The organism is Paenibacillus sp. 481 (genome assembly GCF_021223605.1).
In the GTDB taxonomy this organism is placed as follows: domain Bacteria; phylum Bacillota; class Bacilli; order Paenibacillales; family Paenibacillaceae; genus Paenibacillus_B.
This window is the reverse complement of record NZ_CP075175.1, coordinates 288,358-403,700: the sequence shown is the minus strand read 5'-3', so window position 1 is coordinate 403,700 and position 115,343 is coordinate 288,358. Positions and strand designations below refer to the sequence as shown.

The window sequence follows — 115,343 nt, the reverse complement described above, 5'->3', positions numbered from 1 at the left end:
GCAACGCAAACGGTCATCGCGGCGATGGTCGCGACGGTCAAAGAGGAGAAAACCAACAAAGACAGGGCGATAAATATACGACTATGGATAATTCGAAATCAGGAAATTCACAGGGGAACATGAACGAAGAACAGCGTAATCCGCAAAGCGGACAGGAAAGTAACCAAAACGCTGGAACACCAAGCCAAAGCGCTGGCCCACAAGGTCAAAACGCTGGCTCACAAGGTCAGAACCGTGGTCCACAAGGTCAAAATCGTAGCCCACAAGGTCAGAACCGTGGTTCACAAGGTCAAAACCGTGGCCCACAAGGCCAAGGCCAAAACCGTGGCCCACAAGGCCAAGGCCAAAACCGTGGCCCACAAGGTCAAGGTCAAAACCGTGGCCCACAAGGTCAAGGTCAAAACCGCGGCCCACAAGGTCAAGGTCAAAACCGTGGCCCACAAGGCCAAGGCCAAAACCGTGGCCCACAAGGTCAAGGTCAAAACCGTGGCCCACAAGGTCAAGGTCAAAACCGTGGCCCACAAGGTCAAGGTCAAAACCGTGGCCCACAAGGCAACCAAGGCAGACCTGCACAAGGTGGCAGCGCACCAAGTACGCAAAGTCGCGGACCGCAAACGAATCAAAACCGTGGTCCACAGCGTTCGCAAACAGATGCAAAGCAAACATCACGTGGCTTTGATGATGGCGCAAATAGATTTGCCAAAAAACCTGGACAAAGACGCTTTGATGACAACCGTGGCGGTATGCGCGGTGGTCCAAGAGGCGGCAAAGGTAGAGGCAGAGGCGGCCAACAGCAACAAGTGCAGCGCGAGAAAATCGACAATACACCGAAAAAGATTATTGTACGCGGTACAATGACAGTTGGCGAATTGGCGAAATTGCTTCATAAAGATGCATCCGAAGTTATCAAAAAGCTTTTGTTGATGGGTGTTATGGCAACTATCAACCAAGAGCTCGATTTGGATACGATTCAATTGATCGCTGACGACTATAAAGTCGAAGTAGAATTGAAAATTCCAGTCGAAGAAGACAACTTCGAAGAAGTAGAAGAGCAAGACGATGAGGCTGATCTTCAAGAGCGTCCTCCAGTCGTTACAATCATGGGTCATGTTGACCACGGTAAAACGACATTGTTGGATTCGATTCGCAAAACGAATGTAACAGGCGGCGAAGCTGGTGGTATTACACAGCATATCGGTGCTTATCAAGTTGAAATCAAAAACAAAAAAATTACGTTCTTGGATACACCGGGTCACGAAGCGTTTACAATGATGCGTGCTCGTGGTGCACAAGTTACAGATATTACGATTATTGTCGTTGCAGCTGATGACGGCGTAATGCCGCAAACGGTCGAGGCGATTAGCCATGCGAAAGCAGCTAACGTACCGATCATCGTTGCAGTCAACAAAATCGACAAACCGGGTGCAGATCCGGATCGCGTCAAACAAGAATTGACGGAATACGAGCTAGTTCCTGAGGAGTGGGGCGGAGACACAATCTTTGTCAACGTTTCAGCTAAACAGCGCACAGGCTTGGAAGATTTGCTTGAAATGATTCTACTCGTATCTGAAGTGAACGAATTCAAAGCGAACCCAGATAAGCGTGCTCGTGGTACAGTGCTTGAAGCAGAGCTTGATAAGGGTCGCGGACCTGTTGTTCGTGTCCTTGTTCAGCACGGATCACTTAAAGTGGGCGATGCTTTCGTGGCTGGTACTTGCTTCGGACGCGTACGTGCAATGGTCAACGACCGTGGTCGTCGTTTGAAAGAAGTAGGACCTTCTACACCTGTTGAGATTACAGGTTTGACAGAAGTTCCACGCGCAGGCGATCCGTTCATGGTGTTTGAAGACGAGCGTAAAGCACGTGCGATTGCTGAAAGACGTGCAACGACGTTCCGTCAAAGCCAATTGGGTGCTAACACTCGTGTTACACTTGATGACTTGTTCAAGCACATCAAAGATGGCGAGATTAAAGAATTGAACGTTATTATTAAAGGTGATGTTCAAGGTTCTGTTGAAGCATTACGTGGTTCCTTGCAGAAGATTGAAGTTGAAGGCGTACGCGTCAAAATCATTCTTTCTGGTGCAGGTGCGATTACAGAGTCTGATGTAATTTTGGCGGCAGCATCCAATGCTATCGTTATCGGCTTTAACGTTCGTCCAGATGCACAAGCAAGCTTGACAGCTGAGCAAGAAAAAGTTGATGTTCGCTTGCACCGTGTAATCTACTCGATCGTAGAAGAGATTGAACAAGCGATGAAAGGTATGCTTGATCCAATCTTTAAAGAAGTCGTTACAGGACACGCTGAAGTTCGTAACACATTCAAAATCGGTAAAGTTGGTACAATTGCGGGATGTATGGTTACTTCTGGCAAAATCTTGCGCTCTGCTGAAATTCGCCTCGTTCGTGATGGTATCGTTGTTCATGAGGGTAAAATCGATTCCCTTAAACGTTACAAAGACGATGCAAAAGAAGTGTCACAAGGCTACGAGTGCGGTATTATGCTGGAGAAGTACAACGATCTCAGAGAAGGCGACATCATCGAGTCGTTCATTATGGAGACAGTTGAGCGTTAATCCGCATGTTACAACTGGAATAGAAGAGCAGAGGTGTTTTACTCATGAGTAAAATTCGATCTGGACGCGTTGGCGAGCAAATGAAAAAAGAGTTGAGCCAACTCATCCAACTAGAAATAAAAGATCCGCGCGTCGGTTTTATTACGGTGACGGGTGTTGAAGTTACAAACGATTTATCGCTCGCAAGAGTATACTTGAGCGTTATGGGCGATGAAGAACAAAAACAACAATCCATTAAAGCGTTGGAGAAGGCAAGCGGATTTCTACGTTCTGAATTAGGTAAACGAATCCGTTTTCGTCACACGCCAGAATTGGTATTTAAAATGGACGTGTCCATTGAATATGGTAGCCGTATTGAGCGCTTACTTGGCGAAATTCGCGAAGGTGACGACGGAAATGAACGTCATGAATAAGCAACAATCGGAAGCTTTGCATAAATCGAGCCTTAAGGGGCTCGATTTATGCCATTTTGTAGAGCATAATGAAACGTTAGCTGATTATGTTCAGGCGTTGGAGAAGGCGCTTGCCTTTATTCGGGCATGTAGTCATTCACCTGAGCCGATCCTTGTCGTGGCTCACGTTCAACCGGATGGCGATGCGATTAGCTCAACGTTGGCTGTCGGTTGGCTGCTTCAGCAATGGAACTTGCCACATGTAATGGTTAACGAAAATGGAGTCCATGGACGTCTAACTTTTTTGCATAACGCGGAGCAAATACGCGAATATGGTCATCCGACTCTCGAAGGTTCAACTTTCCGCAATGTCATTTGTGTAGATTGTGCGGACTATTCGCGAGTAGGTAAAATAGTCGACTACATTGCTGAAGATGCTAATGTACTAAATATTGACCATCATCCAACGAATGATCGCTACGGACAAGTTGCGCTTATTCGCGAAGATGCGGCAGCAACGACTGAAATATTGTTTGATCTGTTGCAATATGCACAAGTTGAACTGGATAAGGATGTAAGTACTGCACTGTATACAGGGCTGCTTACGGATACAGGTGGCTTTCGTTATAGCAACACCACGCCACATGTCATGGCTACCGCTTCCCAGTTGTTAAAACGAGGGGTAAACGGTAATGATATAGCTGATCGGTTGCTGGAAAAAATGTCACTGTCGCAAATCCAGATCATTCAACGGGGATTAGCACGCTTGGCGTTTTCAGTAGACAATCAAATTAGTTGGTTGTATGTGACACCTGAAGATATGCAGGCTACAGGTGCTGCCAACGAAGATTTAGAAGGGTTGGTCAACTATCCGCGTAACATTGAAGGTGTGGAAGTTGGCATCCTGTTTAAGCAAGTCAGTGCCGGAGCCGTTAAAGTAAGTATGCGATCGGCTGGCAAAGTAAATGTGGCAGCAGTGGCACAGCAATTTGGTGGTGGCGGACATGTTCGCGCCGCTGGTTGCAGAATTGAAGGGGAATTAAGCGACGTTATACAAATGGTCGTAGAACGGGTGAGTCAAGCATTATGACGGAATTACATGGTGTGCTTCCGGTATGGAAGCCAACGGATTGGACATCGCATGACGTTGTTGCACGTGTACGGCGCATCGTGCGCGAGAAGCGGATCGGTCATACCGGAACGCTAGATCCCCAAGTTGTTGGTGTGTTGCCTTTATGTATTGGCAAAGCTACGCGCTTGGTGGAGTATTTGCAAGATTTACCGAAGCAGTATGAAGCAGTGCTTCGTCTTGGTATCGCTACAGACACCGAAGATCTAAGCGGTGAAGTTATTGCGCGTCAGGATGCTTCCTCGATTACAGAGGAGCAAGTGCGCGACGTAATCGCCAAATTTGTGGGCGAAATTGAGCAAGTACCGCCGATGTACTCAGCGGTCAAAGTAAACGGTAAACGTCTTTATGAACTGGCACGTGAAGGAAAAACGGTAGAACGCGCCGCGCGCACCGTCACGATTTACGATATTGATCTTCTTGAATTTCGACTAGGTGGTTCGGAACCGGAAGTTCGTTTTCGCGTATCGTGTTCGAAAGGAACGTATATTCGTACCTTGTGCGTTGATATTGGACGCATGCTGGGCGTTCCGTCAACAATGGCGCAGCTTATTCGTACGATGTCTGCTCAGTTTACGGAGCAAGAAAGTTTGACGCTAGAGCAAATTGAGCAAGCAGTGGCGAATGGAACACTTGCTGCGCATCTTGTGCCCGTTGACAAAGCGATTGCTCATTTACCCAAGCTTACGGTAAATAATGAGTACGCATCTTATGCGACGCAAGGAAAAGGAATTTCATTGCGCGCTTTACAACCAATGCCTTTGACGAACAAGCTTTACAGGTTGTATGATGAACAAGGAACGTTTTATGGCATTTTTAATGTGCCGGAGCCAAACGGGGCATTACGTCCTGTTAAAGTATTTTTGCCATCATAATATGAGGCGCAAGTGAACAGCGTTTTTGTTTGCTTAGCGCCAGCTTTTTACGAGATATTGTGAAACGGAGAACATACTAAACTCAAATCGTTGCTTGGTACACAAAATTACATTGCAGGGGCTCTGATTACGTATGGATACGATTGCTTTGAAATTACCGCTTAATGGCCCAGACTGGGTGCAATTGCCGCAAGTTGTCGTACTTGGACATTTCGACGGCATTCATACCGGACACGTTCAAGTTATTCAGCGTGGGTTAGAATACGGTCGCAAACATCAGCTTCCTGTGAGTTTAATGACCTTCCAGCCTCATCCGAAATCTGTATTTGGCGTGTCGGGATATGATCGTTATTTGACCCCTCTCCAAGAGAAAGAGCGTGTGTTGGCACAGCTCGGGTTAAATCATCTGTATGTCGTACATTTTGATTTGACGTTTGCGCAAGTGCCAGCTCAAACTTTTGCCGAAGCACTTTGCAAAATGGGCGTGCAGCATGCCGTTGTTGGCTTTGATTACCGTTTTGGACATGGTGGTGAAGGTACGGCAGAACGATTGCAAGAGTGGGGACAAGGCTGCTTTACGGTCGACATCGTACCTGCTCACGTACAAGACGGTATAAAAGTTAGCAGTTCGAGAGTGCGTGATTGCTTGGCAGAAGGCGATATAACGAAAGCTAATATGCTGCTAGGTCGTCCTTATACCGTACGTGGTGAAGTTATTCACGGGGATGCACGTGGAAGAACAATTGGTTTTCCTACAGCCAATGTAAAGCAAGAAGAAGCTTACATGATTCCACGTAATGGTGTATACGCCGTACAAGTGCTTGTTAAAGGGCAATGGTTCGACGGTGTCATGAACGTTGGTGTAAAGCCTACATTTAAAAGCGGTGAACATGAACCGACAATGGAAGCGCATTTGTTCGATTTCGATGACGATATATATGGTGAAACCGTAACGATAGCGATCAAACATTATATTCGTTCAGAACGCAAATTTTCTTCCGTTAACGAGTTAATTGACCAGATTCGTTCAGATGCCGAACAAGCACGTGAATTACTTGCAGGGTTGAACGAAACGGCAGCAGATGTTTCAGCGCGCTAGATCATTGTGGGCATATCATTAATTCATTTACTTTTGATGCAATAGATGTTACAATACTGATGTTGTCGCGTTATGCGACACTCGTCCATCGCTTGGTTACACGATCTCACCATCGGTTTCGAGGCTAATGGCGATAATATAAATAACATTCGATTTGGAGGTGAATAGGATGGCATTGACACAAGAGCGTAAGCAACAGCTTATCGACGAGCACAAGACTCACGCTTCCGACACAGGATCTCCGGAAGTACAAGTCGCTATCCTTACTCAGAACATTAAGAACTTGACGGAGCATTTCCGTACACACAAGAAAGACCATCATTCCCGTCGTGGTTTGATGAAAATGGTAGGTCAACGCCGTAAATTGTTGGCATACTTGAAAAAGAATGATGTTAAACGTTACAGCGCATTGATCGAGAAGCTTGGTCTTCGCCGTTAATAGATCCAACCAAAGCAGCCTGGTTGTTCATCGCCGCCTGATATGGCAGCATGCAACCGGGTTGCTTTTTATGCATCTGGAAAAGTAGGAGCCATTACATCCTATTGTGCACACAAATTTATCCCAACGTATGGATCGATGATAGTTTATCGTCATTGCAGGAAATACTGGGATTAGTAGCGAAAATATATTATGCAGCTTAATAAGGAGGGATCCGATGAACCGCATCGAGATGGAACTTGGTGGAAGACCGCTCATCTTGGAAACAGGCCGTTTGGCTAAACAGGCGAATGCAGCGGTGACGGTTCGTTACGGCGATACGGTCGTACTTTGTACCGTTACGGCGTCGAAGGAGCCGAAAGATTTAGACTTTTTCCCGCTTACCGTTAACTATGAAGAACGTTTATATTCCGTTGGTAAAATTCCAGGTGGCTTTATTAAACGTGAAGGCCGACCTAGTGAGAAAGCTATATTAGCAAGCCGACTTATCGATCGTCCGATTCGTCCATTGTTCCCAGATGGCTTCCGTAACGACATTCAAATCGTTGATTTGGTTATGAGTGTTGATCAAGATTGCCCACCTGACATTGCAGCGATGATCGGGACGTCCGCTTCGCTTTCCATTTCCGACGTACCTTTTAATGGTCCTATCGGTGGCGTGCGTGTAGGTCGTATTGACGGACAATTCATTACGAACCCGACAGTTGAGCAAGAGGCGCTTAGCGATCTTGTACTCGTTGTTGCAGGTACGAAAGATGCCATCATGATGGTAGAAGCAGAAGCAAATGAACTTCCTGAAGAAGTTATGCTTGAAGCTATTATGTTTGGTCACGACGAGATTAAGAAAATCGTCGCTGTGATTGAGCAGTTTGTTGAACTAGCTGGCAAAGCTAAAATGGAAGTGAATCTGCACGCTGTTGACACAGAAGTAAATGCAGAAGTTCGTGCATTTGCGCAAGCACGCTTGGTCGAAGCGATTCGCATTCAAGAAAAACATGCACGTCAAGATGCTATTGATGCAGTGAATGCTGATGCAGTAGCTCATTTTGAACAGTTGTACATAGAGACACTGGACAAAATGGACGACGTAAAAGAAGTGCTGTATGACATCGTTAAAGAAGAAGTTCGTCGCTTAATTACACATGACAAAGTGCGTCCAGATGGACGTCAGCTTGAAGAAATTCGTCCAATCGATTGTGATACGAGCTTATTGCCACGTACACACGGTTCCGGATTATTCACACGCGGTCAAACACAAGCGCTCAGCGTTTGTACGTTAGGTGCGCTTGGTGATGTGCAAATTTTGGACGGAATCGGCACCGAAGATTCCAAACGCTTTATGCACCATTACAACTTCCCTCCATTCTCTGTAGGTGAAGCTCGTCCATTGCGTGCGCCTGGTCGTCGTGAAATTGGTCACGGTGCGCTAGGAGAACGTGCACTTTCGAAAGTTATTCCTTCCGAGACAGAATTCCCTTATACGATTCGTCTCGTGTCTGAATGTATCGAGTCGAATGGTTCAACGTCCCAAGCAAGTATTTGCGCAAGCACACTTGCAATGATGGATGCAGGTGTACCGATTAAAGCACCAGTTGCAGGTATTGCAATGGGCTTGATCAAAGACGGCGATCATTTCTCAATCTTGTCCGATATTCAAGGCATGGAAGACCACCTTGGCGATATGGACTTTAAAGTTGCGGGAACAGCAGAAGGCGTAACAGCTATCCAAATGGATATCAAAATCAACGGTATTGATCGTGCGATCTTGTCACAAGCGTTAGAGCAAGCTCGTGAAGGTCGATTGCATATTTTGGGCAAAATGCTCGAAGTTATTCAAAAGCCACGCGAAACGTTGTCTCCTTATGCGCCTAAAATTGTTATCATGCAAATTAACCCGGATAAAATTCGTGACGTTATCGGCGCTGGTGGTAAAGTCGTTAACAAAATCATCGAAGAAACTGGCGTTAAAATTGACATCGAGCAAGATGGACGCATCTTCATTGCTTCAACGAATCAACAATCTAACGAACGTGCTCGCGAACTTATCGAAGGCATCGTACGTGAAGTGATGGTCGGTGAAGAATATGAAGGTACGGTTAAGCGTATCGAGAAATTCGGTGCTTTCGTTGAGATTTTACCGAACAAAGAAGGTCTTGTGCACATTTCGCAATTGTCTAATGAGCGTGTAGCTCGTTGCGAAGATGTTATTGCGATTGGCGACAAACTTCAGGTTAAAGTGGTTGAAATTGACCAACAAGGCCGTATTAACTTGTCCCATAAAGCATTGCTTGAGCCGGTTGCGACTGATGGAGCAACTGCGGCAGCACCAAGCGGTGAGCGTGAGTATCGTGAGCGCCCGCGCAGTGATCGTCCACGTCAAGGTGGACAAGGTGGATCACGTCCACCACGTCCAAGCAGACCACAATCCTAACACGCAACTGTGCATTAGGATGTAGAAATAGATGAATAATGACAACGATGCGCCAGAGAAGGATGAAGTGCTGCATGTGCACACTTTGTTCAGGTTTAGACCTACTTCTCCCTTAGGCGCACCGTTCATGAATCAAGGAAAGAGGCAGACTGTTCTGGCTCTTTTTTTGCATTTTCATCAATGTATTATGTTATTCATAAGTAGAGCAGCGTCTGAACTTTGTATCTTGTCCGCATACGATTTGCCATATCGGCATACAATCAAAAGGACAATCTTTGGAAGGGATGAACGCCATGAAGCGAGTAGCTTGGAAATGGCTCATTATAGTTGCTACTTTTACGGGCGTAATCGTCACCATGAATGTGACGGGAGTGGGCGACTTTTTAAAAGAGCGCAAAGCGTCATTTGTCATGCACGATGCATTTCGACACGATGAGTGGGAAGTCATGCAGCAAGATCCGCTTGCGCAGCGCATCATGCAAGAGTCCAAGCAATTTTATGTGGCTCCGATAAATGCTCGTATCGATAGAGTGTGGCGAGCGATTCCCGGATACAATGGCCTAGAGGTTGATTTAGAGCAGACGTATGCAGTAAATAAAGATAAAGATAAGCAGTCTAAGTTGGAATGGGTGTTTCGAGAAATCGAACCGGAGATCACATTAAGTGAGATAGCGGCAGAGCCAATTTATCGCGGGAACCCTAACAAACCGATGGCTGCACTGATGATAAATGTAGCATGGGGAAACGAGTTTATTGATCCGATTTTGGAAGTGCTGAATAAGAAGCGGGTTAAAGCTACGTTCTTTTTTGATGGATCATGGTTAGCTAAAAACAAAGTAGCGGCGAAGCGTATACAGTCACAAGGTCATGAATTGGAAAATCACGCCTATACACATCCGAAAATGAATGAGCTTAGCGCGGGATTGCAACGTCGAGAAATCGAGCGCACGAAAAAATTGCTGTCTGAATCGTTAGGAGTAATTAACCGCTGGTTTGCGCCACCTTCAGGTGCATTTAATCAAACAACAGTAAAGATTGCACATGAGCTTAATTTAAAGACCGTATTGTGGACTTTTGATACGATCGATTGGAAAAAGCCTGAACCTGCTCAGATCGTACGCAGACTGCGACCAAAGGTGGAAGCTGGAATGCTTATATTGATGCATCCGACATCCGCTTCGAGCCGAGCTTTGAGCGATATGATCGATGTCATTACAAGTAAAAAGCTACAATTAGGCACGGTTAGCGAGACGTTATCAGAACGTCGAGCACCATTAGTTGAGCCACGTTAATATTTTTGGTAGGATTATATAGGCATGAAACATATGGAGAGCGATATTGAAATTGCGCATTCTAATGAAACAATTCGGATGAGGAGGACACCAGGTGAACAGTGTGCAGTTACGAAACGGCCTTAGAGTTGTATTGGAAAAAATACCGACCTGTCGTTCTGTATCGTTCGGCATTTGGGTAAAGACAGGCTCGCGTAATGAGGATATAGCGACGAACGGGATTTCACATTTTATCGAACATATGCTGTTCAAAGGAACAGAGCGTTATGATGCTAAAGCTATTGCAGAGTCGTTTGACGCGATCGGAGGCAATGTTAACGCTTTTACGTCTAAAGAATATACGTGCTACTATGCAAAAGTATTAGATGAGCACTTGCCGATTGCGGTCGATGTGCTTGCAGATATGTTTTTCCGCTCCAACATGAACGCAGAAGAATTAGCAAAAGAAAAAAATGTTATTTTGGAAGAAATCGCGATGTACGAAGATGCGCCGGATGATACGGTACATGATCTTGTCACGCGTGCCGCATACGGGCAACATTCTCTCGCTTATCCGATTTTGGGAACGAAGGAACGTTTGATGCCGATGGGGCCAGACCATCTTCGTCAATATATGAACGAGCACTATACCATTGCGAATACGGTTATAGCGGTTGCGGGTAACTTCGACGATTCGATCATGGAACTGCTAGAGCAGCATTTTGGTGGATTTAACATCGAAGGAACAGAATTTTCCGTCGAGGCACCTGCGTTCCAAAGTGAATTGATCTACCACAATAAGCAAACCGAACAGAATCATATTTGCCTCAGTTTGCCAGGCTATTCGATTTCGGACTCGAAGTTGTATGCCATGATTTTGCTCAACAATGTCATTGGCGGTGGGATGAGTTCACGCTTATTCCAAGAAATTCGGGAAAAGCGCGGCCTTGCTTATTCCGTATACTCTTACCATTCGTCGCATGCGGATAGCGGACTGTTTACGATTTACGCGGGAACAGCCCCTAAACAAACAGAGGAAGTGCTTGATCTTACGTTAAACGTCTTAAGTGACTTAGCGGCTAAAGGGTTGAGCGCAGACGAATTGCACAAAGGGAAAGAACAGCTTAAAGGCAGTCTAATCTTAAGCTTGGAAAGCACAAGTAGTAGAATGACTCGTCTTGGTAAAAACGAACTGATGTTAGGCAAGCACTACACACTAGATGAAATAATCGCACGTATTGAACAAGTGTCTATGGACGACGTAACAGACGTGATCAGACACATCTTGTCGAAGCCGTTTGCGGCCTCGATGGTGGGCGGAAATGATCGTGCGATTACGGCTTTCAGGAGGGATCAACTTGTCACAACCAAGTTATAATGTAGAAATTAAAAAATTACCAGGTAACGAAGATATTATGTTGCCGCAAAAAATGTCCGAGCTTGCAGCGGGATTTGACCTGTATGCAGCTGTTGAAGAGCCACTTACGATAGAGCCAGGACAGCGCATGCTTGTGCCGACAGGCTTCGCGATGGCAATGCCACCTGAGCTGGAAGCTCAGATTCGTCCACGCAGCGGCTTGGCATACAAGCATGGCATTACATGCTTGAATTCTCCAGGCACGATCGATGCGGATTATCGTGGCGAAGTGAAAGTGCTGCTTGCCAATCTAGGACAAGCGCCGTTCACGATTACGCGCAACGAGCGTATAGCGCAAATGGTGTTTCAAGTCGTACCACGCGTAAGCCTAGGCCAAGTGACCGAATTGTCGGACACAGAGCGGGGCGCAGGCGGATTCGGACATACGGGAACGAAATAATTATTCATTATTTGTCGGCCATAAACGCAGGATGTAAGTTCGAATTAATGATAGCAAGTAGTAGCGCGCGGTTTCCCTCTGGGGAAACCACGCGCTTTTTATGTAGCTAGCAAGGCAAGTGTGACCGTAACGAATAATCGGTGTTGTCTTTATGGCACCCTTTCTGGGCACATGCATAAGATGTGGTATGCGTATGTGTGGATTTAGAAAGGAGTGAACGGCTATTATGTTAACCGGTGTTCAAGTCGTGTTCCTGGGCGGTGACGCGAGGCAGCTTGAAATCATTCAAAAGTTGTCGGAACTAGACTCAACCGTTACATTGGTTGGCTTCGATCAGTTGCAAAATCCGTTCCATGGCGTTCAACGTCAATCATTAACGCCAGAGCTGCTTCAGCAAGCCGACGCCCTTGTTCTGCCAGCTGTCGGTACGGACGATAAAGGTCGGATACACGCTATATTTACATCTGATGAGCTGATGCTAACCGAAGAGCATATGGCTGCGCTGTCTTCACACTGTGTTTTGTTTACAGGGATGGCAAAGCCATATTTAAGCAAATTGTGCGACAAACATCGGATTACGCTTGTTGAGTTGTTTGATCGCGACGATGTGGCCATATACAATTCGATACCGACTGCGGAAGGCGCCGTTATGATGGCCATTCAGCATACAGACATCACTTTACACGGATCAGAGTGCCTTGTTCTTGGGATGGGTCGCACAGGGTTTACACTAGCGCGTACCTTATTCGGCTTAGGAGCTAATGTGCGTATTGGCGTACGAAGAAATGAGCATTTTGCAAGAGCGACGGAGATGGGGTTTAAGCCGTTCTACGTAACGGATTTGGCTCAGTATGTGACAAATATCGACTTGCTTTTTAATACGATTCCGACTATGATAGTCACAGCACAAGTCATTGCCCAAATGCCTAACCGTGCGGTATTAATCGACCTTGCGTCATTCCCTGGCGGGATTGATTTCCGCTTTGCAGAGAAGCGTGGAATTAAAGCGATGCTGGCTCCAGGATTACCTGGAATCGTTGCACCGAAGACTGCCGGTCGTATTCTTGCGCAGAGCATTAGTCAGCTATTGCTTGAATTTACGCGGAATCGGGGGAATGGGCAATGAATTTTGAAGGAATAACGGTCGGCTATGCTTTAACCGGTTCACATTGCACGTATGCGGAAGTGATGCCGCAAATTCAGCGCTTTGTTGACGCTGGTGCTAAAGTCATTCCAATTGCGTCACATACGGTCATGACGACAGATACTCGTTTCGGAACGTCGGCAAATTGGCAAAAGCAGTTGAAAGAAATTACTGGGAATGATATTATTTCTACAATTGTTGAAGCCGAGCCACTAGGACCGAGTAAGTTGTTGGATGTGATGCTCATCGCGCCTTGTACGGGGAATACAACGAGCAGGCTTGCTAATGCGATGACAGACAGTCCAGTTTTGATGGCAGCCAAAGCACAAATGCGCAATCAGCGTCCGCTTGTGCTCGCGATATCAACGAACGACGGTCTTGGACTGAATGCTGCGAATATTGCAAAATTGTTAGTTGCAAAGAACATATATTTTGTGCCATTTGGTCAAGACAATCCTGTGCAAAAACCGAACTCCCTTGTGGCACGTATGGATCTAGTTCTTGAAGCGTGCGCTGCAGCGCTAGAAGGCAAGCAAATTCAGCCGCTGATCATCGAACGCTATCAATATAATTAAAGAAAATAATGCAGGTTACGCGGATATCGGTAAGAAGGGGAGAGAGACAGATGACGAATCAAAAGCGGTTTAACGTAGCCGTCGTTGGTGCAACAGGCGCAGTAGGAGAACAAATTATTAAGTTATTAGAGCAACGCAAATTCCCTATTAATCAATTGAAGTTGTTGTCTTCTGCACGTTCCGCAGGTACGAAGCTATCGTTTAACGGTACAGAAGTTACAGTTGAAGAAGCAACTCCCGAGAGCTTTGACGGCATTGATATTGCGTTGTTTAGTGCGGGAGGCGATGTGAGCAAAGCGTTGGCTCCAGTAGCCGCTGAGCGTGGAGCTGTATGTATTGACAATACGAGTGCTTTCCGAATGGATCCGAACGCTCCGTTAGTCGTACCTGAAGTGAATGCGGACAAAATTCGTGAGCATCAAGGCATTATAGCGAACCCAAATTGCTCTACGATCCAATTAGTTGCTGCATTGAAGCCGCTTTATGATCGTTATGGCATTTCCCGAATTATTGTTTCTACGTACCAAGCGGTATCCGGTGCTGGAGCCCGAGCGATAGATGAGATGTTGCGCCAAACTAAGGATGCGTTGGAAGGTCGTGTAGTGGAGCCTGATGTGCTTCCTGTGTCGTCGTTGCCAGTTAAGCATCAAATCGCATTCAATGCAATCCCGCAGATCGATAAGTTCCAAGATAATGGCTTTACTTTAGAAGAGATGAAAATGATTCGTGAAACGAAAAAAATTATGGGTGATGAGGATATTCAAGTCACAGCAACGTGTGTGCGTATTCCGGTTGTGTATGGACATTCGGAGTCTGTTTATGTGGAATTCAAAGATGATTTCCAACTTGAGGACGTCCGTGCATTGCTAGCTAATGCTCCTGGAGTTACGCTTGTTGATGATCCAGAGACACAGCAATATCCATTAGCTACTGATGCAGCAGGTAAACCTGACGTGTTTGTTGGCCGTCTTCGTCGTGATTTGGATCACCCACGAGCTTTAAATATGTGGATCGTATCTGACAACCTCTTGAAAGGCGCTGCTTGGAACGCGGTACAGATTGCTGAATATATCGCTTCGGAGCAACAGTAACGGCAGGGTCGCTCCTGCCTTTTTTGTCTAGGCAACAATCATTGTCTGGCAGTCAGTCTTCAAGGTTGGAGGAATTTTCATGCGTATATTAGTACAGAAGTTTGGTGGAACTTCTCTATCTACATCAGAAGCCAGAGCGCAAGTTATTAATCATATTCGACGTGAATTGGAAGCGGGTTACAAGTTAGCTGTCGTTGTTTCGGCTATGGGTCGACGTGGGGAGCCGTATGCAACGGATACCTTATTGGACTGGGTTGGAGAGAATGGTGACAGCTTACCAGCACGGGAGAAGGATTTACTACTGTGCTGCGGTGAAATTATTTCAGCTACAACGTTATGCAGTTTGCTGCAATCCGAACAGATTAAAGCAACTGTTCTTACTGGAGCCCAAGCTGGCTTCCGAACAGACTCACATTACGGAAACGCACGCATTTTGGATGTACGTCCAGACCGTGTTCATGCTGCGTGGAATGATCATCAAGTTGTCATTGTAACCGGATTCCAAGGTGTTTCTGAGCAAGGTGACTTTACAACATTAGGACGTGGCGGCAGTGATACTTCGGCTACGGCGCTTGGTGCGGCTTTAAGAGCCGAAATCGTTGATATTTATACCGATGTTAACGGCATTTTAACAGCTGACCCACGTCTAGTTGAAGACGCAAAGCCGTTGACTGTTGTCAGTTACGCTGAAATATGTAATATGGCGCATCAAGGTGCTAAAGTCATTCATCCACGCGCAGTTGAAATTGCGATGCAGGCTCAAGTTCCGGTACGCGTTCGCTCAACGTTCTCCGATGAAGAAGGCACGCTTGTAACGAATCCAGAAGGATTCAAAGACATGCAGGCGAACATTGTTGATCGCTTTGTTACAGGAATTGCTTACGTCAGCAATGTCACTCAAATAACCGTTGAGTCACAAAACGGTGCTTATGATTTGCAATTAAAAGTGTTCAAAGCGATGGCCCAGAACTCAATTAGCGTAGACTTTATTAATGTAACCCCATCAGGCGCGGTTTATACGGTGTTTGATTCAGACGCGCCAAAAGCGTTGACTGTATTGGAGCAGATGGGCTTTGCACCTAAGTCGTTATCAGGTTGTGCAAAAGTGTCGGTTATTGGTGGCGGCATTAACGGAGTGCCAGGTATTATGGCACGAATCGTTGAAGCGCTCACGGAGCAAGAGGTGCAAATTTTGCAATCTGCCGATTCAAACACGACCATTTGGGTACTTGTGCGAAAAGAAGATATGGTACGCGCCTTACGTGCGCTGCATGCCAAGTTCGAACTCCATCGATAAACCATCCGACAGTTTGAACATCCGGCTTGCACGCCGTAGGTGCGTGAGGAGGATTTTGGCATGGATTTCGGTAGATTAATTACGGCGATGGTAACGCCGTTTGATGACAACCAACAAATTAATTGGTCTGAGACAGAACGTCTTATTCACTACTTAATTGAACAACAACAAAATGATGCAATCGTGATTGCTGGCACGACTGGAGAGTCACCGACGTTATCGGATGAAGAGAAAGTAGAATTATTCCGTTTTGCCGTGAAGACTGCTCAGGGTCGTTGCCGGATTATTGCAGGTACTGGTAGCAATAACACAGCTCACTCTATTCATTTGACCAAGCTTGCTGAAGAAGCGGGTGTTGATGGTGTGCTTCTTGTTGTCCCTTATTACAATAAGCCGAATCAAGAAGGGCTTTATCAGCACTTCAAAGCGATTGCGGAATCAACGACAGTGCCTGTTATACTGTACAACGTTCCAGGACGTACTGTAGCAAGCTTAACGGTAGATACTACGCTTCGGTTGGCGCAAATTCCGAATATTGTAGCTGTTAAAGAATGTGTGTCATTAGAGCAAATGACGCTGCTTGTTGCGGGTGCCCCAGAAGGGTTTAAAGTGTACAGTGGCGACGATCCAGTAACTTTGCCATTGCTTGCAGTGGGTGGTTATGGAGTTGTTAGCGTTGCAAGTCATCTTGTTGGTGATCGGATGAAGACGATGATCAATGCCTTTTTGACAGGTAAGCATAGTGAAGCCACTCGGATTCATCATGAGCTTTATCCTGTATTTAAAGGGCTATTTGAGTGTCCGCATCCTGTTCCTAACCCCGTTGCTGTGAAATTTGCGTTAGAATTACGCGGTTTCCAAGTAGGCGGCGTCCGCTTGCCACTTGTGTCCGCTTCTGAAAGCGAAGCCGCTTTTATTAAGCAGCTTGTTACTCATAGTTAACGCATATTGTATTCGTTATGAAACCGATGCCCGATATTGAGGCATCGGTTTTTTGCATTTCGGGGACACTATGCCTATCGAAACGCTGACTTGTTTTTTTTACATTTGTTCATGTATAATGATTATCAAGTGACTGGGTGCGGTATTTTTTAAAAAAACAGGAAGTTCATTGGTGCGACGGCCAACTGAATATAGGAGGTAAAGATCCACTTGTCGAAGAAAAACAACGCTGATAAATTGCTTATCTTCGCATTGGGCGGCGTCGGTGAAATCGGAAAAAACATGTACGTCGTCCAATACGGAAATGACATCGTCGTCGTAGACGCAGGATTGAAGTTTCCGGAAGAAGATATGCTCGGAATTGATATAGTCATTCCGGATATTTCATACTTGACAGAAAATCGCGATAAAGTTCGCGGTATTTTACTTACACATGGACACGAAGATCATATTGGCGGATTGCCGTATGTATTGAGACATTTGAATGTTCCGATTTATGGCACGCGATTGACGCTCGGGCTAGTTGAAAGCAAGCTGCGCGAAGCTAATTTGCTCGGCGAAACAAAACGTATACTTATTCATGCGGATTCAGATATCCAACTTGGATCGATCCGCTCAACGTTCTTTAAAACGAACCACTCCATTCCGGATTCGGTCGGCATTTGCTTGGAAACACCGGAAGGATGCGTCGTTCATACGGGGGACTTTAAATTTGACCAAACGCCAGTGAATGCGCAATATGCGGATTTACATCGGATGGCTGAAATTGGGCAAAAAGGTGTATTAGCCTTACTCTCGGATAGTACAAACGCAGAACGTCCTGGCTTTACACAGTCGGAGAGCATTGTGGGCGAAGAACTTAAAGATATTTTCCGTAAGGCCCAGCAGCGCGTTGTCGTTGCTACGTTTGCTTCAAATATTCACCGCATTCAACAAGTCATTGAAGCAGCGCACGTTACAAATCGTAAACTAACTGTCATTGGTAGAAGCATGGTGAACGTCGTCACTATCGCTTCTGAATTGGGATATTTGCATATCCCAGATGGCATGTTGATTGAACCTGAAGAAGTTAACAAAATGGCAGCTGATCGTGTCGTTATTTTGTCTACTGGCAGCCAAGGTGAGCCAATGTCCGCATTGACGCGGATGGCACGCTCTACACATCGCAAAGTCGATATTTTGCCAGGTGATACGGTCGTGATCGCTGCGACGCCAATCCCAGGCAATGAAAAATATGTTGGCCGTACGATCGACGAATTGTTCCGTCTAGGAGCTAACGTCATTTATGGTGGTGGACATTCTAAAGTTCACGTATCTGGTCACGGTAGTCAAGAAGAGTTGAAACTCATGCTCAACTTGATGAAACCAAAGTACTTTATTCCCATCCACGGGGAATATCGTATGCTACGTCACCATGCACAATTGGCTGAGTCCATCGGCATGGATCGTGAGCAGATCTTTATCACTGATATCGGTGACACAGTTGAGATTCAGAACGGTGTTGCACGCCGCGGCTCTAAAGTACCGTCAGGTTATGTGCTTATTGACGGACTTGGTGTCGGCGATGTGGGCAACATCGTACTGCGCGACCGCAAATTGTTGTCGCAAGACGGCATTTTGGTCGTCGTCGTCACGCTTAGTAAGCAAGACGGGACGATCTTGTCAGGTCCGGACATTATCTCGCGCGGTTTCGTTTATGTTCGTGAGTCGGAAGGATTGCTTGATGAAGCGAATCGTATCGTAACATCAACGCTGCACCGCCTTATGAACGAAAACGTTAACGAATGGGCGTCGCTTAAGACGCACGTTAAAGATGCGCTTGGTCGCTTCTTATATGAGCAGACGCGCCGCCGTCCGATGATATTGCCTATAATAATGGAAGTGTGACCTAAGGTCGCGCTACAGTCACGATGAATTGAACTCGCCTCTTGCTGCACCCACAGCAAGGGGCTTTTTTCTTTTTAAGAATATAGTATGTATGTTCTGGAGAATTAAGGTGAAATGATTATATTTTGAAACGTTGAAATGAGGGTGTTTCCAGCATAACTATTTGTGAAGTGCACAACCTATGAGGGTATCGGTACAGAATGGAGGGATAGGTTGTGCCACAAATGAACGGCGTGCCATGGGACTTAGCACAGTTAAACAATGAAACACCCCAACCAGAAGTTAATGTGCCTAAAGGGCCACCGAGCGTTGAAACGATTCAGCAACTTGGAACCGCTTCAGTGCCTTCTACAGGTGAGTCCAATATTTATTGTCTCAATATCATCGGTCAAATCGAAGGCCACATCGTGTTGCCTCCGCAGAACAAGACAACGAAATACGAGCATGTCATTCCACAACTTGTTGCTGCAGAGCAGAACAGTAAAATCGAAGGTGTGCTCGTTCTTTTAAACACAGTTGGCGGTGATGTAGAAGCGGGACTTGCCATAGCAGAAATAATCGCATCGATGTCAAAACCTACAGTTGCACTTGTGCTTGGAGGTGGGCACAGCATAGGGGTTCCGATTGCTGTTTCTGCAAACGTATCCATGATTGCGGAGACAGCGACGATGACTATTCATCCTATCCGCTTAACAGGGCTTGTGATTGGTGTTCCACAGACGTTTGAATATTTAGATAAAATGCAAGAACGCGTTACTCGATTTGTGACTTCGCATTCGAAAGTAACCGAGGAGCAATTTAAAGAGCTAATGTTTAAAACGGGCGAGCTTACACGTGATATAGGTACAACTGTGATTGGTGCGGATGCTGTTCGCTATGGACTTATTGACGAAATCGGTGGGATCACAACCGCGTTGAACCAATTAAATCGACTCATAGATGACAAGCGGCAGCGTAATGCAGCACCATCTTCTGCCCAAGTGGTAGGTTTGCAGCCACCGCAAGCCAATCAACAGGTGCAATCTAACATACCGAACTCACATCTTAACAATATGAATAATAATCTGAATAATATACCTCCTCAAGGTGGGCCAGGAGGGGGACAACGATGACACTTTACACCATATTACCACTAGAGCAAGTACTAAATGGTTTTGACAAGCAGCCTGAATTTACAGAAATGAAATGGCAGGGCCGAACGTTGCTTGTCCAGCATGTTGACCAACAAACCGTGCGAATTGAACGCCTTGTTCAATGTAGTCATTTAGATGATTTTCTAGATCCGAATTGGATGCCAGGTGCATTGTTGCAAACACAGTCCATCTTTAATTAATTGAATAAACGAATATGTGACATCGTTCGTCGTGTCATCTTTAACAACGTTCGTCATGTCAAATAAAGTCGCATTATAGTGCGGCTTTATTTTTTTGTTGTGCGTTTCTGGAGGTTGGGAGGAACGGTTGTTCTATGTTATAATGAACAGATGAACAGATGGAGGTGAGCGAACGGTGGCTCGTAAAAAGAAGAAGAAACAATCGTTTAGCAAAAGTTTGAAATATGAAATATACGGTATTTTACTCATTACATGTTCCATTATCGCATTGTCAGGAGAAGCTGCCTTTGGCCGTTCGTTGTCCAAATTGTTCGGCCTTTTGCTCGGTAAGTGGTATTTTATTATTCCGCTCTTGTTTATATATGTGGGATTAGTCGTCATGATCAAGCGCCAATGGCCGACCGGTTGGACACCCCGTAAGACGGGAATAATGTGCATTTTATTAGCATTCACGATGCTCAGTACGATGTCTGCTGTTGAACAGCGACTGTTACCTGTAGCGGAGCAATTAAGTGCAGGACGAATTTTTCAAGACATACATAACACGTTAAAAGTTGAACTGATTCATGCGAACGAAACTGGAACCGCAGGGACCATGCTGCAAAAGGACATTAGTGGTGGCTATATAGGTGCTGCACTATATTGTGTTCTATTTTCTTTGTTCGGCGGTCTTGGCACGAAGCTGCTGATCATCGTTCTCATGTTTATCGGCTTCATGCTTATTACGCAAATGTCATATATCGAGCTCATACGACTCATACGAGCGAAAGTAAGTAAGATTACGATTACGATCATGAAAAAACGCAGAGCACGAATGAACGAGCGTAAGGTGCAATCAGGCCGCAAACGCAAGGCGATGGATGATGAAGATCTATTACCTGACCATATGGATAATGAAGATGAGGATGAGGAGCTACTTGATCGCGAAAGAACGCCTATTTTTTACCAGTTATTTGGAGGGCGTAAAAAAGCTAAGCAGCGTGAACATTGGGATGAAGACGAAGAATATATGGAAAAAGACAAACGTTTTTCAGAACGCCCACGTTCATTCCGTTCTGATGAGAACGACTCGGATGTAGCTGAAGCGTATGCTGCTGAGCGTCACAATCGTCTACAGAACGAAGATGAGATAAATACGCAAGGGAACGAATTGCAGCAACCAACACCATTGTTTAGAGATTTTACAGCTACAGATTCGACAGATCGAGCGCACGAAATGGATGAAGTGCATCATATAGGACGAGCTTCGTCCTCGACTCAAGACGATGTTGAAGATGATTTGGAGGAACCCCTCCCCATTTCTTTGCATACACCAAATGCAGAAGAAGTGGATCCAATGACCATTCATTCGAATGACTCGACGGAAGTCAACACGGACGCAACCGATCAACAATCAATTGAGCATTCTGAATTGTCGGATCCGCCTAAGCCGCCGCCAAAACCGTACAAATTACCATCATTCCAGCTGCTTTCTAAGCCGCAAGGAAGTGGAAAAGGTGGCGATCATGCCGATTACATGCAAACCGCACGTAAACTTGAGGCGACATTAGAAAGCTTCGGGGTGCGAGCAAAAGTGTTGGAAGTCGTTCGCGGGCCAGCGGTTACTCGTTACGAGATTCAGCCGGATATTGGTGTGAAAGTTAGCCGTATTGTGAGTTTGTCCGATGATATTGCTTTGGCATTAGCCGCAAAGGACATTCGAATGGAGGCGCCAATTCCAGGGAAATCCGCGATCGGTATCGAGGTGCCGAACAATGAAGTATCTGTCGTCACGATGCGAGAAGTGATGGAAACACAGACGTTCCTAGAAGCATCTTCACGGCTATCCATTACACTTGGACGTGATATTTCAGGAGCACCTATTGTAGGCAACTTGGCTCGCATGCCGCACTTACTTGTTGCAGGTGCAACCGGCTCGGGTAAATCGGTCTGTATTAACGGTATTATTACGAGCGTGCTGTATAAGGCAAAGCCTGATGAAGTGAAATTTTTAATGATCGACCCCAAAATGGTTGAATTGAATGTGTACAATGGTATCCCACATTTGTTGGCTCCTGTCGTAACCGATCCACGTCGCGCTTCCCTTGCGTTGAAGAAGATTGTCGTGGAGATGGAGAAGCGGTATGAACTATTTTCTAAATCGGGTACACGTAACATCGAGGGCTATAACAATTTAGTGGCCGAAGAAAAAGAAAAAGTGCTGCCGTTTATCGTCGTTATCGTGGACGAGCTGGCTGATTTGATGATGGTAGCGGCTAACGATGTAGAGGATGCTATTTGCCGCCTAGCTCAGATGGCCCGTGCTGCTGGTATACACCTCATCATTGCTACGCAGCGTCCATCGGTAGACGTTATTACTGGGGTAATAAAAGCGAACATCCCTTCGCGGATTGCGTTTGGTGTCTCATCGCAAGTCGATTCACGTACAATACTAGATATGGCTGGCGCTGAAAAGCTGCTTGGTCGTGGGGATATGTTGTACCTGCCGATGGGGTCATCCAAACCGATTCGCGTGCAAGGCGCTTTCTTGTCCGATCAAGAGGTGGAGACAGTCGTAACTTTTTGCCGTGACCAAGGTCAGGCTGAATATAACGAAGATCTTGTGCCTGAAATTGATGAGAACGGCTTAGCTGCTGACGAACCAATAGATGAATTATACGAGCAGGCTGTACAAATGGTGCTAGAAGCACAGCAAGCTTCTGCATCGTTGTTGCAGCGGCGCATGCGGATAGGTTATAACCGTGCCAGCCGACTTATTGATCATATGAATATGCAAGGTATTATCGGTCCGCACGAAGGCAGCCGGCCGCGTGAAGTGCTAATGACGTGGGAACAATATCAGCATACGAAGAAGTCATCGTAAGCCGCTGTCAAGTAATAAGCTTTTTCTTACATAAAAATAAAAGCATGGAAATGCATAGAACAAATGACGTTATCTCATAATAATGTTGCCAATCCTGTTAAATTCACAAGAGAGAGGTAGACGTTAGGCATGAGAAGAAAACGCATCATTTGGATTACGCTATGCATGGTACTTGCTTTGTTCGGCGCGTATGAGTACAAACAAATGAATGAAACGATGGAAACGTTCAGTAGCGCGACGATTAAATATGGGGCGAGCGGGAAGGACGTTACTGAACTGCAAGGACGGCTTAAATTTTTAGGCTATTACAACGGAAAAATTGATGGAGTGTTCGGCGGAGCTACAAAAAATGCGGTAACTTGGTTTCAATGGAAGTTTGGGTTGAAATCGGATGGGGTCGTTGGGACAAAGACCAAAACAAAGCTAGTCAACGCAACGAAAAACTGGAGTCCCCAATCGAATCAATCAGCGCCACCACCAGCAAAGCCTCCGTCTAAAAGCCCGAATAAACCGAGCAGACTTAGCGGCTCGAACAATTTAGGGTTCTCGGAAAATGATTTAAAGCTGATGGCGAATGCGGTATATGGTGAGGCGCGCGGCGAGCCGTATGAAGGGCAAGTTGCGGTTGCGGCCGTTATATTAAACCGTGTTAAGTCGCCTAGTTTCCCGAACACGGTGTCAGGTGTTATTTTTCAACCACGTGCTTTTACGGCTGTAGCTGATGGACAAATTTGGCTCACACCAAATGAGAAGGCTAGAGAAGCAGTGCAAGATGCAATTAACGGATGGGACCCATCGGGAGGTTGCTTGTACTATTTCAATCCGGTGACAGCAACATCGAAATGGATTTGGACACGACCGCAAGTGAAGACGATTGGTAAGCATATATTTTGTATGTAAACGGAGCGAAGGAGCAGGGTCGGTATTCGGCTGTTTGCTTCTTCGCTTTTTGCATTGCAGATGATGCAGGTATACAATGGATACAAAGGGAATATAACCTAGCATGTTACTAGCCGTGTTCGGCACGGATAAAAAGGAGTTAAAATCGTGAGCAAACCGACCTTTGAGCGAGGCTCTGTGCACGGTATTCGCTTGCACGTTATGCCTACTAAGCGTTTCAAAACGTTTGCGATCAGCGCTTACGTTGGGATTCCGCTGCAAGAGGACACCGTAACACCGACTGCACTTACACCGTTTGTGCTAAGAAGAGGAACAGCAGAGCACCCTGAAACGATACGTTTTCGTGAACGACTAGATGAGCTGTACGGCGCAGGCTTTGGGTTCGATGTGTATAAACGAGGCGACTACCAAATTATACAGTTCCGGATGGATGTCATTAACGATCAGTTCGTCAGCGCAGCTGATTCGCTATTGCAGCAAGCCTTTCAATTTTTGGGCAATGCGGTCACCGATCCTGCCATCGAAGGTGGAGCATTCCGGAACAAGTATGTACAAGAGGAAAAAGATACACTACGTAAACGACTTGAGGCAATTGTCAACGATAAAATTCGTTATGCCGCCGAACGATGTGTGGAGGAAATGTGCAAAAATGAACCGTATCGTTTGCATCCGCTTGGCAATCGCAGCGATTTAGAGTCGATCGATTCGAATGTATTGTACGAAACGTATCGTCAGTTGCTAGAACGTGCTTGCATCGACATTTATGTCGTAGGTGATACATCACTAGCGGAAGTCGAGCAAGCTGTTTCCCGAACGTTTCGCTTGCAGCGTACAGGGGAAGTCAAATATGCTCGTGCCATTCCTGTTCCGCGCATCGGCGAGCCTAACGTCGTCGTTGACCGGCTCGACGTCACACAGGGTAAGCTTAATTTAGGATTGCGTTCCACGATTACATATGCGGACGATGCTTATCCAGCTGCGCTCTTGTATAACGGTATACTAGGTGGCTATCCACATTCCAAGCTATTTGTTAACGTTCGTGAGAAAAATAGCTTAGCGTATTACGCTTCATCACGCTTTGATGGTCATAAAGGGATTTGCACCATTCAGTCTGGTATCGAATTTGATAATTACGAAAAAGCAGTACGAATTATTCGAGAACAATTAGAAGCGCTGCAAGCTGGACAAATTGAAGCACTTGAATTGGAGCAGACGAAAGCGATGATTGCGAATCAGTTGCGAGAAATTGATGATTCTGCATTTGAGATGATTGGATTTGACTTTAACCGCGTCTTATCTGGGCGGGAACGTACAACCACACAACTCATTGAGCAAATACAAGCTATCGATACAGCACACATTCAAACAGCAGCAAATACGTTTCAGCTAGATACGATATACTTCTTGCGCAACCGAGAGGGGGTTTAACATGGAGAAACGTGAATTTTCCCAGCTGCAAGAAACGATTTACTACGAACGTATGGATAATGGTCTGGACGTCTATGTGTTGCCCAAACCTGGATTCCAAAAGACGTTTGCCACCTTTTCAACCAAATACGGTTCTATCGACAATCATTTTCAAATAAAGGGAGCGGACGCCGTTAAAGTGCCAGACGGCATTGCGCACTTCCTTGAGCATAAGATGTTTGAAGAGCCGGAGGGCGATATTTTCGCCACTTTCGCACAACAAGGGGCTTCGGCAAATGCGTTTACGACATTTGACCGTACGGTTTACTTATTTTCAGCGACAGATCAAATCGAAGCAAATGTTACAACGCTTATCGATTTCGTGCAGCGTCCTTACTTTACAGATGAGAATGTAGAAAAGGAAAAAGGAATTATCGGCCAAGAAATTAATATGTACAGCGATAATGCGGATTGGCGTGTCTACTTCGGACTTATCGAAGCGATGTATCATATTCATCCGATACATATTGATATTGCGGGCACGATTGAATCTATCGGCACAATTACGAAGGAAACGTTGTTTGCATGCTACAACACGTTTTATCACCCCTCCAACATGCTGTTATTTGTAGTCGGAGGAGTTGATCCTGCCTCCATATTTGAGCTAGTTCGACAGAACCAGGCCGCCAAATCTTATGAGCCACAGGGAGAAATTACGCGGCTATTTGAAGCAGAACCAGAACTCGTGCGCAATCCGCGTCTCGTTTCTAAACTGCCAGTCTCATTGCCTAAATGCTTGTTCGGTTGTAAAGAGCTACCTCCGCGTATTGAAGGCACAGCATTGCTGCAATATGAACTAGCAACTCGCACCATGCTTGACTTATTGCTTGGCAGCAGTTCACCGTTAGCACAAGCTTTATATGAAGAGGGTCTTACTTCAGATAGCTTCGGTCATGAATATAATTGCAGTTCAGACTATGCTTTCTCTGTCATTGGCGGGGAGACGAAGGACCCGGATAAACTGGTGGAACGAGTGCGTACCGCTATTGAGCAGCAAAAAGAAACAGGGTTTGAGCAGGCTGCATTTGACCGGATTCGCAATAAGCGAATTGGTGGTTTTTTACGCATGCTCAATTCATCTGAATCCATTGCGAACGAGTTCACTAAATACAAGTTCCGAGATGGGGACTTGTTTGATATACTGGCTGTATATGAGTCGTTAACGTTAGCTCAAGTAAATGAGCGCTTGCGCGACCATTTCGACTGGAGCCGTTTGGCCGTCTCCATTGTGGAGCAGCCTTAATGTTCAGGCGCGCCCGCTACATAAGCGGGTGCGCCTTGTTTATATAAAAGGGGGAGATTGTATTGAAAGCCTTAGGGGAAACGGCGGTACTCATTACAGGAGGTAGCAGAGGGATTGGATCGGCAGTTGCAGAACGATTCGCTTCCGTCGGTATGAAAGTCATTATTCATTATTTGCAAGCACATGAAGCGGCTAATGAGGTTGCACGCCGTTGCTTGCAGTATGGTGGAGACGTTCTAACCGTTACGGCTGACTTACGTTCACGTGATCAATTGTTACGTATGCAGGAAAAGCTTGAGCTGCACGGATTTACGCCTGACATTCTCGTGAACAACGCTGGGGTGGCACATTACGGTCTATTTACAGATGTAACCGAAGAAGAGTGGGACGATAATATGGCCATCAATTTAAAAGGCATGTTTATGTGTACCCAGTTGTTTGCTCCGCACATGATTTCGCAAAAGTATGGGCGCATTATTAATGTATCCTCGGTGTGGGGCCTGACGGGGGCATCTTGCGAAGTCATGTATTCAACCGCTAAGGGTGGCGTGAACGCCTTTACAAAAGCATTGGCCAAAGAGTTGGCACCTTCAGGCGTAACTGTGAATGCTGTGGCTCCAGGCGTCGTTGAGACAGATATGATTAAACATCTTAATGCAGAAGAGCGCGCATTGCTGCAATCCGATATTCCTGCGGGCAGGCTGGCGTCACCAGAAGAAATTGCCTCTTTAGTTTATTTTCTTGCGCTGCCTGAATCGAGCTACATTACTGGACAAGTCATTAGTCCAAATGGCGGTTGGCAGACATAAATACGCATAATACGCTCTCTTTTCGTACATATTACGACTGTTAGTGCATTAACAACAGCTATAGGGAGGCGTTCTCATGACATCTGTTCTTCGTAGTTTTGACACATGGAAAAAGTTCCTTGGTGAGCGCGTGCAAAATGCCAAAGGCTTAGGCATGAGTGAAGAGACGATTTCCAAGCTCGCTTATGAAATTGGTTCCTTTCTTGATGAAAAAGTAAATCCTGAAAACCCTCAAGAACGTACGCTCAAAGAGCTGTGGGATGTGGGGTCTGAGGATGAGCGGAAGACGATTGCTCGTTTAATGGTCAAATTAGCGGACCAAAACCGTTAATTTACTGGTTTTTTGTGTAATGAATGCAGGAAAGAGGCTCTTCGGAGCTTTCTTTCCTTTTCGTTCAATATTTGTAACAAGTTTGTTTACTTTCATAGTCATTTATACTTGTAATCTGTTATAATGAAATGGATAGACTTTAGCGGGCAGTTTGGACCGCTTTTTTTAGTGTTAAATTGTGAAAATGATCATGCAATTACTGTAAAACGATAATTTTTTTACACTTGCTTGGTGGAATTTCAGTTGGTTGTGTTGTAGAATGGAAGCGGACAAGCGAAGATGAGGTGTGTCATGGAATACAAACAGTGGTATATGGAATATAAAATACATAAGAACCGTCCAGGTTTGCTCGGAGATATTGCCTCTTTGCTCGGTATGCTTGAAGTTAACATTTTAACGATTAACGGAGTTGAGGGCAAAACTCGCGGCATGCTGCTTCAGACGGATGATGATGAAAAAATTAAGATTATGGGTGAAATGCTGCGGAAAGTGGATAATATTACGGTGTCCGCCTTGCGACAGCCCAAATTAGTCGATATTTTAGCCGTACGACACGGTCGATATATAGAGCGGGATTCAGACGATCAAAAGACATTTCGCTTTACGCGTGATGAACTTGGTTTATTAGTTGACTTTTTAGGGGAAATCTTTAAAAAAGAGGGTCATCAAGTTATTGGATTACGGGGCATGCCGCGTGTTGGTAAGACGGAATCGCTTATTGCGGGTAGCGTATGTGCTATGAAGCGTTGGACATTTGTGTCTTCTACATTGTTGCGACAAACCGTACGCAGTCAGATGTCTGAAGAAGAAATGAGTTTGAACAACGTTTTTATTATTGATGGCATTGTGAGCACGATTCGATCGAATGAGAAGCATGAATCTTTATTGCATGAAATTATGGGGATGGCTTCCACTAAAGTGATTGAGCATCCTGACATTTTTGTGCAGGAGACGCGTTATCAATTTGATGATTTTGATTATATTATCGAACTCCGTAATACACCAGATGAGGAAATTTCTTACGAGACGTTTACAGCTAATTATAACGATTTATAATAGATAAGTTACAACTACCATGTACTGACACGAATATTTTATACGGGAGGTGAAGTTGTGTCAGAATTAGGCCAAATATTAAAAAAAGCTCGTCTTGAAAAAGGAATGTCTCTTGATGATGTGCAGGAAGCGACTAAAATTCGCAAGCGCTATTTGGAGGCGATTGAGTCTGGAGATTACAAGGTGCTGCCAGGTTCGTTCTATGTACGTGCATTTGTAAAGACGTATGCAGAGACGGTCGGGTTGAACCCTGATGAAATATTGCAATATTATCAGAAAGATATCCCTGCTCCAGAGCCGGAAGCGACGGTAGAACCGATGGTTCGTAAAAAACGGAGCGTGCAACATTCGGATCGATTTGGCAAATGGGCAACGACGATATTGATGTGGTCGTTTGTTATTCTTATTATTGTGATTGTTTATTTTTTCATGGTCCGAACATCGAAAGATCTAGGCAATCCGTCAACGGATGATATCAATATTACAAAAAGTGAAAAAGCAACTCCGCCTAACCAAACGGGTGGCGAAACAACAGGTGGAACAACGCCTCCTGTTGCGCCTGATAAGGCTCCTGATCCAGTTGAATCCGAGCAAACGCCAATTGTTTTGCTTACGAAATCTTCAGGCAGCACAGACACATATAGCGTGTCTTCGCCGAAGGAAGATGAACCTATTAAGCTGGAAATCAAGGCTTCCAATGGCCATAGCTGGCTCGCTGTTAGAGAAAAGAACAATAGCGGTAAAAAGCTGCATTATGGCAACATTGAAGATGGGCAAACGTTGTCTTTTGAGGTAGGCAAAGACGGATTATACGTGCGAACTGGTCGTGCCGATCGAATTGCTATTACGGTAGCAGGTACAGCTGTTGTAGATGGAGATAAGGCAAGCACGAAGACGTTGCAGTTTAATTGGATTTCGTATGAAGAAGCGAAAGCATTACAACAGCAGCAAGCGTCTAACACAGGTACTAATGACACGAATGCAACAAACGGAACTAACGCAACGAATGGAACTAACAATTAGCAAGATTGCTTTTTCCACGGTTAAGCTTTGGTTCACTGATGCCCAATTAGTCCTGTCGCATTAAACTTTACTTTGTCGGAGAATATAGCTATGTACGGTATGTTACTCTGCACAAGTGAGGTTACAAGCATGGCAGTTAGTTGGGTCGTCACATGTTTGGGTGTCGTCGTCAGCCTGTTAGGTTATTACTTAACGCCAAGTGTATGGGGTTATGGCATATTAGGGTTCGGTCTCGCTCATATTGCGCTCGGTGTATTGGATATGTTTCGCCAGCCAGTCAGCAGCCAATCTTAAGAAGCACGATGGAGGCACAAGGCATTCTTTTGCTGACGACTTGTCACAAGGGAATGCCTTTGTGTTGTCATTTTCACATAAATACGTTATAAGGAGAGGTACATAATGGCTGAAAGTGCATTTGATATTGTTTCCAAATTTGACATGCAAGAAATGAATAACGCAATTACGCAAGCAGAGCGTGAAATTGAGACTCGTTTTGATTTTAAGGGAAGCAAGAGCAGTCTTAAACTCGAGAAGGAAGAACTGATTGTTGCATCAGACGACGAATATAAGTTGACTAGCGTGCTCGATATTTTGCAATCTAAAATGATTAAGCGTGGTTTGGCTATTAAAAATATGGAATATGGCAAAATTGAACCTGCTTCCGCGGGTACTGTTCGTCAACGTATCAAGTTAAAGCAAGGGATCGAACAGGACGTAGCGAAAAAAATTAATGTGCTTATTCGCGACTCTAAGTTGAAAGTTAAGAGCCAAATTCAAGGTGATCAAATTCGTGTAACCGGAAAAAGTAAAGACGATTTGCAAGCAGTTATGCAGATGCTGCGAGGTGCAGATTTGCAAATTGATTTGCAATTTACAAATTTCCGTTAACGATCAAGATTTTTGGCCCTTTATTTCCTGAGCGATATTTTGTTTAGGAGTAGGGGGCTGTTTTCTTTTTTGACTATCGTTGTGCTGCTGTATTATACTTGATGAGATAGAATGAGCAGTGTAACTCAATTACATAGGACTCTAGCTAGCTGTTAATAATGAATGACAGTAGCTTTGTTTTCAGTGATTCAAGGAGCAACTGCTCGCTTATTCCAGAACTTATCGGTGAAGTTTCATTGCGAAATGCCATCTTAGCATCGGCGACATCGCCAAAGTGCGAATGATCCATGCGCTTGAGTTTGACCTGGCTGGGGAGGGTACTAATTAGTGAATTTAGCGAACAAGATCACCTTGGTGCGTATTTTTCTCGTACCGATTATGATGTTCTTCCTGTTGGTGAATTTTGATTATTTTACACCAATACAAATTGAAGATTTTTACATCACGTATAATCAAATTATCGCTGCTCTCATCTTCATTATTGCAGCGAGCACGGACGGGTTGGACGGCTATATTGCTCGTAAGCGCAAGATGGTAACAAACCTAGGTAAGTTATTAGATCCATTGGCAGACAAGCTGCTCGTTGCCGCAGTGCTTATTTCGCTTGTAGCGATGGGGAAGTGCGATGCTTGGATCGCTATCGTTATCATTAGCCGAGAGTTCGCTGTCACAGGATTACGTCAGGTGGCATTATTGGAAGGTAATGTTGTTGCGGCTAGTAAATGGGGCAAATGGAAAACAGCTGCGCAAATTACAGCGATCATTGCGATGTTGCTTAACAACTTCCCGTTTGCATTTATTGATTTCCCGTTCGATATTATTGCGATGTGGATTGCGGCGATCATTACTGTGTATTCGGGTGTCGATTATTTTGTTAAAAATAAAAATGTACTTCACTTTTCATAAACATGCTTAGCACGCATTGTTTTTAAATAGGCTTCTTCGTGTTTAAGATGCGCTTCGAAAGAATGGCATTAAGAACGGTAGAAGCCTATTTTGTTACGAACAAAGCGATGATCTCATACTTCGGGAAGGGGTTTGTCATGAAAGCTGAAATTATTGCAGTCGGCACAGAACTGCTACTTGGTCAAATCGTAAATACAAATGCGCAATATATTGCACAGCAATTAGCTCTACTCGGTGTAGATGTCTACTTTCAAACGGTCGTCGGTGACAATAAAATGAGACTGCGCTCCGTGCTGGAGGCGGCACGTGAACGTGCGGACATTGTGCTGCTCACTGGCGGTCTTGGGCCAACCATGGACGATTTAACGAAAGATGTTGTGGCTGAGCTGTTTGCCCGGAGCATGAGCTATCATGAGCCTTCCATGGAAAAAATGGAGCGTTTCTTTCAGGAGCGCGGAGTGACGATGATTGAAAGCAATAGGCGTCAAGCACTGCTCATTGAAGGTGCAGACCCTTTGGATAATGAAGCGGGTTTAGCGGTCGGGAACGCTATGTTGGTGGATGACGTAGCTTATATTATGCTGCCTGGACCGCCAAAGGAAATGAAGCCTATGTTCGAGCTTCAAGTCATTCCGTGGTTAGAGAAGCATGTGTTTGCAGAACGTAGCTCACTATATTCTCGTATGCTTAAGTTCGCTGGTATTGGTGAATCAGCGCTTGAAGCGGAACTGATTGATCTGATTGAGCAGCAAGCTGATCCAACGATAGCTCCTTATGCGAAGGAAGGCGAAGTACTCATTCGGCTTGCCACGAAGAGCGCTGACGAAGATGAAGCGGAACGCAAGCTAAACCGCTTGGAAGAAGAAATTCGTTCCCGTGTGGGTCAGTACATATTTGCGACGGAAGATATTTCGTTAGAGCGGGCTGTCGTGGCGCGGATGCGTGAGTTGGGTTTAACGCTCTCCGCAGCAGAAAGCTGTACAGGAGGGCTATTTGCTCAATTAGTAACGTCCGTTCCAGGAAGCTCTCAAGTGTTTGCTGGTGGGGTTGTGGCTTATTCTAACGAGCTGAAACAGCGTGCACTAGGTGTTCCACCAACGTTGTTGGAAGGAGAAAGTGCTCCGGGAGCGGTTAGTGCTGAGACGGCAGCGGCGATGGCAGAAGGTGTGCTGGCGTTGACTGAAGCTGATTTGGCTGTTGCCATTACGGGCGTAGCGGGACCTGATTCACAAGAGGGGAAGCCCGTAGGACTCGTCTATATCGCTATTGCGGAGCGCGGGCATTCTGTCGTGACAGAACAGCTGCGTGTAAACGGAAACCGTGAAATGGTACGTTTGCGTTCGGCTAAAGCGGTGTTGGTTCGAGTGTGGCGGCGTTTAAATGCTATTCAAGCTGCGCGGTAGGGTTTTCTAGTTTCTTAATTTAGGTTCGTACATGCAAAATGATTGCTTTAGATGGTGGATAATGGTATATTTTGTGTACGGAAGAACCGTAATAGAGCTGACAAGCTTTATTACGGTTTTTTTGCGTGTTTTGCTAGGTGAGATCGTAATGAGCTTGTACCTGAGTACATACGATTTTACGTTGAAGGGAGGATGAAAAGTGAAATCAAATGAGCATGATCTATTTTTTGGATAATATGGGTAAATATCATTTGGTAAGATGAAAAAACGAATGTATGTTCGAAAAAATGCTTGGCAAAGCGAACAAAACAAGGTATGATGAATACATAAACGATTAATGAAGGAAGTGAGTTTGTGTCAGATCGTCGCGCCGCATTAGAAATGGCATTGCGTCAAATTGAGAAACAGTTCGGTAAAGGTTCAATCATGAAACTCGGCGAATCCACTCATATGCAAGTTGAGGTTGTGTCGAGCGGATCGTTAGCATTAGATATTGCACTCGGCACAGGGGGATTACCTCGTGGCCGAATTATTGAAATATATGGACCGGAGTCTTCTGGTAAGACAACGGTTGCTTTACATGCAATTGCGGAAGTGCAGAAGACTGGCGGACAAGCTGCTTTCATCGATGCGGAGCATGCGTTAGACCCGGTATATGCAAGTAAACTTGGCGTTAATATTGACGAATTGCTACTGTCACAACCAGATACAGGTGAACAAGGATTGGAAATCGCTGAAGCACTTGTACGTAGTGGTGCGGTAGACATTGTCGTAATTGACTCCGTAGCCGCTCTCGTGCCAAAGGCAGAGATTGAAGGCGACATGGGAGATTCTCACGTTGGTTTGCAAGCTCGTTTGATGTCGCAGGCATTGCGTAAGCTGTCTGGAGCGATTAGCAAATCGAAGACGATTACTATTTTTATTAACCAGTTGCGTGAGAAGGTAGGCGTTATGTTCGGTAATCCGGAGACGACTCCTGGTGGACGTGCGTTGAAGTTCTATTCCACTGTACGTCTAGACGTTCGCCGTGTAGAGACGATTAAGCAAGGTAACGACATGGTCGGTAACCGCACGCGTATTAAGGTTGTTAAGAATAAAGTAGCCCCTCCGTTCAAACAAGCGGATATCGATATTATGTATGGTGAAGGTATTTCTCGTGAAGGTAGCATCGTGGATATTGCTACGGAGAGGGACATCATTCAGAAGAGTGGTGCATGGTATTCTTATGACGGTGAACGTTTAGGTCAAGGCCGTGAGAATGCTAAGCAATTTTTGAAAGAGCATGTTGCGATTGCAGATGTTATCGAAAATAGGATTCGTGAAAGTAGCAACTTAACGACTACGGTATCCCAAGATGCATCTAAGGATGATGAGGCAGACTTAGCGGAATTCGATTCCGAAGAATAAAATGACGGAATGTCATGTGCAAGCACCTTCTGCGATATGCGAAGGTGCTTGTGTCGTTCCTTCATAATCCAACCCTTGCCTGATTTATGATCGAGAGAAGTAGGCGGTGTCAAGATTAAGATGGAGGCTATGTTAGGATGAGTGATGATCGTATCGTCACGATTGTACGAGTTGAGCGTGACGCTAAGCAAGCAAGTAGATATACGATTCATTTTGATAGTAGCTCTTCGTTGAATGTTCACGAAGACGTTATGGTCAAGTATCGATTGTTTAAGGGGAACGAGGTGTCGGTTGCCTCGTTAGCAGATATTTTACGAGCAGATGAGCTAAATAAGGCATACGTTCAGGCGTTGAAATATTTACAGCGAAAGCCCCGCACTCGTGGAGAAATGGCGAAGCATTTAAGCCAGAAGGAATATGAAGAAGGCATCGTCATAGAAGTGCTTGATCGCTTGCAGCAGCAATTGCTCGTTGACGACCAAGCGTATGCGCACCAGTGGACGGAGCAACGCTTGACGCGTCATTATAAAGGAAGGCGATGGATTCAGCACGAGTTAAAGCAGAAAGGCGTGCATGAGCAGCATATTGCCTCAGCGCTTGAAGCGGTAGAGCCCGATCAAGAGTGGGAAAGCGCCCTGCATGCTGCACGTAAGAAATGGCGCCAAACGAGTGGAGAGCCATTTATACGCAAGCAAAAGACGACAGCTTTTCTTATGCGACGTGGTTATCCGCTAGACATGGCACGGCGTGCTGCCCATTCCATGGAGGAAGAACAGAATGATGAAATGGAATAAGATTAGCGATGTCGAAACAATGTTCAAAGCAATAAAATAGGCTATATATAGTGCTTGAATAGAGGGATGTTGTCAATTGCTTGACAATATCTTTTGCCGAATAATAAAATGAACATGTATCTTTATTTTCACGAGATCAATTTTTCCTTCCAAAAGTTGATTTCTGATGATTTATTTCGCCAATTGATGTATTCCGATTGCCGCCTACAGGTGGCGCCTAGCATGCAGAGCATGTATGTAACTGATGTATATACGTCAGTCGTGTAGCACTTTAAGAAAATGAAACATTGAACAATCACAATGAACTAACCCAAGCAGTGCTTGGAGGAACCAACGAGGAGGTGAGGCAAAGATGCAAATTTGGCTCGCGATCGTTCTCGTTGTGGCTGCATTGTTCTTGGGGTTTGGAATCGGTTACCTGATTCGCAAATCGCTTGCTGAAGCGAAAATAACGAGTGCCGAGCACGCCGCGGAACAAATTATGGATGGAGCACGCAAAGAGGCGGAGGCACTGAAGAAAGAAACGGTGCTAGAAGCGAAAGACGACATCCATAAACTTCGCACCGAAGCGGAGAAAGATATCCGCGAACGCCGGAACGAAATTCAACGTTTGGAAAGACGCTTATTGCAAAAAGAAGAGTCGTTGGATAAAAAGTTAGAGTCGCTAGAACGTAAAGAAGAACATGTAGCCAACAAAGAGAAACGAATCGAAGATACTCAGGAGCAGATTGATCGTATTTATCAACAGCAAATTTCTGAGTTGGAACGTATTTCTAACTTGACCATGGAGGATGCTAGAAGCATTATCTTGGCCAATGTGGAGCAGGAAGTTCGTCATGAAACGGCACAGATGATTAAAGAAGTCGAACAGCAGGCGCGTGAAGAAGCGGACAAGCGTTCACGTGAGATTATTACACTTGCTATTCAGCGCTGTGCGGCGGATCATGTTGCAGAGACAACGGTATCCGTTGTTGCTTTGCCTAACGAAGAGATGAAAGGCCGTATCATCGGTCGAGAAGGTCGCAACATTCGTGCACTTGAAACGCTTACAGGTATCGATTTGATTATCGATGATACACCTGAAGCGGTCATTCTGTCCGGATTTGACCCAATTCGACGTGAGATTGCACGGACATCGCTTGAAAAGCTTGTAGCAGACGGTCGTATTCACCCTGCGCGTATCGAGGAAATGGTCGAGAAATCGCGTAAAGAAGTGGATGAACGGATCCGTGAATACGGAGAGCAAGCAACATTCGAAGTGGGCGTGCACGGTTTGCACCCTGACTTGATTAAAATACTCGGTCGCCTTAAATTCCGTACGAGCTACGGTCAAAACGTACTTAAACACTCGATGGAAGTTGCTTACCTTGCCGGATTAATGGCAGGAGAGCTAGGCGAAGATGTAACATTGGCAAAACGTGCCGGATTGTTGCATGATATCGGGAAAGCGTTGGATCACGAGGTGGAAGGATCTCACGTTGAAATCGGTGTCGAGTTGGCGAAGAAGTATAAAGAACACCCAGTGGTCATTAACAGTATCGCATCTCACCATGGAGACTGCGAACCGACTTCCGTTATCGCGATGCTAGTCGGAGCAGCAGATGCATTGTCAGCTGCCCGTCCAGGAGCACGTCGTGAAACACTTGAGACGTACATTAGACGTTTGGAGAAGCTTGAAGACATTTCCGAGTCGTTTGATGGCGTTGAGAAGTCGTATGCGATCCAAGCAGGACGCGAAGTGCGCGTAATGGTGCAACCGGATAAGATTGATGACGCGGAAGCGTATCGTCTCGCTCGAGATATTACGAAAAAAATCGAGAGTGAGCTTGACTATCCAGGACATATTAAAGTTACGGTCATTCGTGAAACTCGTGCAGTGGAGTATGCGAAGTAAGTACACATATGGGACAAGGAGAGGTGGCCGCTCGTCGGCCACTTTTCCGTTTTATTTACTAAGGAGGACTTGTTCCGAATGAAAGTCATGTTTATAGGTGATATTGTAGGCAATACAGGACGTAAAGCTGTAAAGCTGCTATTGCCATCTTTAAAGCAAAAGTACCAGCCGCATATCATTATTGCGAATGCTGAAAATGCAGCTGGAGGACGTGGAGTCACGGAGGCAATCGTTAGGGAGTTTGCTAACTTGGGCATTCACGGATTCACGATGGGAAATCATACGTGGGACAATCGAGATATTTTTGAGTGGATTGACGATGAGAAGCGTCTGGTCAGACCGGCAAACTTTCCTGAAGGTGCGCCGGGACAGGGCTTTACAACGATTAAGGCGAACGGGAAAGAGCTCGTCATCGTTAATTTACAAGGCCGTACCTTTTTACCGCCGATTGATTGCCCGTTCACGGTAGTGGATGATATTTTATATTCGCTTGGCAAAAAATCGCAAGCTATTCTCGTTGATTTTCATGCAGAAGCAACATCGGAAAAAATCGCGATGGGCTGGCACCTTGATGGCAGAGCTTCGATAGTAGTAGGAACGCATACACACGTTCAGACGAACGATGACACGATTTTGCCGAATGGAACCGCCTATTTGACCGACGTAGGTATGGTAGGTTCAAAAGAAGGCGTCCTAGGTATGGAACGTGAAGCGGTATTGCATAAATTCAAGACACAACTTCCAGTTCGCTTTGTTGTAGACGAAGGAAAATGGCATTTCCATGCCGTTGTTGTGGAAATTGATGATGCAACAGGCCGTGCAATTCGTATTGAAAAAATCCGCGTACGTGAAGACGAGTGGATTATGTGCTAACCAATCGCCTTCATTGCCCTTGAGCATGGCTTGTGGGTGCAGGGTAGGTACGCAGGCAAGCACATATGCCTAATCACATAACTTATCAAAAAAGCGCTGGCTCATAACAGCGCTTTTTTGTATGTCCTAAACGAGTCTCTGCGCTGTGCGCCGACGCAGATTCGCCGCAGATAGGAGATTGCAGGAATTTTTACCGAATTCGCGAATATGTTGTATTAGTGGAATCTAACCAACATTCCCGAGGAGGTACTTTCCATGGAAGTATTAAAGGTTTCAGCAAAATCTAATCCAAATTCGGTAGCTGGTGCGTTAGCAGGGGTTTTGCGTGAACGGGGAGCCGCCGAATTGCAAGCGATTGGAGCCGGTGCTTTGAATCAAGCGATTAAAGCAGTCGCAATTGCACGGGGATTCGTAGCACCAAGCGGTGTAGACTTGATTTGCGTTCCTGCCTTTACCGATATTGTTATTGATGGAGAGGATCGGACGGCAATTAAGTTAATTGTGGAGCCAAGATAAATAGAGGAAATTAACCGTATACGGAAAAAATGGATAACCTGTTTACAATGTAAGCAGGTTTTTTTGCTTTCATCGTTAATTTTCAGTAATATAAGAATCGTGTGCTTTATTTGCGCTTGTATGTGCAACGTAATACGTCAAAGCATTGGACAAGCTGAATACCCATTCGTCAGCAAAGACAGCAACGCTGATTAATATAATCTCAAATGAGAGGAACATGCCATTATGAAGCGTCGTATCATTGATTTTCATTGTGATGTGCTTTTTAAAATGCTGTATGAAGGAAAAATTCATTTTGATCAGGAAGAACTGCTCGATGTGTCACTGCCGCGTATGCGTCAAGGTGGCGTAGGTATGCAAGTGTTTGCGCTCTATTTAGAAGATGCCTTGTTAACAGGACCTCCTCGTTTCTCTCAAGTGCTGCGCGCGATCGATCTATTGCGTGAACGCATTCATTCGCACCCTGATGTACAGTTTATTCGTTACCGTGAGGATTTGGATACATGGGCGCGGAATCCTAATGCGATTGGCTCCATACTATCGCTTGAGGGTGTGGACGGTTTAGAAGGAGATATGGTGTACGTACGCACGGCTTACGAACTAGGAGCGCGTTTCGTAGGACTGACATGGAACCATGCGAATTGGGCTGTTGATGGAACTTTAGAGCCTCGTCAGGGCGGATTTACGAACAAAGGCCGTCAATTTATTCGGGAGTGCGATAAGCTAGGGCTTATGATAGATGTGTCTCATTTAAATGAACACGGTTTCTGGGAACTGCTTGATTTGACAGGGCGACCGATTATCGCTTCGCACTCTAATGCGGCTTCTGTGAGACCTCATCCACGCAATTTATCAGACGAGCAGATTAAAGCCATTATTGCACGCGATGGACGTATCGGAGTGGTGTTTTTACCGACCTTTATTCGCGAGGGCGAACACGTCACGATCGATGATCTCCTTAAACATATTGATCGAATTTGTGAATTGGGCGGAGCCAACCATATTATGTTTGGATCCGATTTCGATGGTATTGAGGAAAAAGTAGAGCGATTAGAGCATGCTGGGCACTATGGCAATTTGGTAGAAGCGTTAGAGAAACGGTACACGAGTGAATTTGTGGATGGGATTACGGGAGGCAACGCATTCAGGCTGTTGCAGACCTATCTACCACAACGAACAGAGTAGCTTGTATTCATCTCGTGAAGGTATCATACTAATCTAAACTTGCTATGGTGAAGATCCGCGAAAACGCTTGCTTTTTCCAATTTTGAGTCATAGAATGAGTATGACTCAAGGAGATTTCTAAAATTTTACTTGTTAGATGGAATCGAATAATGGTGTGCATTCCGATGGCGGGAATGCAAATGCGAGTCACCGTTCAAAGGAGTGGGACAGCTTGATTAATCAATTGTCTTGGAAAATTGGGGGTCAACAAGGTGAAGGGGTAGAAAGTACGGACCGTATCTTTTCGACGGCATTAAACCGTCTCGGATACTTTTTGTACGGCTACCGTCATTTTTCTTCACGTATTAAGGGTGGACATACGAATAACAAGATTCGAATCAGCACGAAACCGATTCGTGCGATTTCAGATGACTTAGATATTTTGGTCGCATTTGACCAAGAATCGATTGATTTAAACGCACACGAGTTACGCGCTGGCGGCGTCATTGTGGCGGATGCGAAGTTTAATCCAATAGTGCCTGAAGGCATTGATGCGCGTCTGTTTGCGGTGCCGATTACGGCAATTGCTGAAGAGCTAGGAACTTCTTTGATGAAAAACATGGTCGCTTCTGGTGCTTCTTGGGCTTTGCTCGGATTGCCGATTGAAGTGTTTAACCAAGCGGTGGAAGAAGAGTTTGGGCGCAAAGGACCAGCAGTCGTCGAGAAAAACGTCGAAGCTGTGCGCCGCGGAGCAGAATTCGTGTTAGAACAAGCGGGCGGCCCGCTAATTGATTTCCAACTAGAGCCAGCTGATGGTAAACAAAAATTGTTTATGATCGGTAATGACGCGATTGGATTTGGTGCATTGGCAGCGGGTTGTCGCCTAATGGCGGCGTATCCGATTACACCTGCCTCTGAAGTAATGGAATACTTAATTAAGCGTTTGCCTAAGTACGGTGGAACAGTCATCCAGACGGAAGACGAAATTGCTGCAATCACAATGGCAATCGGGGCTAACTACGGTGGCGTGCGTGCGATGACAGCATCAGCAGGCCCAGGTCTTTCTTTGAAAATGGAAGCTATCGGCTTGGCGGGTATGACAGAGACGCCGATAGTTATTGTAAATACACAGCGTGGAGGCCCGAGTACTGGCTTGCCAACGAAGCAAGAACAAAGTGATGTCAACGCGATGATTTACGGTACACATGGTGAAATTCCGAAAATTGTCATGGCGCCAAGTTCAATTGAAGAGTGTTTCTACGATACGATTGAAGCCTTCAATTTAGCAGAAAAGTATCAGTGTCCGGTTATCGTGTTAACAGATTTGCAGCTTTCTTTAGGCAAGCAGACGTGCGAGGCACTTGATTATGATCGCATCGTAATCGATCGTGGCCACGTAATGAGCGATTTACCAGCGCTCGAAGACCATAATCAATTCAAGCGTTATGCGTTTACGGAAGACGGCATTTCGCCGCGTGTCTTCCCAGGAGAAAAGGGCGGTTTGCATCACGTCACAGGTGTTGAGCATGATGAGACAGGCCGCCCTTCCGAGAGCGCGATTAACCGCAAGAAGATGATGGATAAACGGATGAGCAAGTTGAACAACTTGAACATCACGAATGCGATTCATGCAGATGCGCCGTATGAAGATGCGGATCTCCTTATCGTCGGCATGGGTTCGACGGGAGGCACGATTGAGCAAGCGCGTCAAATGCTCGAAGCAGATGGCGTAAAAACGAATCAAGTGATGGTTCGTCAAATTTACCCATTCCCGACAGAGCTATTTAAGACAGAAGCGGGACGTGCCAAAAAAGTTGTCGTGCTGGAGAACAATGCAACCGGTCAACTAGCTGGGCAAATTAAGTTAAACGTTGGTTTAGGGGAGAAAATACGTCAAATCAATAAATATGACGGTAATCCGTTCCTGCCATCGGAAGTGTACAAACAAAGCAAGGAGTTGGTATAGAATGGCTACGTTTAAAGAGTTCCGCAACAATGTGAAGCCTAACTGGTGCCCAGGCTGCGGTGATTTCTCAGTACAAGCGGCCATTCAACGCGCAGCAGCAAGTGCTGGTCTTGAGCCTGAAAATTTGGCGATCGTGTCGGGTATCGGTTGCTCGGGCCGTATTTCTGGCTACGTTAATGCTTACGGCTTCCACAGCATTCATGGACGATCGCTCCCGATCGCACAAGGCTTGAAGCTGGCTAACCGTGATTTAACCGTAATCGCATCTGGTGGCGATGGGGATGGATTTGCAATCGGGATGGGTCATACGGTGCACGCCATTCGTCGTAACGTTAACATGACTTATATCGTAATGGACAACCAAATATACGGCTTAACTAAAGGTCAGACTTCGCCGCGAAGTGCAGTAGGCTTTAAGACGAAGAGCACGCCAGAAGGTTCGATTGAGACTACACTGTCGCCGCTTGAAATTGCATTAGCAGCGGGCGCAACATTCGTAGCCCAATCGTTCTCCAGCGACTTGAAACAGCTAACAGCGCTCATTGAAGCGGGTATTCGTCATGAAGGCTTCTCGCTAATTAACGTATTCAGCCCGTGCGTAACGTTTAACAAAATTAACACGTACGACTGGTTTAAAGAAAATATCGTTAATTTGGATACGATTGAAGGCTACGATCATTCCAATCGTATTATGGCCATGACGAAGTTGATGGAAACGAACAGTATGATTACAGGACTTATTTATCAAGATACGACTAAACGTTCCTACGAAAACCTCGTTGCCGGCTTCCGTGAAGAGCCGCTTGTAAAGCAAGATTTGAAGATTTCAGCAGCTGATTTCGACAAATTGGTAGCAGAATTCAAATAATTGTTGAAAAGGCATGTGTCATATGACGCATGCCTTATTTATTTTCGTAGTATAATAACATTTGGTGCAAGAGCTAGAGCTAGAGAAAAACGAGGTGGAAGAGACATGAAAACTGTATCTGTAGGTGTATCCGGTCGTCACATTCATTTGTCCCAAGAGCATATCGAAGCATTGTTCGGTGCGGGCTACGAATTGACTGAAATGAAAGCATTGTCCCAACCAGGGCAATACGCAGCAAATGAAACGGTAGAAGTTGTTGGCCCTAAAGGCACATTCAACAAAGTGCGTATTTTGGGACCAGCACGTCCAGCTTCCCAATTGGAAGTATCCCGCACGGATGCGTTCTCTTTGGGTGTTAACCCTCCAGTGCGCGAGTCCGGCAGCATTAAAGAAACTCCGGGCATTAAGCTCAGAGGGCCTGCTGGCGAAGTTGAACTGCAAGAAGGCGTCATTGTGGCAGCACGCCACATTCATTTCCATACTTCGGATGCAGAAAAATGGGGCATTCAAGACAAGCAACAGTTGCGCGTACGCGTAGGCGGCGATCGTGGCGTTGTATTCGAGAACGTCATTGCTCGTGTTCATGCTACATTTGCATTGGACATGCATATCGATACAGATGAAGCTAATGCTGCAGGTGTAAAAAACGGCGACACGGCTGAAATTATTGACTAATCAGTTTATCTGAATAGCCAATGTTCATAGCGTACGTCTGTGTAGCATAAGCAGTAAGAAACCGGGGGCATAGCCTCCGGTTTTTTTCTTATGTCCAGCATCATATACCTTGGATTTCCAATTAAATGCATGTTATAATAAAACGTAATGCCTAATTATGGGCGCTATTCATTTTACATAGACAACTACCACACTACATCAGACAGCCAATTACTTAGAACAAACGTATTAACGATAAAGGAGTGGCCGACAACATGAGCAAAGGGGCGAAGGATTACTCCAAATATTTTGATTTCTCGAATGCGAAAGTGCTTTCAGAAGACGAAAACGGAAAGCGTATTCGCATTAACGGTCGAGAAATTAACATTATTTCGGAACCGAATCAGCGTCAAGAGAAAATGCGTGGCAAACAGGATATTCAAGTTCATTATGAACAGGCTGTGCCTAATGAGATAATGGGACTGGGTAGCGGGAAACGCTATATCATTTACACTTATGGCTGCCAAATGAACGAGCACGACACCGAAACGATGAGTGGCTTATTAGAGCAAATGGGCTACGAAAAGACGGATGATCGGAAACAAGCCGATCTGATCTTGCTTAATACGTGTGCGATTCGTGAAAATGCAGAAGACAAGGTGTTTGGTGAGCTTGGTCATCTAAAGACGCTCAAATTAGAGCGTCCAGGACTCGTTCTTGGTGTATGCGGTTGCATGTCGCAAGAAGAGGGCGTCGTCAATCGGATTATGCAGAAGCATCAGTTTGTCGATATCATTTTCGGAACCCATAACATCCACCGCCTGCCTTATTTAGTGCGTGACGCACTATTTAATAAAGAAATGGTCGTTGAAGTATGGTCTAAGGAAGGCGACATTATTGAGAATTTGCCTAAAAAGCGTGAAGGTATGCGTGGTTGGGTGAATATTATGTACGGATGCGATAAGTTCTGTACGTACTGTATTGTACCTTATACGCGTGGTAAAGAGCGCAGCCGTCGTCCAGAGGATGTGATTGCGGAAGTGCGTGAATTGGCCCGCCAAGGCTTTAAAGAGATTACATTGCTTGGGCAGAACGTCAATGCATATGGTAAAGATTTTACAGATATGAACTATCTGTTCGGTGATTTGATGGCCGATATTCATAAAATCGACATTCCACGCATTCGCTTTATGACGTCACATCCGCGTGATTTTGACGATCACCTGATTGAAGTGCTAGCTAAGCGGGGCAATCTAGTGGAACACATTCATTTACCTGTCCAGTCGGGAAGTAGTGAAGTGTTGAAAAAAATGAGTCGCAAGTACAATCGCGATCAATTTTTGGAGCTTGTACGCAAAATCAAAACGGCGATTCCAGATGTCGTCATGACAACGGATATTATTGTCGGCTTCCCAGGTGAGACCGATGAGCAGTTTGAGGATACGATGTCACTCGTACGTGAGGTGGAGTTCGACTCTGCGTACACGTTCCTTTATTCTCCGCGCGAAGGCACGCCAGCGGCAGGTATGGAAGATAACGTACCGCTAGAAGTGAAGAAAGCGCGCTTGCAGCGCCTGAACGACTTAATGAAGCAACTTAGCCGCATAGGCAACGAGCGCCTGATTGGGCAAACGGTGGAAGTGCTCGTAGAGGGCGAAAGCAAAAACAACACGGCTATTTTGTCGGGCCGAACGCGTACGAATAAGTTGGTACATTTTGAAGGCTCAAAAGACTTGATCGGGCAATTTGTTCAAGTTAAAGTTTATGATGCGATGACCTTTTATATTAAAGGTGAGCTTGTCACAGAACCGATGCAAATGAGTTCTTAAATTTTGACGGTGCTTCGGTTACAATATAGGTAAGGAAAATTAACGCAATCGACGAAATAGATGGGAGAGGTTCTCGTTGTCTCAACAGTCACAAACAACGCCGCATCAACATGAGCATAAGCAAGAAACAACCGACTGCGGTATACCTAAATTTAATGTACGCGATTTACGCGTGCGTGAAGATATTATGGTCAAAGCGAAGCAGTTAGCTGAAATGATGGTCACGACGGAAGAAGTGTCACAATTTCAAAAAGCTGAGAAGCTGATTCAAGGTCATAACCGTGTACAAGAGCTTATTGTACTCATTAAGAAAAAGCAGAAAGAAATTGTCGCTTTCAAATCGTTCCGTAACGAGAAGATGGTCGACAAGATCGAGAATGAAATAAATGAATTGCAAGACGAATTAGACAGTATTCCACTCGTAGTGGAATTCCAGCAAAGCCAAAGCGATGTCAATTACTTACTTCAGCTTGTGATGTCGGTAATTCGTGATACCGTGTCGGAAAAAGTAAATGTAGAAGCTGCAACGCCAGAAGATCCAGAAACTTGCAGTGACTAATCGTTAACAGAAGCTTCGTACACCTTCGGGTGCGCGGAGCTTCTTTTTTTTGCGGATCATTCATATGGATGAGTATGGGGATGACGATGGTGGGAGGCTGAAGGCGCTTCACACGTGTGCACGACTATCGAGTACGTTTGGTGGCAGCACCATACCGTTAGCGAAAACATATGATAGAAATATAAAAATGAACACGGAGAGGTACAGTTCCTTTAATTTTTATGAAAGCGCTTGAATAAGGATGTAAATAAGGGTTTGAATCATAATGAGCCTACCCGTTAGGGGTAGAAAGGGGCATTTAGTCATGCAAGGTGAATGTACGCAACGACCTTGGCTTCGCCACTATCCGCCGGATGTGGCACATAGCTTCAAGTATCCGCGTCAAAATGTAGCTCAGCTACTTGTTGATGCAGCGGCAGGGTTTCCGTCACGAAATGCGTTATCGTTTATGGGGAGCAACATGACGTATAGCGAACTGCTAGATGCATCTACCCAATTTGCAAATGGTTTGCTCGATCTTGGCGTACGTACTGGCGATCGAGTTGCCATTATGTTACCGAACTGCCCACAACTCGTCATTGCTTACTACGGCACATTACTGATGGGCGGCATCGTCGTGATGACGAACCCACTCTATATGGAGGGGGAGTTAACCCATCAGCTGAACGACTCCGGTGCAAAAACGATCGTTACGCTCGATCTATTGCATTCGCGAGTGTTAAATGTAAAACGGCAAACTTCGTTACAAACGATAATCGTCGCTTCCATCCGTGAATATTTGCCTTTTCCGAAAAATATATTGTATCCGCTTAAAGTGAAGCGCGCTGGCCAATCTTTGCATGTCCCGAGCGCCCCCGGTATTTTGCGTTTTAAATCGTGGCTCCGCAAACAACGCTCAGCAGCGGTATTCCATGACGTTGAGGCCGAGCAAGATATCGCTGTGCTGCAATATACAGGTGGAACGACAGGGGTATCCAAAGGGGTTATGCTCAGCCATTACAACTTAGTGGCAAATACAGTACAGGTTTCTAACTGGTTCAGCACAGGCCGTAAAGGTGAAGAAGTGCTGTTAGCAGCGCTGCCTTGTTTTCACGTATTTGGACTAACTGTGGTGCTTAATCTTAGTGCCCACGTAGCGGGTGAACTCGTCTTGATTCCACGCTTTGAAACTGAGCTCGTGCTGCGCACAATTGAGAAGAAAAGGGTCACTTTATTTCCTGGGGCACCGACGATGTATATTGCGATTAACCACCATCCAGATGTAAAATCGTATGATTTATCATCGTTGCGTGCGTGTGTAAGCGGTTCCGCACCGCTACCATTAGAGGTGCAGGAACGATTTGAAGCGCTAACAGGTGGCAGACTTGTGGAGGGGTATGGCTTAACGGAAGCATCCCCAGTCACGCATGCGAATAACGTACGGGGCTACCGAAAAATCGGTACGGTTGGCATTCCGTTTCAAGATACAGATGCACGTATCGTCCATCCGGAAACAGGTGAACAACTAGCCGTAGGCGAGATTGGAGAGCTTGCTGTCCGTGGACCGCAAGTCATGCTCGGCTATTGGAACCGACCTGACGATACAGCAGCCGTTCTAAAGGACGGCTGGTTGCTGACAGGAGATATGGCGATCTGCAATGAAGAAGCGATGTTTGCCATCGTAGATCGGAAAAAAGATATGATTATTGCGAGCGGGTTCAAAGTGTTCCCACGTGAAGTGGAAGAAGTGCTTTACGAGCATCCTGATGTGAAAGAGGCGGCTATCATCGGTGCAGTCGACGCTTATCGGGGAGAGACGGTTAAAGCCTTTATTGTGCCGCGTGAGGGCTCACAAGTAACAGCAGAGTCGATCGAGCAATGGTGTAGGGCTCGCCTAGCAGCATTTAAAGTGCCGCGTCTGATTGAATTCAGGACAGAGTTGCCAAAGACGATGATTGGCAAAGTACTTCGCAGAAAACTGATTGAGGAAGAATCGTTGCGAACGCCGCGAATCGACGAATAAGGCAAGGTCTTAGATATATAGGCCGATCGTCGTTGTAGGCGGTCGGTCATTTTTATCATATAATAGAAGAAGCAATGAGGATTGATGACAACGAGAGGCAGGAATTGGAATGAGCAGCAAGATAGAGCCGCGGGATGTTGGGGCTGAACAAGTGGCGCATACGTTTTGGGATTACTTAGGGTGTGAATTAGTTCGAGCCGATGAGCATGAAGCAATCGTTCATTTGCATGCGAAAGAGCACCATTTAAATATGATGGGAATCGTCAATGGCGGTGTATTGGCGTCATTGCTAGATAACACGATGGGCGTCGTGGCTATGGAAGCGCGTCCAGGTAAACAGGTTGTGACGAGCAACTTGAATTTAAATTATTTACGTCCGATGCCTTTAGGCCGATTAGAAGTGCGGGCACATATCGTACACCAAACGCGGCGCATGCTAACGATACAAGGTGACGTACAAGATGAGCAGGGCAATGTGGGTACAATTGCTACTGCGACATTTTGTGTAAAATCGTGACAACTCGGTTGACTTTTTATCACAATTTGTCATAATGACGTTAAGTCATCATCTGCCTAGCAGGCAGCCGCGAAAGGAGGGCGATCTCCGATGAAAGCGTTGATCGTCATCGATTATACGACAGATTTCGTAACTGGAAGGCTTCCATGTGGACAGCCGGCTATTGAAATTGAAGAGCGGATTTCGACCATTACAGAGCAATTTGTTGCGCAAGGAGACTTTGTCGCGATGGCAGTCGATTTGCACGAACAAGACGATCCGTATCATCCGGAAACGCGCTTGTTCCCACCTCATAACATTCGAGGTACTGAAGGACGTCAATTGTACGGTGCTTTGCAAGATGTATATGCTCGCAGTGCAGACAGCATTTATTGGATGGATAAGACGAGGTACAGCGCATTTTGCGGGACGGATTTAGACTTACGGCTACGCGCGCGTGGCATAAGAGAAGTGCATCTAGTCGGTGTGTGCACAGACATCTGTGTACTTCACACGGCAGTAGAAGCTTACAACCTTGGATATGCAATCGTTGTCCATGAAGATGCTGTAGCTTCTTTTAACGGACAAGCTCATGAGTGGGCATTGCAGCATTTCCGCAATTCGCTGGGAGCGCAAATCGTATCAGGTAGTATCACTGCCGATGAACAAGAAGCAGCACCAGCAGATGTATAAGCGCGAATTACTTATATCACAACTTAAATTTCACAACATAACCCATACGACTTAGCTTGAACGTAGCATGATGATTCAAGCTAAGTAGCATTTTCATTTTTTAAGTGATTATTATCACAAGAAATGTTAGCGAACACGTGGGACAGATAAGAAAGAAGGATGAATTATGTACGCATCAATGGCTTTGCATACCGATAAATATCAGATCAATATGATGTATGCGCATTGGAAAAATGGTACTCATAATCAGCATACGGTATTTGAAGCTTTTTTCCGCAAACTGCCTTTTGGCAATGGTTACGCGGTGTTTGCTGGACTAGAGCGAATTATTGATTATGTAGAGCGACTTCGTTTTACGGAAGAAGATATTGCCTATTTGAGTGAGCAGGAAGAGCAGTATGATGCGGGTTTCTTGGAGGAATTGCGTCAGTTCCGCTTCACAGGTCATATTGATGCTGTACAGGAAGGAACACTTGTTTTTCCAAGCGAGCCACTGATACGGGTGGAAGGTCGTGTATTTGAAACACAGCTCGTCGAGACGGCGTTGCTTAATTTTATGAATTTCCAGACTTTAATCGCGACGAAGGCATCTCGGATTAAACAAGTTGCGCCAGACGACACATTAATGGAATTTGGTACGCGCCGCGCCCAAGAGGCAGACGCTGCTTTATGGGGAGCGCGCGCAGCCTATATTTCTGGCTTCCATGCGACTTCGAACATGCTTGCCGGAGCACGGTTTGGCGTACCTACTAAAGGTACGCATGCACATGCTTGGGTGCAGAGCTTTGCGAACGAAGAGGAAGCGTTCGAAGTGTTTGCGGCTGCACTGCCTAACCAAGTGACGCTGCTTGTTGATACTTACGATACGCTGCACAGCGGTATTCCACATGCTATCGCTATCGGCCATCAATTAGCAACGCAGGGCAAACGTTTGCAGGCGATTCGCCTCGATAGTGGCGATATTGCGTACTTGTCTATCCAAGCACGTGCCATGCTAGACGCTGCTGGGCTGACAGACGTCAAAATCGTGGCCTCCAACGACTTGGACGAGCACACGATTGCGGACTTAAAGCGACAAGGCGCACGCGTCGATATGTGGGGAATCGGTACACAGCTGATTACGGCTGCGGATCAACCTGCTCTTGGTGGTGTGTACAAGCTTGTCGAGCGTCAAGTAAATGGTCACATGGAGCCGACGATCAAAATTTCGTCCAATCCAGACAAGGTAACGACACCTGGTAAAAAAGACGTGTACCGTATTATTCACAAGAAGAAGAAAAAAGCGATTGCGGATTACGTATGCTTGGCGGACGAGGACGATGTTGAACAACGCAACAAAATAAAGTTGTTCCATCCCGTACACCCGTATATGCACAAGTACGTGGAACATTACGAGGCGGAACGTTTGTTAAAGCCTATATATCGCGATGGAACTCTTGTGTATAAACTTCCAACACTTGAGGACATTCGCAGCTATCACACAAGTCAGCTTAGCATGTTCTGGCCTGAATATTTGCGCAAAACAAACCCAGAGGTGTACCATGTTGACATTAGTCCGAAGGCATGGGAGTTAAAGCGGGAAATGATTGAGTCGCATGTTCAGGAATCAGCAATGAAGCGCTCCTTAATTCAGGACAACGATGCTGATGAATCAGATGAGGCTTAATAGAACGTAAACGTAAGTTGCCGAAAATGGAGCTAGGGGAAACGTTGTGCTTGTATAGCCAAGCTGTACCGTGTTTTACTTGAAACGGTCTGACCGTACTTGAATGTACAATAGAGAGGGGACTTCTCCGTGAGTCAAAATAATGGGCATAACGAGCAGCAACTTCAAGGTAATTCTAACGACAATCAAGTAAGTGAACGTAAGAGCGAAGTCTTTACCCCACCTAACGGTTTTACAGCAGGTATAGAAGGGCCGGGCTGTGATGCGGAAGGCAACTTATACGCCGTAAACTTTGCGCGTCAAGGCACGATTGGACGTGTTACCCCAGATGGGGACAGCAGTGTGTTTATTGATCTGCCCGCAGGCAGCATCGGAAACGGTATTCGGTTTACGCGTGACGGGGTCATGCTTATTGCCGATTATACCGGGCATAATGTGTGGAAATGCAACTTGAACACGCGCGAGTTGAGTCTGCTTGCACATGAGCCACGTATGAATCAGCCGAACGATATTTGTATCATGGCGAATGATATTGTGTTTGCTAGTGATCCGAATTGGAGCAATAATACGGGGCAAATATGGCGTATTCTCCCTGATGGGGCAGTGACCTTGCTGGAGAGCGGCATGGGCACGACTAACGGCATTGAGGTAGGACCGAACGAGGACGTACTGTATGTCAACGAATCGGTGCAGCGTCGGATTTGGGCATATCGTCTGAGTCCGGATGGTAACATTTCGGACAAACGATTATTCCATCAGTTTAATGATTTTGGATTAGACGGTATGCGCTGTGATATCGACGGCAATGTGTATGTAACTCGCTTCGGAAAAGGAACGGTAGCGATTTTATCGCCGACAGGGCAGCTACTCGAAGAGATAAGGCTACACGGTAACAATTGCACCAACGTTACGTTTGGCGGCGAAGATGGCCGCACGGTTTACGTTACGGTAGCTGACCAAGGAAACGTGGAACGGTTTCGTGCCGAACGTCCAGGCAGATGTCGTCGTTTATTTGGCATCGTCTAAACGAACAAAATTTTCAGGCGCCCATTTATGGGCGTCTTTTTTTAGGTGTGCGGGTGCTGTTATGCGGGGAGGGGGAGTATGGCTTGCAACCATTTTACAAATGTAGACGTCATGTATATAAATATAGCGGTTGTATAACGCCAGTTGAAAGGGTGAACGACGATGAATCTTAAACAGAAGTGTGTGTGCTTATTTAGTGCAGTATGTATGTTAGTTAGTATGTATACTCCGTTGGCCTATGCCAACGCATCGGTAGCGCAATTGGGACAGGAGGAGTTGCCACCGCCGCTTCTTAGCAGTGAACGACCAAATGAACATGTAACAAGAGCAGAATTGGCTGCCGTGCTGACAAGAATGTTTCAATTGCCATTAGCGGGAAATACACAACCGAAACATGCTTTTACCGATACCAATGATCATTGGGTCAGTAAACAGGGCTATCTTCAAGCTGTCGTGCCAAAAAAGTGGATCACAGGTCATGTGAACAATCAGTTTTTGCCGAACAAATCGGTTACCGTCGAGCAACTGCTTGTGTCCTTGCTTAAAGGGATCGGCATAGCTCCGCTTACAGCCACAGCGATCGACATGAATTCGATGCAGAAGCTGGGTGTTTCTAAGGAAGCGGCACCTTATATTGCAGCAGCAATCGAGCGGCAGCTCATCCCTGAAAAGTTGAATTCGTATCAACAACCAATAAGACGTGACGATGCGTCCGAGTTAGTGAATTACGTGCAGCTGAAGCATATCATGAGCAACACTGCAATTGATATACAAGCAAGCAATTCGATAAAAGGAGAAACCGAGTTTACATTTAATGTTCAAAATAAATCCTCGCTAGGATGCAAGCTGTCATTTGGATATCCCATACAGTATAAAGTGGTAATCAAAGATGCGGCAGGTCATGTAGTCGAAGATTTTAGTGATAGAGCCTACCCAGCGGTTATCGTTGAAAACTGGTTTGCTGCAGGAGAGCAGCGCACCTTTAAGGAGAAAGTCAAATTAAAGCCAAACGAAAAATATACCGTTGAATTTTGGTTTATACCTGGTGAATTTACGTTGGTAGATAAATCTGAAGGACTTTATCAGAAAAAAACCATTTCGACATAGTCGATAATTGTGCCAACAATGTGGTTGCAGGCATATGCAAAAGCACCTATAATAAGATGAAAATAATGGAATGTGAAATGAAATCCCACCCAGAATTGACCCACCTACAACTTCGTAAGGAACAACATCATCGTCTAGCTCACCGTCAGATCGAAACGGACTTTTGTAAGAGCAACCGTTCGATGACATATCAAGCATTAGAGAGAGGTTTCGAACATGAATAAAGTACGATGGTTATGCCTACCCTATGCGGGTGCGTCTGCATCCGTGTATATGCGCTGGAAAAGACATTTGCCAGCAAACGTAGAGTTAGTGCCGCTTGAATTGGCCGCACGAGGCACAAGATTCGGCGAATCGCCATACGGCTCGGTAGAAGAAGCCGTGCTTGATATTGATCGGATCATTAAACCGTGGCTGGAGGATGAAGTTCCGTGCCTGCTGTTTGGCCATAGTATGGGGGCTGTGCTAGCTTTTGAATGGCTAGTGTCGGCATTTGCAGCGGGAACCCGCGTTCCAGATACAGTGATCTTGTCTGGTCGGCCTGCGCCGCAATATATAGAAGCCGAGGACCCCATTTGCAACTTGCCAGATGATCAATTTATTATAAAGGTCGCAGAATACGGTGCGGTGGAAGCCGAAGTGCTGCAACAAGAAGAGATTAAACAGATGTTTTTACCGATACTTCGTGCTGATTTTACGATCTTAGACGATTTTGATTCCCGCCCAGTACGTTCGGCGGTTCAGTTGCCGATTTCTGCGCACGTGTGGCATGGAAGTAACGAAGATATGAAAGGCGGTCCAGACGGTTGGAGCGCATGGTTTACGCAGCCTGCTCAAATTCGTGAATTTGCTGGAGGACATTTCTTTATCCATGAAGAGGAACAAGCAGTTATATCCGCACTACTTGAATGCGAACCTTTTAAAGGTCGTCCGTACGAAGTCAGTCTGTAATTTGTTGTTTTTCGTATTGAGTGCCTTAATATGTAAACGGCTATCTGCAACCATAACAGGGGGCAGAAGCCGTTTTTTTGTCGAAGTTAAAAAAGGTGTTTACATAGGGTGGGGGGGTATGCTAATATGATGGAAGAAGGTGGTGATCACAACATATGAGCTTGGAACATCAAGAAGATGAAGGATGTCAATCAGGCTGTGAACTACAACCAAATGAACGCAAAAGTCATCATTCGGATAAAACGAAGCGTAACTTAATCACACGTTTGAATCGAATCGAAGGTCAGGTTAGAGGTGTCAAGGCGATGATTGAGCGCGATACGTATTGTGACGATGTTCTGAATCAAATGGCATCTATCCAATCTGCGCTGCACTCAGTCGGAAAGCTCCTGCTAGAAGGGCATATGAAGAGCTGTGTCGTAGAGCGACTTCAAAGTGGAGATGACGAAGTTGTAGACGAACTTCTAACAACGATACACAAACTTCTTAAATAAGCATCGAGCAATGCAATGCAGTAGCTATGCAGTAGCCATGCGAGACAGGCAATTACGTATTCAAATACATGACAGGTAAGCTAATAATGGGGGAATTCAAATGACAACAGTAACATTGAAAGTTGAAGGAATGACGTGTGGACATTGCAAGGCATCGGTTGAGAAAGCAGTCGCTGGTGTAGGTGCCGAAGCTCAAGTAGACTTGGCTAGCAAGCAAGTAACGGTTCAATATGATGCAGCGACGACAAATGAGCAAGCTATTCGTACAGCGATTGAAGATCAAGGTTACGATGTCGCTTAGTTTTTAGATTGTATGTAGACTCCGAACACAGATCAACGATGTAGGTATGAATACATAGGTAGGGTATCCCCCTATCTAGCATCAACTGCTACAAGATGCTGACTCACATGTACTCTACATCTTGATTTTGTGTAAGGAGATTTATTTTGGCCTTATATATAGGGTGTGGGGGTATATTGATGGAAGATATGAAGGAGGTTGAACGTAATGGCTGAGCAGCAACGAACGCTGCCTATTGAAGGCATGACATGCGCCGCTTGTGCGACGCGCATCGAAAAAGGACTTAACCGATTAGATGGTATAGCCACAGCGACGGTTAATTTAGCGGCAGAGCAAGCGACGGTAACATTTGATGATCAACAAACGTCAGTTGAGGATATCGTAAGCAAAATAGACGCCCTAGGATATCAAGTGCCTGTGCAAACGGTTGAGCTACAAGTGGAAGGGATGACGTGTGCCGCTTGCGCGACGCGAATTGAAAAAGGGTTAGGTCGTCTCGAAGGGGTCGAGACGGCAACGGTTAACTTAGCGACTGAGACTGCACGTATTACGTATCGGGGATTAAAACCCGACCAAATTACAAATAAAATCGAACAGTTAGGTTATAAAGGTTTCGTGAAGCGTGAGCAAGCAGAAGGTGAGGAAACAAGTGTTACTCGCTCGGTGAAGAAGCTACGGAATACGTTTATCGTATCGGCTGTACTCTCATTACCGTTACTGTGGTCCATGGTTGGTCACATGTCGTTCTTATCTTGGATTTGGATTCCGGGAATTTTTATGAATCCATGGTTTCAAATGTTAGTTGCATTACCTGTTCAATTCGTCATCGGCGCACGATTTTATGTTGGTGCATGGAAAGCGCTGCGTAACGGAAGTGCCAATATGGATGTGCTTGTTGCACTGGGAACGACAGCAGCTTACTCGTACAGCGTATACTTAGCTTGGGAATGGCAGATGGGACGCCTTCATCACCCAGAAATGTATTTTGAGACGAGTGCTGTGTTAATTACACTCATTTTGCTTGGAAAATGGTTTGAGGCAGCAGCGAAAGGGCGTTCATCGCAAGCTATCCGTGCGTTGATGGGACTTAGAGCGAAGACTGCGACTGTCATTCGCGATGGAGTAGAGCTGGAAGTAGCGATGGAAGCTGTCGTGGTCGGTGACCATGTCCTTGTACGACCAGGTGAGAAAATTCCGGTTGATGGTATCGTGCTGACGGGTACATCAACTGTCGATGAATCCATGTTGACAGGCGAAAGTATACCTGTCGAGAAACAAGTTGGTGACCGTGTGTTTGGCGCGACCGTAAACGCGCATGGTGCGTTTACGATGGAAGCAACGCAGGTCGGTTCACACACCGCGCTTGCACAAATTGTACGCATCGTAGAAGAGGCACAAGGTTCAAAGGCACCGATTCAACGCGTAGCTGACCGCATATCAGGCATTTTTGTTCCCATCGTTGTCGGTATTGCATTACTGACATTTGGTGTATGGTATTTGTTGCTGGAGCCGGGCAATTTCGGGCAGGCATTAAAGTTCACGATCGCCGTACTCGTTATCGCTTGTCCGTGTGCGCTAGGACTTGCAACGCCTACCTCGATTATGGCAGGTACAGGACGGGCAGCGGAAGCGGGTATTTTGTTCCGCGGAGGCGAGCATTTAGAGCGCGCTTATCGTGTCCAAACCGTCGTATTGGATAAGACGGGAACGGTGACGGAAGGGGCACCTTCATTGACTGACGTAATCGTTGCGCCGGAAAGCAATTATGATGAAGTAGACGTAAAACGTTGGATTATGCAGGCGGAACGCCAATCGGAGCATCCTTTGGCGAAATCGATTGTAAAGGGTTTGCAAGAGCAGGGAATTCAAGCTAACGGCGAAGCGACTTCATTCCGAGCTGAACCTGGCCATGGTATTATTGCGGAAGCAGAAGGCCGTCAAGTTGTCATCGGTACACGTGCATGGTTGGCACGTCATGGCGTTGATAGTTCACATGCTGAACAGACGATGCGCAACATGGAGCAAGCAGGCAAGACAGCGATGCTCGTTGCCGTAGACGGACGATTTGCGGGCATCGTTGCGGCCGCAGACCAAGTAAAAGAGACATCGCGCAAAGCGATTGAACGCTTGAACAAGTTAGGCATCAACGTCGTCATGTTGACAGGCGATAATGTTCGCACGGCGCAAGCGATTGCGTCTCAAGTCGGAATTGAGCAGGTGCACGCAGAGGTGCTGCCTGAACAAAAAGCGGAGCATGTACGCCGCTTGCAGTCTGAGGGGCGCGTCGTCGCTATGGTCGGCGACGGGATTAATGATGCACCAGCGCTTGCAGCAGCAGATGTAGGTTTTGCTATCGGCGGGGGCACGGACGTCGCCATGGAGACGGCTGGGGTGACGCTCATGCGTGGCGACTTGAACGGTATCGCAGATGCGATGGAAATGAGCCGCCGTACGATGCGCAACATTAAGCAGAACTTGTTCTGGGCGCTCTTTTATAACAGCTTGGGCATTCCAATTGCCGCAGCTGGATTGCTCGCGCCATGGTTGGCGGGGGCGGCAATGGCCTTTAGCTCTGTGTCCGTTGTGCTAAATGCGCTTCGATTGCAACGCGTGAAGCTGTAATAAAATGAATTAGACCCATATATTGTTAATTTATGCTAGTCACTGCTAGTGTTAACGATTGCATCAACACTACACAAGTTCTTGCTTTTAAATGTGCTATCGGCATGTTATGATCGAAGTACGACTTAATTAGCAGTCTATTTTCATCATAAGGAGGTCGTACGATGCAACTACGGGTAACATCTGAAGCGGTCCGCATTTTTGTTGCGGATTGGGACTTTACACCAGGAGACTCCGTGCGCATCTTCGTTCGCTATAGCGGATTTAGCGATGCCGGACCTTATTCTTTCGGCATTATGAAAGACAGTCCACGGCATCCGGCCGTGACGGTGCAAGCGGAAGGAATCACATTTTTTATGGAGCAAAATGATGTGTGGTTTCTAGAGGATCAAGAGCTTACATTGGATGGGCAGCACAACGAAATTGTGTTTGTGCGTGGCGCCTAACGATATTAGCAGCATAGTTGCTGGATAACTTTATTTGGCACTTAGGAGTGAGCGAGCTTGACGTCAGTCAGGGTCGCTCTTTCTCGTTGTCTTATTTCCTCAGCTACGCGGGTGGAGAGGGATTACTTAGATCGATGGGAAGAAGAATGGTAATCGCTTGAGATAAAAAGAACTTGTCACCACTCGAGATTGCGTTTATAATCATCATCAATTGGAAAACAACGCCAAGGACACAACTGGATAAGAGGGAACAGGTGCTTTGAGCATGTCTCAAAGCTTAAAAGGGAAGATCGGTGAAATACCGACACGGTCCCGCCACTGTAACAGATGAGGTAGTGCTTATCAACCACTGGTCGATCAGACTGGGAAGGGAAGCCGCTACCGATGAAGCTGAAGTCAGGAGACCTGCCTGTTCTGGCAACACTGTGTGAACCTACGGGAGATAGGGAAGTGTTTCGTAAACGCGGCAAAGGACGTCGTAATCATGATCTGATCATGTATACGGCTTATTTGTTGAAATCATTTATCATGAGGTAAAGTTTACGGCACTTCTGTATGGACCTATTTCGCACAGAAGTGCCTTTTTGTGTGCATTTTTATATTTTGTAGCTAAAAAAGGCAAATGGATAGTGGCTAAGCTGGCGTATGAACGTCCTTAGAATGCGGAAGGGGAGAAGTATTTTGACAACAACGAATGTATTAACAAGCGTAATTGGGTACCCGAGGATCGGTTATGACCGCGAGTGGAAGAAGGCGTTAGAGCAATATTGGGCTGGAAAAAGTTCCGCTGAAGCTTTGCAGGTTGAGCTAGAGCGCATCGAGATTGAGCGCGTTCGCACGATGCAGGATAAAGGCATACACTATATCCCAGTAAACGAATATGCTTGGTATGATCATGTGTTGGATACGACGACAATGTTCGGCCTGATCCCTTCTCGTTTTGAGTATACGGGTGGCGAAGTGTCCCCTGATCTTATGTTTGCTCTAGCTCGCGGCACGCAAGAAGCGGTCGCTTGTGAAATGACTAAATGGTTCAATACGAACTATCACTATATCGTACCGGAGTGGGAAGGACGCGCTCCGCAATTGACGACTAACCGTCCACTGCAAGCGTACCGTCGCGTAAAAGCAGCGCTCGGCATTGAGACAAAGCCTGTCGTCGTTGGGCCGTACACGTACGTTCGCTCGATGAAAGGCGTATCCAAGACAGAGCGCCTTCAAGTACTGGCGCAATTCCAAGACGTATACAGCCAATTGTTGCAAGAGCTGGCTGCGGAAGGTGTCGCAGTCGTGCAACTGGATGAGCCGTCGTTCGTACTGCCGATGAGTAATGAAGAGTGGGCTGCTGTACAGTCATTCTATGAAGCTTTGCGTCAAGCTGTACCGCAATTGCATTTGTGGGTTCAGACTTATTTCGAAGGCGTCTCGAACTATGAAGCATTCGTGCAGTTGCCAGTTGATACGTTGGGCCTAGACTTTGTACATGGCAAGTTGCGCAACGAAGTGTCGCTGCGTAAGCACGGTTTCCCAGCTGACAAGCGCCTTGCACTCGGCGTCATTGATGGCCGCAACATTTGGCAAACGGACTTAGCCGCTGTATCGGCTTGGCTCGAAACGGTTGCCGCTATTGTGCCGCAGGAGCGTTGGATCTTGCAGCCATCGTGCAGCTTGCTCCACGTGCCGTTAACGACGCAGCGTGAAGCAGCATTGCTGCCGGAATTACAGCAAGCGCTCGCGTTCGCTGACGAGAAGCTGGCGGAAATTACACTGCTTGCGCGTCATCAATCGCAAGCCGATGCCGTTACGACTTCGGCAGTTGAAGCAAGCGCGCAAGCGGTACATGCATGGCGCACGCTGCCGTTGCGTCAACGTCCACAAGTTGTAAGCGAGCTGGCACAGCTGCTTGCTGATGAGGAGCAAGGCACGCGTCGTGCGCACTTTGCGGAGCGGAAGCAACTGCACCGTGAGCGCTGGCCACTATTGCCGCTGTTGCCGACGACAACGATCGGCAGTATGCCGCAAACAGCAGAAATTCGTCGTGCACGTCTGCGCTACCGCCGTGGCGAGTGGGATTTGAACACGTACGAAACGTTTTTGCAGGATGAAATGAAGCGCTGGATTCAAATTCAAGAAGAAATCGGTATTGATGTTCTTGTGCATGGTGAGTTTGAACGGACAGATATGGTTGAATATTTTGGTGAGAAGCTGGATGGCTTCGCCTTTACTCAATATGGCTGGGTACAGTCTTACGGCTCACGCTGTGTGAAGCCTCCGGTATTGTACGGAGACGTAGCATTCAAAGAAGCGATGACCGTTGCCGAAACGGCATTTGCACAGTCGTTGACATCGCAACCTGTTAAAGGCATGTTGACAGGTCCGGTTACGATCTTAAACTGGTCGTTCGTACGTGATGATATTCCACGTGAGCAATCGACGTATCAACTTGCTTATGCGCTTCGTCAAGAAATTGAAGCGTTGGAGCAAGCGGGAATTGGCATGATTCAAGTGGATGAGCCAGCTGTGAAGGAAGGAATGCCTTTATTGCCGGAAGATGCGGTATATTACAAAGAGTGGGCTGTACGCGCGTTCCGCTTGTCCACAGGCGGCGCGGCTGCGCAGACGCAAATTCATACGCATATGTGTTACTGTGACTTCTCGGATATGATCCAGACGATTACGGATATGGATGCAGACGTGATCTCGCTGGAAACAGCGCGCAGCGGTGGTGACATCGTGGCGGTATTCGAACGTGAAAGCTATGAGTTGGGCATTGGCCTCGGTGTTTATGACATTCATAGCCCGCGTGTACCAGCTGTCGAAGAAATGCAGCAGCTTATGGAGCGTGCCTTGTCCGTACTGCCGCATGACTTGTTCTGGATTAACCCTGACTGCGGCCTGAAGACACGCCACGAGCCGGAAACGATTGCGGCGTTGCGCAACATGGTGGAAGCAACGCGCAACGTACGCGCGAAGCTAGGTGCGAGCAGCACGGTGGCTGCGGAGTAAGTACAGCTTGTATTTGCCCTTATTTAGATGAATAAATAGATACATTTAACTATAGTGAGAATCCCCTTGACTTAACAGCTGAAGGATGAACGTTGGATGACGTCGTTCTAAGCTATTGAGTAAGGGGATTTTCCTTTTTTACGGAATGAATGGTGGAATCACAAATTGGAAAAACCATGGGGAGAGAACATTTGTTCAGACATGTAATCTTTGGTGTTTTTGAGATTGATGCTTATTTTTTGGCTCTATTCTTACTAAATAAAGCGGGTTTATGAACTTTTTTTGCATAATTATATAATTGTACGAATTTACTTGTTGGTTGTCAGACGATATAGGCATAAAATATAATTTATATCTTATCTTTTTTTGTGTGTTATGAATTGAGCGGTTTAGGAAGAACGGAGTGAACAGAAGATGGCAACCAACTGGCAACAATTGCGTGCAGAACTGCCGCAGTTGGTCGAACAAAGCCGCGTTATAGCTGAAGAGGGCGAAGTGGCAACATATATACCGGGATTGGCAAACTCACCTAAGGATGCGTTAGGTATTTCTATTTTTGATATAAAAGGTGAACGAATTACGATTGGTGATTGTGGAATTGGCTTCACAATGCAAAGCATTTCTAAAGTGTTCTCGCTGCTACTTGCCTTAATGGACAGTGGTGAGGAGCGCGTATTTGAGAAGGTAGGGATGGAGCCGACGGGAGACGATTTTAATTCGATGTTAAAATTGGAGCTCGTAGACCCAGGTAAGCCTTTCAATCCATTCATTAATGCTGGGGCGATTGTCATTGCTTCATTGATTGCAGGTGAGACACCAGCGGTGAAATCGGCGCGGATGCTTGATTTTATTCGTAAGCTAGCGAAAGATAATTCCATTGGCTGGAATGAGGACGTGTACAGCTCAGAGCGTGATACGGCGAATCGGAATCGCTCCCTAGCTTATTTTTTGGTCGATAACGGAATCTTGGAAGAAGATGTTGAGGAGACACTTGAAGTGTATTTCCGTCAATGCGCGATTCAAGTGAGCTGTGCGAATTTGGCCCAAATGGGGCTATTGCTTGCCAACAATGGCTTTGATACGGAAACGGGAGAGCAAGTTATTCCACGCCATTTTGTGCAAATCGTCAAATCATTTATGGTTACATGCGGGATGTACAATGCTTCTGGCGAATTTGCTATTCAAGTTGGGATTCCTGCAAAAAGCGGGGTGTCGGGTGGTATTTTAGCTATCGTTCCTGGTCAAATGGGGATCGGTGTGGTCGGTCCGGCATTAAACAATAAAGGTAATAGCGTTGCTGGTGTGCATTTGCTGGCTCGCTTATCTGAACAATATGATTGGAGTATGTTCTAAGCGGGTAATAGCATATATCATTCCATTTCAATCATATTCTTCTATCAGTCACCGTTGTGCAGTTATCCACATAAAAATAGAAGATGGATGACACGAAGGAGGAGTACGATGCGACCATATGTGCCCGGAAAGGCGCAGCGGGTCGGTGCGATTCAACCTATCGGACCTGTGGTGCCGTTAAAGCCGATTAATAGACGCTATTTTGAGCCATCATACAATGAGCGGCCTGAAATGTATCCAGCTGTACATGCTGCTCCGTTTATGGCTTCGGCTGCCATGAGCCAGCAGCTTATGCAGCAAGCCGGAAAACTACTGGAGCGTGTGCAACACTCGTCGGAGTTCGCCACCAAGATTATGGATGCGGCGCAACGTGGTCTCAATGATGAGGTCGTTCGACTCATTCGAAGTACAGGGGTATCAGCGGATATGCATATGAATTTTACGCCCGAAGGCATTATCCTCAAGTTGGTTAGTGGTACGGCAGAAAAGACGTATTGTGAATTGGATTTGAAGTTACGTTGGCGTGAATGAGAACGGAAAAAAATAGATTGTAGGAGGAGGGAGCCCTTAGATGTGGCCCCTCCTTTTTTATGCCGAGTAGGTGTCAGGTGTATTGTTATTGGGTTTTCTGCGAAATGCAATCAAGGAAAAAGGCTGAAATAGTTATTTATTATACGCGTTGCCATGTAATGGATTGTATGTTAGACTCTCTGCGGAAGGTTAATGGATGACCATTATTTAGGAGGTGTGAGGTTGTGAAACATATAAGTAAATTTTTGTTCTTTACCTTTATTATCTCTTTTTGTATCTCTTTCATTTACAGTCCCTATGCAGAAGCTGTACAATCTATTCTTGACAAAGACTCGCAAACAAGTCTGCAAAATGAGTCGGAAGTACTTCACGCAAGTAGCAGTGAGCTCACAGCAGAAAAGTCTTCTGAAGATTTAAAAGCTGTTCCTTTATTGAGGACCTTAGTTATTACAAAGGGGAAAGCTCAACCTGTACAATTGTCGACGGGACAGATTATTACATTGACTGCTCATGTGAAAGATAGAGCACTCGACAGAAGTATTACTGCTGTTCAACTAGATACTGCATTATCGCATGGTGACCGCTACAAGGACAATCAATCGGGTGCACCAATAGCTTGGGATAAGAATAGCTCTAAGGTGGCCGTAGTACTCTCTGGTGATAGAAAATCTGCGGTAACGACTTATGTGCAAACAAACCCTAAGGGAAAATGGACACTATTTAAGTGGAAATACTAACGAAGGTGATGACAAATTGGCTAAACTTCTAGATACTGAATTCGATATTTCATCCTGTGCGATTGAATTAACGGTTTCAAACTTTACGAATCATGATGACGGATATCATACCGTGTCACTTGAGATTCGTCTTATAAGCAATTATTTTGATATTAACGAGACGGTTCACTGCATAGAAGAAGACTTTTTATTGATGACTCGTAAACTTTCTCATTCATTAAACCTGCCGCAAGCAAGTATAAGTATGTTAGAGCCGGGTTTTGAAATGTACATAAATAAAATCGATCATGAGGAGTATCCTGATACATACACGCTTATTTTCGTGTTAGATGCCGGAGAATTTGGGGCACAACGCATTTCTTGTAACACGGGCCCAGCATTGCAAATCCAAATTACGAAAGCCCAAATCGAGCAGTTTGTAGCCCAACTTTGTACCGAGTTCACCGAATTAAAGGAACAATGTTCAAGCCGAGACGGATATTGATATTCGTCTCTTTTTTTTGGAATCAGATTAACTTGAGACCATTAAACTGTGCTAATCTTGCCGAACCGCAGTAATAACAAGATCGTAGGTTGTTCCATAAAAGCTGGTGTGCTAGCTTTTGAGAAAGCGCATATTAGCAGGTGTGTGTCCAAATTCGAGGGGCTAATCAGGTATTCAACTCCCCGATTAGTGAGACGACATACTAAAAACTTAGATGGGAATCGGTTCATCGTGTTTTGGGTGCATGTAATGTTGTCGAAAGTACTTCAAAATAGTAAACATGTATTTTATGAGAATAAACCTTGATAATGGATTATTTTCTTATAAAAGTATTAATATGTTTGGACATGTTATTTTATATTTTGTATCATTTATCTTTGTCAACTTATTAATTAATAGGAGTGAACAACTTGAAAACCAAAAGTATTCTAGCACTAATCGTATTAATGATGTGTATTGGTGCACTGCCTACATATGCAGCAGGATCAGTAGGAAATATGCAAGGTACTGCTATACCAAAAGGTTCTGTTTCATCGGGTACATTTTATGGTGGTCATCGGACAGAAGCTGCAATAGATGGCGATGCTTCTACCTATTGGAATGCCGGTAATACTACTGGAACTATTCAGGTAACTTTTCCGAGCTCAATTAATATCACAAAGATTCAGTTAGCATCTGTAGCAAGCGGAAAGTCTAATGTGAGTTATACTTTTTACGGACTGAAGAATGGTGAATGGGCGGCTATAAGCTCTAAAATTACAGCAAGTGTTATTACAGGAATTGATCCATCTTCACCTGGAACTATAGATCCTACTAAGGTGGATTTATTTGAACCAGTTGCGGTAACCCCTGGAGACTATGATGGAATTAAAATTGATATCGCCGCATCAAATTCATGGGCAGCGATATCCGAAATAACTCTAATTTCGTCAAAGCCTAATCTACCATCAGCACCACTTAATTTACATGCAGTGGGAGGGAATTCCAAAGTAGATCTTGCCTGGAATGCGGTTGATAATGCAAAAAGCTACAATGTATTCAGAGCTACAACAGCAGGCGGGCCGTATACATCTATCGCTACCAATGTTATTGGAACAAATTATACTGACACTTCCGTAAATAATGGAACTACTTATTACTATGTGGTGACGGCAATTAATGCGGACGGAGAAAGTAAATATTCAAATGAAGCAATGGCAACACCTCAAGCAGCAGTAATCCCTGATCCAAAACCAGATCCAAAACCAGATCCAGAACAACCTAAAGGAAATAGAGCAATTCTTGTAGTGACATTGAGCACCGGTTTAGAAAAGGAATTTGATCTATCCATGGCTGAAGTAAATGCATTTATCGATTGGTATGAGGCAAAGTCTAACGGCATTGGATCGGCTAAATTTGCAATTAATAAACACAATAATAACAAAGGTCCATTCAGCAGCCGAAAAGATTATGTTATCTTTGACAAGATCTTAACATTTGAAGTAAGTGAATATAATATTAGCAAGTAGTACAACTACCGCTCAACTCTAGGGGGGCGGTAGTTTTTATTGCTTTGTCATTAACCTCTCTCCCTGACGGTGCTTTCGGAACCGACATTGACGGAGGTTTTTTCGTGAAATCGAGCTTGAGTAGAACTTGAATGAAATGGAAAATGCTCAGTCGAGAAAACTGGGGAATGTTGCTTGGAGTGACCGGCTCTGCGCTGAGCTGAGCATGAAGCGGAACCTAAAATACATGGAGCGCTCCTTTTACGTTTCGTCTCCCGCTTGCCTGATTTGTTCTTCGTCTGTGAGGAGGTGAAGCCGGTGGTTAGGGAATCGGATGCGTGGTAGGAGATTGACATACTAAGGCAAGTTCCATCTGTGACGTAATACCGCATCTAATCGATGGATCAGCTGATAGATGGCCGTTTCTTTCGGCTGATCGTCATTTATTCAAGCGACTGGATGAACGCAAACAAGAGGCATTGGAAAGGTCGCTGGTTTTTTTATGAGGATAAGCTACTTAGTATAGCTGTGGGTGATGGTCAACCTTTATTAGGGAGTCAAAATGAATACGGATCAGGGGGGGGTTGAATGTCAAATATGCGCGAGGAACGCTCGTGTATGACGAAGTCGACAAACGGCTGTCCGTGCAAATCGTTCGCTCGATGGATGAGATTCGTATTCAGGATAGTTCGAACTATTGGGCCGCAGGCGGCATCAGTATGCAACTGCAACGAAAAAAAGAGGACTGGTACGCACAAGCGAAAGCGGAAGCTCTCCCTTTTATGGATGAGCAACGCGAGCGCTCAGCTGTTGTGTATGACCGGCAAGGGCGTCTTTATTTGGTAGTGACGCCGACACGCGTAACTGCGGGTTTGTTTCGGCAAGGCATTATGGAGTATTTTTCAAGCAGACATGTATCTGAAGCGTTGGAAGATGGCATATTTTTGGATGGGGATGGCTCGGCGCAGCTGTATGTGCGACAATCGAATCTTAAAGGGGACGGACGTTCCGTACATGTGATGTTAAGGCTTAAATAGCGAGCCAAGGTAAAAACGTCTGTCTAACGTGGATACGCTGGACAGACGCTGTTGTCTTAGAATGTTTCGTTAATAACCGAATGTGTCAATGGGAATCGACCTGTGCCGTGTGCTGGAGCAGAAGCTTGACCTACTGTTATAATCATAACAGGCACATAGCGAGTTGGAATGTTGAACGCTTCTGCAAGTTGTTCACGGTTAAATCCACCGATTGGGCAAGTGTCGTACCCTTTCGCTTTGGCAGCCAACATAAGTTGCATTGCTGCTAAAGAAGCGTTGCGAATGGCTTCTTCACGACCGAAAGCCGAGCTGCTTGCATAAGCTTGTTCAATATTGCCCACAAGCGTGTCATGTACTTGTTGCGAAATATAGCCAGACGCAAGCGCTGGGCCGTATACATCGCCAGCTACCAAGTTCGCTTCTGCATCGCCCAATATGACGATGACCGCGGAGCTGTCCACGATTTGTTGCTGATTATAAGCGATAGGGAGCAAGCGCTGTTTGTTCGCTGCTTCTTGAATCGTGAGGAAACGCCAATGCTGCAAGTTCCAAGAGGAAGGTGCAGTTGCTGCCATTTCCAAAATATGTTGTAAATCTGCTTCTGGAATACGTACATCCGCATCGTATTTACGTACGGAGTGACGTGCACGCATAACTTCATCAATATGTGTTGTCATTATCATCTGTCCCTTCTCGTTATAAAGTAACCATTTTAGATAAGAATTATTGTTCATTACTAACATTTATATAGTAACATAATTTATGTGATTTGTACAAAGATAATCATACCAAAAAATGCGAATCAAGTTTAATGCACTAGGAGTGACTGGACGTGAGCTTAGACAGAACAAACGCTGCCTCCATACAAATCGGTTTAGCCGGATGGGGTGATCATGACGCTATTTATGCAGCGGGCACGAAGAGCAGTGATAAATTAAAAAGCTATGCCGACCATTTTTCAATCGTAGAGCTGGACAGCTCATTTTACGCGATTCCTTCCGTTGAACGGATGCAAAGTTGGATCGGGCAGACGCCGAGTCATTTTAGCTTTATTGTTAAAGCGTACCAAGGGATGACGGGGCATTCTAGAGGGAAAATTCCGTTCGCTGATTCGAGAACGATGTTTAACGTGTTTCGTGAATCGGTGGAGACGTTGCAACAGGCGGGTAAATTGAAAGCCGCATTGTTTCAATATCCGCCGTGGTTTGATTGTAGCCGGAAGCATGTGGACGTCTTACGACGAACACGTACGTGGATGGAAGGGATTCCAGTGGCGCTGGAATTTCGCCATCAGAGCTGGTTTCGCGCTGATATGCACGACAAGACGTTAGCGTTTATGGAACAGGAGGGATGGATTCATAGCATATGCGACGAGCCTCAAGCTGGGGAAGGATCGGTTCCGATGATTCTGCATCCAACCGAGCCTTCCTTAACGATGATTCGAATGCACGGGCGCAATGTTTCAGGGTGGAACGCGAGCGGACAGCCAAATTGGCGTGAAGTACGCTATTTATATGATTATAACGAAGCAGAGTTGGAACAATGGAGCGGGTATTTGCGTGCGCTCACGCAGCAGACAGCGGAAGTTTGCATGATTTTTAATAACAATTCAGGTGGTCATGCGGCAGGGAACGCGAAGCAATTAATGAGCATGTTGGGTCAGCCTGTAACGCCTATGCCGATGCAACAAATGACTATTTTTGATGAGTAATAAAGGTAAAGTAAAAAATTGAAACTTATTTTGTGGACAAACGAATAGTATAGTAGAGTCGGAGATGTACCTTATTTGAAAGTAGGAGGTATTTTAAATGGTTAAAAAAACAATTCGTTTGCATATGTCGAGAGCAGCAGCGGCAGTAGCCCTGTTAACGTTGTTAGTCGCTTGTTCACCGCAAGAAAAGCTTGAGTCTGCTGTAAACAAAGGTCTAGAAGATGTGAATAGTGCGATTCAAAGTATCGACGTATCGAAATATACAGACCCGATGGAGTATATTAAGAGTAATCAACAACTGATTGATGATATGATCGCAAAAGGCGATGAATCGCTGAAGGAAATCGTTGCTCAGTTTGAGCAGACGAAGACAAATGGCATGGAAGAATGGGTATTGGCTTATGTCGGGAATCAATTGCTGCCACAGCCTATTGAAGGATGGGAAACGGGACGCGAATGGTACGAGCAGTATGTAGCAAAGTTCGTTGAAAGCAAGTGAGTGGACTAGCAATACCGTGGAAAAAATGGAGTGAGGAGAACATCGAAATGATCGATGTTCTTCTTTTTTTGCAGAAATAACGAGGTTTTTCAACAAAAATTGACAAATTTAACCACGGAGTGATACAGTATAATGGAGATGAAGATTACCGGATACCAAATCGACCTATATGTGATCAAAAATAGTTGAGTGAGCAGGAATATTGTACGACACTAATGAATATTACAAGACAGCGTTTTACTTCGAACGAATAAGAAACGACGATGTACACGTATGGATGAAAGAAAGCTATTCATTACGTTAGAAACAGCAGGAATGAGATAGGAGGTGTGACTCGTGATGACGATGGACCTTACGGATACAACGGATACAACACAACTAGCGAGTACATCGGTCACCGCGGACACCACGCAGTTAAAGCGGTTTATTTTAAGTGAGAAGGAACTGTTTTTCCTGACGGGGATTGTCGGTTCGGAGCGTCTTTTAGGGGTCGATGACCCGTTTCGCGGTTACTTGACGGAAGAGATAGAAGCGGAGTGGGATAAAGCGAAAGCAAGCTTGCTGGAAAAAGGGTACATCCTGCCGCAGCCGAATAGTTATGAATATACGATGCCTGCTCCTGTTTATGATTGCATGACGATAACCGGTTTAGCCGAACACGCTTGCTGGGTAAGATATTCTCATGACATGGAAAATTTCGAGGGCTATGTACATGTGACACAGGAGCAAGTCGTTGAACGAATCCGACTTAGTGCTTCATCTGAAGATATTAGGTTGTCCATGTTAGGTGATACGCATAGAGCTTGGCCTGCGATTGTCGAACGGATGAATTGGTTGGACACAGCAATAGAAACTGAAGCGGAAGAGTCGAGTGTAGAAACAGCGCATTCGCTCCCTTCTGTCATGTTATCCAAAAAGTTGTTCCACACGTTTTACGAACAAGTAGACAATTTTACGATCGACCAGCTTGCTGATGTGATGAACATGGCACCTGAACAAGAAGAAGGTGCACGAGCATTTGCCACTTCCATGAAACAGCGTACGTCAGAGGGTGAAATGATGTTATTTGTGTGGACAGAGCGAGGCTGGGATGTACAAGGCTTTGCCTTTCTGATTGGCGGTTCGTACAACTGGCTTATCCGTCGCAGTTCTAGGCAAAATGAAGACTGGCTTACCGCTACACCGACTACTAAATCACAATTTATTGAAATGCTAATAGCTTGGGAACGACATTCGATATCCCGCGAAGGACGGTGACCGCAATGCGCATTATTGTCGAGCCTGAAGTGCTTCGGGGGGTGAGTCGCCAGTTAAGAAGCGCAGCAGAGCATCTACATCATATTCAGTATGAATTGCATCGAACGGTTAACTCATTAATGTGGGAATCATCCGTTAAATCTGAAATCATGTATGAGTGGAGCAGAGCAAGTCGTTTAGCGGATCAAATAAAAGAACAACTGTCGGAATTAGGTCAGCATGTGCAAGCAAAAGCGATTCAGTTTGAAGAAATTGATAATCAGGCGAGTTCTATTCTTGTTCATGACTCGCACTCAAGATCTCCAGCTGCCATGTATATGGGGATGGAATTAGGAGCGAATGCGTTGCTTCTGCCTAAAGCAACAGCTGGGATTTTTACAAGTGTATCCAATCCTCGTACGGCGATTCAGGCATTAGGAAATCCGTATTACTTAGGCAGGGAGCAGGAGCAAGTTCATACGGCTGCTCATGTTCAGCATATGGAATCGAACGATCCCGTCTTTGCGAATGGATGGACATTTGTTGATCCCAGATATGCAGGGAGAACGAGAGATTCGGTCGTCTAAGATTCGCTTAATGATTCGTCATAGCAATTGTTGATGGAAGGAAAAAAGGTTAATAAACCGTATGCTTATGGAAGTCCAATTAGGTCGGTATACATAAGCGAAGGGAGATATGAATATGTCTAGACGCATTCTCATTACGCCTGAGCGGGTTGAAGATGTCGCGAAACAATTTAAACAGGGAAGTGAGCAAAGTCAGGAGCTCATCTCTGTCTTAACGCAAGCTGTTCAATCCATGGAGGGCGAATGGGATGGGGTAACGAAGCAGCGATTTTTTCAGCAGTTTCAGGAAGCTAATCAGCAGATGCAATTATTCGTACATATGTTAAATACTATAGATTCGGAATTGTCTGCAATTGCACAAAAATTTCGCACCGTTGACGGTCAATAATTGTTTGTGTACAAGTACTGCACAAGCACTGTACAACCATAATGGGATACGTAACCGAGTGATTGTTAACGCTCGGTTTTTGTTTTTGTCAATATATGTTTGGAATGTGAGATTTACGCATGTATTTTGACTTTAACCTTGACTTTGTTCTCAATCTGAAGGAAGATCGATAAAGTTGTGCTTTTCCTGTAGAGGTCGCACAGATTATTTCGAACATGGTTAGGAGAAGCGATTAAGTTATGAGCTTATTGACGGTTGAAGGACTGAGCCACAGTTATGGTGGACGTGTTCTATTTAATGATGTGTCGTTCCGCCTCCTCCCGGGGGAGCATGTTGGACTTGTAGGCGCCAATGGTGCTGGTAAATCGACATTGATGAATATTTTAACAGGTAAAGTGTTGAAAGATAACGGTAAAGTGGAGTGGACGCCTCGTCTGCGTTACGGCTACTTGGATCAGCATACGAAGTTGGAGGCTGGTAAGACGATTCGCGACGTCCTGCGTGATGCGTTTCTACCTCTTTTTGAGCAAGAGCAGGAAATGATGGAGATCGCCAATCAAATGGCAGATGCAGATCCTGATACGCTGGAAAAGTTGTTGGAGCGTATGGGGGAAATTCAAGATGAGCTGGATCGTAGCGGCTTCTACATGATCGACGTTAAAGTGGAGGAGACAGCAAACGGACTTGGTCTGGGTGCGATTGGTCTTGAACGCGACGTAACAGCATTGAGTGGTGGTCAGCGTACCAAAGTATTGCTGGCAAAGCTGTTGCTGGAGCAGCCGAACGTGCTGCTGCTTGACGAACCGACGAACTACTTGGACGTTGAGCATATTGGATGGCTTACGAACTATTTGCAGAACTATCCGTATGCGTTTGTGTTGATCTCGCATGATACGGAGTTTATGAATAAGGTCGTAAACGTAATCTATCATTTGGAATTTGCTAAAATGACACGTTATTCCGCGAATTATGAAAAATTCCTTGAGATGGCGGATTTGAATAAGACGCAGCATATTCAAGCGTACGAGAAGCAGCGGGAATTTATTAAAAAGCAAGAGGACTTCATTCAGCGCAACAAGGCGCGTGCTTCGACATCTACCCGAGCAAAGAGCCGTGAAAAGCAGTTAGATCGCTTGGATCGCATTGATCGCCCAGAAGAGGCGGTTAAGCCGACGTTCGTGTTTAAAGAGTCGCGTGCAAGCGGCCGCCTTGTCGTGGAAGCGAAAAACTTGGAAGTTGGCTATGACCGTGCGCTGTTACCGGAGTTGAACTTTGCGATTGAGCGCGGCGATAAGATCGCGATTGTCGGCTGTAATGGTGTCGGTAAATCGACGTTATTGAAGACGATGCTCGGTGTGATTCAGCCATTTAGCGGACAGGTGTATAAAGGCGATTACTTACACCCAGCTTACTTCGAGCAGGAAGTAAGAGCAGGAGCGGGAACGCCGATTGATGATGTGTGGAACGCATTTCCACATATGAATCAGCACGAAGTGCGCGCAGCATTGGCCCGTTGCGGTCTGAAAAATGAACATATTACCCGCCAATTGAGCCAGTTGAGTGGTGGCGAACAGGCGAAAGTACGCTTATGTAAGCTGTTAATGGAAGAGAGCAACTGGATCATATTTGACGAGCCGACGAATCACTTGGACGTATTGTCGAAGGAAGAATTGCAGCGTGCGTTGAAGGCGTTCAAAGGCACTGTACTGCTCGTCTGTCACGAACCAGACTTCTATGAAGGCTGGGTAACGAAGACATGGGACGTTGAGCAATGGTCGATGCAACAATAAGACACGATTTGTCTTGAATGGCAGCAGCCGTTTCCCTCTATTTCGTGAGGGGTGCGGCTGTTTTTGTTTGATATTGTGTAAAATCCGTACATTTAAAGATTAAAATAGTTCTTTCGTTCGTGATCAATTTGGTGTATACTACAATTCATATTATTCTTTTCACTTGATTACAAAGTTTAGCAACCTAACAACAAGACAAAGTAATGTGTTTATTTCTCGTATATGTGCAGGAATTGGCCTGCATGTTTCTACCTGATCACCGGAATGATCGGACTACGGGAGTCGAAGTGTGCGAACGTTGATCGTTGATGCATGCTGTAATCGTTGAAGCCTAGTGAGCCGTTTTTTTGCTACGTGGGCTGTTATTTTCTTATGATTACAAGCTGCATACTCAATGATTTGCAACTATACGACCCGGTCTGCAACGATTCCGTGAGGGAGACGTGCGACCGGGTTTTTTGCTTATTTTGCAGTTTGGTCGGTTGCTGATGCTGCACCTATGCGAGAGGATGACACTTGCTTCCAACATTAAGGGGGAAATAGAGGAATGAAACTACTGGAAGAAAAGGTATTGCAAGACGGGACTGTGCTTAGCGCACATGTACTGAAAGTGGATTCATTTCTCAATCACCAGATTGATCCTGTGCTGATGCAAGCAGTGGGGCAAGAATTTGCTCGTCGTTATGCAAATGAGCGTACGGCCATTACGAAGGTGTTAACTATCGAATCTTCCGGAATTGCGCCAGGCATGATGGCTGCCCTGGAATTAGGTGTACCATTAGTGTTTGCGCGTAAGCAGAAGTCGCTTACATTGCGTGACAATGTTTATGTCGAGAACGTATTCTCGTTTACGAAGCAGCAATCGAATGAAATTACAGTGTCTCGTAAATTTTTGACCGCGGAAGATCATGTCCTCATTATTGATGACTTTTTAGCAAATGGGGATGCGGCGTTTGGCTTGGCTCGAGTTGTAGCGCAAGCGGGCGCGAGTGTCGCAGGTTTTGGGATCGTGATTGAAAAGTCGTTCCAGCCAGGTCGGACGAGCTTGGAGAACGCCGGATATCGCGTTGAATCGCTAGTACGGATTCTATCGTTAACAGACGGACAAGTGAAGTTCGTACGTGAGGCTGAGGAAGTTGAAGCCGCTGTGGAAGTTCAGGAGGTTGCCCAAGCATGAAAAACGGTATCGAGCACGGTATGAAAGACAGCGTATTTAAGTTGAATCGACACCCGGTGCAAACCTTTTCACTCGGCTTGCAGCACGTGCTTGCCATGTATGCTGGCGCAATCATTGTACCCCTTATCGTTGGCGGTCAGCTCGGTTTCACGCAGGAGCAAATGACGTATTTAATCGCCATTGATTTGCTTATGTGCGGCGTCGCAACTCTACTACAGGTGTTTGCCAACCGCTTTTTCGGCATAGGTCTGCCTGTCGTATTAGGTTGCGCCTTTCAAGCAGTTATGCCGATGATTGCGATCGGTAAAGATTTTGGCGTTCCTTATATTTATGGCGCAGTCATTATGATGGGGCTGTTCGTCGTCCTATTTGGCGGCTTATTCGGCAAATGTATTCGCTTTTTTCCGCCTGTGGTCACTGGTTCGGTCGTGACGATCATTGGGATAACGCTCATACCGGTCGCGTTTAATGATTTAGGTGGCGGTGTAGGAGCTAAAGATTTTGGCAGTGCTGAAAATGTAATGCTCGGCTTCGGGGTTCTACTCTTTATCATTTTAATGAATCGTGTTTCAAAAGGCTTTTTACGCGCCATTTCAATTTTGCTTGGCTTGGTGCTCGGCACATTTGTGGCTGCGCTAATGGGCAAAGTCAATTTTGCGGTTGTCGGGCAATCAGACTGGTTCCATATGGTACAGCCGTTCTATTTCGGGGTACCGCAATTTAACCTAACAGCCATTTTGACGATGATTATCGTGGCAATGGTCAGTGTAGCGGAATCGACAGGTGTATTTATGGCGCTCGGCAAAATAGTAGATCGCGACCTGACCGCGAAAGATTTAGCACGCGGCTATCGTGCGGAAGGCTTGGCCATTATGATAGGCGGCGTGTTTAACGCATTTCCGTATACGACCTACTCGCAGAACGTAGGCTTGCTCCAAATGAGCCGCATAAAGACGCGTGATGTCATTTTCGTAGCAGGTTTGCTGCTTGTGCTGCTAGGCTTCGTTCCTAAAATTGCAGCGATTACAACGCTCATTCCAACTTCTGTACTGGGCGGGGCGATGGTTGCGATGTTCGGTATGGTTGTTTCAAGCGGCATGCGTATGCTCGGTACGCAAGTTGATTTGAATCGCCATGAAAATATGCTCATTATCGCCTGCTCGGTCGGAATGGGGCTTGGCGTAACGGTAGTGCCACAGCTGTTTCAAAGCTTGCCGGACGGCGTTCGTATCCTGACGGACAATGGAATTGTCGCAGGGACATTCACGGCGCTGATCCTCAATTTGGTATTCAACGGTGTTCGTGGTGCACAGGAAGTGAAGCCCTCGATCGAGGAGAAGGCTACGTCCCATGTGGCGTAAGCTTGACTCATGAATGATGAAAGCCGGCTAACTTCTATAAAGAGCTTGATTGATCGCTATGCTTTAAGTTTAGAGCATAGCGATCATCAAGCTTTTTTTTGCGATATTCACCGATCTAAGTTAAAAAGTGGAACATTTTGTAATATAATAAAGAAGTGAAAATGGCTGCTCGCTCTAACAGGATACAATTGTAACAGAGGAGGGATCGCATGTTTAGTTGGATAATGATAAGTTGTCTCGTTCTCATTTGTGTGCCAGGCATTGTGACAATGGTTGCAGCGCAAAAAAGCATGGAACCAGAACTGAAGTCAAATACGGGATTGGTGTTTGCCATCAATCTAGTCGTCATCGCTGTTATTGTGCTGCTTGGTCACCTTGCTTCACTCAAAACGGGACTTACAGACCCCTTTTTCGAAAGTATAGCTATGTCAGGTCCTTTACATGTATCATCCTTAGTCGAACAGCTACGTGTTGGATTGGTAGGCGGTGTTATTTGCTCAGGCGTATTCTTAATCGTATATTACGGCTATCTCCGCCATGCACTTGATCGTACGACCGTTGACGTGTCAGAACGGCTCCGTCGATCGGTAGGCCTTTGGGGACGGGTGCTAAGTGGTGGTGTCGTAGAGGAAGTTATTTTTCGATATGGGTTATTGAATGGGACGGTCTGGCTCGGTTTCGTCTTTTTCGGGGAAGTGTCAGCTGTAATCGTATGGAGCTGTATTATCCTAAGTGGAATTATTTTCGGTCTGGCTCATTTCCCGGGCAATCTAGCAGAAGGGTGTAAACTCACACCGCTATTTATTGCGTATGGGATATTAGGGAACTTATGGGTAACGTTGATCTGTGGCTGGTTGTTCTGGCAGTATGGGTTGATTGCTGCGATCGTCGTACATATGTTATTTCATCTATGTTGGTATCCGATCGAAGTTATCGTTGAGCGACGAGAACGAGCAAAATCGATAAGTTCGTAACGCGCTTATTTAGATTATTTCCCAAAAAGGCATGCCTCCTCTTTACAACAAATCAGTTTATAAGCTAAACTAAATAATAGCGCATATGAATATAGAGAGAATGCCAATTGCTAAACCAGATGTTACGTTCGCGTACAAGATAGGAGACTCCATGTCAGCTAGTCATACGATAGGCCAATTTATTTTACAAATTCGCAGGTTGGAGCGTCAGCCGCGTTCATTCGGAAATGCAGGGGAACTAACCCCAAGTGAAATTCATGTCATAGACGCAATCGGAAGTGACGAAGGTTGCCTGATGAGCGACTTGGCAGCAAGATTAGGGGTTACAAAGGGCGCGGCAACACAATTAGTTGCACGTTTAGAGCAGCGTGGGCTTATCGCTCGTGGACCTCATCCAACTGATGCACGGGCTGTTATCGTATCGCTTACGGCACTAGGGCAGGAAGCATTCTATTTGCATGCGGAAATGCATCAGCAATTTTATAATCAGTTGCGTGCGCAGTTTAGTGAAACGGAGATTGCCGCTTTTGAGCAATGTCTGGAAACGCTTTGTCGAATGCTTAAGCATTAAATTTTTTTGCCATTAAAGTTTAGTTTCTAAACTAAATTCAATCGAATGGAGATGGTAAGGATGACGAAGTTTAAGGTGACCGTGTTGTGTGAAAATAATGTGTTTGGCAATTTGGGTGCGATTGCGGAACACGGGTGGGCGGCATATATCGAGACAGAGAGTGGCAACTATTTGTTCGATACGGGGCAAGGGCAAGGTATTATTCCGAATGCGCAGCATTTTAAAAAACAGTTGTCCGGAATTCAAGGAATTGTGTTGAGCCATCATCATAGTGATCATACGGGTGGCCTACTCCAAGTATTAGAGGCAAATGAGCACCGATCGCTACCTGTGTATGCTCATCCTGATTTATTTCGCGAAGGTTACTTGACTCGATCAAGTTATTTGTATATTGGAGTACCAGAAACTCGTGAGCGGTTGGAGCATGCAGGTGCGGACTTCAAGTGGAATACTACATTTACCGAGATTGCTCCGAATTTATATGTGACCGGAGAAGTGCCGAGGGTGACGGACTATGAATTCGGAGACGAAGATATCGTAATCAAAACGGCGGACGGATACATCAAGGACGATATTATTGACGATCAGTCAATCATTATGAAGACAGAGGAAGGCTTATTTATTGTACTTGGTTGTTCGCATGCAGGTATTATTAATATTATAAAGCATGCTATACATATGACAGGGGAGACTCGTGTGCACACCGTAATTGGAGGTACGCATTTATGGTGTGTCAGCAAAGAGCAGCAGGATCGCACGATTGAGGAGTTGCAGTCATTTGATATACAGCGTTTAGGCGTGTCTCACTGTACGGGTTTTGCAATGGCGACGCGGTTAGCACAAGTGTTTGGCGATCGCTTTTTTTCATGTAATGTAGGTACCGTTGTAGAGGTGTAGCATTTTAGAAGAGGGAATTTAAGTCTAAGGGTAAAGCTTCGAGCTGACTCGCAAGGTGAGCAAGCTCAAGCCTGTTACGCCAAATGACTTAAATCCCTCTTTTGTTTGTATTAAAAAGTCGTTCTAGCTTGATCCGCGTAGGCGACGTGTTGATGTGGTTGGTAGTGATGCGTATTCACTTGGTGTACTTGTGTTTGTGCTTGTGATTGCACGAATTGCTCAATTTGATGACAAACTTGCGACACGTGCTGCATTTGCTGAAGCGCTTTGCTGTGACCTTGCAAAGCGGTTTGAATCACGTGGGCAGCATGATGCTCGCGCTGCGCGATTTGCTCTAAATATGCTGCATTTTGCTGTTCTTGAATAAGAAGTTGCTCATATTGCTGAGATGCTTGTTGCGTTTGTTGAATGAGCTGCTGAATGACTTGCTCACATTGAAACAACTGTTGTGATATATTTTGGTGTGGCATAGGTAGTTCCTCCTTTTAGTAAACCAATCTGCTTTATTGTGCGAAACAATTGTTAAAATTATTCTTACATTCTGTTTTTTTACTTTTGTCAAATGTAAAATTAACAAAAAAGCCGTTCTATTGAAACGGCTCCCTCAATGCCTGCTACTCATATGGAAGCAGCCCCACCTTGAACTATTTTGTACAGGGTAGTCGTTCACTCTTTTAAATTAAACCTTTATGGAAAGTGCCATTCATGGTATCGTGTGAAACAATGAATCTAGTTCATATAAAAATTTCCAGTCTGCCTAAGTGGATAGGGCTGGTCATAAGTAAGGTTATCGCGAATACATAGAGAGAACAGGGGAGCTAATGATATGGAAGCATTGAGCATTGAAATCTTAATTTTGTTAATCGTAGCAGGCTTTATTGCTGCCTTTGTAGATGCTGTTGTCGGTGGAGGCGGGCTAATCACCGTACCTGCATTAATGTTAACGGGACTTCCACCCAGTATGGTGTTGGGGACGAATAAGCTTGGTGGTACACTGTGTTCCTTAACGAGCATGGTCGCCTTTTGGCGTTCAGGAAATATTCACGTACCATTAGCAGCCGCCTTGTTTCCGCTCTCCTTTATTGGCTCAATCGCCGGAACGTATGCTGTCCATTTACTGCCGCCACACTATCTCAAGCCAGTGGTCGTTATTCTGCTTATTGTTGTTACGCTTTACACCCTTTTCAAACGGAATTGGGGCGAACAAAATCGTTATCAAGCTCCTACGGTTTCCAAAGCCATCCTATTAGGCGTAATGGCGCTTGTTCTTGGATGCTATGACGGATTTTTTGGACCAGGCACAGGTTCATTTCTTATTTTTATGTTTCTTTGGTCGGGTTTTCATTATGTGGGCGCATCAGCGAATGCGAAAGTATTGAACTTAGGGAGCAATTTAGGCAGTTTAATGACATTTGCATTCATGGGATCCGTAAATCTTGCATATGGTATTCCACTTGGTATTGCGATGATTGTCGGGGCGTTAGTGGGAACGAAAGTTGCTGTAAAAAAAGGGAGTACTTATGTGAAACCACTCTTCATTGGCGTGACAACTTTATTGATCGGCAAACAAATCTACGATTTTTTGTCGAAAAATTGAACAAAAATGCACAATTATTTGTTATAATAACCCATATTGGATGTTATATTATTCCATGTATCCTTTACTAGCGATGAGAGAGGGGGATGAAGCGATGATTGCTTTTGAACAGGTGAACAAACATTATGGGTCCTTTCATGTGCTGAAAGATATTAATCTTCGCATTGAGCAAGGAGAAGTGGTCGTCATTATCGGCCCTTCTGGATCTGGAAAAAGTACATTATTGCGTTGTATTAATCGACTGGAGGTTATTTCGTCGGGGAAGCTGTCCGTTAACGGTCAGGACGTGTACGACAAAACATTGAACATTAACGACTTTCGTAAAAAAATTGGCATGGTGTTTCAGCATTTTAATTTGTACCCGCACAAAAAGGTGCTCGACAATATTACGCTGGCTCCGGTCAAGGTGTTGAGGAAAACGCAGCAGGAAGCGAACAGTACAGCCATGCACTATTTGGAAAAAGTAGGCATACCAGATAAAGCGAATTCCTTTCCGTCCCAATTGTCAGGTGGCCAACAGCAGCGGGTTGCGATTGCCCGCGGGCTTGCGATGCAGCCAGATATTATGTTGTTTGACGAGCCAACATCGGCGCTTGATCCTGAAATGATTGGCGAGGTGCTAGAAGTTATGAAAGCGCTTGCTAAAGAAGGGATGACGATGGTCGTCGTGACCCATGAGATGGGGTTTGCGCGTGAAGTGGCCGATCGCGTTATTTTTATGGATCAAGGTCAAATCGTAGAAGAAGCTAATCCGATCGAATTTTTTAACGAGCCGAAAGAAGATCGTGCGCGGCTATTTCTTAGCCGCCTGTTAAATCATTAAACATTTTAGGAGGAATGGATATGAAAAATAAAGGGCTTGGACGTAAATGGTTTATTTGCAGTCTTGTTGTTATTTTGGCAGCATTATCGCTTGCTGGATGCGGTGGCGAGAAGAAGGATGCGCCTGCATTGGAAGCAGCTAAAGAGCGTGGCAAACTCATCATTGGCGTGAAATACGATACGAACTTATTTGGCTTAAAAGATCCAGCGACAGGTGAAGTAAATGGCTTTGACGTCGATATCGCCAAGGCAATCGCCAAGAAGGTATTCGGTGACGAGACAAAATTAGAGCTTAGAGAGGTCACATCTAAGACACGCATTCCGTTGCTGCAAAATGGTGATATTGATGCCATTATCGCGACGATGACGATTACAGAAGAGCGTGAGCAGCAAGTCGATTTTACAGACGTTTACTTTAATGCGGGACAGTCGTTGCTTGTGAAAAAAGGTAGCCCTATTGGTTCCATCGAGGACGTGAAAAAAGGGGTTAAAGTACTCGCTGTGAAAGGTTCGACTTCGGCTAAAAATGTACGTGAAAAAGCACCTGAAGCTGAAGTGTTGGAGTTTGAAAACTATCAGGAAGCGTTTGCTGCGCTGAAAGCAGGTAAAGGCGAGGCGCTGACAACAGACAATTCCATTTTGTACGGCATGATGAAGCAAGATCCGAGCTACGAAGTGGCCGGCGGCAACTTTACGGATGAGCCTTACGGTATTGCTCTGCGCAATGGCGACAAAGACTTCGCGAAGCTCATTAATGACCTGTTGAAAGAGATGAAGCAAAGCGGTGAGTACGACAAGATCTATGAGCAATGGATGGGCGAAAAGCCGACAAAGTAATTGAGGGAGGGAACAGAGAATGCTAGATTTCACGTTGCTGATAGAGCACTGGGATCAGTACAGGTCGGGATTCCGCAACACGGTGGCGGCAAGCGTGCTCGCCCTCATTGGTAGCTTCATTATCGGAGTTATATTTGCCGTGCTGCGCATTGCACCATCACGTCTACTCAATTTTGTTGGCTCAGCGTATATTGAGTTTGTACGCAACATTCCACTTATTTTAATTGTGTTTATTTTTTATAATGGTTTGCCCATTTTGGGGATTAATTGGAATGGGTTTGTGTCGGGGACGATCGGCTTGACTGTTTATACGTCGGCTTTTATTGCCGAAGCGATTCGCGCAGGCATTCTAGCTGTGCCGAAGGGGCAAATGGAAGCTGCTCGCTCATCAGGACTAAGCTATTTGCAAACGATGCAACATATTATTTTACCGCAAGCGATGAAGATTGTGATTCCGCCACTGGGCAATCAGTTCTTGAATTTGATTAAGAACTCGTCCGTGCTTGGCGTCATTGCAGGTCTTGACTTAATGTATTTTGGGGACTTGATTAACTCGGATACGTTCCAAACGTTCAGTGTCTACATTTTTGTAGGAATGTTCTATCTCGTGCTGACGATACCGATGAGCATTGCGGTCAATGCGCTTGAGCGGCGTATGGCCCGCAGCGGATAAGGGGGAGGCAGAAGATGGACTTCATTGGAGCTTATTCGCCGGATAACATTTTGTATTTGCTGAAAGGCTTTCTAGTCACGATCGAGGTTGCGGTCATCGCCATCGTCTTAAGCTTTATACTTGCTTGCGTGCTCGCAGTTCTCCGCTATGCACGTATCCCAGTCGTATCACAGATCGTTGCTATGATTGTCGAGACGATTCGGAACTTGCCTTTGCTACTAATTATCTTTTTTGTCTTTTTCGCGTTACCGCAAATCGGTATTAAGATGGGCATATTTACTTCGGCTATTGTCGCGCTGACTATTTTCGAAGCGGCCATGGTGTCTGAAATTATTCGCGCTGGCTTGCTCTCGATCGACAAAGGTCAAATCGAGGCGGCTCGATCCAGCGGCCTGTCTTACATGCAAACGCTGCGCTACATCACGATGCCGCAAGCGCTGCGCCGGATGCTGCCGCCGATGGTCAGCCAATTTATATCCTTGTTAAAGGATACATCACTGACCATTATTATTGGCTTGCCAGAGCTAATGCATAGCGCGCAAATTGTGAACGGACATAACAGTAAATTTATGTTCCCTACTTATTTGTTCGCTGCCTTTCTTTATTTTATTATCAATTACTCGTTATCACGCTTCGCAAGAAGACTGGAGCTGCGTTCTTAGCAGCTCCAGTTTTTTTATTAGTGAGATCGAATAATTGATTGTTGTCCACCAATGGTGGTCGGCAGTTCAGTAGGAACGGCTGGAACGAATGGAATCGAGGCAGGCGGTTGACTTGTGATGGAATGAGACCATTCCAACAGTGCAGGTGAGACGTACACTTCCATCAAGCTGGCTACTGTAAATAAAAGCGTAATGAGCACAGCGATCGATCCGATTTTTTTCCCCTCGTGTCGCCAGTTGATAGGGTGACGTGTACGTACATAACGAAATAGCCAGCTTACTGGCGTTAAGCCTACTGTAGCGGCTAATACGAGTGCGGGTATTTCGAACATGCCGTGTGGAATTAATCCGATAAGTATAGTTTCTGTCGTATAGTTAGCTAAACTAAGTTGCATAATGAAACCGAGCATAAAACCGTTAGCTAATAATAATAAAGGGGGAAAAATAAGGAGAACTCCACTTAATGCGATAACAGCCCCCGCTTTAATGTTATTAAGAGCTATCTCATACACTCCATATTGAAAAGGTTGCTCCAGAGACTTTGAAGGCACCTCCGCATGATTGCCGAACAAGTAGCCTAACAATGCTCCCCCAATAAAGATGGATAGTGAAAATACGATCCAATTTTTTTGCTCAAGACCAAAGCTCCTCCACCAATTGACCAAATGAATAACCTCCAATGATATATAATGAACGACTGCAAGCATGGGTTACAGCATGCACCTTCATCAGGGGCATGCTGTAGATGATACAAACAAGAATGAATCAGCTTACAGTGCGGCAGCTTGATCTAACAATCCGAGTACGAGGATGAGTAATTGCAAAACAGGTTGAAGCGGTGCCAATTCAGGTGGAATAAGTCCACTTTCTAAGATTTGTCTCACGATAGCTAATGCAGCGGATAAATCAATGCCGAGAAACGCAGCAATCTGAAACATCATTCCATTCATCATTTTGTTTCACCATCTTGTTTATTTCTGAGATACTATATTTGGAATCTATCAAGTTGGTGCATAAATTATATGAAATGACTACTGAAAATAGGATGTAATAACAGAAAACGAAGGCATTCGTTAGAGATCTATCGTAGTGGATGCTAAGCAAGGGGAATTGGTGGGAAAAAAGCACTATATGTTCATTTGCGCAGTTTGACATTAATTCAGATAATACTATAATAAACTAGGTGTTAAGAACTATTAATCACAATCATATATGGTTATATTAGGATAAATTACATTAAAGGTAATGAAAGGTTGTGCATTTATTTTGATTGCCCGCAAAAATAAATTAATGCTGCTTCTTTCTTTAGGAACGACACTGCTAAGTTGTCTTATATATTTATTGTATTACCAAACGGATTTGCTCTCTGATTCAATCATGTTGCATGGTACTAGACATGAACATTACGTAGATCCTTTTGTGCCCAAGATGCTTCTGCTAGCTATTCCAATCCTATTGTTGCTCGCTACTTTTTGGCGGTATCGAAGCAAGCCAGACCATAGCCATATTCCATTGCTCAATATTTTAACGCTCACATTCGGTAGCATTTCGATGATTAGTGGTGGAGGTGGCGGAGTAGAGTTTCATTTCTCTATCTTTATGGTGTTGGCGATTGCCGCTTACTATGAACGTATCTCTTTAATGGCTATGATGACCACCTTATTTGCGATTCAACATTTAGCAGGCTTTTTCTTCTGGCCAGAGCTAGTATTCGGCGTATCCTCTTATTCTTTTGTTATGCTTACGATACACGCATTGTTTCTCATTTTGACATCTACTGCAACGAGCCTACAGCTTATTTCAAAAAGAAGAATAGAACAGATTTTGGAATCGGAGAAAAACGAAAAACACGAGCAACTGGTGTCTTTGCTCGAATCTCTAAACGAGTTATCGGAAACGATTCATCAATCTACGAGTGTTGTTTCTACCAAATCTGATCATCAAATTCAAATCAATGAAAACGTGATGAACGCCTATAAGGTAGTGTCTAATGGGTTAGAGACACAGGATGCTTCTATTAAAAACATGGAATCCATCATGCATAAGATGGGTGATTTAATACGAGAGACAGCTGTACAATCTGCTGAACTTAAACAGAAAGCTGATCATTCACAAGATGTAGTTGCTGATGGTATGCACAGTATGAGCTTGCTTATTGAGCGCATGAATGAAGTGACCCATTCGATACATATTGCGGAAGATACTGTACTTGAATTAAACGAATCATCGCAGCAAGTTGAAGAAATTATGACAACGATTGAGGAAGTATCCAGTCAGACCAATTTGCTGGCCCTAAATGCTTCTATAGAAGCTGCGAGAGCGGGCGAACATGGTAGAGGATTTGGCGTCGTCGCGCAAGAAATTCGTAAACTAGCTGAGCGAAGTGACCAAGCTACGGATCGAATCAGACAAATTCTAACGAAAATACGAAGCGAAAGTGAAACATCGACTGCACAAATTGTAACGGGACGCAGCGCGGTTGATGAATCTTTGCAGCAAAGTGAATCCGTCGTGCATCATTTATCGCGTATTCATGAGACGATGGATATCACCGTGCACATTATTGTCCAGTTGGATGAGTTGCTGCAACTTATTCGTTCTAAATCTAGCTTCGTATTCAAAGACATGACGAACATATCTGTTATTGTAGAGGAAAGTGTCGCGTCTGTTGAACAGTTAATGGCGATGAACGTTCAACAAATGGGCGCCGCGTCAGAAGTGAACGATGCGATCTCGCGGCTAACGGAATTGACGGCTACGCTTCAAGCAAAATTTATCGCTAGCAGTGCAGCTAAAGTGTAGCGAAAGAGGAGCAATACATGGAACACGATCACGGAATGCACGGTACATACAATCAATTTCTAGTTATTTTATCTTATATCATTGCTGTGCTAGCCTCTTATTCAGCGCTTGATTTGGCAGGAAGAGTGCGAGCAGCAAACGGAATGACTCGCGTAAAGTGGCTCATTTGTGGTGCGAGTGCGATGGGCGTGGGCATTTGGTCGATGCATTTTGTCGGCATGCTTGCGTTCTCCTTACCATTTCCGATACTTTACGATATGGTGCTCGTGCTCATATCGGTTGTCGTCGCGATTTTAGCGGCATTTATCGCGTTATATGTGGTTGGCCGCGATGAGCTGGGAGTGAAGCGCCTCCTAACAGGCGGCATGTTAATGGCAACGGGTATCAGTGCCATGCATTATATCGGGATGGAAGCGATGCTCATCCAAATCACGTACGATCCGTTTATATTTTTCATTTCGATCGTTATTGCGATTTTCGCCTCAATCGTCGCGTTATGGCTAGCTTTTTATTTTCGGCAAGATCAGTCGCGAGGAATTGTGCTGCAAAAGCTGGGCAGCGGATTAATTATGGGCGCAGCCATTATTGGCATGCATTACACAGGGATGGAAGCAGCACGATTTCACGAGGGTGGTGTTCATATGCTGTCGTCTGGTATAGAGCTTGATCCTGATTTGATGTCCTATATTATAACAGGCGGAAGCATATTGACGTTCGTATTCGCCATGTTGGGCGTAATCGTAGATAAGCGACTTTCACGGAAAGATTCCGAGCTTAAGGATCATGAAAAGTGGTACAAATCATTATATGAGAACAATACAGACGGAATTATTTCGGTTGACATTAAAGGTCGTATTTTAATGATTAATCCAGCTGCGGCACAAATAAGTGGACTGTTACGGACGCAATATGAGAACAAACATATTTCTTCTATCTTGACCATCATCGTGGATGAGGAACGAGACAAAACGAGACAGCTGTTTCAAAAATCGCTGCACGGCCTACGACAAATATACGAGACTGCGATTATGCACCAAGATGGGCATCAGGTCGAGCTTAGCGTAATCAACGTTCCTGTTGTGATTAGAGGTGAAGTCGTAGGCAATTATGTCATTGCAAAAGATATTACCGAAGAGAAACAGGCGAAAGAGCGCGTTCAGCATTTAGCTTTTCATGATGAATTGACGGGCTTGCCTAACCGTCGTTATTTGAACCAAATGATAACGTCATCCATTGAACAATCTCAAATCGCAAATACGAATTTTGCGATCTTGGTACTCGATATTGACCGCTTTAAAATGATTAATGATTCACTTGGTCATGCTTATGGGGATACCTTTTTGAAAATGGTCAGTGAACGGCTACAGCGTATTACCTCTGGGTTCCGAGCAACTGTGGCCCGCATGGGGGGAGATGAGTTTACCGTTATTCATCATGTCAGCGAAGATAGCCAACCAACGGCTATGTTGGCCGAACAGCTGATCGCGGAGATTCAGCTTCCTTATCGGTTGAAAGATAACGATTTTTACGTATCGGCTAGCATCGGCATTGCCCAATATCCTGAGCATGGCGACGATACGGTCATGCTATTGAAAAATGCCGATACGGCGATGTACGAAGTGAAGAAAAAAGGGAAAAACGGCTATCAAGCGTATACCGAGCAATTAGACGATCATTTGCTGGAGCGGATCGAGTTAGAGTCCGATTTAAGACGAGCGATTGAACGTGGTGAGCTGTCCGTGTTCTATCAACCGCAAATTAAAATCAAAGATAATACGTTGATCGGAATCGAGGCGCTCATTCGTTGGAATCATGCTACAAAAGGAGCGATTTCACCAGCTCTATTTATTCCGATTGCTGAAGAATCGGGTTTAATAGGCGAGATCGGTACTTGGGTGCTACGCGAAGCATGTACTCAAATGCAGGCTTGGCATGAAGTAGGGTTACGTATTCCAATTTCGGTTAACTTATCCACCCAACAGTTTCATCAGGGCAACTTAGTGACCATTATTAAAGAAGTATTAGCCGAAACGGGTCTTGAACCGCAATATTTAGAATTGGAAATTACGGAAAGTATGATGATGGATGCGGTGCGTTCGACTGAAATTTTACATGAATTAACGGACATTGGTGTCAAGATTAGTATGGACGATTTCGGGACAGGCTACAGTTCACTTAGTTATTTGAAACAGTTTCCGATTCGTAAGCTGAAAATTGATCAGTCCTTCATCAAAGACATTACGAACAACGAAAATGACAAAGCGATTGTAGCGACGATCATTTCCATGGCACATCATCTGAAAATAAACGTCATTGCTGAAGGTGTTGAAACACGGGAGCAATTAGCTTGCTTGTCGGCGTACGGGTGCGACGATATACAAGGATATTACTTTAGTAAACCATTGCCTCCATCTGATTTGGAAAAAAATATTTTGAAAGTCTAGCTCGCGATGGTTGGTATAAGTTCTATAGTCGTTACGATTCCAAACGCATCAATGTTAGTGTACAATTAATGTGATGTGTAATGTGGGTAGATAGGGGCGACTTGGTACATATATGGATGCATGGTTTGATATTGACAGAGCTGCGGCTTGGTTACAACAATTTGGAGTGTGGGCTGTCCTTATTAGCATACTAATCAATGTTCTGATTAGCTTGCTTGGGGTCGTGCCCACCTTGTTTATTTCTGGCGCGAATGCGATTGTATTCGGGATTGTACCTGGCTTACTTATTTCTTTGGCGGGGGAAACGCTAGGATTAATAGTTTCCTTCTGGGTATACCGATTAGGCTGGAGTAAAGTGAATCGCACGTCTTCTGCACGTACTGATCGCTGGCAATGGATGCAGCGGCTGCACAGTGCGTCGAGACGACAGCAAAATTGGATGCTATTTATCGCGCGTCTCACGCCGCTAATGCCGTCTGGTCTTATCACGGCCGTAGCTGCCATATCGACGATACGGTTTACTGATTTTGTCTTTGTATCATTTGTAGGCAAAATTCCATCGATTGCGTTAGAGACGATTATTGGCCACGATCTAATCCGTGGCGGGGAGCAACTGCCTCGGCTTGCCATAAGTCTTATTTTTGTAATCATCATCTACTTTATATTCCGCAACAAAAAAATGACGTAACGAATGACGGGCAGGAGGAGAACATCATGACGCGAATTGGACTTATTCGCCACGGCAGCACGAATTGGAATAGTGAAGGCCGGGCTCAAGGGCTGTCGGATATTGCATTAAATGAGGATGGAATACAGCAGGCACATGCGCTCGCACAACGTTTGAGCGAAGAGCAATGGGACGTTGTGTACGCCAGTGACTTGGCACGTGCGAAGGTGACGGCTGAAATTGTTGCTGAACGATTAGGGTTGGACGTTCAGATTGATACGCGCTTGCGAGAGATGTCAGGTGGTCAAATCGAAGGCACAACGGAACAAGAGCGACTAGAAAAATGGGGACCGCAGTGGCGGGAGCTTGATCTTGGTTTGGAAAGTAAGCAGAGTGGAGCTGAGCGGGGGATCGGTTGTGTAGAGGAGATCGTGTCTAATCATCCAGGTCGCAACATCTTGATCGTGACACACGGCGCATTGCTGCGGAGCATCTTGCATCATTTGTTTCCTGAGCTTCAAGAAGCAGATAAGATTAACAATACGGCGATTACGATTATTAGCCGTCCAGAGCAGCAGTGGACGTGCGACTTATACAATTGCAATGTTCATCTAGTACACAAAAAGAGCTGAATTCAGCTCTTTTTGTGTTTTATATTAAAATTCAAGACAAGGTTTGATTAAGAAGCGGAATCGCCAATTCAGTAAACGTATCCGCGTGCATAAACTTATTTGCCGACCATTAACAGCATGAGTATCCTTGTGCTATGATCATAGATGGGTAAATATTCCTATTTATGTTGGTTGGGGGTTGGGCAATTGAGAGAATATATAAGCGAGCTGCGAAAAATAGTAGGAACACGACCGCTGTTAATGTGCGGTGCTAGTGTAATCGTATTGAATACGCTAGGACATGTACTCATGCTGAAAAGAATGGATAATGACAGCTGGTGTTTCCCAGGTGGAGCGCTGGAATTGGGCGAAGATGTGAGAGTAGCAGCTGCTCGTGAGCTATTGGAAGAGACAGGCTTAGTTGCAGAGCAGTTGGAGTTGTTTAATGTATTTTCGGGGGAGCGACTTTACTACAAGTATCCTCATGGGGACGAGGTGTACAATGTTGATGTCGTGTTCATGACGCGTCAATACAATGGTGAGCTTGTTATTGATGCTGAAAGCAAGGAGGCTCGCTTTTTTCCCATACATGAACTTCCGACTTCTATTAGTCAGCCCGTCATTCCAGTCGTTGAAGCGTTGCTGCAAGCGTATGGAAGAGAGAATCGATGAATGTGCGAGTTGCCTTATTAGCATTTGATGATGGATGGTTATGTATGGCGAGTACTTGTCATGTATCGTATTGTAATGAACATTGAAAATCATACAACACCCCCAGCATACGCACAATACTGGGGGTGTTTCATCATGATCGGTTTCGTTTAAAAGAGATCATGATTGAGGCCTGTTATTTTTTCTTTTTCTTCTTCGTTTTTTTGCTAGAGATGCCGCACGGTTTATCGTATCCGCCGCCGTATCCACCTACGTTACAAGGGTCGCATCCGTATCCACCGCCGCCGTATCCGCCGACATTATTGCCGTTGCCGTAACCACCGACATTATTGCCGTTACCATAACCACCGACATTGTTGCCATATCCGTTGTCACCTACACCAGCGACATTGCCGTTGTATTGGGAACCAGCAACGTCTTCTTCTGTGTAAGTCCAGACATGTCTATAAACAGGAACGATATTATGTCTGTTCACAATTCTCACCGGATGAATAACAGGCACGACTTGAGTGTGAAACTGATCTCTCACGCAAGTAACAGGCTTACAAACAATCGGGCATGCTTCATTGGATGGTTGTTGTTGGTGATGCTTTCCAGACATTAGAACAACTCCTCTCGTGTGATGAGATAATATATGTAGGACAGTAAGACAAGGAATGTTCACTTGCCCTATCTCGAATACAATTAGGCCAGTATAATAGAGTCAGAATATGGGGCATGCTTGCAATGATTCATTTTCCGTGTAAGATAATAGGGTAAGATGGTTGTCATTTATTGATTTAGTTAAGGAGTGGGAATTGTGGCTTTTGGAGCCCGAGTGCTTAAAACAGGGATTGCGGTAACGCTTTCTCTCTATGTGAGCGTTTGGTTCGGATTGAATTCCCCCGTCATCGCGGCGATAGCAGCCGTATTTGCCATGCAGCCTTCTATTTACCGGTCTTGGCGCTATTTTTTAGAGCAAATTCAAACGGTGTTTGTCGGTTCGGCTATTGCTCTAGTGGCGGGAATGTTCTTTTCAAACGAGCCATTAGCGATAGGGATTATTTGTATTCTTGTCATTATGATTACATTGATGATGAAAATGGAGGAGACGGTCGGCCTGACGCTGGTCACGGTTATCGTGGTGATGGAGGCTTCCGGTCAATGGGTGTTTGCACTGCACCGGTTCTCACTGATCGTCATTGGAATTGCTTCGGCGTCGCTCATTAACGTGTTCTTTTTGCCGCCGAATCCAAAGGAACAGTTTATTGGACAAATTCGCACGGTGTTTGCAAAAATATCGCTCCTTCTTCGCACGGTCATTTCTGATGAAATGAAAGAAAGTGCGTATCGAGATGAGAAACAGGAGCTTGAAGATGCGCTTAAGTCGTTGGGCGATAAATATGTGCTGTTTGAAGAGGAACTGAAAAAGCTCAAGATGGCCAAGTATAGGCAATCCCGTCAGCTTGTGGTGTACAAGCAGATGCTGAAGTCGGTACGCCAAGGATTTGCGGTGCTCGAAGTCATTGAGCAGCATTACTTTCAAGCGTCGCGAACGATTCAGACGGATAAGAGTTTTGATGCCCATTTAGAACAGCTTATTAAGTTCCATGAGCATCTATTTTTGAAGTATGACGGCAAGCTCAAGCCGGACTGTACGGAAGCAGAACGGCTTGAAGCGGAAAATAGCCTCTTCTTGGAGCAAATGGGCTCTAAGATGCAGGATCATAGTCATGAGGGTAACTTGCGCTTATCCATTGTAGCAGCAGCCATTTATGATTATGGCTATCAGTTGGGTAGACTGGATCGATTGGTGGAGCAGTACAATCGCAATCCGGACGAGGAAGACGAAGCGGAGTAACGAGCTAGCATTTAGGATGCTGAATACGTTGAAGCGGTTCACAACGTTAGTGATGTTGAGCGCGTTGAGAGCGCTTGGAACGATGAAATTGCTGGGAACGATGAAAGTGCTGTGAGCGATGTGAAGGTTGAGAACACAGAGAACACTGAGAATACGGTGATACAATCAAAAGTCATGGAATAAAAGGTGTGCGATCGCTCTAGAATGAGGGATCGTTGGCACATTTGTTCCATGACTTTTTTGGTTGTTAGGTGGTGACGCGGCCAAGGTTGTGAATGTGGCGTGCCAGCTTGCGTAGTCCTGTTTCTAGCTCTTCCATAGATGCGTAGGCGTATGAAATACGCAAATACGGTTTGGCACTACGGTCATACAGATGACCAGGATTTAGTACAATCCCGTCGTGCAAGGCGCGGTCAAACAATTCACGCATCGATAGGTGTGGCCGAATGCGCAGCCAAATATAGAAGCCGCCCTGCGGTATGCTCCATTCCGCAAGGCCGGAAAAATGCTGCTCCAAGCTGCGCAGTACCGCATCTCGTCGCACACGCAGCGCCGCGCGTAGCCGTGCTAAATGCTCGTCATGCATGCCGCTTGCGAGCCACGTAGCTGCTGCTTGCTGTGACAAGGAGCTAGAGCCGTAATCGGTTTGCATTTTGATATCAGCTAACCGCTGAATGACCGGCTCAGTACCCACGACCCAGCCTAGCCGTAAGCCAGGGCTAACCGTCTTGGACATGCTGCCGACATACAGGACACTGCCGTGCTTATCACGGGCTTTTAAGGCTGGTGGAGCGGGTGATTCCAGCCACAAATCTTCATAAGCGGCATCTTCAATAATAGGTAGCCCTATCTGTGAACATGCGGCTACTAACTGATCCCGACGTTCATCAGACATCACGGTGCCTGTAGGATTCTGGAAGGTTGGGATCGTATATAAGAGCGCACCGCCGCATTGTTTTTTGATGTGCGGCAGCACGGATACATCGATTCCGTGTTCATCCATCGGGATGCCGTGCATACGCATACCAGCAGATTGAAAGACGTGCACGGAATACAAATAAGACGGACGTTCCAGCATGATGGAAGCGCCGTGCTGCAACAAGCCAACTGCAATGAGCTGGAGTGCTTGCAAAGCACCAGACACAATCAAAATAGACGCTGGTGAAGCATGAATATGTGCTGCTCGTAGCCGTTCCGATAGTAGCTGGCGCAACACTAAGTCGCCTTTCGGTTCCTCGTAGCCGAGCTTGAGAGGAGCTGCGGCTAGCTTGCGCAGCACATTCTGCATGTCGGCTTGCGGCAATAGGTCCGGCGATAGCTCGCCTGTACCGAGCCGAATGACACCTGAGCGGAACTCAGCTTCGTTAATTTGTTGAATCGCCGGCAAGTTAGGATGATGGATGCCGGATTTAACGTAACTTTCCCAGTCAGGTGGTGCTGTAGAAGCAAGCAAGTTCCACGCATCGTTCACAATGCGTGTTCCGCCACCTGAGTTGCCTGCAATCAACCCTTGGGCCATCAACTCCTCCATGGCCGTCACGATGGTGCTGCGATTCGTTTGATACCAACTCGCAAGTGTCCGTTGGGAGGGTAGCTTCATGCCTACCGTCCATTCTCCAGCAATGATTTTTTGTTTAATATGTTGTTCAATCTGTTTATACAGCGGCTCTGACGCATGACGGTCTGGCTGCCACAGCGAACGTTGGATATGCGTCATAATATGGCCCCCTTAAAAACATAGAGTAGTAGGCTGAACGACGCTCAGCCTATATGACCTATTATAGGTGGGGGGCGGAGCGGTAACAATATACATCTCTAAGCGTGTATTCAATTTACTAGACTTTATTTGGTTGGGTACGAAACCAACCATTTGGATGGATACAAATAGACCATTCCTCCTATACAATGAGACAGGCAACGGTGGTTAGGGCAGCGCGGGGTGGATTGAGGCTAATCATTTGCTGCAGAAGGTGAGTGAACCTGCTTGAATCTGCTTGAACCCACTTGAACCTGCTGACCCGAATTTTTCATTTACATAATCATCTTAAGGAGGAACATCATGTTTGAAGCTATGCTGCATGGGATCATATTAGCATTTGGATTAATTTTGCCGCTAGGTGTACAAAATGTTTTTATTTTTAACCAAGGAGCAAGCCAACCGAGCTTATGGCGAGCGGCACCAGCGTTCATTACCGCATCGCTTTGCGATACGTTGTTAATTGTAATGGCTGTGCAAGGGGTTTCACTTGTTGTGTTGACCGTTCCGATGTTAAAACAACTTATTTTCGGAATCGGCATTTTATTTCTACTATATATGGGGTGGATCGTCTGGCGCAGCCAAGCGAATCGCGTTGAGCGACAGGAGGCGCTGCCACTTCGTCGGCAAGTGTTGTTCGCAGCATCGGTGTCGCTGCTTAATCCGCACGCCATTTTAGACACGATTGGTGTAATCGGCACGAGCTCGCTTGTTTATAGTGATGCACAAAAATGGGCTTTTACAGGTGCGACGGTAATCGTGTCGTGGTGCTGGTTTGCTGGTTTAGCGTGTGCAGGTAGATGGGTGGGCAGCTTGCATTCATCAGGAAGGCTACTTTTTGCTTTAAATCGAGTATCTGCTTTTATTATTTGGGGAATAGCGCTTTATTTGCTCATGCAGCTCAATCCGATGAACCTTTGAACCGGCAATATTCGAGCTAAAATCACAATTTACAATCGTGGATATTAGTGGTAAGTTATACTTGTGTACCTTATAGTGGTTTCTTTTTGTCTAAAAGGAGGAGAAACATGTGAGTGCTGTCACAACGCCTCTTGGGGAGCTTATTCACAAATATCGACGTAAAGCGGAGATGACTTTAGCACAACTGCAAGAATTGACCGGTACGAATAAAAGCAATTTATCTAGAATCGAAAACGGAGAAGTAAGGCGGCCTGACTTTAATAAGGTCCGCACCATTTCGGAAGTTTTACATATTCCGACTGAGGATATTATTAAGCCGTATATCGAATTAGAGCATCGGTCAGCAGCTTTATTTCTCATTTTTCATGAGACTTTACAAACTTCAAATACGAGCTTAATAACCGCTGTTGCCGCTAAATTTCTGCAATCTGCTGACGGTGACAGTTACGATCTCGTGGAACAATTGTACATAACCGTCAATACGATTAAAGAGGTACCGGTTAAACTAGCTTTGCTCAAGCTAATCGTGGAACATTGTCGAAACCACGGCATGCAGCCTTTTGTGGCCAAAGGTTTATATCAACAATATTTAATTGAACGGAACGATTTTGCGACGTTGAATACGACGTACGTATTAGGTGAATACGCACTGAAATATGCTCAATTTCTAACCGAGCGTGAGCGGATTGTGCTCCATTATGTGCTTGGTATTCACGCATACTGTATTCTTCATTTCGATGAGGCGATCCGACTAAGTGAATACGTCATTGAGCACGATAAGACAGACAGTGAATACAAGGCAAGCGCCATATTGAATGTGAGCAACGCGTATTATTATTTAGGTAAGTACGAGATTAGCCAATTTTATCTGGATACATATAGCACATTTTCTTTTCCGCAAATCAAAGAAAATGCGCAACTGAGACGAGCGATGCTGCTCGGCAAAACAGGAGACATCGAATCAGCTATTTTACAGCTCGCTGACTATTTGAACCATGCTTCCGCTTACAACATCATTTATGCTGTGACCGAACTTATGGATCTATACCTCACGAAAAATGACCTCAACGCAGCGAAACGACTTCTTCAATACGAAGCAGACATGGAACAATCCATCCAAGACATACGCACAACACCATTTAAACGTTCAAAACTCGCCTATTTTTACCAAATGAAAGGGAAGTTGTTGCTCAATGAACTTGAGCTTGAAGCGGCATTTGACGCGTATCTTAACAGTGCGCTCACTTATAAGCAAATCTCCTTATATGATGGAATGCTGCAAAGTATATCTTCCATTACGCAATCGATGGTCGATCATTATCGTTTATTGAAATTGGAAACCGTCCAAAAAGCGAACGCTATCATTAAGACTATCTATCAACATTAAACTTCAGTAAACACCTCTTACGCTTGAATAATAAGAGGTGTTTATTTGGTTTGATGTTCTTTTGTTGGCGGAGTAATTTCAGGTTCATATGTGTATACTAACATCGCCTATTTCGTAAAGGACGTGCATATGACTGGAGGTTCGTATGAGCATACTTCAACAGCTTCATGAGCGGTTCACCCATCATAGCGGCTTCATGTGCAAGCAGCTTAAGCTGCAAGGCAACACGATCTCGATCTTGTTTATTAGTCAACTGACAGATGACAAATTGATGGATGACGAAGTGCTGCGCTATATCCAGCTCGCGACTCCTTTCGATGGAAGCAAGGAAATAACGCCTGAATCGCTATTGAACCATATTCCTTTAAAAGAAGCGATCCATACAGGCGATATCGAAGATATTAGCTTAAAGCTGCTGCAGGGCTGGTGCTTTGTCTACGTTTCAGATGGCACAGCGGGTACACCTGATTCGACTGATTCGACTGATTCAACGGGCTTACTTTTGAACACGGCAGCCTCTCATGGGCGTGCGCTGTCCAAAGCCGAAATTGAATCACATGTGTTCGGATCACAGGTCGCTTTTGTCGAGGATCTAACGACGAATATTGCGTTAATTTATAAACTGCTGCCAGATATGAATCTGCATATCGAACAAACCGAGTTAGGCCCAACAACAAAGACGAAGGTCTCATTGATGTATTTGCATGGAAAAGCGGATGAGTGTACAGTCCGCCTGCTCAAGCAGCGCTTGTCGAAGCTGAAAGCGATCGATGGTATTATGGATTGTTTAAAGCTAGCACAGCTCTTGGATGATAGCACGCTGACGTTATTTCCGACTATGCTGCATACGGAGAGACCCGACAGTGTAAGCAAAAACTTGTTAGATGGAAAAATAGCTTTTATCGTCGATGGTAGCCCATTTGCAGCGATTTGTCCGATCTCTTTGTTTGAATTTTTCCAAGTGGCGACCGATATATATCAGCGCTGGAATTTAGGGCTGCTGCTGCGTATGCTACGCATGTGTGCGATGTTTGCTTCTATATTTGCGACGTCGTTCTATGTTGCGGCGATTACATACCATTATCATGTTCTTCCTTCCGAACTGTTGATCACGCTTATCCATTCCCATTCCAAAGTTCCGTTTCCACCAGTCGTTGAAGCTCTATTGCTGGAAACAATCGTCGAGTTGCTCCGTGAGGCAGGGGTAAGGCTGCCGACTAAAGTTGGTCAAACGATGGGTATAGTGGGTGGTATCGTCATTGGACAAGCTGCGGTGGAAGCGGGTTTTGTTAGTAATGTGCTGCTTATGATTGTCGCCTTGGGAGCGCTAGCCTCCTTTACCATTCCGAACTTTGCAATGGGCAACACCCTACAAGTGATCCGCTACCCATTTATTATTTTAGCAGGAATGTGGGGCGGGATCGGAATTGCGGTCGGGCTGTGTTTTTTAACGCTCCACCTCGTCCAACAAACAAGTGTGGGTAGGCCTTATTTGCAGACGAAACAATTGATTTTAGGAAAGATGGAACAGGAGTCGACAACGCCGTTCTTATCGAAGGCAGTAAATACACAAATTGGCGCGTACCCCAATCAACGTAACAAAGACTTCTTAGAGTGAAGGTGATCCATGATGAGTGGCGACAAGGCTTCCATCCAGCGACTTATCCATCCATCGTTAACCATTCCGTTAATGATAGTCAGTCAAATTACGATAGGCATGCTTGCTTATCAAAAGTACGTCTATAAAGAAGCTGGCCATGACGCATGGATTTCGGTCATCATTGTGGGGGTGTGTGCTCACCTTTCGATATTTTTTATTTTAAAAATGTTAAAACGGTTCCAATATGCAGATTTACATACCATTCATCAACAGTTGTTTGGAAAATGGGTGGGTGGACTGTTAAATGTGATGATGGTGTGCTATTGGATCATCGTTTCGATTTATGTGCTGCGTAATTATATAGAGGTGCTGCAAATTTGGATTTTCCCAGAGCTGTCAGTGGGTCTCTACTCGATTATTTTTCTGATGCTCATTGGATATGGACTTGTAGGTGGTTTGAGAGTGATTGCATCGATCTCACTTATTCATTTGTTATTAGTGGGATGGATGATTTTATTATTGTACTTCCCGATTAAAGAAGCGGATTGGCGACAGCTGTTACCTATTTTGGAGGCGAGTCCACGTGAGCTGTTTAATGGAGTGCTGGCAATGGGGGCAACAGTTGGTGGTTTTGATGTTATTTTTTACACGAGTACATACATGAAAGATAAGCATGAAATTGGAAAATATGCACATGCAGGTATGTTTCTTGTTAATTTGCTGTATTTGGTCGTAATGGTCATCTCGCTAGGTTATTACACTCCTTATCAGCTGGAAAACAATTCGTGGGGAACACTGACGTTGTTTAAAATCGTTCATTTCTCTTTTCTAGAACGATTCGAATATATTTTGATAATGCTGTGGTTCATTGTTGTGCTAGCTAATTTGATGATATGGAGCTGGCTCATTACGAGCAGCATAAATAAGACGTTTAACTTTAAACGTAAGCATGTATATGTCATGCTCATGATCGTGCTGTTTACAGCAAGTGAGTGGATTCAGACTGGCGATGAGTTAGCCGTTCTGTCTACATGGTTGGGGTATTTGGCAAATGTGGTTTCATTTATTTACCCAGCTGTGCTACTTATCGTTTCGTACATTTTCGGCTGTATTCAACATCGTTATAGTAAGGGGAGTGCGTCTTGACAAGTAGAGTGAAGAAGGTTGTATGTGTCCTAACGTTGGTGATGTGTATAGGCTGTGCTGAACAAAAAATTATCGACAGACTAGGTGTTGTTAACCTTATAGGCTATGACCGTATAGAGCAATCAGATGCAACGATTCGCACAACGATAGTCGCTTATCAAGAAAGTCAGGAGTCTAAGGAAACGACGACGATAACAGAGGCTACGAATAATACGAGCAAAGGCGCACGCAATAAAATTAACTTAAAGACAGCAACGAAGAATGTAATTGGTCAATTGCGAGTCGTTCTCTATGGCGAGCCACTGGCTAAAGAAGGAATTATTACGTTGACAGATACGTTGCAGCGCGATTCTGAAATCGGGACGGATGTTTTTTTAGCGGTTGCCAAGGGTTCAGCGAAGCAGCTACTGTCCGAGAATAATAAGCCCAAAATGAATATAGGTGAGTTCCTATTTCATATGATCACAAAAAATGAGCGGAGGGGCTTAGTGCCATCCCCTACGTTAAACCGATTTTTAAATGCTTATTACCGCAAGGGCCGAGATCCTGTACTGCCTTATCTAGAGCACGTAAAGGGCGAGATCATGATCACGAAACTGGCGTTAATGAAGGATGATCGCTTGGTAGGTACCTTAGGGCACGAGCAAGGTTTCTTTCTTAAAACGTTGATGGACAATCACAAGTTTGATTCATTTGAAGTCAAACTTGAGGGCAATCACTTGAAGCCTTTTTACACGTCGAAATCGCCCAACCTTTTTATTACATTATCCAATATTTCCTCTGACGTGAAGTTGAAGCTTGTTGACGCGAAAACGCCTTTGTTTCATATTCGGGTGAAAATTATGGGGCAAATGGAGGAGATCAGTCAGCAGATGGACTTGCAGGAAAAAGAAGCTATTCATGCGCTTGAGCGTGAAGCTAGTCGAAGCTTAAAAAAACAATACGAGCAGCTCATTAAACGTTTGCAGGAGTTGCAAGTTGATCCTGTTGGTTTTGGAAGTGAGTATCGTTCGTCGGTCAGAGTGAAAGATTTTTCATCCGAAAAATGGAGAGGCATGTATGAACATGCTCAATTCGAGTTCGATGTGAACGTAAGATTTACGAATGTAGGTATTACGAGTTAGTGAAAATTTTACGTATTTGCTCATTTTAGTGTTGTTTAGACATTGAAATGAGTTATTTTGTGTGTGAACCATTTCAAAACTAAAAATTTGCATTGAAAATATTGAAAATATCCGTGAATAGTATAAATTTTCCTGCGTATTATACCGAAAATAATTACGAGAGAGTTAACGACACCCGGGCGATAACATAGATGAGCTTTCTAACAATATCATTTGTTTCATGACGAAGACCAATGTGCCCATGCAGCGGAGGGAGAGAGAGCGGTATCACAATGTTAAGGCAACATGGTATGCGACGTATGTCGTGAAGCATTGGCAGTACTCAATGCAGCTGGATACCAAAACGGGGGAGATTCAATATGAAACAAAATCGTTTTAAGCGTGTGTTTCAGTGGAAAATAACGCAAAAAATCTTCGCATTTTTCACCATTCTCGTGTTAACACCAAGCCTTTTAGTGGGCTATTTTTCGTTCAATACGGCAGCCAATTCTTTAGAGAAACTATTGCTAACCTCATCACGAACGCAGATAGACAATTTAAGTACGCTCGTAGACCGAGTCGTCACGCCGATGATGAAAGATGTCGATGTGCTGGCTCAGGCTTTGCCTTCAAGTATGTATGCGAATATGAAAATAAATGAAACGACTAATCTTGCCTCCAATTCACACATTCAAACCGTGTTAAGCCAATTTAAATCAGCGCATACTGACGATACGGAAGTAATAGGGTTAGCTGTTGATGATAAGCGTTTTGCGATGGAACCTGCAACTGTCTTGGATAGAGGGTATGATGCACGGAATGAGCAATGGTATAAGGAAGCCATGAAGAACAAGGGAAAAGTCATTATTTCTGATCCCCACGTATCGTTGGCGTCTAAAAATATAGTCATTTCTTTAGCGAAGACGACTGACGACGGACGTGCTGTGGCCGTTGTCAATTTATCGTTAAAGAAGTATTTGACGGATACCGTGCGGCAGCAAAAAGTGGGTACGTCGGGGTATGCTTTCATTTTGGATGAGAATAAAAAAGTGATCACGCACCCTTATGCAGCAGTTGGATATGCAATGAGTGAGCAAGATGTTTCTAAAATGTATGAAACGAAATCAGGTATGTTCGAGACTGAGATCGATGGCGAGGGAGCACTTGTTATGTTCACAACTAATGAACAAACAGGTTGGAAAGTGGCTGGAATGCTCAATATTCATGAATTCTCAACCTTGACAGAGGAAATCATTAAGACAACGGTATGGATGATCATCATTTCATTTTTCATTTCGATTGCGGTCATTGCTTACTTCCATAAGCATTTAATCAAGCCAATCAAGATGTTGACTGCAAATGTCCAACAGTTGGCTAGAGGGGATCTAACAGTTGAGATTGTAGCTATAAAAAATAAAGATGAAGTAGGAGAGTTAACTAGAGCATTTCATAGTATGTCCTCCGATTTACGCCAGTTAATTAGCTTGTGGTCACAGCGTGTAGACGGTCTTTACGTAGCAACTGATACGTTAAACAAAGGATCGTCAACGGTTGCGAACGCTTCTGATCGCATTTCAGAGAGCATTAATAGAGTGGCGATCGGTTCAACGACACAGACTGAAAGTGCAAAGGAAATTTCCAACGCGCTGCAAGAAAGTGCAGTCGGAATTGCAACGATTGCAGAGAGTACGTCAGACATTGGCGATATTTCGCAGCAGACGCATCATCGAGCGGTTGAAGGTAATCTTACGGTTTCGGAGACGGTCTCGCAAATGAAATCTATTGATAGAGCTGTATCGAATTCCTATACTTTAGTAGAAATATTAGCAAATCGGTCCAAGGAGATCGGGCAATTCGCTACGATTATTAATGATATTGCGGCGCAAACGAATATGCTAGCTTTGAATGCTGCTATTGAAGCGGCTAGAGCGGGAGAGAACGGTAGAGGCTTTTCGGTAGTTGCGAATGAAGTGAAGAAGCTGGCTGATCAATCTGCCGAGTCTGCGAAGCAAATTACGAGTCTAGTTGCAGAAATAACGAGAGAAACGGATAGTTCGGTTGATTCGCTCTCACTTGTAAAGTCTGAGGTCGTAGATGGACTGGAATTAAGTACGAAAGTAGAAGATATTTTTAAACATATTATAGAGGATATGTCCAAATTAAACGATCAAATTCAACATTTGGGCAGTGTATCGGAGCAAATGGCAGCTAGTTCAGAAGAGATCAGTGCTTCGATAATGGAGTTATCTAATATTGCAAGTGTAACATCCAACGATTCTGAACGCATGTTGGTGGATACCGAACAGCAGCAGACTGCTTTGAGGGAATTGGGTATTACCGTAAATGAAGTTCTTGAAACGGCGGAATACGTAAAGCAGCATATTTTGAAATTCAAACTAAAATAGCTAGTGAACCTAGCTATATTTGCTGTAACCACACGTTTGAACTCACAGAAATCGTGTGACTTTAGTCCGTTTACATATTGTAGAGAACGACGGATAATAACTCGTAAACATACTTGTAAATTGAGGAAGCACCTCAAACTTAGGCGTAACAGCCTTCGTTTGGGGTGCTTTTTTGTTTTTTGCCGGAGCGAGTATGTCATTGTTCTTTGAAAAACACATATAACGGAGGGGGCTTTTATGTCTGTTCAGAGTCGATTTCGCAAATGTTCTAAACTTGTCCTTTGTATGGCAATCGCAGCTTCCATATTTCCGTTCAGACTCGATCAGGTCGATGCGGCGGCAACTCCTTCACTGAATGGATACCAATCCGGTAACCATGTAAAGTTGGAGTGGGGCGTTGCTATGCAACCAACGAGCATGCCGACACCGAAGCCCAATCAATATCTAATATCGACATCGAAGCCCAAGTCCAAGCCAGATCTAACGTCGATGCTAAAGCCCAAGCTAGAGCCGACATCAACACAAGCGTCGTAGTCTGGGTCGCCAAAGAAAGGGGTACGCTTCGACGATATCGGCCGTACGTTCAATAAAGAACAGATTAGGCTGTTAGCGGAGATAGGGATAATCCGAGGGGTTAGTCAAACGAAGTTTGAACCGCGCCGAGCGATTACGCGAGCTGAGTATACATCGCTGCTCGTGCGTTTAGGGTGACAAGGGAACAAGCTTCAAAGATGTTGCACAACGTAATACATGCTTCTAACCTTGTAGGAGAAGTTGGAGATCACCAGTTTGCCGACCAGTACCAAGTTTCGGATTGGGCTAACAAAGCAGTGACCGATTTGGCAGGAATGGAGATGGTTCAGGGCTACGAGGACGGAACTTTTCGGCCGTTGAACGATCTGAACCGAGCAGAGGCTGCTGCGTTAATCTATCGTCTGAGAGAGTTCATTCGCTCTCATGTACGGTGAAATGAACAAGTAGTTGAGGCCATAATAGGCCACCAGAGGTCGCCTATTGTGGCGGCCATGTTCATCAATGAATATATGCCTAACGTTATATATCAGTGGCTTTGACAAACTTTGGAGAAGTTCGTCGAGCATTTGGCCCGTCATCTATAAGCAAGGCAGAAAAAAGAAGCTGTTTACACGGTGACCCGAAAGCGATCACTTTTTTCAGTGTCTATCTTTCGGGTTACAGTTCACAAGTGCTGCTTCCTTAGCCTAGCCTTCATCCATAATAGTCTATGTTGAAATTCCTTCAGCGACTTTCGTGATAAATAATTCTGCAGCGAAACTAAGGTCGGTATTTCCTGCAGTTCTAGTAAGAGTTCTCGAACCTGCTGAAATATTCAACACGCTTAACGTAAATGGTAGTACCGGCACAGGTAGAGTACCGCTCCAAGCCACATTTCCACCTACATTACCTGCTTCACCAACCGGAGAAGCGATACCAGTGACACCTTGCACTCCAATTTGCAGTGCCCATACACTTGGCGCACTCTCTGATGCCAAATTTAAACTGTATGCTATCGTATAGACCCCAGTTTCGAGGAACGATATCGTTGATCCTGGCGCAGTAAATGAATAAGCCGTTCCGAAGCTTCCCGTTGTATCAAAGACTATAGGTGTATTTTGTGCTACAACTTGGTCTGCTAGTCTAACGGAAACATCAAGTACACTGGATAAAAATATTGCTGTTGGTCCGGTAACGCCCGTTGCTCCAGTAACTCCTGTAGATCCAATAGCTCCTGCTGCTCCGGGAACACCTGTGGCTCCAGTAGCTCCTATTGCTCCAGCTCCGGGAGCGCCAGTAGCTCCAGTAGCACCTGTAGCTCCAGTAGCTCCAGTAGCACCTACTGTTCCGGGAGCACCTGTGGCTCCAGTAGTACCTCTAATACCTTGCGGACCTTGGGAGCCTTGCGCGCCCTGAGGGCCTTGTGGACCTTGCGGTCCTTGGGGACCGGGAGGACCCGGGGGGCATGGTAATTTACCCATGTGAACACTCCTATCTTAGGGTTTGATGGTCATTGGGTAAGGGGGCTGTGATTTTACCCAAGGGAAATTAGAATAAGTTATTCTAGGTGGCAACACTCTGTGCGTAAATTAATTTCGGTTCAGTATATTCTTGTCTATACACGTCCAGTTTTGTTGAATACCCTAGTTTAGGGCGCTTTATCTCAACATGATGGGGGCAAATCATAAATGAAAAACAATTATGTAGGCATTATGGTTGCAAACCCTAAACTTAGGAAGCATGTTCTTCGAAAATATCTTCAACATAATACGACCAATTTGAAATTATTTTGCTTCACCCCTTCCTCCATCAACTGGAAAAAGAAAAGCGTTATCGGACTTTATCGGTCGAACCGAAGATGGGTGCTGAGCAAGCTCTCTTTTCCACAAGTTATTTACAATCGTTGCTATCATACCGATCAAGCATTGATCCAACGTTTGGAGACTGAAATCGGAAGTAATAAGTGCTTCAATCACATTAACCAATTAAACAAACACGAGATATATAGTCGTTTAAGCAAATGGCTTGTTGACTATTTACCGGACACCGTTCTCTACAATCAGGAGAATGCAGTTCAATTTTTGGAAGTCTATAAAGTCATATATTTTAAACCTTGTTGTGGACATAAAGGCAAAGGGGTATATCGTGTAGAGCTAATGGAATCAGGAGAAATCCACATCGGACTTCATTATTTCGCACCTGATGTCATAGTAGGAGATGTGGAGCAATATCATAAAAATATTCAAGAGCTAATCGGCTCCACTCCCTATATCATTCAAAAAGGAGTCGAATTGGGACAGTTAAACAAGCAGAATTTCGATATTCGAGCCCTTGTACAAAAAAATGAGAGTGGACTATGGTCTGTAACCAATCTCGTTAGTCGAATTGCTTATACAGGCAGTTATAACACAAGTATCTGCGAAAAGACTTGTTTATCGCTAGAAGTGCTTCATCAATTGTATCCACCCGAAAAGGTTTATGCTATCATTGGCACCATTTACAACATTAGTTTAAGAACCGCAGAAATAATAGAGACAGAAACGAGCTATCATCTAGGTGAGTTTAGCGTGGATTTTGCGTTGGATAACGACGAACAAGTGTGGATCATTGAACTTAATGGAAAGCCACAAAAAGATCTATATGAAGGCCTCGACAAACAAGATGAGGTGTATATGCGCCCGATACAGTATGCTCGATTTTTGTATACTATCTAAACTGTACTGTGTAATGGCTCAGTATATGGATTATAGCTCGATTGGGTTACACGCTGCGGACAGAGAAATGCACGGGCAAGCGTTAGCGGAAAGAAGAAGGCGAAATCACTCCCCGCTGCATTGGATACAATGCTGAGAAGATTTCGCCATTTTAGCCATGTGTAATTAGAAAGGGTCTGCTAAAAAGGAACTAATAAGTGCCGCGCCCTCTTGCCGCAGCAAGGCTCGTTTCGATTCGAAGTCAACGGTGCCGTCAGCTGCTGGCTTAATTTCCGGCCCGTATTTTTTGGAAGCGACAATAAACTTTACACCTGGCAGCGCCCATGCATCAGTCTTGCCACGTAATGCCGCATTTTTTTCTTTACTGCCTAGTAGCGTGTTCGAAATACGCCACAGCGTAGCGGCCGCCTCTTGACGAGTGATCACTTCGTTCGGATAAAACTTCCCACCTTTATCGGCTGTGATGATTCCCCATTCTATAGCTGTCTGGATGTCTTTAGCCGCAGTATGATTAACAACGTCAGTCAATTGAACCTTCGTGTTAGATTGCTTTAAGCGCAGCCCTTGTATGAGCAGAGATACGAACTCAGCGCGGGTCATTTGCTGGTTTGGCTTAAATGCGCCATTATCGGTCTGAATAGCACCCCGCATATTTAAGTCCAAAATATAACGGTAGTACGGATGATTAACCGCAACGTCAGTCACGGCTTGCGTCGGCTTTTCCAGTTTCTCGGACCAAGCGACTAGACCATTGTACATATGACCGATCGAGCCATCCTTTTTCTTTTTAAAGGCAAGCACTTCGCCTTTGTCATTGACGAACAGCAGTGGCTCGACTTGGCGGTAGGTTGTCTTTCCATTCACAGCATGACTGACTTCCAATTGTCCATCTGCTGTCGCCTTGATGTGAGACAAAATAAATCCAATTCTTAATTCACGATAGCTGCCTTCAAATGGTGCTAAGTCTTGTTGTTTGGTGCTAACTTGCTTGGTGGTAACGGATTGTTGCGGATAATAGTGATCCATAAACGATTTAAATACATAGTGCCGCAAATGATCTTCCACACCGTCATTCGTATTGAAAATGACAAATGCTCCCGTGTTCTGTTCAGGCAGCATCCACATCCATGAAGAGAAGCCCGGCAAATCCCCGCCTTTGCCTATAATATATTGTCCGTTATGTGCTTCATGATAGTACGTTTCAAAACCGAAGGATGTATTCGTCACCTGTGGATGAATGGCGACCTGTGGACGAAGCATTTGCTTGACGCTTTCGGGTGTTAATAGCGTCTTCTTATTGCCGATTGCGCCCTTCTGTAAAAAAGCATTCATAAACTTAGCCATGTCATTTCCAGTTGACACGAGCCCGCCACTAGCTGCTGTTGGATTCGTATATTCATAATAAGGAATGACTTTTTTACTACTATTATATGAAGTTGCCAATTTCGCTTTCAATTTGGGAGTGACTTCAAAGCCGCTGTTCGTCATCCCGAGTGGGTTCAACACATGCTGTTGGCCGTATTCGATAAACGGCACACCTGTCACTTTTTCAACGATATAACCTTGCAGCGCAAAACCGAAATTATCATACATATACGTCTCGCCAGGTGTACGGACAACGGTCGGCATAACATGTTTCAAGTACTGCTTCGTACTAAATCGATTTGGTAAGTCTGGAGCATCGGGGAAATCAAATCCGGTAGAGTAGCTCATCAGATGCGCTAACGTCAAATTTCCAGCCGCTTTTCGTGGAATCGTTATGTCGCCCAAGTAGGCTTTAATATCTTTTTTCAAATCAACTTTGCCCTGTTCGGCTAGCTGCATAATGGCCGTAGAAGCGAAAGGTTTCGAAATGGAGGCGACTCGCAGCACGGTGTGTTCAGGGTCCATCGGCTGTTTGCTGTTCATATCGGCGTAGCCGTAGCCTTTGCTCAATACAACTTTGCCATCCTTAACGACGACGAACACCGCCCCAGGTATATGTTTGAATTTGGACGATTTAAACAAACGATCAGCGAATACTTCTACTTCTTTTGGATCAATAGGCCCTTGATGTGTAGCTAGAGTACTTTTGGAAGCAGATGCTGGTGATGTTGGTGTTGGTGTTGGTGTTGGTGTTGATGTTGATGTTGGTACTGCTACTGCTACTGGAACTGGTGTTACTGCTGGCGCTGATACGGCTACTGGCGATTTCGCAGCGTGCGCGGTGCCGTAAATAGAGAACGTCATCGTAAGCATAGACAGGCTGACGAGCAAGAGCTTGCTTCGGTTTGCAAAAGTATTCATCGTTTTAGTCCTCCATTGGAAATACATGTTTTGGAATCTGAGTGATAAGACGCGACGCTAAAATGAGAATCCTTCAAATATTTATCCAAAGATTCTCATTGATTTCTAATCTAACTCTCATAAGATTTTCCTTTTCATTCTTTAAGATAGAAATTGTTGGAAGCGACATCTGAAGAAGTGAGAGGAGAAACTACAAAATGAGGATTTTAATTGTGCCGTCAGGCTTTAAAGAAAGTGTAGATGCAGAGAAGGCTGCTCATTGTATGAAATCGGGGATTATGCGTGTAATGCCAGAGGCGAACATCGTAGAGTTGCCGATGGTAGATGGAGGAGAAGGATTTACGCGCACCCTCGTTCGAATGACTAAAGGTCAAATTCACGACGTTAAAGTAACAGGTCCAGTTGGACAGTCTGTCATGTCTCATTTTGGATTTCTTGGTGGGGACAATGAGCGTCGTACGGCAATTATCGAAATGGCTGCTGCTGGAGGATTAAGGCTAGTGCCGAGATCGATGCGTGACCCACGGCGAACTACGACTCATGGGGTAGGCGAGCTTATTAAAGCCGCTTTAGATAAAGGTGCTGAGCGAATTTTAATCGGGTGCGGCGATTCTGGCACATCTGATGGAGGAGCGGGAATGGCGCAAGCGTTAGGCGCGAAGTTCTATAACAAAGCAGGAGAAGAGATAGTGATCCGTGGTGCTATTTCTTTGCTGGAATTGGATCGGATCGACTTATCTAGTATTGACCCACGAATTCATAATGTTCAATTGGATGTGGCGGGAAATTGGTTTAACAAGCTATGTGGAGAGAATGGTGTAGCGAGAATTTTCGGACCGCAAAAAGGGGCGACACCTTCACAAGTGCAACAATTGGAAGCTGCGCTAGAACAATATTCGGCCATTATTGAGCGAGACTTAGGTGTTCAGGTACGAGACATTCCGGTCGGAGGGGCTTCGGGTGGTTTAGGAGCGGGGCTACATGCCTTACTGGGTGCCAAGTTGCACGCACGCTACGATATTATTATGAAATATATGGATTTGGATCAATTGTTAAATGAATCGGATCTTGTGTTTACGGCTGAAGGCTGTATTGACTATCAGACGCCACGTGGCAAAATTCCAGCTGAAGTGGCGAAGCGAGCAAAACGCCGTGGTTTACCAGTCATTGCGGTAGCAGGTACGGTAGGGGAAGGTGCGCGAATTAATTACGAGTATGGAATTGATGCGTTTTCGAGCATTTCGCAAATGCCTGCCTCGTTGGAAGAAGCATTTCAATTCACCGAGCAATGGCTAGCCGATTGTACGGAAAGTGCGATGCGTACGTTGCTCGTCGGTTACAAAATGGCGTTTCGAGCACGACTCAAAGAGGCGGTCGTATGAGTACATTGCGAAAAGAGGCTGATTATGCAGGGGAGAACCCTTTAACATCTGCTGTCCATTCGGCAGCCGGTCAAGCCTCCGATCAAGCACAGAATCAGATTGGGCATCATCCATATGCTGCGACCGCATCACCACAATCAGCGCATGAGTCTAAAACGTCAAGGGGCTTCCATTTGGAAGCCTCATGGCTACTGCCACTCAGCTTGATTATCCTGCTAGCTGTGTTAGTTATGCTTCCAGCTTCGCTCGCTTGGGGAGCGAGAATGAGCTTATTCGCTTTTGGTAGCGCCATCGTGTTGTGGACAACAACGCGAATGAATGCCGCTTACGTTGCGATTGTTAGCGTATTATTTACCGTCATAACGGGAGCCGTGGAGCAAGAAATACTGTTCAAATCGCTTGCTTCCGATATTATTTGGCTGATGATTGGCTCGTTTATCATGGGCGGGGCTTTGCAAGTCACAGGGCTTGCCCACAAATTGACCAATGCGATCGTGCAGCGCGCACGCACGGTCACGAACGTATTTTGGTTGCTAACGCTTGTCATTCAAGCGTTAGCCTTCTTTATCCCTAGCACATCCGGCCGTGCAGCCGTCGTGCTACCTGTGTACCAGGCGATATCACGCGCCATCGGTAGCAAAGACGTCACGCGCGCGCTCGCTATTTTAATGCCGACTATCATACTTGTGTCGACGATCTCTACCTTGATTGGCGCGGGCTCGCATTTAATTGCCGTTGATTTGCTTCAGCAATTTAACGGCAAGAGCATTTCCTTTTTGCAATGGATGCTATGGGGGATGCCGTTCGGAATTGTAGCGAGCGCCATTTCGTGTCAGGTCGTCATCCGCTTGTTCCTGCGCAAAGAAGATGAGCAGCGCCCGATTCCTTATGAAACGGTGAGCGTGCAATTTACACGCAACGAAAAATATACGTTCGGACTATTTGGAATCATTATTACACTCTGGCTTACCGAGAGCTGGCACGGTATCGAAATTGCTACCGTCACGATGCTTGGAGCTATCTTATTAACCTTGCCGCATATTGGCGTAATGAAATGGAAAGATGGACTCAAATCGGTATCATGGAATTTAATCCTATTTGTCGGGGCCGCACTCGCGTTGGGGTCAGCTCTTGTCGAATCAGGAGCAGCAAAATGGATAATGGACAGTATTTTCGCATTTGCACAGAACATTCAGCTACAGTCTTCATGGCTCATTTTACTGTTTATCGTCTTATTCTCGTTAACATCCCATATTTATATTACGTCTCATACAACTAGAGCTATTATTATGATTCCGTCCTTGCTCTATCTGGCTAGCAGCTTGCAAGTGAACGAAACAGCTGTATTGTTTATTAGTACAGTTGGCATGAATTATTGCTTAACATTTCCGGTGAGCTCCAAAGCTATCTTGCTATTCCAAGAAGGGGAGCAATCCGCTTTTGAGCCGAAAGATTTGCTGCGGTTAAGCGCATATTTAGGCGTAATTCATTTCGTACTCATCATTGCTTTCTACTATGGCTATTGGCAGTGGGCAGGTCTAGCATTTTAGTCCATGGAATTGAAGTGTCTCATCTTTTATATATCCATTGTTGTTGAGAGGCACGTCTCCAATCAATCTACTTCCTCTAACATATACTAACATTGTAGAAAGGTTAGGGAGGGATTTACATGGGAGACTGCTGCTCGAAGCGTAAGGATGATAACTTCTCTTTTATTCTCGTTCTTTTTATTCTGTTGATTATCATTCTTGAATTTTGCAAAGTGTGGTAATACTCTGAAAATCCCGGTCTCTAAGGAGAACGGGATTTTTTTGGCGTTATGAATAAGACTCAGAGTTTAATAACTTGTATGAATGGATATAAGGCAAGTCTCCAAGCATTCTATAAAACTATGCATACTATATACCAAGAACAGATAAAGGAGGGAAAAAAGATGAGTGAATGGGGATCCAGCCACGGAAAAAGCAGAGGCGTAAGCTTTTCCTTCATCTTAGTTTTGTTTATCCTGTTGGTAATTATTATATGCACCAGCTGTCGTGATTAACTAGAACCAGTTGTGGAAAAACACCTCCTTACCTAAGACCTTTAAGTGATTACCAAGAATATATAAAGGAGGGGAAAAAGATGAGTGAATGGGGATCCTGCGGCGGAAAAAGCAAAGGCGTAAGCTTTTCCTTCATCTTAGTTTTGTTCATCCTATTAGTCATTATTGTCTGCAACAACTGCCGTAACTAATTAGAACATGTTGTGGAAATAAGACCTCCTTACCTAAGACCTTCAAGTCGAAAGACTTGGAGGTCTTTTCTTGTATGATGACAGGGGAAAATTGCAAATGAAATAGGGTTCTGCTCTTACTCTACTCGCATAAGTATTGCAAAAAAAGAATAGGTTCCGTAAAGTAGTCATAATAAGATGCAGGAATATATTAGTAATCAACATGCTAAGATCAAACATCACAAGGCTGGGATGCACATTGAGTGAGCAATTTGAAATTGATGAATTACAAGCATTTAAACATATTGCGGAAACGATTAACAAGTCGACAGAACTTGATGAAATGTTGGTCAGCGTACTAAAGACGTTGATCGAGCTGACGGGTTTGCAGGCGGGATGGATCTTTTTAATTGATTCTTATCCACACTTTGAGCTGGCAGCCGACTATGGACTGCCGACCGCGCTGCAGATTGATGAGAAGCAACTGATACGTGTAGGGAATTGCTGGTGTTTGCAGAAGTATTGGAAAGGTGAGCTCACTGATGCTACCAATACAATCAACTGTAAGCGTCTAGACGACGCGCGAACATATTCATGGGGTGATACTGAAGGGATTACGCATCATGCGACCATTCCATTGACGTCAGGTAGTCGCTCGTATGGGCTACTCAATATCGCAGCCCCAGGGAAGCGGAATTTTACCACGAAGGAATTAACGGTGCTAGAATCGATCGCTTATCAGATTGGTGCCGCAATCGAGCGTATCACGTTATTTCGCTGCAGTAAACAGCGCGCCGATCAATTGTACAAGTTAGGTGAATTGACGAAAGCTTTAGGTGGATATGTGGACATTCAGCGCATTCCTGAACTATTAGGGGACTGGATGAATAGTCATTTTCAATGCTCGTTATTCTCTTTTTATATGATGGAAAATGGACAACTTCTAAGGAAAACGGCAATTGAACACGGTCAAGTGTGTTACGAACAGAGGCCGTATTCACCAAATCGTCTGGAGGATGGAATCAGAGCGGCGATGAAGGAAGGAGTATCCCAAATTCGGAAGACTGCGGATAAGGCAGCTTGTCACAAAAATGCGGGAAGAGTGCAGCAGCATATTGGCAAAGGCTGCACCTCGATTTCGGTTCCGATAAATGTGACAGATCGTGTAATAGGGGTGTTACATGTAAGCAGTATGCAAGCGGATCATTTCGTGTCCATTCAAGTCGAGTTGCTGGAGTTGCTCGCGGAGTATATTGCCCTTTCTTATGAAAATGACCGTCTTTATCGCAAGCGGATGAAGCTATTAAAAATGGAGGAGCGCAATCGGTTGGCTCGAGATTTGCACGACTCGGTATCCCAGAAGCTGTTTGCACTGAAGCTTACGGCGAGTGGCATCGAACATTTACTTCCTGATGTATCTGATCACGTGAAACCAGCATTAGCCAATATGCAGGAACTAACTGCGGATGCGTTAGATGAAATGCGATCGTTAATTTGGCAATTGCGCCCTTCTGGCTTAGAGGAAGGCTTATTAACGGGACTTTTTCAGTACGGAAAAAGGCAGGGGCTTGTCGTGCTGACGAGTACAGCGGATACACTATTCGATCTTTCCTGTGGGATGGAAGAGACGTTATTTCGTATCGGGCAGGAGGCGCTGAACAACGTCCGCAAGCATGCGCGTACCACCAGCGTACATATTCGCATCGAAGCATGCCAAGACCGGATACGATTTGAAGTTCGTGATGAAGGTATAGGGATGTCGAAGGCAAAACTTATGAAATTAGGCAGAAGCAGCAAGTATAATGGCATCGGCGTACAATCGATGCAAGAGCGTGCGGAGTTGATTGGTGGAACGCTTATGATACAAAGCGAATACAGAAAAGGCACAACGATTGTCGTTACGCTGCCAAAAGTTATAGTCAGAGAGGAGAATCAAAATGGAAACACCAATAAAGGTTCTGCTCGTGGATGATCATATCGTCGTCATACGTGGATTGCAATTCTTTTTAAATATGCAGTCTACTATTCAAGTTGTTGGTGAAGCGACGAATGGCAGCGAAGCTATCGGTAAAATCGAAGAGCTGCGTCCGGACGTTGTGTTGATGGACTTACAAATGCCAGGAATGAATGGAATTGAGGCTACGCGACACATTCGTCAACAATTCCCGAATACGAAAGTAATCATGTTGACATCATTTTCAGAGCAGGATCAAGTCGTTCCGGCGATCAAAGCGGGTGCGAATGGTTACTTGCTTAAAGATGTACAGCCAGATAAATTAGTAGAAGCGATAATGGGCGTGATGCGCGGACAAGCTGCTCTACATCCAAGCGTGACGGGCCAGCTGATGTCGCATTTAGTAGAGAAGCCGGCTGATCAAGAGATTCGTTTGGATTTGCTTACAGCTCGTGAAACGGAAGTGCTAAGATTCATTGCGCTCGGAAGAAGCAACAAGGAAATTGCCCAAGAGATGACGATTTCAGAGAAAACGGTCAAAACGCATGTCAGCAATTTGTTGAGCAAATTGGGGATGTCTGCCCGTACGCAGGCGGCCATTTATGCTGTAAAGCAAGGCATACTCGAATAACAACGATTATTAACTACATCTTTAGTCGTAGAAAAGTCCAATACTGTATTGGACTTTTTTTGTATGTAAAATTCAATCCAACCGCCGATGTGACAAAATGATGACCGTTTTATAATTTAGTTACAAGCCGAACAGAACAACGAGTCATAAAAATGAAAGCCGCTTTATAACATTACATGATGTCATTATCAGCTTTACAGCCGTTCCAAAGCGCAAGTTACTATCATAAGTTATACGGTGTCGCTCTTGAGAGGAAATGGCTTGTCCAATTCTTATCTAAGATGACACCAAGCTTCAGAAGGAGGACAATAAAGTGAAACAGAAAAAGAGCAATACTCAGGATAAGAGTGGAGTCAATACTGCAATCAATACTGCCAACAATAGTAGTTCACAGCAGATAGACCTTATCTACGTCTCTTATCGATTAGGTTAAGAGAAAGACAACAATCAAGGCAGGCTACCGTAAAGATAGCCTGCCTTGAAATTGTAGCATGTTGTTTATTTATGACGTGACGTATACAACAGATAAAGGAAGAACGGTGCCCCGATGCCAGCTGTAAATATGCCGGCTGGCAAATCGTGTGGCTGGAATATAAGACGTCCAGCCAAGTCGGCCAAGATCATAATAATGCCGCCGAGAAATGCGGACGTAGGCAACAGCATACCGTGCATCGGGCCAACTAGTTTGCGGGCCATATGAGGTGCCATTAAGCCGATAAATGAAATGCCTCCGGCAATACCGACGGCTGCGCCTGATAAGGCTACACAGAAAAGGAGCAGAATGAATCGGCTTTTTTCCACGGGATTTCCTACACCGGTGGCAACAGAGTCGCCTAATGTTTGTACGTTTAAGTGCCTTGCCATAAAGCACGCGACAGGTATTAAAATACAAATCCATGGCGCCATCGCATACATATGATCCAGCGTCGTTCCGTATACAGTACCTGATAGCCAACTGATGACTTGTTCTGCTAAATGAGCGGGTCCATAAACGAGCAAAAACGTCGTTAAGGCGCCCATGCCTGTAGAAATACCGATCCCGACTAATACGAGGCGGTATGGTGAAACGCCCTTTTTCCATGCCAGTACATAATTAAGTGCTGCTGCGATAAAGGCACCACAAATGGCTACAACAGGGAGCCAATTTATGCTGTATTCGCCAGCCGTTAATGTCATAAAGCCGATAGCGCCTACGGATGCTCCACCTGTTACCCCGAGCAATTCTGGTGCTGCCAGCGGATTGCGAATGACACCTTGCAATATCGATCCGGCGACGGCCAGTGCTGCTCCGACGAGAAAAGCAACAATGGTACGCGGCAAGCGCAGCTCCATAATGACGAAGCCATTCATTTCATCCTCTCCACCTAAGAGGATATGAACGACATCGGCTAGTGGAATATGCATCGAACCTACGGAATTACTAATAACGATTAATGCTAATGAACATATCATGAGCGCGATAGCTACGACAACGCCTCGAATGGGTATATGAAACGAGAACGGTAGCTTTTTGCTGCGAACCGTAATGTGTTTACTCATAAGTTCTCCTTCTCGCTATATAAATAAGGAATGGTACCCCGATTAAGGCGGTTGTCATGCCTACTGGTACTTGTTCGGTTAAGACGATGAAGCGTGACAGCGTATCCGCAGCAACAAGGAAAATGCCCCCCATAACTGCGCTATAAGGAATGAGCCAATGATGATCAGTGCCGACTAAATATCGGCATACATGTGGGACCATCAGCCCGATAAAGGCGATAGGACCTGTTAAAGCAACAGAGCCCCCAGCAAGCAGAACGACGACGAGCACGGTAACACTTTTCGCAACAACCGTATTTTGTCCTAGTCCTTTTGCTACATCATCGCTCATTGCCATCACATTTAACGATCTCGGTAGAAACATGACCACGAGCCAACCAAATAGTATGTAAGGAATAATATCAACAAAATGTTTCATCTCACGGCCAGCAATAGAGCCTGTCAGCCAAAATAAAGCGGTATCGAGTGACTCCTCATTTAATAGCATGACTCCAGAAGTGATCGAGGAGGCAAATGCAGAAATCGCTGCGCCAGCAAGCGCTAATTTAATAGTCGAAAATCCACCTTTTCCTACTGAACCTAGCACGAGTACGAAAAAGGCAATAACCGTAGCTCCACCAAACGCGAGCCATACCAATTCGCCGAGACTCATATTTACATTAATAAACATCATGCCGAGTACGACACATAATACAGCCCCCGAATTAATACCAAATATCGATGGGTCGGCAAGCGGGTTTTTCGTCAGCGCTTGCATTAAGGTACCCGCGATGGCGAGACTTGCACCGACCGCAGCCCCGATTAAGGCAGCAGGCACTCTGATG

109 protein-coding genes and 2 riboswitches (2 of these 111 only partly in view) are annotated in these 115,343 nt (G+C 45.2%); of the genes, 99 read left to right on the top strand and 10 right to left on the bottom strand.

The window, feature by feature from the left end; genetic code table 11:
* The 61 genes from infB to KIK04_RS01325 form a co-directional block, all read left to right on the top strand.
* Positions 1–2,576: the 3' portion of a translation initiation factor IF-2 gene (infB, locus tag KIK04_RS01625; protein ID WP_232276612.1), read on the top strand. It extends 403 nt beyond the left edge of the window; the window shows 2,576 of its 2,979 coding nt (coding positions 404–2,979); the start codon falls outside the window, past its left edge; its stop codon occupies positions 2,574–2,576.
* Between the two features lie 44 nt (positions 2,577–2,620).
* Entirely contained in the window at positions 2,621–2,989 is a 369-nt protein-coding gene (gene rbfA / locus KIK04_RS01620) for a 30S ribosome-binding factor RbfA (protein WP_232276611.1), read from the top strand.
* A complete protein-coding gene (locus tag KIK04_RS01615) occupies positions 2,973–4,058 on the top strand; it encodes a DHH family phosphoesterase (RefSeq protein ID WP_232276610.1) in 1,086 nt (361 codons plus the stop codon). Before rbfA ends, KIK04_RS01615 begins: the two co-directional genes overlap by 17 nt.
* Positions 4,055–4,972, top strand: coding sequence for a tRNA pseudouridine(55) synthase TruB (gene truB / locus KIK04_RS01610; RefSeq protein WP_232276609.1), 918 nt, complete (start codon positions 4,055–4,057; stop codon positions 4,970–4,972). Before KIK04_RS01615 ends, truB begins: the two co-directional genes overlap by 4 nt.
* Positions 4,973–5,105: 133 nt before the next feature.
* Positions 5,106–6,071 carry a bifunctional riboflavin kinase/FAD synthetase gene (locus tag KIK04_RS01605; RefSeq protein WP_232276608.1) on the top strand — a complete coding sequence of 322 codons (966 nt, stop codon included), beginning with the start codon at positions 5,106–5,108 and terminating at the stop codon, positions 6,069–6,071.
* Positions 6,072–6,240: 169 nt separating this feature from the next.
* Positions 6,241–6,510: a 30S ribosomal protein S15 gene (gene rpsO / locus KIK04_RS01600; RefSeq protein WP_232276607.1), complete on the top strand. Its 270-nt coding sequence runs from the start codon at positions 6,241–6,243 to the stop codon at positions 6,508–6,510.
* Positions 6,511–6,727: 217 nt separating this feature from the next.
* Complete coding sequence (gene pnp / locus KIK04_RS01595) at positions 6,728–8,941, top strand: polyribonucleotide nucleotidyltransferase (protein WP_232276606.1); 2,214 nt, start codon at positions 6,728–6,730, stop codon at positions 8,939–8,941.
* 293 nt (positions 8,942–9,234) lie between these two features.
* Complete coding sequence (locus tag KIK04_RS01590; RefSeq protein ID WP_232276605.1) at positions 9,235–10,233, top strand: polysaccharide deacetylase family protein; 999 nt, start codon at positions 9,235–9,237, stop codon at positions 10,231–10,233.
* A gap of 94 nt (positions 10,234–10,327) precedes the next feature.
* The gene (locus tag KIK04_RS01585; protein WP_232276604.1) at positions 10,328–11,590 is read left to right on the top strand and encodes a M16 family metallopeptidase; all 1,263 of its coding nucleotides are present in this window, start codon (positions 10,328–10,330) and stop codon (positions 11,588–11,590) included.
* A complete protein-coding gene (gene dut / locus KIK04_RS01580) occupies positions 11,571–12,029 on the top strand; it encodes a dUTP diphosphatase (protein WP_269670988.1) in 459 nt (152 codons plus the stop codon). Before KIK04_RS01585 ends, dut begins: the two co-directional genes overlap by 20 nt.
* Before the next feature lie 226 nt (positions 12,030–12,255).
* Positions 12,256–13,155: a dipicolinate synthase subunit DpsA gene (gene dpsA / locus KIK04_RS01575; RefSeq protein WP_232276603.1), complete on the top strand. Its 900-nt coding sequence runs from the start codon at positions 12,256–12,258 to the stop codon at positions 13,153–13,155.
* On the top strand, positions 13,152–13,748 hold the full coding sequence (locus KIK04_RS01570) for a dipicolinate synthase subunit B (RefSeq protein WP_232276602.1): 597 nt from the start codon (positions 13,152–13,154) through the stop codon (positions 13,746–13,748). The genes dpsA and KIK04_RS01570 overlap by 4 nt, the downstream gene beginning before the upstream one ends.
* Positions 13,749–13,798: 50 nt before the next feature.
* Positions 13,799–14,839: an aspartate-semialdehyde dehydrogenase gene (locus tag KIK04_RS01565; protein ID WP_232276601.1), complete on the top strand. Its 1,041-nt coding sequence runs from the start codon at positions 13,799–13,801 to the stop codon at positions 14,837–14,839.
* Between the two features lie 79 nt (positions 14,840–14,918).
* Positions 14,919–16,136, top strand: coding sequence for an aspartate kinase (gene dapG, locus KIK04_RS01560; protein WP_232276600.1), 1,218 nt, complete (start codon positions 14,919–14,921; stop codon positions 16,134–16,136).
* Positions 16,137–16,196: 60 nt separating this feature from the next.
* Positions 16,197–17,078 (top strand): 4-hydroxy-tetrahydrodipicolinate synthase, encoded by an 882-nt coding sequence (dapA, locus tag KIK04_RS01555; RefSeq protein ID WP_232276599.1) that lies wholly within the window; start codon positions 16,197–16,199, stop codon positions 17,076–17,078.
* Between the two features lie 210 nt (positions 17,079–17,288).
* On the top strand, positions 17,289–18,965 hold the full coding sequence (locus tag KIK04_RS01550; protein WP_232276598.1) for a ribonuclease J: 1,677 nt from the start codon (positions 17,289–17,291) through the stop codon (positions 18,963–18,965).
* A gap of 224 nt (positions 18,966–19,189) precedes the next feature.
* The gene (locus tag KIK04_RS01545) at positions 19,190–20,077 is read left to right on the top strand and encodes a ClpP family protease (RefSeq protein ID WP_232278549.1); all 888 of its coding nucleotides are present in this window, start codon (positions 19,190–19,192) and stop codon (positions 20,075–20,077) included.
* Complete coding sequence (locus KIK04_RS01540) at positions 20,074–20,298, top strand: YlzJ-like family protein (protein ID WP_232276597.1); 225 nt, start codon at positions 20,074–20,076, stop codon at positions 20,296–20,298. Before KIK04_RS01545 ends, KIK04_RS01540 begins: the two co-directional genes overlap by 4 nt.
* A gap of 175 nt (positions 20,299–20,473) precedes the next feature.
* Complete coding sequence (locus tag KIK04_RS01535; protein WP_232276596.1) at positions 20,474–23,161, top strand: FtsK/SpoIIIE family DNA translocase; 2,688 nt, start codon at positions 20,474–20,476, stop codon at positions 23,159–23,161.
* 129 nt (positions 23,162–23,290) lie between these two features.
* Positions 23,291–24,061, top strand: coding sequence for a spore cortex-lytic enzyme (gene sleB, locus KIK04_RS01530; protein WP_232276595.1), 771 nt, complete (start codon positions 23,291–23,293; stop codon positions 24,059–24,061).
* 147 nt (positions 24,062–24,208) lie between these two features.
* Positions 24,209–25,489, top strand: coding sequence for an EF-P 5-aminopentanol modification-associated protein YfmF (yfmF, locus tag KIK04_RS01525; RefSeq protein ID WP_232276594.1), 1,281 nt, complete (start codon positions 24,209–24,211; stop codon positions 25,487–25,489).
* Between the two features lies 1 nt (position 25,490).
* Entirely contained in the window at positions 25,491–26,771 is a 1,281-nt protein-coding gene (gene yfmH / locus KIK04_RS01520) for an EF-P 5-aminopentanol modification-associated protein YfmH (protein ID WP_232276593.1), read from the top strand.
* Positions 26,772–26,833: 62 nt separating this feature from the next.
* Positions 26,834–27,580: an elongation factor P 5-aminopentanone reductase gene (gene ymfI / locus KIK04_RS01515; protein ID WP_232276592.1), complete on the top strand. Its 747-nt coding sequence runs from the start codon at positions 26,834–26,836 to the stop codon at positions 27,578–27,580.
* 76 nt (positions 27,581–27,656) lie between these two features.
* Entirely contained in the window at positions 27,657–27,911 is a 255-nt protein-coding gene (locus KIK04_RS01510; protein WP_232276591.1) for a DUF3243 domain-containing protein, read from the top strand.
* A gap of 291 nt (positions 27,912–28,202) precedes the next feature.
* Positions 28,203–28,967 carry a DUF3388 domain-containing protein gene (locus KIK04_RS01505; protein ID WP_232276590.1) on the top strand — a complete coding sequence of 255 codons (765 nt, stop codon included), beginning with the start codon at positions 28,203–28,205 and terminating at the stop codon, positions 28,965–28,967.
* 57 nt (positions 28,968–29,024) lie between these two features.
* A complete protein-coding gene (locus tag KIK04_RS01500) occupies positions 29,025–29,990 on the top strand; it encodes a helix-turn-helix domain-containing protein (protein ID WP_232276589.1) in 966 nt (321 codons plus the stop codon).
* A gap of 129 nt (positions 29,991–30,119) precedes the next feature.
* The gene (locus KIK04_RS01495; protein WP_232276588.1) at positions 30,120–30,284 is read left to right on the top strand and encodes a hypothetical protein; all 165 of its coding nucleotides are present in this window, start codon (positions 30,120–30,122) and stop codon (positions 30,282–30,284) included.
* Positions 30,285–30,389: 105 nt separating this feature from the next.
* On the top strand, positions 30,390–30,878 hold the full coding sequence (locus KIK04_RS01490) for a YajQ family cyclic di-GMP-binding protein (protein WP_442951128.1): 489 nt from the start codon (positions 30,390–30,392) through the stop codon (positions 30,876–30,878).
* Positions 30,879–31,205: 327 nt separating this feature from the next.
* Complete coding sequence (pgsA, locus tag KIK04_RS01485; RefSeq protein WP_232276587.1) at positions 31,206–31,784, top strand: CDP-diacylglycerol--glycerol-3-phosphate 3-phosphatidyltransferase; 579 nt, start codon at positions 31,206–31,208, stop codon at positions 31,782–31,784.
* Positions 31,785–31,921: 137 nt separating this feature from the next.
* A complete protein-coding gene (locus KIK04_RS01480) occupies positions 31,922–33,187 on the top strand; it encodes a competence/damage-inducible protein A (protein ID WP_232278547.1) in 1,266 nt (421 codons plus the stop codon).
* Positions 33,188–33,541: 354 nt separating this feature from the next.
* Entirely contained in the window at positions 33,542–34,594 is a 1,053-nt protein-coding gene (gene recA / locus KIK04_RS01475; protein WP_269670987.1) for a recombinase RecA, read from the top strand.
* Between the two features lie 137 nt (positions 34,595–34,731).
* The gene (locus KIK04_RS01470; RefSeq protein WP_232276586.1) at positions 34,732–35,388 is read left to right on the top strand and encodes a regulatory protein RecX; all 657 of its coding nucleotides are present in this window, start codon (positions 34,732–34,734) and stop codon (positions 35,386–35,388) included.
* Between the two features lie 352 nt (positions 35,389–35,740).
* Entirely contained in the window at positions 35,741–37,282 is a 1,542-nt protein-coding gene (gene rny / locus KIK04_RS01465; RefSeq protein ID WP_232276585.1) for a ribonuclease Y, read from the top strand.
* Between the two features lie 78 nt (positions 37,283–37,360).
* The gene (locus KIK04_RS01460; RefSeq protein ID WP_232276584.1) at positions 37,361–38,155 is read left to right on the top strand and encodes a TIGR00282 family metallophosphoesterase; all 795 of its coding nucleotides are present in this window, start codon (positions 37,361–37,363) and stop codon (positions 38,153–38,155) included.
* A 255-nt stretch (positions 38,156–38,410) separates the two neighbouring features.
* Positions 38,411–38,671: a stage V sporulation protein S gene (locus KIK04_RS01455; protein ID WP_005550495.1), complete on the top strand. Its 261-nt coding sequence runs from the start codon at positions 38,411–38,413 to the stop codon at positions 38,669–38,671.
* Positions 38,672–38,896: 225 nt separating this feature from the next.
* Positions 38,897–39,856 (top strand): dipeptidase, encoded by a 960-nt coding sequence (locus tag KIK04_RS01450; protein WP_232276583.1) that lies wholly within the window; start codon positions 38,897–38,899, stop codon positions 39,854–39,856.
* Positions 39,857–40,067: 211 nt separating this feature from the next.
* On the top strand, positions 40,068–41,801 hold the full coding sequence (locus KIK04_RS01445; protein ID WP_232278545.1) for a 2-oxoacid:acceptor oxidoreductase subunit alpha: 1,734 nt from the start codon (positions 40,068–40,070) through the stop codon (positions 41,799–41,801).
* A 1-nt stretch (position 41,802) separates the two neighbouring features.
* Positions 41,803–42,669 carry a 2-oxoacid:ferredoxin oxidoreductase subunit beta gene (locus tag KIK04_RS01440; protein ID WP_232276582.1) on the top strand — a complete coding sequence of 289 codons (867 nt, stop codon included), beginning with the start codon at positions 41,803–41,805 and terminating at the stop codon, positions 42,667–42,669.
* 105 nt (positions 42,670–42,774) lie between these two features.
* A complete protein-coding gene (gene pduL / locus KIK04_RS01435) occupies positions 42,775–43,344 on the top strand; it encodes a phosphate propanoyltransferase (RefSeq protein WP_232276581.1) in 570 nt (189 codons plus the stop codon).
* 254 nt (positions 43,345–43,598) lie between these two features.
* Positions 43,599–45,152, top strand: coding sequence for a tRNA (N6-isopentenyl adenosine(37)-C2)-methylthiotransferase MiaB (gene miaB, locus KIK04_RS01430; RefSeq protein ID WP_232276580.1), 1,554 nt, complete (start codon positions 43,599–43,601; stop codon positions 45,150–45,152).
* 76 nt (positions 45,153–45,228) lie between these two features.
* Entirely contained in the window at positions 45,229–45,711 is a 483-nt protein-coding gene (locus tag KIK04_RS01425; protein WP_232276579.1) for a YlbF/YmcA family competence regulator, read from the top strand.
* Positions 45,712–46,015: 304 nt separating this feature from the next.
* Positions 46,016–47,713, top strand: a complete 1,698-nt coding sequence (locus KIK04_RS01420) for a long-chain-fatty-acid--CoA ligase (RefSeq protein WP_232276578.1) — start codon at positions 46,016–46,018, stop codon at positions 47,711–47,713.
* A 109-nt stretch (positions 47,714–47,822) separates the two neighbouring features.
* Entirely contained in the window at positions 47,823–48,230 is a 408-nt protein-coding gene (locus tag KIK04_RS01415) for a PaaI family thioesterase (protein ID WP_232276577.1), read from the top strand.
* Between the two features lie 90 nt (positions 48,231–48,320).
* A complete protein-coding gene (locus KIK04_RS01410) occupies positions 48,321–48,902 on the top strand; it encodes a cysteine hydrolase family protein (RefSeq protein ID WP_232276576.1) in 582 nt (193 codons plus the stop codon).
* A 166-nt stretch (positions 48,903–49,068) separates the two neighbouring features.
* On the top strand, positions 49,069–50,568 hold the full coding sequence (locus tag KIK04_RS01405; RefSeq protein WP_232276575.1) for a nicotinate phosphoribosyltransferase: 1,500 nt from the start codon (positions 49,069–49,071) through the stop codon (positions 50,566–50,568).
* Positions 50,569–50,811: 243 nt separating this feature from the next.
* Positions 50,812–51,594: an SMP-30/gluconolactonase/LRE family protein gene (locus KIK04_RS01400; RefSeq protein WP_232278544.1), complete on the top strand. Its 783-nt coding sequence runs from the start codon at positions 50,812–50,814 to the stop codon at positions 51,592–51,594.
* A gap of 162 nt (positions 51,595–51,756) precedes the next feature.
* A complete protein-coding gene (locus KIK04_RS01395) occupies positions 51,757–52,701 on the top strand; it encodes a BsuPI-related putative proteinase inhibitor (RefSeq protein ID WP_232276574.1) in 945 nt (314 codons plus the stop codon).
* Positions 52,702–52,917: 216 nt separating this feature from the next.
* On the top strand, positions 52,918–53,652 hold the full coding sequence (locus KIK04_RS01390) for a thioesterase II family protein (RefSeq protein WP_232276573.1): 735 nt from the start codon (positions 52,918–52,920) through the stop codon (positions 53,650–53,652).
* Positions 53,653–53,807: 155 nt separating this feature from the next.
* Positions 53,808–54,146 carry a metal-sensitive transcriptional regulator gene (locus tag KIK04_RS01385; RefSeq protein WP_232276572.1) on the top strand — a complete coding sequence of 113 codons (339 nt, stop codon included), beginning with the start codon at positions 53,808–53,810 and terminating at the stop codon, positions 54,144–54,146.
* A 100-nt stretch (positions 54,147–54,246) separates the two neighbouring features.
* Positions 54,247–54,447 carry a cation transporter gene (locus tag KIK04_RS01380; protein WP_232276571.1) on the top strand — a complete coding sequence of 67 codons (201 nt, stop codon included), beginning with the start codon at positions 54,247–54,249 and terminating at the stop codon, positions 54,445–54,447.
* Between the two features lie 207 nt (positions 54,448–54,654).
* The gene (locus tag KIK04_RS01375) at positions 54,655–57,069 is read left to right on the top strand and encodes a heavy metal translocating P-type ATPase (RefSeq protein ID WP_232276570.1); all 2,415 of its coding nucleotides are present in this window, start codon (positions 54,655–54,657) and stop codon (positions 57,067–57,069) included.
* Positions 57,070–57,233: 164 nt separating this feature from the next.
* Positions 57,234–57,515 (top strand): HesB/YadR/YfhF family protein, encoded by a 282-nt coding sequence (locus tag KIK04_RS01370; RefSeq protein WP_232276569.1) that lies wholly within the window; start codon positions 57,234–57,236, stop codon positions 57,513–57,515.
* A 235-nt stretch (positions 57,516–57,750) separates the two neighbouring features.
* Positions 57,751–57,942, top strand: a riboswitch (cobalamin riboswitch).
* Positions 57,900–58,052, top strand: a complete 153-nt coding sequence (locus tag KIK04_RS01365; RefSeq protein WP_232276568.1) for a hypothetical protein — start codon at positions 57,900–57,902, stop codon at positions 58,050–58,052. (Overlaps the previous riboswitch by 43 nt.)
* Before the next feature lie 144 nt (positions 58,053–58,196).
* Positions 58,197–60,521 carry a 5-methyltetrahydropteroyltriglutamate--homocysteine S-methyltransferase gene (metE, locus tag KIK04_RS01360; RefSeq protein ID WP_232276567.1) on the top strand — a complete coding sequence of 775 codons (2,325 nt, stop codon included), beginning with the start codon at positions 58,197–58,199 and terminating at the stop codon, positions 60,519–60,521.
* A gap of 414 nt (positions 60,522–60,935) precedes the next feature.
* On the top strand, positions 60,936–61,874 hold the full coding sequence (gene glsA, locus KIK04_RS01355; protein WP_232276566.1) for a glutaminase A: 939 nt from the start codon (positions 60,936–60,938) through the stop codon (positions 61,872–61,874).
* 108 nt (positions 61,875–61,982) lie between these two features.
* Positions 61,983–62,405, top strand: a complete 423-nt coding sequence (locus KIK04_RS01350; protein ID WP_232276565.1) for a Nif11-like leader peptide family natural product precursor — start codon at positions 61,983–61,985, stop codon at positions 62,403–62,405.
* A gap of 224 nt (positions 62,406–62,629) precedes the next feature.
* Complete coding sequence (locus KIK04_RS01345; RefSeq protein WP_232276564.1) at positions 62,630–63,142, top strand: hypothetical protein; 513 nt, start codon at positions 62,630–62,632, stop codon at positions 63,140–63,142.
* A gap of 16 nt (positions 63,143–63,158) precedes the next feature.
* Positions 63,159–63,626 (top strand): hypothetical protein, encoded by a 468-nt coding sequence (locus KIK04_RS01340; protein WP_232276563.1) that lies wholly within the window; start codon positions 63,159–63,161, stop codon positions 63,624–63,626.
* Positions 63,627–64,036: 410 nt separating this feature from the next.
* Entirely contained in the window at positions 64,037–65,134 is a 1,098-nt protein-coding gene (locus tag KIK04_RS01335) for a discoidin domain-containing protein (RefSeq protein ID WP_232276562.1), read from the top strand.
* 378 nt (positions 65,135–65,512) lie between these two features.
* Entirely contained in the window at positions 65,513–65,701 is a 189-nt protein-coding gene (locus KIK04_RS01330) for a hypothetical protein (protein WP_232276561.1), read from the top strand.
* Complete coding sequence (locus KIK04_RS01325) at positions 65,698–66,150, top strand: phosphodiester glycosidase family protein (RefSeq protein WP_232276560.1); 453 nt, start codon at positions 65,698–65,700, stop codon at positions 66,148–66,150. The genes KIK04_RS01330 and KIK04_RS01325 overlap by 4 nt, the downstream gene beginning before the upstream one ends.
* A gap of 56 nt (positions 66,151–66,206) precedes the next feature.
* Here KIK04_RS01325 and KIK04_RS01320 read toward each other — a convergent pair whose 3' ends face one another.
* The gene (locus KIK04_RS01320) at positions 66,207–66,833 is read right to left on the bottom strand and encodes a nitroreductase family protein (RefSeq protein WP_232276559.1); all 627 of its coding nucleotides are present in this window, start codon (positions 66,831–66,833) and stop codon (positions 66,207–66,209) included.
* 149 nt (positions 66,834–66,982) lie between these two features.
* Here KIK04_RS01320 and KIK04_RS01315 point away from each other — a divergent pair, with 149 nt between their 5' ends.
* The 11 genes from KIK04_RS01315 to KIK04_RS01265 all read left to right on the top strand — a co-directional run bounded on the left by KIK04_RS01315 (position 66,983) and on the right by KIK04_RS01265 (position 77,341).
* On the top strand, positions 66,983–67,861 hold the full coding sequence (locus tag KIK04_RS01315; RefSeq protein ID WP_232276558.1) for a DUF72 domain-containing protein: 879 nt from the start codon (positions 66,983–66,985) through the stop codon (positions 67,859–67,861).
* Positions 67,862–67,958: 97 nt separating this feature from the next.
* Positions 67,959–68,360 carry a hypothetical protein gene (locus KIK04_RS01310; protein WP_232276557.1) on the top strand — a complete coding sequence of 134 codons (402 nt, stop codon included), beginning with the start codon at positions 67,959–67,961 and terminating at the stop codon, positions 68,358–68,360.
* 339 nt (positions 68,361–68,699) lie between these two features.
* Positions 68,700–69,617, top strand: a complete 918-nt coding sequence (locus KIK04_RS01305; RefSeq protein ID WP_232278543.1) for a hypothetical protein — start codon at positions 68,700–68,702, stop codon at positions 69,615–69,617.
* Positions 69,614–70,183: a WXG100 family type VII secretion target gene (locus KIK04_RS01300; RefSeq protein WP_232276556.1), complete on the top strand. Its 570-nt coding sequence runs from the start codon at positions 69,614–69,616 to the stop codon at positions 70,181–70,183. The genes KIK04_RS01305 and KIK04_RS01300 overlap by 4 nt, the downstream gene beginning before the upstream one ends.
* Before the next feature lie 115 nt (positions 70,184–70,298).
* The gene (locus tag KIK04_RS01295) at positions 70,299–70,571 is read left to right on the top strand and encodes a WXG100 family type VII secretion target (RefSeq protein ID WP_232276555.1); all 273 of its coding nucleotides are present in this window, start codon (positions 70,299–70,301) and stop codon (positions 70,569–70,571) included.
* Between the two features lie 239 nt (positions 70,572–70,810).
* On the top strand, positions 70,811–72,361 hold the full coding sequence (locus KIK04_RS01290) for an ABC-F family ATP-binding cassette domain-containing protein (RefSeq protein ID WP_232276554.1): 1,551 nt from the start codon (positions 70,811–70,813) through the stop codon (positions 72,359–72,361).
* A gap of 196 nt (positions 72,362–72,557) precedes the next feature.
* A riboswitch (purine riboswitch) is annotated at positions 72,558–72,657 on the top strand.
* 251 nt (positions 72,658–72,908) lie between these two features.
* Positions 72,909–73,538 (top strand): xanthine phosphoribosyltransferase, encoded by a 630-nt coding sequence (locus tag KIK04_RS01285; protein WP_232276553.1) that lies wholly within the window; start codon positions 72,909–72,911, stop codon positions 73,536–73,538.
* Positions 73,535–74,899: a nucleobase:cation symporter-2 family protein gene (locus KIK04_RS01280; protein ID WP_269670986.1), complete on the top strand. Its 1,365-nt coding sequence runs from the start codon at positions 73,535–73,537 to the stop codon at positions 74,897–74,899. Before KIK04_RS01285 ends, KIK04_RS01280 begins: the two co-directional genes overlap by 4 nt.
* Before the next feature lie 209 nt (positions 74,900–75,108).
* Positions 75,109–75,873 carry a CPBP family intramembrane glutamic endopeptidase gene (locus KIK04_RS01275; protein ID WP_232276552.1) on the top strand — a complete coding sequence of 255 codons (765 nt, stop codon included), beginning with the start codon at positions 75,109–75,111 and terminating at the stop codon, positions 75,871–75,873.
* Between the two features lie 100 nt (positions 75,874–75,973).
* Complete coding sequence (locus KIK04_RS01270; RefSeq protein ID WP_442951127.1) at positions 75,974–76,444, top strand: MarR family winged helix-turn-helix transcriptional regulator; 471 nt, start codon at positions 75,974–75,976, stop codon at positions 76,442–76,444.
* A 60-nt stretch (positions 76,445–76,504) separates the two neighbouring features.
* Complete coding sequence (locus tag KIK04_RS01265; RefSeq protein ID WP_232276551.1) at positions 76,505–77,341, top strand: MBL fold metallo-hydrolase; 837 nt, start codon at positions 76,505–76,507, stop codon at positions 77,339–77,341.
* 110 nt (positions 77,342–77,451) lie between these two features.
* Here KIK04_RS01265 and KIK04_RS01260 read toward each other — a convergent pair whose 3' ends face one another.
* The gene (locus tag KIK04_RS01260; protein WP_232276550.1) at positions 77,452–77,811 is read right to left on the bottom strand and encodes a hypothetical protein; all 360 of its coding nucleotides are present in this window, start codon (positions 77,809–77,811) and stop codon (positions 77,452–77,454) included.
* Between the two features lie 356 nt (positions 77,812–78,167).
* On the opposite strand from KIK04_RS01260, the gene KIK04_RS01255 reads away from it, so the two are divergent.
* The 5 genes from KIK04_RS01255 to KIK04_RS01235 all read left to right on the top strand — a co-directional run bounded on the left by KIK04_RS01255 (position 78,168) and on the right by KIK04_RS01235 (position 81,932).
* Complete coding sequence (locus KIK04_RS01255; protein WP_232276549.1) at positions 78,168–78,938, top strand: sulfite exporter TauE/SafE family protein; 771 nt, start codon at positions 78,168–78,170, stop codon at positions 78,936–78,938.
* Positions 78,939–79,032: 94 nt separating this feature from the next.
* Positions 79,033–79,761, top strand: a complete 729-nt coding sequence (locus KIK04_RS01250) for an amino acid ABC transporter ATP-binding protein (protein WP_232276548.1) — start codon at positions 79,033–79,035, stop codon at positions 79,759–79,761.
* Between the two features lie 20 nt (positions 79,762–79,781).
* A complete protein-coding gene (locus KIK04_RS01245; RefSeq protein WP_232276547.1) occupies positions 79,782–80,597 on the top strand; it encodes a transporter substrate-binding domain-containing protein in 816 nt (271 codons plus the stop codon).
* Positions 80,598–80,616: 19 nt separating this feature from the next.
* Positions 80,617–81,270 carry an amino acid ABC transporter permease gene (locus tag KIK04_RS01240; RefSeq protein WP_232276546.1) on the top strand — a complete coding sequence of 218 codons (654 nt, stop codon included), beginning with the start codon at positions 80,617–80,619 and terminating at the stop codon, positions 81,268–81,270.
* Positions 81,271–81,284: 14 nt separating this feature from the next.
* Positions 81,285–81,932 carry an amino acid ABC transporter permease gene (locus KIK04_RS01235; protein ID WP_232276545.1) on the top strand — a complete coding sequence of 216 codons (648 nt, stop codon included), beginning with the start codon at positions 81,285–81,287 and terminating at the stop codon, positions 81,930–81,932.
* A 17-nt stretch (positions 81,933–81,949) separates the two neighbouring features.
* Here the strand turns inward: KIK04_RS01235 and KIK04_RS01230 are convergent, their stop codons facing one another.
* Positions 81,950–82,597: a stage II sporulation protein M gene (locus KIK04_RS01230; RefSeq protein ID WP_232276544.1), complete on the bottom strand. Its 648-nt coding sequence runs from the start codon at positions 82,595–82,597 to the stop codon at positions 81,950–81,952.
* Between the two features lie 105 nt (positions 82,598–82,702).
* Positions 82,703–82,873, bottom strand: a complete 171-nt coding sequence (locus KIK04_RS01225; RefSeq protein ID WP_232276543.1) for a hypothetical protein — start codon at positions 82,871–82,873, stop codon at positions 82,703–82,705.
* Positions 82,874–83,177: 304 nt separating this feature from the next.
* On the opposite strand from KIK04_RS01225, the gene KIK04_RS01220 reads away from it, so the two are divergent.
* From KIK04_RS01220 to KIK04_RS01200, 5 genes are all read left to right on the top strand, one after another.
* Positions 83,178–84,734: a methyl-accepting chemotaxis protein gene (locus KIK04_RS01220; protein WP_232276542.1), complete on the top strand. Its 1,557-nt coding sequence runs from the start codon at positions 83,178–83,180 to the stop codon at positions 84,732–84,734.
* Positions 84,735–84,751: 17 nt separating this feature from the next.
* Entirely contained in the window at positions 84,752–87,178 is a 2,427-nt protein-coding gene (locus KIK04_RS01215) for an EAL domain-containing protein (protein WP_232276541.1), read from the top strand.
* Between the two features lie 112 nt (positions 87,179–87,290).
* Positions 87,291–87,866, top strand: coding sequence for a TVP38/TMEM64 family protein (locus KIK04_RS01210; RefSeq protein WP_232276540.1), 576 nt, complete (start codon positions 87,291–87,293; stop codon positions 87,864–87,866).
* 26 nt (positions 87,867–87,892) lie between these two features.
* Positions 87,893–88,477 (top strand): histidine phosphatase family protein, encoded by a 585-nt coding sequence (locus KIK04_RS01205; RefSeq protein ID WP_232276539.1) that lies wholly within the window; start codon positions 87,893–87,895, stop codon positions 88,475–88,477.
* A gap of 186 nt (positions 88,478–88,663) precedes the next feature.
* Positions 88,664–89,128, top strand: coding sequence for an NUDIX hydrolase (locus KIK04_RS01200; protein ID WP_232276538.1), 465 nt, complete (start codon positions 88,664–88,666; stop codon positions 89,126–89,128).
* Positions 89,129–89,303: 175 nt separating this feature from the next.
* Here KIK04_RS01200 and KIK04_RS01195 read toward each other — a convergent pair whose 3' ends face one another.
* A complete protein-coding gene (locus KIK04_RS01195; RefSeq protein WP_232276537.1) occupies positions 89,304–89,729 on the bottom strand; it encodes a hypothetical protein in 426 nt (141 codons plus the stop codon).
* A 198-nt stretch (positions 89,730–89,927) separates the two neighbouring features.
* Between KIK04_RS01195 and KIK04_RS01190 the strand changes: the two genes are divergently transcribed.
* Entirely contained in the window at positions 89,928–90,968 is a 1,041-nt protein-coding gene (locus tag KIK04_RS01190; RefSeq protein ID WP_232276536.1) for an FUSC family protein, read from the top strand.
* 247 nt (positions 90,969–91,215) lie between these two features.
* On the opposite strand, the gene KIK04_RS01185 is transcribed toward KIK04_RS01190, so the two are convergent.
* On the bottom strand, positions 91,216–92,676 hold the full coding sequence (locus tag KIK04_RS01185; RefSeq protein WP_232278540.1) for an aminotransferase-like domain-containing protein: 1,461 nt from the start codon (positions 92,674–92,676) through the stop codon (positions 91,216–91,218).
* A gap of 351 nt (positions 92,677–93,027) precedes the next feature.
* Between KIK04_RS01185 and KIK04_RS01180 the strand changes: the two genes are divergently transcribed.
* The 10 genes from KIK04_RS01180 to KIK04_RS01140 all read left to right on the top strand — a co-directional run bounded on the left by KIK04_RS01180 (position 93,028) and on the right by KIK04_RS01140 (position 102,254).
* Positions 93,028–93,645 carry a LysE/ArgO family amino acid transporter gene (locus KIK04_RS01180; protein WP_232276535.1) on the top strand — a complete coding sequence of 206 codons (618 nt, stop codon included), beginning with the start codon at positions 93,028–93,030 and terminating at the stop codon, positions 93,643–93,645.
* Positions 93,646–93,754: 109 nt separating this feature from the next.
* Entirely contained in the window at positions 93,755–95,032 is a 1,278-nt protein-coding gene (locus KIK04_RS01175; protein WP_232276534.1) for a helix-turn-helix domain-containing protein, read from the top strand.
* A 145-nt stretch (positions 95,033–95,177) separates the two neighbouring features.
* The gene (locus KIK04_RS01170) at positions 95,178–96,650 is read left to right on the top strand and encodes a spore germination protein (protein ID WP_232276533.1); all 1,473 of its coding nucleotides are present in this window, start codon (positions 95,178–95,180) and stop codon (positions 96,648–96,650) included.
* 9 nt (positions 96,651–96,659) lie between these two features.
* Complete coding sequence (locus KIK04_RS01165; RefSeq protein ID WP_232276532.1) at positions 96,660–97,778, top strand: GerAB/ArcD/ProY family transporter; 1,119 nt, start codon at positions 96,660–96,662, stop codon at positions 97,776–97,778.
* Complete coding sequence (locus tag KIK04_RS01160; protein WP_232276531.1) at positions 97,775–98,902, top strand: Ger(x)C family spore germination protein; 1,128 nt, start codon at positions 97,775–97,777, stop codon at positions 98,900–98,902. The genes KIK04_RS01165 and KIK04_RS01160 overlap by 4 nt, the downstream gene beginning before the upstream one ends.
* A 220-nt stretch (positions 98,903–99,122) precedes the next feature.
* The gene (locus KIK04_RS01155) at positions 99,123–99,281 is read left to right on the top strand and encodes a hypothetical protein (RefSeq protein ID WP_232276530.1); all 159 of its coding nucleotides are present in this window, start codon (positions 99,123–99,125) and stop codon (positions 99,279–99,281) included.
* Entirely contained in the window at positions 99,262–101,286 is a 2,025-nt protein-coding gene (locus KIK04_RS01150) for a methyl-accepting chemotaxis protein (RefSeq protein ID WP_232276529.1), read from the top strand. The genes KIK04_RS01155 and KIK04_RS01150 overlap by 20 nt, the downstream gene beginning before the upstream one ends.
* Positions 101,287–101,523: 237 nt before the next feature.
* A complete protein-coding gene (locus KIK04_RS01145) occupies positions 101,524–101,820 on the top strand; it encodes a hypothetical protein (RefSeq protein ID WP_232276528.1) in 297 nt (98 codons plus the stop codon).
* A 36-nt stretch (positions 101,821–101,856) separates the two neighbouring features.
* Positions 101,857–101,997 carry an S-layer homology domain-containing protein gene (locus KIK04_RS24375; protein ID WP_442951154.1) on the top strand — a complete coding sequence of 47 codons (141 nt, stop codon included), beginning with the start codon at positions 101,857–101,859 and terminating at the stop codon, positions 101,995–101,997.
* 20 nt (positions 101,998–102,017) lie between these two features.
* Positions 102,018–102,254 (top strand): S-layer homology domain-containing protein, encoded by a 237-nt coding sequence (locus KIK04_RS01140; protein ID WP_232276527.1) that lies wholly within the window; start codon positions 102,018–102,020, stop codon positions 102,252–102,254.
* 273 nt (positions 102,255–102,527) lie between these two features.
* Here the strand turns inward: KIK04_RS01140 and KIK04_RS01135 are convergent, their stop codons facing one another.
* On the bottom strand, positions 102,528–103,280 hold the full coding sequence (locus tag KIK04_RS01135; RefSeq protein WP_232276526.1) for a hypothetical protein: 753 nt from the start codon (positions 103,278–103,280) through the stop codon (positions 102,528–102,530).
* 207 nt (positions 103,281–103,487) lie between these two features.
* On the opposite strand from KIK04_RS01135, the gene KIK04_RS01130 reads away from it, so the two are divergent.
* Positions 103,488–104,513: a YheC/YheD family protein gene (locus KIK04_RS01130; RefSeq protein ID WP_232276525.1), complete on the top strand. Its 1,026-nt coding sequence runs from the start codon at positions 103,488–103,490 to the stop codon at positions 104,511–104,513.
* A 165-nt stretch (positions 104,514–104,678) separates the two neighbouring features.
* On the opposite strand, the gene KIK04_RS01125 is transcribed toward KIK04_RS01130, so the two are convergent.
* The gene (locus tag KIK04_RS01125; protein WP_232276524.1) at positions 104,679–106,799 is read right to left on the bottom strand and encodes a serine hydrolase domain-containing protein; all 2,121 of its coding nucleotides are present in this window, start codon (positions 106,797–106,799) and stop codon (positions 104,679–104,681) included.
* 197 nt (positions 106,800–106,996) lie between these two features.
* Between KIK04_RS01125 and KIK04_RS01120 the strand changes: the two genes are divergently transcribed.
* From KIK04_RS01120 to KIK04_RS01105, 5 genes are all read left to right on the top strand, one after another.
* The gene (locus KIK04_RS01120) at positions 106,997–108,181 is read left to right on the top strand and encodes a glycerate kinase family protein (RefSeq protein WP_232276523.1); all 1,185 of its coding nucleotides are present in this window, start codon (positions 106,997–106,999) and stop codon (positions 108,179–108,181) included.
* A complete protein-coding gene (locus KIK04_RS01115) occupies positions 108,178–109,731 on the top strand; it encodes an SLC13 family permease (RefSeq protein ID WP_269670985.1) in 1,554 nt (517 codons plus the stop codon). The genes KIK04_RS01120 and KIK04_RS01115 overlap by 4 nt, the downstream gene beginning before the upstream one ends.
* 119 nt (positions 109,732–109,850) lie before the next feature.
* Positions 109,851–109,952 carry a sporulation protein YjcZ gene (yjcZ, locus tag KIK04_RS24370; RefSeq protein WP_442951126.1) on the top strand — a complete coding sequence of 34 codons (102 nt, stop codon included), beginning with the start codon at positions 109,851–109,853 and terminating at the stop codon, positions 109,950–109,952.
* 666 nt (positions 109,953–110,618) lie between these two features.
* Positions 110,619–112,367, top strand: coding sequence for a GAF domain-containing sensor histidine kinase (locus KIK04_RS01110; protein ID WP_232276522.1), 1,749 nt, complete (start codon positions 110,619–110,621; stop codon positions 112,365–112,367).
* Positions 112,333–112,980 carry a response regulator gene (locus tag KIK04_RS01105; RefSeq protein ID WP_232276521.1) on the top strand — a complete coding sequence of 216 codons (648 nt, stop codon included), beginning with the start codon at positions 112,333–112,335 and terminating at the stop codon, positions 112,978–112,980. The genes KIK04_RS01110 and KIK04_RS01105 overlap by 35 nt, the downstream gene beginning before the upstream one ends.
* 498 nt (positions 112,981–113,478) lie before the next feature.
* Here KIK04_RS01105 and KIK04_RS01100 read toward each other — a convergent pair whose 3' ends face one another.
* On the bottom strand, positions 113,479–114,519 hold the full coding sequence (locus tag KIK04_RS01100; RefSeq protein WP_232276520.1) for a FecCD family ABC transporter permease: 1,041 nt from the start codon (positions 114,517–114,519) through the stop codon (positions 113,479–113,481).
* Positions 114,512–115,343: the 3' portion of a FecCD family ABC transporter permease gene (locus KIK04_RS01095; RefSeq protein ID WP_332329990.1), read on the bottom strand. It continues 269 nt past the right edge of the window; only the last 832 of its 1,101 coding nucleotides appear in the window; the start codon falls outside the window, past its right edge; the stop codon is at positions 114,512–114,514. Before KIK04_RS01095 ends, KIK04_RS01100 begins: the two co-directional genes overlap by 8 nt.

Coding starts and splice junctions, on each gene's coding strand:
- rbfA (WP_232276611.1), top strand. CDS start 2,621: ATGAGTAAAATTCGATCTGGACGCGTTGGCGAGCAAATGAAAAAAGAG.
- KIK04_RS01615 (WP_232276610.1), top strand. CDS start 2,973: ATGAACGTCATGAATAAGCAACAATCGGAAGCTTTGCATAAATCGAGC.
- truB (WP_232276609.1), top strand. CDS start 4,055: ATGACGGAATTACATGGTGTGCTTCCGGTATGGAAGCCAACGGATTGG.
- KIK04_RS01605 (WP_232276608.1), top strand. CDS start 5,106: ATGGATACGATTGCTTTGAAATTACCGCTTAATGGCCCAGACTGGGTG.
- rpsO (WP_232276607.1), top strand. CDS start 6,241: ATGGCATTGACACAAGAGCGTAAGCAACAGCTTATCGACGAGCACAAG.
- pnp (WP_232276606.1), top strand. CDS start 6,728: ATGAACCGCATCGAGATGGAACTTGGTGGAAGACCGCTCATCTTGGAA.
- KIK04_RS01590 (WP_232276605.1), top strand. CDS start 9,235: ATGAAGCGAGTAGCTTGGAAATGGCTCATTATAGTTGCTACTTTTACG.
- dpsA (WP_232276603.1), top strand. CDS start 12,256: ATGTTAACCGGTGTTCAAGTCGTGTTCCTGGGCGGTGACGCGAGGCAG.
- KIK04_RS01570 (WP_232276602.1), top strand. CDS start 13,152: ATGAATTTTGAAGGAATAACGGTCGGCTATGCTTTAACCGGTTCACAT.
- KIK04_RS01565 (WP_232276601.1), top strand. CDS start 13,799: ATGACGAATCAAAAGCGGTTTAACGTAGCCGTCGTTGGTGCAACAGGC.
- dapG (WP_232276600.1), top strand. CDS start 14,919: ATGCGTATATTAGTACAGAAGTTTGGTGGAACTTCTCTATCTACATCA.
- dapA (WP_232276599.1), top strand. CDS start 16,197: ATGGATTTCGGTAGATTAATTACGGCGATGGTAACGCCGTTTGATGAC.
- KIK04_RS01545 (WP_232278549.1), top strand. CDS start 19,190: ATGAACGGCGTGCCATGGGACTTAGCACAGTTAAACAATGAAACACCC.
- KIK04_RS01540 (WP_232276597.1), top strand. CDS start 20,074: ATGACACTTTACACCATATTACCACTAGAGCAAGTACTAAATGGTTTT.
- sleB (WP_232276595.1), top strand. CDS start 23,291: ATGAGAAGAAAACGCATCATTTGGATTACGCTATGCATGGTACTTGCT.
- yfmH (WP_232276593.1), top strand. CDS start 25,491: ATGGAGAAACGTGAATTTTCCCAGCTGCAAGAAACGATTTACTACGAA.
- KIK04_RS01510 (WP_232276591.1), top strand. CDS start 27,657: ATGACATCTGTTCTTCGTAGTTTTGACACATGGAAAAAGTTCCTTGGT.
- KIK04_RS01505 (WP_232276590.1), top strand. CDS start 28,203: ATGGAATACAAACAGTGGTATATGGAATATAAAATACATAAGAACCGT.
- KIK04_RS01495 (WP_232276588.1), top strand. CDS start 30,120: ATGGCAGTTAGTTGGGTCGTCACATGTTTGGGTGTCGTCGTCAGCCTG.
- KIK04_RS01490 (WP_442951128.1), top strand. CDS start 30,390: ATGGCTGAAAGTGCATTTGATATTGTTTCCAAATTTGACATGCAAGAA.
- KIK04_RS01480 (WP_232278547.1), top strand. CDS start 31,922: ATGAAAGCTGAAATTATTGCAGTCGGCACAGAACTGCTACTTGGTCAA.
- KIK04_RS01470 (WP_232276586.1), top strand. CDS start 34,732: ATGAGTGATGATCGTATCGTCACGATTGTACGAGTTGAGCGTGACGCT.
- rny (WP_232276585.1), top strand. CDS start 35,741: ATGCAAATTTGGCTCGCGATCGTTCTCGTTGTGGCTGCATTGTTCTTG.
- KIK04_RS01460 (WP_232276584.1), top strand. CDS start 37,361: ATGAAAGTCATGTTTATAGGTGATATTGTAGGCAATACAGGACGTAAA.
- KIK04_RS01455 (WP_005550495.1), top strand. CDS start 38,411: ATGGAAGTATTAAAGGTTTCAGCAAAATCTAATCCAAATTCGGTAGCT.
- KIK04_RS01450 (WP_232276583.1), top strand. CDS start 38,897: ATGAAGCGTCGTATCATTGATTTTCATTGTGATGTGCTTTTTAAAATG.
- KIK04_RS01440 (WP_232276582.1), top strand. CDS start 41,803: ATGGCTACGTTTAAAGAGTTCCGCAACAATGTGAAGCCTAACTGGTGC.
- pduL (WP_232276581.1), top strand. CDS start 42,775: ATGAAAACTGTATCTGTAGGTGTATCCGGTCGTCACATTCATTTGTCC.
- miaB (WP_232276580.1), top strand. CDS start 43,599: ATGAGCAAAGGGGCGAAGGATTACTCCAAATATTTTGATTTCTCGAAT.
- KIK04_RS01420 (WP_232276578.1), top strand. CDS start 46,016: ATGCAAGGTGAATGTACGCAACGACCTTGGCTTCGCCACTATCCGCCG.
- KIK04_RS01415 (WP_232276577.1), top strand. CDS start 47,823: ATGAGCAGCAAGATAGAGCCGCGGGATGTTGGGGCTGAACAAGTGGCG.
- KIK04_RS01410 (WP_232276576.1), top strand. CDS start 48,321: ATGAAAGCGTTGATCGTCATCGATTATACGACAGATTTCGTAACTGGA.
- KIK04_RS01405 (WP_232276575.1), top strand. CDS start 49,069: ATGTACGCATCAATGGCTTTGCATACCGATAAATATCAGATCAATATG.
- KIK04_RS01395 (WP_232276574.1), top strand. CDS start 51,757: ATGAATCTTAAACAGAAGTGTGTGTGCTTATTTAGTGCAGTATGTATG.
- KIK04_RS01390 (WP_232276573.1), top strand. CDS start 52,918: ATGAATAAAGTACGATGGTTATGCCTACCCTATGCGGGTGCGTCTGCA.
- KIK04_RS01385 (WP_232276572.1), top strand. CDS start 53,808: ATGAGCTTGGAACATCAAGAAGATGAAGGATGTCAATCAGGCTGTGAA.
- KIK04_RS01380 (WP_232276571.1), top strand. CDS start 54,247: ATGACAACAGTAACATTGAAAGTTGAAGGAATGACGTGTGGACATTGC.
- KIK04_RS01375 (WP_232276570.1), top strand. CDS start 54,655: ATGGCTGAGCAGCAACGAACGCTGCCTATTGAAGGCATGACATGCGCC.
- KIK04_RS01370 (WP_232276569.1), top strand. CDS start 57,234: ATGCAACTACGGGTAACATCTGAAGCGGTCCGCATTTTTGTTGCGGAT.
- KIK04_RS01365 (WP_232276568.1), top strand. CDS start 57,900: ATGAAGCTGAAGTCAGGAGACCTGCCTGTTCTGGCAACACTGTGTGAA.
- glsA (WP_232276566.1), top strand. CDS start 60,936: ATGGCAACCAACTGGCAACAATTGCGTGCAGAACTGCCGCAGTTGGTC.
- KIK04_RS01350 (WP_232276565.1), top strand. CDS start 61,983: ATGCGACCATATGTGCCCGGAAAGGCGCAGCGGGTCGGTGCGATTCAA.
- KIK04_RS01330 (WP_232276561.1), top strand. CDS start 65,513: ATGGATCAGCTGATAGATGGCCGTTTCTTTCGGCTGATCGTCATTTAT.
- KIK04_RS01320 (WP_232276559.1), bottom strand. CDS start 66,833: ATGATAATGACAACACATATTGATGAAGTTATGCGTGCACGTCACTCC.
- KIK04_RS01310 (WP_232276557.1), top strand. CDS start 67,959: ATGGTTAAAAAAACAATTCGTTTGCATATGTCGAGAGCAGCAGCGGCA.
- KIK04_RS01305 (WP_232278543.1), top strand. CDS start 68,700: ATGACGATGGACCTTACGGATACAACGGATACAACACAACTAGCGAGT.
- KIK04_RS01295 (WP_232276555.1), top strand. CDS start 70,299: ATGTCTAGACGCATTCTCATTACGCCTGAGCGGGTTGAAGATGTCGCG.
- KIK04_RS01290 (WP_232276554.1), top strand. CDS start 70,811: ATGAGCTTATTGACGGTTGAAGGACTGAGCCACAGTTATGGTGGACGT.
- KIK04_RS01285 (WP_232276553.1), top strand. CDS start 72,909: ATGAAACTACTGGAAGAAAAGGTATTGCAAGACGGGACTGTGCTTAGC.
- KIK04_RS01280 (WP_269670986.1), top strand. CDS start 73,535: ATGAAAAACGGTATCGAGCACGGTATGAAAGACAGCGTATTTAAGTTG.
- KIK04_RS01275 (WP_232276552.1), top strand. CDS start 75,109: ATGTTTAGTTGGATAATGATAAGTTGTCTCGTTCTCATTTGTGTGCCA.
- KIK04_RS01270 (WP_442951127.1), top strand. CDS start 75,974: ATGCCAATTGCTAAACCAGATGTTACGTTCGCGTACAAGATAGGAGAC.
- KIK04_RS01265 (WP_232276551.1), top strand. CDS start 76,505: ATGACGAAGTTTAAGGTGACCGTGTTGTGTGAAAATAATGTGTTTGGC.
- KIK04_RS01260 (WP_232276550.1), bottom strand. CDS start 77,811: ATGCCACACCAAAATATATCACAACAGTTGTTTCAATGTGAGCAAGTC.
- KIK04_RS01255 (WP_232276549.1), top strand. CDS start 78,168: ATGGAAGCATTGAGCATTGAAATCTTAATTTTGTTAATCGTAGCAGGC.
- KIK04_RS01250 (WP_232276548.1), top strand. CDS start 79,033: ATGATTGCTTTTGAACAGGTGAACAAACATTATGGGTCCTTTCATGTG.
- KIK04_RS01245 (WP_232276547.1), top strand. CDS start 79,782: ATGAAAAATAAAGGGCTTGGACGTAAATGGTTTATTTGCAGTCTTGTT.
- KIK04_RS01240 (WP_232276546.1), top strand. CDS start 80,617: ATGCTAGATTTCACGTTGCTGATAGAGCACTGGGATCAGTACAGGTCG.
- KIK04_RS01235 (WP_232276545.1), top strand. CDS start 81,285: ATGGACTTCATTGGAGCTTATTCGCCGGATAACATTTTGTATTTGCTG.
- KIK04_RS01225 (WP_232276543.1), bottom strand. CDS start 82,873: ATGATGTTTCAGATTGCTGCGTTTCTCGGCATTGATTTATCCGCTGCA.
- KIK04_RS01220 (WP_232276542.1), top strand. CDS start 83,178: ATGAAAGGTTGTGCATTTATTTTGATTGCCCGCAAAAATAAATTAATG.
- KIK04_RS01215 (WP_232276541.1), top strand. CDS start 84,752: ATGGAACACGATCACGGAATGCACGGTACATACAATCAATTTCTAGTT.
- KIK04_RS01210 (WP_232276540.1), top strand. CDS start 87,291: ATGGATGCATGGTTTGATATTGACAGAGCTGCGGCTTGGTTACAACAA.
- KIK04_RS01205 (WP_232276539.1), top strand. CDS start 87,893: ATGACGCGAATTGGACTTATTCGCCACGGCAGCACGAATTGGAATAGT.
- KIK04_RS01195 (WP_232276537.1), bottom strand. CDS start 89,729: ATGTCTGGAAAGCATCACCAACAACAACCATCCAATGAAGCATGCCCG.
- KIK04_RS01180 (WP_232276535.1), top strand. CDS start 93,028: ATGTTTGAAGCTATGCTGCATGGGATCATATTAGCATTTGGATTAATT.
- KIK04_RS01170 (WP_232276533.1), top strand. CDS start 95,178: ATGAGCATACTTCAACAGCTTCATGAGCGGTTCACCCATCATAGCGGC.
- KIK04_RS01165 (WP_232276532.1), top strand. CDS start 96,660: ATGATGAGTGGCGACAAGGCTTCCATCCAGCGACTTATCCATCCATCG.
- KIK04_RS01155 (WP_232276530.1), top strand. CDS start 99,123: ATGACGAAGACCAATGTGCCCATGCAGCGGAGGGAGAGAGAGCGGTAT.
- KIK04_RS01150 (WP_232276529.1), top strand. CDS start 99,262: ATGAAACAAAATCGTTTTAAGCGTGTGTTTCAGTGGAAAATAACGCAA.
- KIK04_RS01145 (WP_232276528.1), top strand. CDS start 101,524: ATGTCTGTTCAGAGTCGATTTCGCAAATGTTCTAAACTTGTCCTTTGT.
- KIK04_RS01140 (WP_232276527.1), top strand. CDS start 102,018: ATGTTGCACAACGTAATACATGCTTCTAACCTTGTAGGAGAAGTTGGA.
- KIK04_RS01135 (WP_232276526.1), bottom strand. CDS start 103,280: ATGGGTAAATTACCATGCCCCCCGGGTCCTCCCGGTCCCCAAGGACCG.
- KIK04_RS01130 (WP_232276525.1), top strand. CDS start 103,488: ATGAAAAACAATTATGTAGGCATTATGGTTGCAAACCCTAAACTTAGG.
- KIK04_RS01125 (WP_232276524.1), bottom strand. CDS start 106,799: ATGAATACTTTTGCAAACCGAAGCAAGCTCTTGCTCGTCAGCCTGTCT.
- KIK04_RS01120 (WP_232276523.1), top strand. CDS start 106,997: ATGAGGATTTTAATTGTGCCGTCAGGCTTTAAAGAAAGTGTAGATGCA.
- KIK04_RS01115 (WP_269670985.1), top strand. CDS start 108,178: ATGAGTACATTGCGAAAAGAGGCTGATTATGCAGGGGAGAACCCTTTA.
- yjcZ (WP_442951126.1), top strand. CDS start 109,851: ATGGGAGACTGCTGCTCGAAGCGTAAGGATGATAACTTCTCTTTTATT.
- KIK04_RS01110 (WP_232276522.1), top strand. CDS start 110,619: ATGCTAAGATCAAACATCACAAGGCTGGGATGCACATTGAGTGAGCAA.
- KIK04_RS01105 (WP_232276521.1), top strand. CDS start 112,333: ATGGAAACACCAATAAAGGTTCTGCTCGTGGATGATCATATCGTCGTC.
- KIK04_RS01100 (WP_232276520.1), bottom strand. CDS start 114,519: ATGAGTAAACACATTACGGTTCGCAGCAAAAAGCTACCGTTCTCGTTT.